This window comes from Rhizobium sp. YAF28 (assembly GCF_052113285.1).
Classification (GTDB): Bacteria; Pseudomonadota; Alphaproteobacteria; order Rhizobiales; family Rhizobiaceae; genus Rhizobium.
The window spans coordinates 276,843-390,262 of sequence record NZ_JBFRCX010000004.1 but is presented as its reverse complement, the minus strand read 5'-3'; the positions used below and the strand labels follow the sequence as shown (position 1 = coordinate 390,262).

The 113,420-nt window shown below is 60.5% G+C and carries 103 protein-coding genes, 2 tRNA genes and 1 riboswitch (2 of these 106 cut by a window edge); of the genes, 56 read left to right on the top strand and 49 right to left on the bottom strand.

The features are described from left to right. Positions 1-970: the 3' portion of an ATP-dependent helicase gene (locus AB4Z13_RS11945; RefSeq protein WP_439014062.1), read on the top strand. It extends 1,091 nt beyond the left edge of the window; the window shows 970 of its 2,061 coding nt (coding positions 1,092-2,061); the start codon falls outside the window, past its left edge; the stop codon is at positions 968-970. Between the two features lie 21 nt (positions 971-991). Here the strand turns inward: AB4Z13_RS11945 and AB4Z13_RS11940 are convergent, their stop codons facing one another. From AB4Z13_RS11940 to galE, 3 genes are all read right to left on the bottom strand, one after another. Beyond that, positions 992-2,053: an enoyl-CoA hydratase/isomerase family protein gene (locus AB4Z13_RS11940; protein ID WP_439014061.1), complete on the bottom strand. Its 1,062-nt coding sequence runs from the start codon at positions 2,051-2,053 to the stop codon at positions 992-994. Positions 2,054-2,120: 67 nt separating this feature from the next. Next, complete coding sequence (locus tag AB4Z13_RS11935; RefSeq protein WP_439014060.1) at positions 2,121-4,076, bottom strand: putative bifunctional diguanylate cyclase/phosphodiesterase; 1,956 nt, start codon at positions 4,074-4,076, stop codon at positions 2,121-2,123. Positions 4,077-4,185: 109 nt separating this feature from the next. Continuing rightward, positions 4,186-5,220 (bottom strand): UDP-glucose 4-epimerase GalE, encoded by a 1,035-nt coding sequence (gene galE / locus AB4Z13_RS11930; protein ID WP_439014059.1) that lies wholly within the window; start codon positions 5,218-5,220, stop codon positions 4,186-4,188. A gap of 472 nt (positions 5,221-5,692) precedes the next feature. On the opposite strand from galE, the gene AB4Z13_RS11925 reads away from it, so the two are divergent. Further along, positions 5,693-6,373: a Type 1 glutamine amidotransferase-like domain-containing protein gene (locus AB4Z13_RS11925; protein WP_439014058.1), complete on the top strand. Its 681-nt coding sequence runs from the start codon at positions 5,693-5,695 to the stop codon at positions 6,371-6,373. A gap of 99 nt (positions 6,374-6,472) precedes the next feature. Here AB4Z13_RS11925 and AB4Z13_RS11920 read toward each other — a convergent pair whose 3' ends face one another. Continuing rightward, positions 6,473-7,639, bottom strand: a complete 1,167-nt coding sequence (locus tag AB4Z13_RS11920; RefSeq protein ID WP_439014057.1) for a pyridoxal phosphate-dependent aminotransferase — start codon at positions 7,637-7,639, stop codon at positions 6,473-6,475. Positions 7,640-7,761: 122 nt separating this feature from the next. Next, positions 7,762-8,202, bottom strand: coding sequence for a large conductance mechanosensitive channel protein MscL (mscL, locus tag AB4Z13_RS11915; protein ID WP_192728207.1), 441 nt, complete (start codon positions 8,200-8,202; stop codon positions 7,762-7,764). A gap of 220 nt (positions 8,203-8,422) precedes the next feature. Between mscL and AB4Z13_RS11910 the strand changes: the two genes are divergently transcribed. After that, the gene (locus tag AB4Z13_RS11910) at positions 8,423-11,923 is read left to right on the top strand and encodes a hybrid sensor histidine kinase/response regulator (protein WP_439014056.1); all 3,501 of its coding nucleotides are present in this window, start codon (positions 8,423-8,425) and stop codon (positions 11,921-11,923) included. 3 nt (positions 11,924-11,926) lie between these two features. On the opposite strand, the gene AB4Z13_RS11905 is transcribed toward AB4Z13_RS11910, so the two are convergent. Further along, a complete protein-coding gene (locus AB4Z13_RS11905; protein ID WP_439014055.1) occupies positions 11,927-12,490 on the bottom strand; it encodes a TetR/AcrR family transcriptional regulator C-terminal ligand-binding domain-containing protein in 564 nt (187 codons plus the stop codon). Positions 12,491-12,696: 206 nt separating this feature from the next. Here AB4Z13_RS11905 and AB4Z13_RS11900 point away from each other — a divergent pair, with 206 nt between their 5' ends. Next, on the top strand, positions 12,697-13,884 hold the full coding sequence (locus AB4Z13_RS11900; protein WP_439014054.1) for an MFS transporter: 1,188 nt from the start codon (positions 12,697-12,699) through the stop codon (positions 13,882-13,884). Between the two features lie 114 nt (positions 13,885-13,998). Here AB4Z13_RS11900 and AB4Z13_RS11895 read toward each other — a convergent pair whose 3' ends face one another. After that, the gene (locus tag AB4Z13_RS11895; RefSeq protein ID WP_439014053.1) at positions 13,999-15,021 is read right to left on the bottom strand and encodes an LLM class flavin-dependent oxidoreductase; all 1,023 of its coding nucleotides are present in this window, start codon (positions 15,019-15,021) and stop codon (positions 13,999-14,001) included. 257 nt (positions 15,022-15,278) lie between these two features. Between AB4Z13_RS11895 and AB4Z13_RS11890 the strand changes: the two genes are divergently transcribed. Beyond that, positions 15,279-15,590 (top strand): ArsR/SmtB family transcription factor, encoded by a 312-nt coding sequence (locus tag AB4Z13_RS11890; RefSeq protein WP_113323635.1) that lies wholly within the window; start codon positions 15,279-15,281, stop codon positions 15,588-15,590. Positions 15,591-15,670: 80 nt separating this feature from the next. Here the strand turns inward: AB4Z13_RS11890 and AB4Z13_RS11885 are convergent, their stop codons facing one another. The 5 genes from AB4Z13_RS11885 to AB4Z13_RS11865 form a co-directional block, all read right to left on the bottom strand. Beyond that, positions 15,671-16,141 carry an SRPBCC family protein gene (locus tag AB4Z13_RS11885; protein WP_439014052.1) on the bottom strand — a complete coding sequence of 157 codons (471 nt, stop codon included), beginning with the start codon at positions 16,139-16,141 and terminating at the stop codon, positions 15,671-15,673. Beyond that, positions 16,138-16,485, bottom strand: a complete 348-nt coding sequence (locus AB4Z13_RS11880; RefSeq protein WP_439014051.1) for an ArsR/SmtB family transcription factor — start codon at positions 16,483-16,485, stop codon at positions 16,138-16,140. Before AB4Z13_RS11880 ends, AB4Z13_RS11885 begins: the two co-directional genes overlap by 4 nt. 159 nt (positions 16,486-16,644) lie before the next feature. After that, on the bottom strand, positions 16,645-18,858 hold the full coding sequence (locus tag AB4Z13_RS11875; protein ID WP_439014050.1) for a 3-hydroxyacyl-CoA dehydrogenase NAD-binding domain-containing protein: 2,214 nt from the start codon (positions 18,856-18,858) through the stop codon (positions 16,645-16,647). 12 nt (positions 18,859-18,870) lie between these two features. After that, positions 18,871-20,079 carry an acetyl-CoA C-acetyltransferase gene (locus AB4Z13_RS11870; RefSeq protein ID WP_439014049.1) on the bottom strand — a complete coding sequence of 403 codons (1,209 nt, stop codon included), beginning with the start codon at positions 20,077-20,079 and terminating at the stop codon, positions 18,871-18,873. Positions 20,080-20,179: 100 nt separating this feature from the next. After that, entirely contained in the window at positions 20,180-21,973 is a 1,794-nt protein-coding gene (locus AB4Z13_RS11865; RefSeq protein ID WP_439014048.1) for an acyl-CoA dehydrogenase C-terminal domain-containing protein, read from the bottom strand. Positions 21,974-22,207: 234 nt separating this feature from the next. Between AB4Z13_RS11865 and AB4Z13_RS11860 the strand changes: the two genes are divergently transcribed. From AB4Z13_RS11860 to AB4Z13_RS11825, 8 genes are all read left to right on the top strand, one after another. Further along, complete coding sequence (locus AB4Z13_RS11860) at positions 22,208-22,597, top strand: hypothetical protein (RefSeq protein ID WP_439014047.1); 390 nt, start codon at positions 22,208-22,210, stop codon at positions 22,595-22,597. Positions 22,598-22,693: 96 nt separating this feature from the next. Further along, the gene (locus tag AB4Z13_RS11855) at positions 22,694-23,377 is read left to right on the top strand and encodes a DNA-3-methyladenine glycosylase I (protein ID WP_439014046.1); all 684 of its coding nucleotides are present in this window, start codon (positions 22,694-22,696) and stop codon (positions 23,375-23,377) included. Between the two features lie 76 nt (positions 23,378-23,453). Continuing rightward, positions 23,454-24,155 (top strand): SDR family NAD(P)-dependent oxidoreductase, encoded by a 702-nt coding sequence (locus AB4Z13_RS11850; RefSeq protein WP_439014045.1) that lies wholly within the window; start codon positions 23,454-23,456, stop codon positions 24,153-24,155. 87 nt (positions 24,156-24,242) lie between these two features. Beyond that, positions 24,243-24,608, top strand: a complete 366-nt coding sequence (locus tag AB4Z13_RS11845; RefSeq protein ID WP_439014044.1) for a VOC family protein — start codon at positions 24,243-24,245, stop codon at positions 24,606-24,608. A gap of 286 nt (positions 24,609-24,894) precedes the next feature. Continuing rightward, positions 24,895-28,662: a peptidoglycan-binding protein gene (locus AB4Z13_RS11840; RefSeq protein ID WP_439014043.1), complete on the top strand. Its 3,768-nt coding sequence runs from the start codon at positions 24,895-24,897 to the stop codon at positions 28,660-28,662. A gap of 225 nt (positions 28,663-28,887) precedes the next feature. Beyond that, complete coding sequence (locus tag AB4Z13_RS11835) at positions 28,888-29,811, top strand: sulfite exporter TauE/SafE family protein (RefSeq protein ID WP_439014042.1); 924 nt, start codon at positions 28,888-28,890, stop codon at positions 29,809-29,811. Then, on the top strand, positions 29,811-30,611 hold the full coding sequence (locus tag AB4Z13_RS11830) for a TIGR02186 family protein (protein ID WP_439014041.1): 801 nt from the start codon (positions 29,811-29,813) through the stop codon (positions 30,609-30,611). The genes AB4Z13_RS11835 and AB4Z13_RS11830 overlap by 1 nt, the downstream gene beginning before the upstream one ends. A 227-nt stretch (positions 30,612-30,838) precedes the next feature. Further along, positions 30,839-31,399, top strand: a complete 561-nt coding sequence (locus AB4Z13_RS11825; RefSeq protein WP_439014040.1) for a dihydrofolate reductase family protein — start codon at positions 30,839-30,841, stop codon at positions 31,397-31,399. Here the strand turns inward: AB4Z13_RS11825 and AB4Z13_RS11820 are convergent, their stop codons facing one another. Further along, the gene (locus tag AB4Z13_RS11820) at positions 31,400-31,981 is read right to left on the bottom strand and encodes a TetR/AcrR family transcriptional regulator (RefSeq protein WP_037101196.1); all 582 of its coding nucleotides are present in this window, start codon (positions 31,979-31,981) and stop codon (positions 31,400-31,402) included. Between the two features lie 83 nt (positions 31,982-32,064). Here AB4Z13_RS11820 and AB4Z13_RS11815 point away from each other — a divergent pair, with 83 nt between their 5' ends. After that, positions 32,065-33,012 carry an alpha/beta hydrolase family protein gene (locus tag AB4Z13_RS11815; protein WP_439014039.1) on the top strand — a complete coding sequence of 316 codons (948 nt, stop codon included), beginning with the start codon at positions 32,065-32,067 and terminating at the stop codon, positions 33,010-33,012. 57 nt (positions 33,013-33,069) lie between these two features. Next, a complete protein-coding gene (locus tag AB4Z13_RS11810; RefSeq protein WP_310378984.1) occupies positions 33,070-33,651 on the top strand; it encodes a transglycosylase SLT domain-containing protein in 582 nt (193 codons plus the stop codon). A 36-nt stretch (positions 33,652-33,687) separates the two neighbouring features. Here the strand turns inward: AB4Z13_RS11810 and pdeM are convergent, their stop codons facing one another. Together pdeM and AB4Z13_RS11800 are read right to left on the bottom strand one after the other, a co-directional pair. Beyond that, positions 33,688-34,416: a ligase-associated DNA damage response endonuclease PdeM gene (gene pdeM, locus AB4Z13_RS11805; RefSeq protein WP_439014038.1), complete on the bottom strand. Its 729-nt coding sequence runs from the start codon at positions 34,414-34,416 to the stop codon at positions 33,688-33,690. Between the two features lie 29 nt (positions 34,417-34,445). After that, a complete protein-coding gene (locus AB4Z13_RS11800; protein WP_439014037.1) occupies positions 34,446-36,956 on the bottom strand; it encodes a ligase-associated DNA damage response DEXH box helicase in 2,511 nt (836 codons plus the stop codon). Positions 36,957-37,052: 96 nt separating this feature from the next. On the opposite strand from AB4Z13_RS11800, the gene AB4Z13_RS11795 reads away from it, so the two are divergent. Both AB4Z13_RS11795 and AB4Z13_RS11790 read left to right on the top strand, forming a co-directional pair. After that, positions 37,053-37,553, top strand: a complete 501-nt coding sequence (locus AB4Z13_RS11795) for an RrF2 family transcriptional regulator (protein ID WP_439014036.1) — start codon at positions 37,053-37,055, stop codon at positions 37,551-37,553. 36 nt (positions 37,554-37,589) lie between these two features. Next, positions 37,590-38,051, top strand: a complete 462-nt coding sequence (locus tag AB4Z13_RS11790) for a carboxymuconolactone decarboxylase family protein (RefSeq protein WP_439014035.1) — start codon at positions 37,590-37,592, stop codon at positions 38,049-38,051. 369 nt (positions 38,052-38,420) lie between these two features. Here the strand turns inward: AB4Z13_RS11790 and AB4Z13_RS11785 are convergent, their stop codons facing one another. Both AB4Z13_RS11785 and AB4Z13_RS11780 read right to left on the bottom strand, forming a co-directional pair. Beyond that, entirely contained in the window at positions 38,421-39,056 is a 636-nt protein-coding gene (locus tag AB4Z13_RS11785) for a YitT family protein (protein ID WP_439014034.1), read from the bottom strand. A gap of 193 nt (positions 39,057-39,249) precedes the next feature. Continuing rightward, positions 39,250-40,182 carry a methyltransferase gene (locus tag AB4Z13_RS11780; RefSeq protein ID WP_439014033.1) on the bottom strand — a complete coding sequence of 311 codons (933 nt, stop codon included), beginning with the start codon at positions 40,180-40,182 and terminating at the stop codon, positions 39,250-39,252. A gap of 140 nt (positions 40,183-40,322) precedes the next feature. Between AB4Z13_RS11780 and AB4Z13_RS11775 the strand changes: the two genes are divergently transcribed. Genes AB4Z13_RS11775 through AB4Z13_RS11765 form a run of 3 tightly spaced genes read left to right on the top strand, consistent with a single transcriptional unit; the run spans position 40,323 to position 42,465 of the window. Continuing rightward, positions 40,323-40,589 carry a DUF6460 domain-containing protein gene (locus AB4Z13_RS11775; RefSeq protein ID WP_442206011.1) on the top strand — a complete coding sequence of 89 codons (267 nt, stop codon included), beginning with the start codon at positions 40,323-40,325 and terminating at the stop codon, positions 40,587-40,589. A gap of 1 nt (position 40,590) precedes the next feature. Next, positions 40,591-41,088, top strand: coding sequence for a CAP domain-containing protein (locus AB4Z13_RS11770; RefSeq protein WP_113322940.1), 498 nt, complete (start codon positions 40,591-40,593; stop codon positions 41,086-41,088). A 30-nt stretch (positions 41,089-41,118) separates the two neighbouring features. Then, positions 41,119-42,465, top strand: coding sequence for an MATE family efflux transporter (locus tag AB4Z13_RS11765; RefSeq protein ID WP_439014031.1), 1,347 nt, complete (start codon positions 41,119-41,121; stop codon positions 42,463-42,465). On the opposite strand, the gene AB4Z13_RS11760 is transcribed toward AB4Z13_RS11765, so the two are convergent. Together AB4Z13_RS11760 and AB4Z13_RS11755 are read right to left on the bottom strand one after the other, a co-directional pair. Continuing rightward, entirely contained in the window at positions 42,441-43,529 is a 1,089-nt protein-coding gene (locus AB4Z13_RS11760) for a quinone-dependent dihydroorotate dehydrogenase (RefSeq protein ID WP_439014030.1), read from the bottom strand. The two genes, AB4Z13_RS11765 and AB4Z13_RS11760, sit on opposite strands and share 25 nt — an antisense overlap. Beyond that, on the bottom strand, positions 43,526-43,879 hold the full coding sequence (locus tag AB4Z13_RS11755) for a DUF952 domain-containing protein (protein WP_439014029.1): 354 nt from the start codon (positions 43,877-43,879) through the stop codon (positions 43,526-43,528). The genes AB4Z13_RS11760 and AB4Z13_RS11755 overlap by 4 nt, the downstream gene beginning before the upstream one ends. 133 nt (positions 43,880-44,012) lie before the next feature. Here AB4Z13_RS11755 and AB4Z13_RS11750 point away from each other — a divergent pair, with 133 nt between their 5' ends. The 5 genes from AB4Z13_RS11750 to AB4Z13_RS11730 all read left to right on the top strand — a co-directional run bounded on the left by AB4Z13_RS11750 (position 44,013) and on the right by AB4Z13_RS11730 (position 47,183). Then, positions 44,013-44,411 (top strand): hypothetical protein, encoded by a 399-nt coding sequence (locus AB4Z13_RS11750; protein ID WP_439014028.1) that lies wholly within the window; start codon positions 44,013-44,015, stop codon positions 44,409-44,411. 90 nt (positions 44,412-44,501) lie between these two features. Next, positions 44,502-45,149 (top strand): response regulator transcription factor, encoded by a 648-nt coding sequence (locus tag AB4Z13_RS11745; protein ID WP_113184061.1) that lies wholly within the window; start codon positions 44,502-44,504, stop codon positions 45,147-45,149. Between the two features lie 116 nt (positions 45,150-45,265). Beyond that, positions 45,266-45,934: a S24 family peptidase gene (locus AB4Z13_RS11740; RefSeq protein WP_037101171.1), complete on the top strand. Its 669-nt coding sequence runs from the start codon at positions 45,266-45,268 to the stop codon at positions 45,932-45,934. Between the two features lie 10 nt (positions 45,935-45,944). Next, the gene (locus AB4Z13_RS11735) at positions 45,945-46,721 is read left to right on the top strand and encodes a thermonuclease family protein (RefSeq protein ID WP_439014027.1); all 777 of its coding nucleotides are present in this window, start codon (positions 45,945-45,947) and stop codon (positions 46,719-46,721) included. 48 nt (positions 46,722-46,769) lie between these two features. Beyond that, positions 46,770-47,183: a tellurite resistance TerB family protein gene (locus tag AB4Z13_RS11730; RefSeq protein WP_007821246.1), complete on the top strand. Its 414-nt coding sequence runs from the start codon at positions 46,770-46,772 to the stop codon at positions 47,181-47,183. 114 nt (positions 47,184-47,297) lie between these two features. Here the strand turns inward: AB4Z13_RS11730 and AB4Z13_RS11725 are convergent, their stop codons facing one another. Beyond that, positions 47,298-48,173, bottom strand: coding sequence for a transporter substrate-binding domain-containing protein (locus AB4Z13_RS11725; RefSeq protein WP_439014026.1), 876 nt, complete (start codon positions 48,171-48,173; stop codon positions 47,298-47,300). A gap of 451 nt (positions 48,174-48,624) precedes the next feature. On the opposite strand from AB4Z13_RS11725, the gene AB4Z13_RS11720 reads away from it, so the two are divergent. Further along, positions 48,625-50,622, top strand: coding sequence for a methyl-accepting chemotaxis protein (locus AB4Z13_RS11720; protein ID WP_439014025.1), 1,998 nt, complete (start codon positions 48,625-48,627; stop codon positions 50,620-50,622). Between the two features lie 61 nt (positions 50,623-50,683). Here AB4Z13_RS11720 and AB4Z13_RS11715 read toward each other — a convergent pair whose 3' ends face one another. After that, positions 50,684-51,067, bottom strand: coding sequence for a VOC family protein (locus tag AB4Z13_RS11715; RefSeq protein WP_439014024.1), 384 nt, complete (start codon positions 51,065-51,067; stop codon positions 50,684-50,686). 359 nt (positions 51,068-51,426) lie between these two features. Between AB4Z13_RS11715 and AB4Z13_RS11710 the strand changes: the two genes are divergently transcribed. Continuing rightward, positions 51,427-51,708 carry a hypothetical protein gene (locus tag AB4Z13_RS11710; protein ID WP_113322929.1) on the top strand — a complete coding sequence of 94 codons (282 nt, stop codon included), beginning with the start codon at positions 51,427-51,429 and terminating at the stop codon, positions 51,706-51,708. Positions 51,709-51,718: 10 nt separating this feature from the next. On the opposite strand, the gene AB4Z13_RS11705 is transcribed toward AB4Z13_RS11710, so the two are convergent. Continuing rightward, positions 51,719-51,792: transfer RNA gene (locus AB4Z13_RS11705), tRNA-Gly, on the bottom strand. Positions 51,793-51,852: 60 nt separating this feature from the next. Next, positions 51,853-52,947: a 2'-deoxycytidine 5'-triphosphate deaminase gene (locus tag AB4Z13_RS11700; protein WP_439014023.1), complete on the bottom strand. Its 1,095-nt coding sequence runs from the start codon at positions 52,945-52,947 to the stop codon at positions 51,853-51,855. A gap of 73 nt (positions 52,948-53,020) precedes the next feature. Further along, positions 53,021-53,099: riboswitch (SAM riboswitch) on the top strand. 46 nt (positions 53,100-53,145) lie between these two features. On the opposite strand from AB4Z13_RS11700, the gene AB4Z13_RS11695 reads away from it, so the two are divergent. After that, positions 53,146-54,330, top strand: coding sequence for an O-succinylhomoserine sulfhydrylase (locus AB4Z13_RS11695; protein ID WP_113322927.1), 1,185 nt, complete (start codon positions 53,146-53,148; stop codon positions 54,328-54,330). A 188-nt stretch (positions 54,331-54,518) separates the two neighbouring features. Beyond that, the gene (gene apaG / locus AB4Z13_RS11690) at positions 54,519-54,911 is read left to right on the top strand and encodes a Co2+/Mg2+ efflux protein ApaG (protein WP_113322926.1); all 393 of its coding nucleotides are present in this window, start codon (positions 54,519-54,521) and stop codon (positions 54,909-54,911) included. Between the two features lie 23 nt (positions 54,912-54,934). On the opposite strand, the gene AB4Z13_RS11685 is transcribed toward apaG, so the two are convergent. The 3 genes from AB4Z13_RS11685 to AB4Z13_RS11675 all read right to left on the bottom strand — a co-directional run bounded on the left by AB4Z13_RS11685 (position 54,935) and on the right by AB4Z13_RS11675 (position 58,181). Further along, entirely contained in the window at positions 54,935-55,927 is a 993-nt protein-coding gene (locus AB4Z13_RS11685) for an Hsp33 family molecular chaperone (protein ID WP_113322925.1), read from the bottom strand. Positions 55,928-56,018: 91 nt separating this feature from the next. Next, on the bottom strand, positions 56,019-56,936 hold the full coding sequence (gene argF, locus AB4Z13_RS11680) for an ornithine carbamoyltransferase (protein WP_007821265.1): 918 nt from the start codon (positions 56,934-56,936) through the stop codon (positions 56,019-56,021). Between the two features lie 45 nt (positions 56,937-56,981). Further along, complete coding sequence (locus tag AB4Z13_RS11675; RefSeq protein ID WP_439014022.1) at positions 56,982-58,181, bottom strand: aspartate aminotransferase family protein; 1,200 nt, start codon at positions 58,179-58,181, stop codon at positions 56,982-56,984. A 424-nt stretch (positions 58,182-58,605) separates the two neighbouring features. On the opposite strand from AB4Z13_RS11675, the gene AB4Z13_RS11670 reads away from it, so the two are divergent. Both AB4Z13_RS11670 and AB4Z13_RS11665 read left to right on the top strand, forming a co-directional pair. Next, positions 58,606-59,136, top strand: coding sequence for a GcrA family cell cycle regulator (locus tag AB4Z13_RS11670; RefSeq protein ID WP_439014021.1), 531 nt, complete (start codon positions 58,606-58,608; stop codon positions 59,134-59,136). A 304-nt stretch (positions 59,137-59,440) separates the two neighbouring features. After that, on the top strand, positions 59,441-60,229 hold the full coding sequence (locus AB4Z13_RS11665; protein WP_439014020.1) for a pyrroline-5-carboxylate reductase: 789 nt from the start codon (positions 59,441-59,443) through the stop codon (positions 60,227-60,229). Between the two features lie 196 nt (positions 60,230-60,425). Here AB4Z13_RS11665 and phoB read toward each other — a convergent pair whose 3' ends face one another. From phoB to phoR, 7 genes are all read right to left on the bottom strand, one after another. Continuing rightward, positions 60,426-61,109, bottom strand: coding sequence for a phosphate regulon transcriptional regulator PhoB (gene phoB / locus AB4Z13_RS11660; RefSeq protein WP_003570612.1), 684 nt, complete (start codon positions 61,107-61,109; stop codon positions 60,426-60,428). A 131-nt stretch (positions 61,110-61,240) separates the two neighbouring features. Then, a complete protein-coding gene (gene phoU / locus AB4Z13_RS11655) occupies positions 61,241-61,954 on the bottom strand; it encodes a phosphate signaling complex protein PhoU (protein WP_007821274.1) in 714 nt (237 codons plus the stop codon). A 44-nt stretch (positions 61,955-61,998) separates the two neighbouring features. Beyond that, positions 61,999-62,814 (bottom strand): phosphate ABC transporter ATP-binding protein PstB, encoded by an 816-nt coding sequence (pstB, locus tag AB4Z13_RS11650; protein ID WP_037101137.1) that lies wholly within the window; start codon positions 62,812-62,814, stop codon positions 61,999-62,001. A gap of 14 nt (positions 62,815-62,828) precedes the next feature. After that, on the bottom strand, positions 62,829-64,151 hold the full coding sequence (gene pstA / locus AB4Z13_RS11645; RefSeq protein ID WP_113322920.1) for a phosphate ABC transporter permease PstA: 1,323 nt from the start codon (positions 64,149-64,151) through the stop codon (positions 62,829-62,831). Then, entirely contained in the window at positions 64,148-65,629 is a 1,482-nt protein-coding gene (gene pstC, locus AB4Z13_RS11640; protein ID WP_439014019.1) for a phosphate ABC transporter permease subunit PstC, read from the bottom strand. Before pstC ends, pstA begins: the two co-directional genes overlap by 4 nt. A 167-nt stretch (positions 65,630-65,796) precedes the next feature. Continuing rightward, positions 65,797-66,831, bottom strand: a complete 1,035-nt coding sequence (locus AB4Z13_RS11635; RefSeq protein WP_439014018.1) for a substrate-binding domain-containing protein — start codon at positions 66,829-66,831, stop codon at positions 65,797-65,799. Between the two features lie 198 nt (positions 66,832-67,029). Beyond that, a complete protein-coding gene (gene phoR / locus AB4Z13_RS11630; RefSeq protein ID WP_439017167.1) occupies positions 67,030-68,253 on the bottom strand; it encodes a phosphate regulon sensor histidine kinase PhoR in 1,224 nt (407 codons plus the stop codon). A 245-nt stretch (positions 68,254-68,498) separates the two neighbouring features. Here phoR and ppk2 point away from each other — a divergent pair, with 245 nt between their 5' ends. Continuing rightward, a complete protein-coding gene (ppk2, locus tag AB4Z13_RS11625) occupies positions 68,499-69,380 on the top strand; it encodes a polyphosphate kinase 2 (RefSeq protein WP_439014017.1) in 882 nt (293 codons plus the stop codon). Between the two features lie 23 nt (positions 69,381-69,403). Here ppk2 and AB4Z13_RS11620 read toward each other — a convergent pair whose 3' ends face one another. Continuing rightward, the gene (locus AB4Z13_RS11620) at positions 69,404-70,633 is read right to left on the bottom strand and encodes a hypothetical protein (protein ID WP_439014016.1); all 1,230 of its coding nucleotides are present in this window, start codon (positions 70,631-70,633) and stop codon (positions 69,404-69,406) included. A gap of 343 nt (positions 70,634-70,976) precedes the next feature. On the opposite strand from AB4Z13_RS11620, the gene AB4Z13_RS11615 reads away from it, so the two are divergent. Then, a complete protein-coding gene (locus AB4Z13_RS11615) occupies positions 70,977-71,936 on the top strand; it encodes an NAD(P)H-dependent flavin oxidoreductase (RefSeq protein ID WP_439014014.1) in 960 nt (319 codons plus the stop codon). A gap of 160 nt (positions 71,937-72,096) precedes the next feature. Then, positions 72,097-72,172 (top strand) — tRNA-Thr (locus tag AB4Z13_RS11610). A gap of 517 nt (positions 72,173-72,689) precedes the next feature. Here the strand turns inward: AB4Z13_RS11610 and AB4Z13_RS11605 are convergent. The 4 genes from AB4Z13_RS11605 to AB4Z13_RS11590 all read right to left on the bottom strand — a co-directional run bounded on the left by AB4Z13_RS11605 (position 72,690) and on the right by AB4Z13_RS11590 (position 78,392). After that, positions 72,690-74,252 carry a DHA2 family efflux MFS transporter permease subunit gene (locus tag AB4Z13_RS11605; RefSeq protein WP_442206010.1) on the bottom strand — a complete coding sequence of 521 codons (1,563 nt, stop codon included), beginning with the start codon at positions 74,250-74,252 and terminating at the stop codon, positions 72,690-72,692. 20 nt (positions 74,253-74,272) lie between these two features. After that, positions 74,273-75,439 carry an HlyD family secretion protein gene (locus AB4Z13_RS11600; RefSeq protein WP_439014012.1) on the bottom strand — a complete coding sequence of 389 codons (1,167 nt, stop codon included), beginning with the start codon at positions 75,437-75,439 and terminating at the stop codon, positions 74,273-74,275. Positions 75,440-75,965: 526 nt separating this feature from the next. Next, positions 75,966-76,193 carry a helix-turn-helix transcriptional regulator gene (locus AB4Z13_RS11595; protein ID WP_439014011.1) on the bottom strand — a complete coding sequence of 76 codons (228 nt, stop codon included), beginning with the start codon at positions 76,191-76,193 and terminating at the stop codon, positions 75,966-75,968. A 192-nt stretch (positions 76,194-76,385) separates the two neighbouring features. Continuing rightward, on the bottom strand, positions 76,386-78,392 hold the full coding sequence (locus AB4Z13_RS11590) for a putative bifunctional diguanylate cyclase/phosphodiesterase (RefSeq protein WP_439014010.1): 2,007 nt from the start codon (positions 78,390-78,392) through the stop codon (positions 76,386-76,388). A gap of 257 nt (positions 78,393-78,649) precedes the next feature. On the opposite strand from AB4Z13_RS11590, the gene AB4Z13_RS11585 reads away from it, so the two are divergent. Continuing rightward, positions 78,650-79,693, top strand: coding sequence for a class I SAM-dependent methyltransferase (locus AB4Z13_RS11585; protein ID WP_113322910.1), 1,044 nt, complete (start codon positions 78,650-78,652; stop codon positions 79,691-79,693). Between the two features lie 41 nt (positions 79,694-79,734). Here AB4Z13_RS11585 and AB4Z13_RS11580 read toward each other — a convergent pair whose 3' ends face one another. Together AB4Z13_RS11580 and AB4Z13_RS11575 are read right to left on the bottom strand one after the other, a co-directional pair. Further along, a complete protein-coding gene (locus tag AB4Z13_RS11580; RefSeq protein WP_113322909.1) occupies positions 79,735-80,238 on the bottom strand; it encodes a hypothetical protein in 504 nt (167 codons plus the stop codon). Between the two features lie 77 nt (positions 80,239-80,315). Further along, complete coding sequence (locus tag AB4Z13_RS11575) at positions 80,316-81,158, bottom strand: glycosyl transferase (RefSeq protein ID WP_113322908.1); 843 nt, start codon at positions 81,156-81,158, stop codon at positions 80,316-80,318. A gap of 370 nt (positions 81,159-81,528) precedes the next feature. On the opposite strand from AB4Z13_RS11575, the gene AB4Z13_RS11570 reads away from it, so the two are divergent. Beyond that, positions 81,529-83,022 carry an MDR family MFS transporter gene (locus AB4Z13_RS11570; RefSeq protein WP_113322907.1) on the top strand — a complete coding sequence of 498 codons (1,494 nt, stop codon included), beginning with the start codon at positions 81,529-81,531 and terminating at the stop codon, positions 83,020-83,022. A gap of 15 nt (positions 83,023-83,037) precedes the next feature. Here the strand turns inward: AB4Z13_RS11570 and AB4Z13_RS11565 are convergent, their stop codons facing one another. Then, positions 83,038-83,943, bottom strand: a complete 906-nt coding sequence (locus AB4Z13_RS11565; RefSeq protein WP_439014008.1) for a GntR family transcriptional regulator — start codon at positions 83,941-83,943, stop codon at positions 83,038-83,040. Between the two features lie 257 nt (positions 83,944-84,200). Here AB4Z13_RS11565 and AB4Z13_RS11560 point away from each other — a divergent pair, with 257 nt between their 5' ends. From AB4Z13_RS11560 to AB4Z13_RS11530, 7 genes are all read left to right on the top strand, one after another. Next, a complete protein-coding gene (locus tag AB4Z13_RS11560) occupies positions 84,201-85,703 on the top strand; it encodes a UxaA family hydrolase (protein WP_439014007.1) in 1,503 nt (500 codons plus the stop codon). Between the two features lie 40 nt (positions 85,704-85,743). Further along, a complete protein-coding gene (locus AB4Z13_RS11555) occupies positions 85,744-86,763 on the top strand; it encodes an aldo/keto reductase (RefSeq protein WP_439014006.1) in 1,020 nt (339 codons plus the stop codon). A gap of 9 nt (positions 86,764-86,772) precedes the next feature. Then, positions 86,773-87,219, top strand: a complete 447-nt coding sequence (locus tag AB4Z13_RS11550) for an RbsD/FucU family protein (protein ID WP_439014005.1) — start codon at positions 86,773-86,775, stop codon at positions 87,217-87,219. 210 nt (positions 87,220-87,429) lie between these two features. Next, on the top strand, positions 87,430-88,419 hold the full coding sequence (locus AB4Z13_RS11545) for an ABC transporter substrate-binding protein (protein WP_113322902.1): 990 nt from the start codon (positions 87,430-87,432) through the stop codon (positions 88,417-88,419). A 101-nt stretch (positions 88,420-88,520) separates the two neighbouring features. After that, entirely contained in the window at positions 88,521-90,074 is a 1,554-nt protein-coding gene (locus tag AB4Z13_RS11540) for a sugar ABC transporter ATP-binding protein (protein ID WP_310379066.1), read from the top strand. 27 nt (positions 90,075-90,101) lie between these two features. Beyond that, entirely contained in the window at positions 90,102-91,076 is a 975-nt protein-coding gene (locus AB4Z13_RS11535; RefSeq protein WP_113322900.1) for an ABC transporter permease, read from the top strand. A gap of 65 nt (positions 91,077-91,141) precedes the next feature. After that, a complete protein-coding gene (locus AB4Z13_RS11530) occupies positions 91,142-92,161 on the top strand; it encodes a zinc-binding alcohol dehydrogenase family protein (protein WP_439014004.1) in 1,020 nt (339 codons plus the stop codon). 97 nt (positions 92,162-92,258) lie between these two features. On the opposite strand, the gene AB4Z13_RS11525 is transcribed toward AB4Z13_RS11530, so the two are convergent. Continuing rightward, a complete protein-coding gene (locus tag AB4Z13_RS11525) occupies positions 92,259-92,981 on the bottom strand; it encodes a copper homeostasis protein CutC (RefSeq protein WP_439014003.1) in 723 nt (240 codons plus the stop codon). A 247-nt stretch (positions 92,982-93,228) separates the two neighbouring features. After that, a complete protein-coding gene (locus AB4Z13_RS11520) occupies positions 93,229-94,146 on the bottom strand; it encodes a LysR family transcriptional regulator (RefSeq protein WP_439014002.1) in 918 nt (305 codons plus the stop codon). Positions 94,147-94,556: 410 nt separating this feature from the next. Here AB4Z13_RS11520 and AB4Z13_RS11515 point away from each other — a divergent pair, with 410 nt between their 5' ends. From AB4Z13_RS11515 to AB4Z13_RS11505, 3 genes are read left to right on the top strand one after another with little or no spacing between them, the layout of a single operon-like run. Next, positions 94,557-95,105 (top strand): hypothetical protein, encoded by a 549-nt coding sequence (locus AB4Z13_RS11515; protein ID WP_439014001.1) that lies wholly within the window; start codon positions 94,557-94,559, stop codon positions 95,103-95,105. Beyond that, positions 95,102-96,088, top strand: a complete 987-nt coding sequence (locus tag AB4Z13_RS11510; protein WP_442206009.1) for an NAD(P)H-quinone oxidoreductase — start codon at positions 95,102-95,104, stop codon at positions 96,086-96,088. Before AB4Z13_RS11515 ends, AB4Z13_RS11510 begins: the two co-directional genes overlap by 4 nt. Positions 96,089-96,114: 26 nt before the next feature. Then, positions 96,115-96,309 carry a hypothetical protein gene (locus AB4Z13_RS11505; protein WP_439013999.1) on the top strand — a complete coding sequence of 65 codons (195 nt, stop codon included), beginning with the start codon at positions 96,115-96,117 and terminating at the stop codon, positions 96,307-96,309. Positions 96,310-96,539: 230 nt separating this feature from the next. Here the strand turns inward: AB4Z13_RS11505 and AB4Z13_RS11500 are convergent, their stop codons facing one another. Next, complete coding sequence (locus AB4Z13_RS11500; RefSeq protein WP_442206008.1) at positions 96,540-97,754, bottom strand: LysR family transcriptional regulator; 1,215 nt, start codon at positions 97,752-97,754, stop codon at positions 96,540-96,542. Positions 97,755-98,185: 431 nt separating this feature from the next. Here AB4Z13_RS11500 and osmF point away from each other — a divergent pair, with 431 nt between their 5' ends. The 6 genes from osmF (at position 98,186) to AB4Z13_RS11470 (ending at position 105,019) form a co-directional block, all read left to right on the top strand. Continuing rightward, positions 98,186-99,094 (top strand): glycine betaine ABC transporter substrate-binding protein OsmF, encoded by a 909-nt coding sequence (gene osmF / locus AB4Z13_RS11495; RefSeq protein WP_439013998.1) that lies wholly within the window; start codon positions 98,186-98,188, stop codon positions 99,092-99,094. Between the two features lie 160 nt (positions 99,095-99,254). Then, positions 99,255-100,421, top strand: coding sequence for an ABC transporter permease (locus AB4Z13_RS11490; RefSeq protein ID WP_439013997.1), 1,167 nt, complete (start codon positions 99,255-99,257; stop codon positions 100,419-100,421). Then, positions 100,418-101,362, top strand: coding sequence for an ABC transporter ATP-binding protein (locus tag AB4Z13_RS11485; protein ID WP_439013996.1), 945 nt, complete (start codon positions 100,418-100,420; stop codon positions 101,360-101,362). The genes AB4Z13_RS11490 and AB4Z13_RS11485 overlap by 4 nt, the downstream gene beginning before the upstream one ends. Next, the gene (locus AB4Z13_RS11480; protein WP_439013995.1) at positions 101,359-102,108 is read left to right on the top strand and encodes an ABC transporter permease; all 750 of its coding nucleotides are present in this window, start codon (positions 101,359-101,361) and stop codon (positions 102,106-102,108) included. The genes AB4Z13_RS11485 and AB4Z13_RS11480 overlap by 4 nt, the downstream gene beginning before the upstream one ends. A gap of 49 nt (positions 102,109-102,157) precedes the next feature. Further along, positions 102,158-102,553, top strand: a complete 396-nt coding sequence (locus tag AB4Z13_RS11475) for a VOC family protein (RefSeq protein ID WP_442206007.1) — start codon at positions 102,158-102,160, stop codon at positions 102,551-102,553. Positions 102,554-102,568: 15 nt separating this feature from the next. Continuing rightward, positions 102,569-105,019, top strand: a complete 2,451-nt coding sequence (locus tag AB4Z13_RS11470; RefSeq protein WP_439013993.1) for a glycoside hydrolase family 2 protein — start codon at positions 102,569-102,571, stop codon at positions 105,017-105,019. 49 nt (positions 105,020-105,068) lie between these two features. Here the strand turns inward: AB4Z13_RS11470 and AB4Z13_RS11465 are convergent, their stop codons facing one another. Then, positions 105,069-105,461, bottom strand: a complete 393-nt coding sequence (locus AB4Z13_RS11465) for a PRC-barrel domain-containing protein (RefSeq protein ID WP_007821379.1) — start codon at positions 105,459-105,461, stop codon at positions 105,069-105,071. Positions 105,462-105,708: 247 nt separating this feature from the next. Between AB4Z13_RS11465 and AB4Z13_RS11460 the strand changes: the two genes are divergently transcribed. Then, a complete protein-coding gene (locus tag AB4Z13_RS11460) occupies positions 105,709-107,409 on the top strand; it encodes a long-chain fatty acid--CoA ligase (RefSeq protein ID WP_439013992.1) in 1,701 nt (566 codons plus the stop codon). A gap of 140 nt (positions 107,410-107,549) precedes the next feature. Then, positions 107,550-109,175, top strand: a complete 1,626-nt coding sequence (pgi, locus tag AB4Z13_RS11455) for a glucose-6-phosphate isomerase (RefSeq protein WP_439013991.1) — start codon at positions 107,550-107,552, stop codon at positions 109,173-109,175. Positions 109,176-109,203: 28 nt separating this feature from the next. Here pgi and AB4Z13_RS11450 read toward each other — a convergent pair whose 3' ends face one another. Beyond that, positions 109,204-109,554, bottom strand: coding sequence for an immunity protein Imm33 domain-containing protein (locus AB4Z13_RS11450; RefSeq protein ID WP_439013990.1), 351 nt, complete (start codon positions 109,552-109,554; stop codon positions 109,204-109,206). 246 nt (positions 109,555-109,800) lie between these two features. On the opposite strand from AB4Z13_RS11450, the gene AB4Z13_RS11445 reads away from it, so the two are divergent. Then, on the top strand, positions 109,801-110,604 hold the full coding sequence (locus AB4Z13_RS11445; RefSeq protein ID WP_439013989.1) for an alpha/beta fold hydrolase: 804 nt from the start codon (positions 109,801-109,803) through the stop codon (positions 110,602-110,604). A gap of 3 nt (positions 110,605-110,607) precedes the next feature. Here the strand turns inward: AB4Z13_RS11445 and AB4Z13_RS11440 are convergent, their stop codons facing one another. The 3 genes from AB4Z13_RS11440 to AB4Z13_RS11430 form a co-directional block, all read right to left on the bottom strand. After that, positions 110,608-111,534 carry a carbohydrate kinase family protein gene (locus tag AB4Z13_RS11440; RefSeq protein WP_439013988.1) on the bottom strand — a complete coding sequence of 309 codons (927 nt, stop codon included), beginning with the start codon at positions 111,532-111,534 and terminating at the stop codon, positions 110,608-110,610. 62 nt (positions 111,535-111,596) lie between these two features. Continuing rightward, the gene (locus AB4Z13_RS11435) at positions 111,597-112,292 is read right to left on the bottom strand and encodes an orotate phosphoribosyltransferase (RefSeq protein WP_439013987.1); all 696 of its coding nucleotides are present in this window, start codon (positions 112,290-112,292) and stop codon (positions 111,597-111,599) included. Positions 112,293-112,368: 76 nt separating this feature from the next. After that, the gene (locus AB4Z13_RS11430) at positions 112,369-113,022 is read right to left on the bottom strand and encodes a TetR family transcriptional regulator (RefSeq protein WP_439013986.1); all 654 of its coding nucleotides are present in this window, start codon (positions 113,020-113,022) and stop codon (positions 112,369-112,371) included. A 100-nt stretch (positions 113,023-113,122) separates the two neighbouring features. Between AB4Z13_RS11430 and AB4Z13_RS11425 the strand changes: the two genes are divergently transcribed. Then, a protein-coding gene (locus AB4Z13_RS11425) for an SDR family oxidoreductase (RefSeq protein WP_439013985.1) crosses the window boundary here: on the top strand, positions 113,123-113,420 show its start. It continues 527 nt past the right edge of the window; only the first 298 of its 825 coding nucleotides appear in the window; it begins with the start codon at positions 113,123-113,125; its stop codon lies beyond the right edge, outside the window.

Here is a 113,420-nt window from a genome sequence, read left to right as displayed (position 1 = left end):
GAAGCTGAAAAGCCAGGCCGTGCTCTTCCGCGCCTCGCATCACAGCGGCCCACTTGAGGTGGAGCTAACCCGCCGCAACATTCCTTTCGTGAAGTTTGGCGGGCTGAAATTCCTCGACAGTGCGCATGTGAAGGACATGCTGGCGGCGCTGCGCTTTGCCCAGAACCCGCGCGACCGTGTGGCTGGCTTCCGGCTGATGCAGATCCTTCCGGGGGTCGGCCCGTCCACCGCGCAGAAGGTGCTGGACCAGATGGCTGACGATGCAAGCCCGATCGCAGCGCTTGCCGTCATGCCCGCACCGCCGCGCTCGGGCGAGGAGTGGACCTCCTTCGTTTCCACCATGCAGGAGCTGAAAACCGGCAAGGCTGGCTGGCCGGCCGAGATCGAGCTGGTACGGCGATGGTATGAGCCGCATCTGGAACGGCTGCATGAGGATGCGAGCGCGCGGCTTGCCGATCTGGTGCAACTCGAGCAGGTCGCCGGTGGTTATGCCTCGCGTGAGCGATTCCTGACGGAGCTCACACTCGATCCGCCCGATGCGACTTCGGATCAGGCAGGCGTGCCGCTGCTCGACGAGGACTATCTCATCCTCTCGACCATCCATTCGGCCAAGGGGCAGGAATGGACCAAGGTCTTCATGCTGAACGTCATCGACGGCTGCATCCCTTCAGATCTCGCAGTCGGCACGACGGCCGAAATCGAGGAGGAGCGGCGATTGCTCTATGTGGCGATGACCCGCGCCAAGGACAGTCTCGATCTCGTCGTGCCGCAGCGCTTCTTCACCTATGGTCAGAATTCGCAGGGCGACCGGCATGTCTATGCGTCGCGCAGCCGCTTCATTCCAGCCACGCTGCTGCAATTCTTCGAGGTCTGCGGCTGGCCACAGGTCAAGACCGATACGGCAGCCGCCCAGCAGGCGCGGCAAGTGCGTATTGATGTCGGCGCGCGTATGCGCGGCATGTGGCGTTGAAGCCTCTCCTGACCAGCGGGGTTAGAGCAAAAGCGGCGGCTTGGCCGGCTCGAAGAAGCGGCCGATCATTTCATCGTTGACCAGGGCGATCGTCGGCGGCGACCATTTCGGATTGCGGTCCTTGTCGATGACGGCTGCACGGACGCCCTCGTAGAAATCCGGACCGTGCAGGATGTGCATGCAGGCGCCGAGCTCGCGGGCAAGACATTCGCCGAGCGTGCGGCTCTGGCGGCCGGCCCTCAGCAGCCGCAAGGCAAGCTTGAGACTGGTCGGTGAACGTGTGAGCATCACGCGGCGGGTCTCGGCAGCGAACTCGCCTTCCGCCGCACCAAGTGCGGATGCGATGTCCTCGACGCGGTTGAAGTGAAAAGCACGATCGATCATCGCGGCATTGGCCTGCAATCTGCCCTCGCCCGGCTGTTCCGAGAGATCGCGTAGCGCTGAGTCCACATCGTCCGACGAACTTCCCGCAGGCATGTTCGTCAGACGCTGGACTGCCTCTTCGAGACGCGAGGCAGGCATATAGAAATCTGCGAGCCCGGTATGGATCGCATCGGCGGCATTGATATCGAGCCCCGTCAGGGCCATCCATGTGCCGCTTTCGCCCGGCGTGCGGGGCAGCAGCCACGTGGCCCCGATATCGGGAAAATAGCCGATGCCGGTTTCCGGCATGGCAAGGCGGGTACGCTCGGTGACGATGCGATGGCGGCCGTGGCTGGAAAGCCCGATGCCGCCGCCCATGGTGATGCCGTCCATCAGCGCCACATAGGGCTTCGGATAGGTGGCAATCCTGTGGTTGAGGCGGAATTCCTCGCGCCAGAAGGTTTCCGCGAGACCATCGCCGGCGCGGCCACTCAGGTGGATGGCGCGGATATCGCCTCCGGCGCAGAAGCCGCGCTCGCCTTCGCCCATTACGACAATACTCGCCACGGTTTGATCGACGGCGAACTCATCAAGCGCGGCGGTAATCGCACGCACCATGGGGATCGTCAGGCTGTTCAACGCCTTTGGGCGATTCAGCCGGACGAGGCCTGCCGTGCCCCGTCGCTCGACAATGACTTCGCTTTGATTGCTGTTGTCCATGGTCCACCTCACTCCTGACCTATGAATAAACCGGGTCGGGTCGGGGTTCCAGTGGCTGGCTGATCAATCAGGCCGAGAGGGACTGCGAAACGGCAACATCACGCCGCAACGCGTAATCGATCGCCAGTTCCAGCGGGAGCGACCTCGAGAAATAATAGCCCTGCGCCAATCTTACGCCGATGCCTTTCAGCGACTCGGCCACATCCTCGCTTTCCACACCCTCGGCCACGGAGGCGATGCCGAGGTTCTGGCAGAGGTTGGCGACGGAGCGGGTGATGTTCATGCAGCGCGCGTCGCGGTCGAAATTCATCACAAAGGCCTTGTCTATCTTCAGCTTGTCGAAGGCCAGGCGGTGGATGTGGCTCAAGCTCGAATAGCCCGTGCCGAAATCGTCAAGCGCGATCGAGATGCCGGCAGCACGCAGCATGCCGATCACCTGATCGGCAGTGTCGAAGTCGGACAGGAGTGCCGTCTCGGTGATCTCGAACTCGATGCGTTTCGGATCGACGCCGGCGCGGCTGATCATCGCGAGCAATGCCATCGATGTCTCATGATCGCAGATGTCGCGGGCCGACAGGTTGAAGGAGACGCGCAGATGCGCCGGCATGATCTTCAGTGCGTCGAGCGCCTGGCCGAAGAGAATGCGTGTCATGCGGCCGATCACCGCCGTGCGTTCGGCGGCCGGAATGAAGGCATCCGGACTGATGCGGCCGAAGCGGGCGCTATCCCAGCGCGCAAGGGCCTCAAAACCGACGACGCGGCCGCTGCGCAGCTCCACGATCGGTTGATATTCGAGCTTCAACTCCTTGGCGAAATTGTCAGCCTGCAGCTCCAGCTCGATCAGATAGCGTTGCGTCAGGATCTTTTCGTGTTCCGGCGAAAAGAATTCCACGCCGCCGATGCGCTTGCTCTTGACCTGGTAGAGAGCGAAGTCCGCTTTCTCGTAGAGATCTTCGGCGGTGTACTCGCCCGCCTCAGGATAGACGATGCCGCAGGAACCGGAAACGCGCACCGAACCATCCGGAATCTCGAAAGGTTCGCGTACGGCCGCACAGAGCGCCACGCCGAGGTCAGAGACGCCCCTGAGCGTCATGTCGGAGGGGAAGATGATGCCGAATTCATCGCCGCCAAGGCGTGAGACGATACCCTGATCGCCCAACAGCGAGACGAAGCGGCGTGCTGTCTCCTTCAGCACGAGATCACCAGCCGCATGGCCGAAGACGTCATTGACCGGCTTGAAGCCATCAAGATCGACGATGCCGATGACAGGCGGTGAAGACGGATCCTTCAGCAGCATCTTTTCGAGCGACAGGAAGAAGCTGCGGCGATTGGCAAGGCCGGTCAACTGGTCCTGGAGCGCGTTACGGCTGTTGACGAGGTTCAGTTCCTCGGCTTCGGCCTGTTTCTGCTTGAGCTCTTCGGCAAGCCGCACTAGGTGCGCGAAATTCTGGAAGTAGCTGTTGATGACACGCAGGAAGGGCAGCACCAGGAACAAGCCGCTGACTGCCGTGGCCACAAAGACCGGGTTGCCGGAAAAGAGGAAGGTCACGATCATGGCTGTGAAAGTGATGACCGTGGTGATTGCCGCGGCGAGCGGCAGATGCATCAGGCAAAAGACGCAGGAAATGCCGGTTACGACCAGGAAATAGGCGATCTGGCCCTGCTGCGAGGCATCGCCATATTGATAGAGCGCGATAGCCCAGCCGCCGAAGCCGATCGTGAGGATCACCGCGCCGACCAGCGTCACCTTCATCAGCCGCAGTGCACGTTCCGGCGTGACGTTTTCCTTGCCTGATATCTCCCACCAGCAGAGGCGGAAGACGCAGACGATGCTGAGACCGACGGGGATGTAGAGCGAAAGCCAAAGAGGCGCCGACTTGATGTGGGTGATGGCGACAGCCAGCGCATTGATGACGAGGAGAACGTACAGAATCGGAATCTGCGATGACAAAGCTTCGAACTGTGCCACCAGAAACTTCGGATTATCTTTTTGCAGCCGTAGTGACGCGATGAAGTTCTTCATGATCCCTTTTCCCTTGGCGGAAACGAGCCAGAGAAAGCTTGATTATTCCTTATTCACGTAACGTCAGGCCACCCGCACTGCGCCGGGATGGTAAATGTTCGGTTGCATTTCAGAAAGAAGCCGCAGCCAGTGCGCGATGAATGCTGTGCAGATCGTCGACGCTCCTGTTCATCAGGAAGAGTTCCCAATCGAGCGAGCTGCGGACGATGGTTTCCAGCGAGTCGTGTTTCGGTGTCCAGTCCAGCACGCGACGGGCAAGGGTCGCATCGGCGACGACGCTCGCTGCGTCGCCCGGCCGGCGTGGCGCCATGTTGATCTTGAACGAGTGACCGTTCAAGCGGGTGACCATGTTCAACACATCGAGCACGGAATAGCCGTTGCCATAGCCGCAGTTGGCGACAAGTGGCCCGCTGCCCTGGCGCAAATGCTGGAGCGCCTTCAAATGCGCTGCCGTCAAATCGCTCACATGGATGTAGTCGCGCACACCGGTGCCGTCATGGGTCGGGTAGTCGAAGCCGTAGACGGCGATGCTGTCGCGCTTTCCGAGTGCGGCCTCACAGGCGACCTTGATGAGGTGGGTCGCACCCGAGGTCGACTGGCCGGTGCGCAGCTGCGGATCGGCGCCTGCAACGTTGAAATAACGCAGCGCCACATAGCTGAAGTCATAAGCGGCAGAGGCGTCACGAAGCATCATTTCAGTCATCAGCTTCGACTGGCCGTATGGATTTTCCGGATTGAGCGGCGCCGTCTCCTTCACGGGTACGGAGCCCTTCTGCTGACCGTAGACAGCGGCTGTCGACGAGAAGACGAAGTTACGGATGCCCGCCTTGATCGCAGCACTCAGCAGGGCGCGTGTCTTGCCGGAGTTGTTATCGTAGTAAGAAAGCGGGTCAGAGACCGAGACCGGCACGACGGCAGAGCCGGCGAAATGGATGATCGCCTCGATATCGTTTTCGATGAAGATCTTCTTCAGCACATCCGGACCGGCGACATCGCCGAGATAGAAGCGCGCGGCCGGCGCCACGGCCCAGCGAAAGCCGGTGGAGAGGTTGTCGAGCACGACGACATCTTCACCGACATCCAACAGCGTCCAAACCATGTGGCTGCCGATATATCCAGCCCCACCTGTCACCAGAACCGCCATGTCTGCATTCCCTGTTTTATCTTTTTCGGGAGCATCAGAACGGCTTTTTCCTTTCCGATTTTGTTATCAAACGGCCTCGGAAAGGCTTTGCGGCCGGTATGTTTTGAGATGTGGTTAGAGGCGGATTTCAGGTATTTCTACAATTTTATCGAACAGCCGGTTTTGGGACAAAACCGCCTTTTGCCACCCTTTTCCGAGCGCGTTGACAAGGCGTTCACGGCAAGTCAAAGTAGGTGCATGAACAACTTCGCGTTTCAGGCTATGATGATGGGCATGACGACCACCCTTTGCGGTGGGGGCGTCGGCTTGTGACCTGAAACTGTTCACTATACCCGACCCAACCCCGCCGGACACGCGCGGGGTTTTCTGTTTCTGCCCCGATGTCCGCCCCATGCAAAGGACTTCTCGTGGCACAAGATCTTCTCTCAATGCCGGTTCGTAACCCGCTTCTCCAAAACAGGGAGCGGCAGCGATGAGACTCTATCTGTCATCCTACCGGCTCGGCGCCAGCGCCTTCCGGCTGAGGAAACTTCTGAATGGCGGACGGCGCGCCGCCGTCATCCAGAACGCGCTGGACTTCATTCCGGCCGAGCCCCGGCGTGCCTACGAGGCCAATATCTACGATCCCAAGGAAGAACTTGCCGATTGGGGGATCGAGGCGGACGAACTGGATTTGCGAGACTATTTTGGGCAACCGCACGCGCTGAAAGAGGCGCTCGCCGGCTTCGACCTCGTCTGGGGCGTCGGCGGCAATGCCTTTCTTCTGCGGCGGGCCATGCGGCAGAGCGGCTTCGATCGCATCATCGGGGAATTGCTGCGCCAGGATGCGCTCGTCTATGGCGGCTTCAGCGCCGGGGCGGTCGTTGCAACGCCCTCGCTAAAGGGCATCGACATCATGGACGATCCGCAGCAGCTTGCACCGGATTACGACGAAGCAATCCTGTGGGACGGTCTCGGGCTCGTCGATTTCTCCATCGTCCCGCATTACCACTCTGACCATGATGAGGCCGAAGCTTCCGAAAAGACCGTCCACTTCCTTGAAGAAGCCGGCACGCCCTTTCAACCGCTGAGAGACGGCGAAGTCATCATCGTCGAGGGCCGGAATGTGACGCTGCTGCCAGTGCTACCGGAAGCGATGCGTCGCTCCGCCTAAAGCGTGCCGCGATCTTTCAGATTCGCTTGTCATGCTTTAGGCCTCTGTTTTTCGCATGTCGTTATCGCAAAACCGCTGCACACTTTTGCGCGACATGCTTTAGAGCTTCAGGATATAGTCGCAAAGCCGCTCAGCCGCGACTGTCACCTGCGCCGGATCGCGCAGGAAACAGGCGCGCAGAAAAAGCTCGCCGCCGGGTCCGAAGGCCGTGCCGGGGGCAAGGCCGACGCCGGTCTTGTCGACGATGTCGATCGCAGCCTTACGGCTGTCGGTAACGCCGTCGATCTTGAGGAAGGCGTAAAGCGCGCCATCGGGTTTCAGTGTTTCGACCCGATTGGTGGCGATCAGTGCATCGCAGAGGATATCGCGGGAGCGGGTTGCCTTGTCGATATTCGACTGCACGAAGGCGTCACCCTCGTTGAGGGCAGCGACTGCGCCCTTCTGCATGAACTGTGCGACGCCCGAGGTCGAATACTGGATCAGGTTTTCGAGCACCTGCCCGGTTTCCGGCGGGGCAACGATCCAGCCGACGCGCCAGCCGGTCATAGACCAATTCTTGGAGAAGGAGTTGACGAAGATGATCTTGTCGCCGGGCTCCATGACGTCGAGGAAAGACGGCGCGCGGCCACCAGCATAGAAATAACGCGCATAGATCTCATCGGCCATGATCCAGAGATCATGCTTGCGGGCCAACTTCAGGATATCCGCCAGATCCCTCTTCGTCGCGGTCCAGCCGGTCGGGTTTGATGGGGTATTGATGAAGAGGCCGCGGGTCCTCGGCGTGATCGCCGCTTCGATGCGATTGAGGTCGACAGCCCAGGTGCCGCCTTCGAACTGCAGCTCGACGCCGACCGAACGGGCGCCGGCGATTTCCAGGGCGGCAGCGATATTTGGCCAGGCCGGCGTAAGATAGACAAGTTCGTCGTCGGGCGAGGTCAGTGCCTGAACGGCGATCTGGATTGCCTGCATGCCTGAACCGGTGACGTAGAAATGCTCGACCGGAAGGCGGATGCCGAAATGCCTGAAGTAATAATCCGACAGCGCCTGGCGCAGTTCGGGAATGCCGCGCTGCCAGGTATAGAAGGTCTCGCCGGCGGCGAGCGCCTGCATGGCCGCCTGATTGATGAAATCGGGGGTGGGAAGATCGCCCTCACCGACCCAGAGCGGCAAGAGGCCCTCACGGCCACGGGCATAATTGACGACTTCGACGATCCCGCTTTCTGGCGCTGCAATGGCGCGCGGGCTGAGGCTGCTTACAATCGACATGCATATCTCCAGTTCACGCCTTCATAGCGGATTTGCGGACGCAAATCCTATGACAATGCGTGATGGCATATCGATTTTCGTGATGGATGAGCCCGGCCGGAGCGAACGGGCTTAGGACCGGATCAGACGGCTGGGCGCTTGGCGAGAAGATCGCGGATTTCAGTCAGCAGCGCGACATCGGCCGGCGGCGGCGGAACCTCTGCCGGCGCTTCCTTTTCCTTGCGCTCGACCTGCTCGCGCAGGATGTTCACAGCCTTGATCATCAGGAAAATGATCACGGCGAGGATGAGGAAATTGATGAGGACCGTGATGAAATTGCCGTACGCGAAAACGGCCCCGCGGCTACGGGCAAGTGCAAGGGTTGGCTGCCCAAAGGCCTCCTTCGACAGCGGAATGTAGTAGTTGGAGAAGTCGAAACCGCCGAAGATCGCACCGACGATCGGCATGATCATGTCTTCGACCAGCGACTTGACGATGCCGCCGAAGGCGCCGCCTATGATAACACCGACTGCGAGATCCATGACATTGCCGCGGGCGATGAAAGCTTTGAACTCATTGAGCATCCGATCTGTCTCCCCTTGATGCATTTTCAAAGACATGCCGTTGTTTTCATTAGCTACACCTTCATCTCAATTAATCAATCGGCAATTGGAAATATTCGGACACTGCCCCCATCCGCGTAGAACTTAAGACCAAGGCCGCGGGAATTTTCAAACTTGCTGAATTGCCCTAATCTCGGAACTGTTCCGGGAGGACGGCGGATAGTCCGCCGGCGGAGGGTCGATGCTTCCAGGCTGGGTCATATTTGCGTTTGCCTTGGGTTATCTTCTGCTGCTTTTCGCAGTAGCAAGCTACGGCGACCGCCGGAGCCGGAAATTCGGTGTGCCGGAAGGCGGTCGGCCGGTGGTCTATGCGCTCAGCCTGGCGATCTACTGCACCTCCTGGACCTATTTCGGCGGCGTCGGCCTTGCGGCTCATCATGGGCTGGAATTTGCCGGCATCTATATCGGGCCGATCCTCGTCTTCACACTCGGCATGCCGTTGCTGAAGCGCATCATCGAACTCGCCAAGGCCGAGAAGCTTACATCCGTCGCCGATTTCATTGCCGCGCGCTACGGCAAGAATTCCACTGTCGCAACCATCGTGGCGCTGATCTGCCTCATCGGCACCATCCCCTATATCGCGCTGCAGCTGAAATCCATTTCAGCGACGGTCACGGCCATGGTCAATCCGTCCGACTATGGCATCGGCAGCGGCAACCTCTACTTCCTCGACCTTCCACTGATCGTCACGCTGGTGCTTGCCTGCTTCGCGATCATGTTCGGCACCCGCCACACCGATGCGACGGAACATCAGGACGGGCTCATCCTCGCAGTATCGATGGAATCGATGGTGAAGCTGGTTGCTTTCCTGACGGCAGGCATCTGCGTTATCTGGTTCCTGTTCGACGGGCCAAGCGACCTGTGGCAGAAAGGATCGGAGAACGCTCTGGTCACCGCCGCACTCGACTATCAGACACCGCTCAGCCGATGGATCACGCTGACGCTGCTTTCGGCCTTCGCCATTATCATGCTGCCGCGCCAGTTCCATGTCACAGTCGTCGAAAACCGCACGGCAAAGCAGCTCCGGCTCGCGGGCTTTCTCTTCCCGCTTTATCTGATCGCCATCAATCTCTTCGTGCTGCCGGTTGCGATCGGCGGGCTGCTGACCTTCGGCGGCAACGGCAACGCAGACCTTTACGTGCTCTCTCTGCCGCTTGTGGGGCAAATGCCTGTTGTCTCGCTGATCACCTTCATCGGCGGATTTTCGGCGGCGACCGCCATGGTGATCGTCGATTCCGTGGCGCTTTCCATCATGGTGTCGAACGACATCGTCATGCCGTTCTTCCTGCGCCGGAAGCTCGCGGGCCTTGCGAGCCAGCGCGACGACTTCGCAAAAAGCCTGCTCAATATCCGCCGCAGCGCCATCTTCGCCGTGCTGCTGCTTGGCTACGCCTATTACCGTTCGACCGACAGCACGGCAGGGCTCGCCTCGATCGGCCTGCTCTCCTTTGCCGCCATCGCGCAGATTGCGCCCGCCCTCTTCGGCGGCATGATCTGGCGGCGGGCGAATGCGCGCGGCGCCATCCTCGGCCTCTCGTCCGGCTTCATCATCTGGGTCTACCTGCTGTTCCTGCCCTCATTCGGAGGCCCGGATTATTCCTATGTAGCGAGCAGTTTCCTCGGCTTCATCTTTCCCGGTACAACGCTCTTCACCGGCCCGGATGCCGATCCGCTCGTCAATGCGACGGCAATGAGCCTGCTCGTCAATACCGCCACTTTCATCGTCGGCTCGTTGACGCGCAACGCCAAGCCGCTGGAACGCATCCAGGCCGGCATCTTCGTCAAGCGGCATTCGCGCTCGCAATTTGCCACGCGGGGCTGGAAGACCCGCATCAGCGTCGGAGATCTCAAGACGGCGATCGCCCGCTATCTCGGCGAGGAGCGCATGCAGCGCTCGCTTGCGACTTACGAGCAGACGTCAGGACGCAAGCTGGAGGACGACCAGCCGGCGGATATGGCGCTCATCCATTTCACCGAGCAGCTTCTCGGCAGCGCTATCGGCTCCTCCTCGGCTCGGCTCGTGCTGTCGTTGATCCTGCAAAAAATCGAGGATGCTTCCTCGGACACGGCCTGGCTGCTCGATCAGGCGAGCGAAGCACTTCAATATAATCAGGACATGCTGCAGACGGCGCTCTCGCAGATGGATCAGGGCATTGCCGTCTTCGACAGTTCCAATCGGCTGACGATCTGGAATCGCCGCTTCCGGCAATTGCTGGACTTGCCGGAAAATGCCGGCCAGGTGGGTTTTCCGCTATCGGAAATCGTCAGTATCCTCAGCCAGCGCGGCGATATCGCGCCGGGCGACCAGGGCCAAGCGGTGCGGCATTTCCTGACGCTCGACAAGCCCTTCCCGCTGGTGCTCGGCGGCGGCGAGCGCATCATCGAAGTGCGTTCCAACGCCATGCCGGACAAGGGCATCGTCGCGACCTTCACCGACATCACCCAGCGTGTGGCCGCCGACCGGGCGCTGAAACAGGCAAACGAGACGCTGGAGCAGCGTGTCGTCGAGCGCACCGCGGAACTGACCCGCGTCAACAAGGAGCTCGCGGAGGCGCGTGCAGCGGCCGAGGAGGCCAATATCGGTAAGACGCGCTTCTTTGCTGCCGCCGGCCACGATATTCTGCAGCCACTCAATGCGGCCCGGCTCTATTCTTCCGCGCTCGTCGAACGCATGGCGCAATCGGAAAACAGCCCGATCGTGCGCAATATCGATTCCGCGCTGGAATCGGTCGAATCCATTCTCGGCGCCGTGCTCGATATTTCCCGGCTGGATACCGGCGCCATGCGCCCGCGGCTGGCTTCCGTGCCGCTTTCAGATCTACTCGAGCGCATTGAGACCGATTTTGCACCGATCGCCCGCGAGAAGAAACTGAAGCTCAAGGTCATGCCGACCTCGCTGCGGGTGCGCTCCGATCCGAACCTGCTGCGCCGTCTCGTACAGAACCTCGTTTCCAATGCCATCAAATATACTGTCAGCGGCAAGGTGCTGGTCGGGGTAAGACGACGTGGCAATCAAGTGATGATCCAGGTGATGGATTCCGGCATCGGCATACCGCCTTCGAAATTCCGGACAGTGTTCAAGGAATTCGCGCGGCTGGATGAGGGTGCCAAGACCGCATCGGGCCTCGGGCTCGGCCTCTCCATCGTCGACCGCATCGCCCGCGTGCTCAATCACAAGGTCGAGCTTCATTCAACGCATGGCAAGGGCACGGAATTCCGCATTCTCATGCCGCTCGATATCTCGAAGAGCGCGGACGCAGCAACAGCCGTCGTTCCCGTCGACCGCACGGCCCAGCCGCTAAAAGGATTGCGCATCCTCTGCATCGACAACGAAACCAAGATCCTCGAAGGCATGCGGCTGCTGATCGACGGATGGGGCTGCGATACGCAGGCGGCGGATTCGCTTTCCGTTGTCCAGGCGCTCTCGATGCGTCAGCCGCCCGATCTTGTCATTGCCGACTATCATCTTGCCGACGGGACCGGGGTCGAAGCGATCCGGCATCTGCGGCAGCATTTCGGTGTCGATATTCCGGCCTTGCTCGTCACTGCCGACAGGACGCCGGAGGTGCGCGCCGAGGCGGAGAAGCATGGCATTGCCGTTCAGCACAAGCCGGTGCGGCCGGCGGCACTTCGCGCCTATATCACCCAGATTTCCGGCCTGAAGCGCACCGCCGCGGAGTGAAGATCAGGCTGCCTTGCGCCGGCCGAAGACGTGGCCGACAAGCTCCTGGACGGGGGCGGCGGTCGGGGCATCGCCGAACAGGATACGGTACATGATGGGGGCGACTACGCGATCCATCACTGCATCGACATCGGGGAACGCCTCGCCCCTCTCCTTCGCCCGACCGGCAATCGCCTCGATCTGCTGACGGGTGAAGTTGCAACATTTGTTGGCATTGTCGCCGGTCTGGGCGGAGAGCACATCGCGGATATATTCACGGCCAGGACCGGAAGACATTTCTTCGGCATATTGCTCGGCCCAGGCCTCCAGATCACCGGCGCCGGTACCGGTATCGGCCGGCTCCATATCGGGGCGCAGGCGCTCCACCGCAACGTCGGCCAGCAATTCCTGCAGGTCACCCCAGCGGCGATAGATGGTGGAAGGCGTCACGCCTGCACGCGCAGCGATCAGCGGCACGGTGATCTCTGCACGGCTCATCTCTACGAGGAGGTCACGCACCGCGGCATGCACGGAAGCCTGGACACGCGCGCTTCTGCCACCCGGACGGATATTCTCTTTCACTGCCATTTCGAACCAACCTTATCCGCCTGAAGTGTGCTGCGATCTTTCAGATTCGCCTAGCACGCTTCAGGCCCTTTTTACGCAATTCCGGGTGCAAAACCGCGGCCAACAGTTCAGAAACTTTCATGCACTCATAAACGCAAATTATTTGCTTTTAGGCCTTACATCTCCTAGATAGAGCTAACGCAATAACTTAGCCTTAAGGAGCTTATATGGTCGCCGCTTCCGAATCCATCAAGAATTCGTCGCCCATGGGCTTCCACGCTCTGACGCTTGCGATCTTCTTCGGCGCATCAGCAGCGCCGACGCCTCTCTATCGTATCTATCAGGAGAGCTTTGCCGTTTCTCCCATCCTGATCACCGTGATCTTCGCAGTCTACGCCTTCGCACTGCTCGCAGCCCTGCTGATTGCCGGCTCCATCTCCGATCATCTCGGACGGCGGCCCGTCATTTTCGGCGCACTGGTGCTCGAAATCATCGCCATGGCGCTGTTTTCCATTGCCAGCGGGCCGGAATGGCTGATCGCAGCTCGTATCGTACAGGGGCTTGCGACCGGCATCGCCGGCGCTTCGCTGGGTGCCGCCCTTGTCGATATCGACCGGGCAAAGGGGCAGATCGTCAACTCGCTCGCACCGCTTTCCGGCATGGCGATCGGCGCCATCGGCACCAGCGCGCTGATCCAGTATGGACCCGAGCCGCTGCATCTCGTCTATGCCCTGCTGCTTGCTGCCTTTGCCGTGCAGGCCGTTGCGCTGTGGCTGACGCGAGAGACAGGCGGCACGCGGCCCGGTGTCTTCAACTCGCTGAAGCCGACGATTTTCATTCCGCAGCAGGTGAAGAAGCCGCTGTCGCTGGTGACGCCGATCAATATCGCCAACTGGACGCTCGGCGGCTTCTACCTGTCGCTTGTGCCATCCCTGGTCGCTTCGACCACCGGCAGCCGCGCGCCGCTGACGGGTGGCGCGGTCGTGGCAGCGCTGATGCTGTCGGGCGCAATCGCCGTCTTCCTGCGCCGCAACCGCAGCCCGAAAGCCAATCTCATCTTCGGAGTCGCCTCCCAAACATTGGGCATCGCAACGGTCGTCGCAGGCGTGCATCTTGCCAATGTGCCGCTACTGCTCGTCGGCACGCTTTTGACGGGCGCCGGTTTCGGCACCAATTTCCTCGGCTCAATCGGCACGATCATGCCACTTGCCAAGCCGGAAGAACGGGCCGGCCTGCTTTCGGCCTTCTATATTCAGAGCTATCTCGCCTTCAGCCTGCCGGCAATCCTTGCCGGCTTCCTCGTCAAGTCAATCGGCTACGGCATGACCACAGACATCTACGCAACCGCCATCGTCCTCGTCAGCCTTGCCGGGCTGATGGTGATGCGCGCGACAAAGGAGGCGGCGACGGCTTAAGGCGTGTCGCGATCCTTCAGATCTGCCACGCTTTAAGCTCTTGTTTTCGCAAGTCGCTATCGCAAGATCGCGCACATTTTTGCGCGACATGCTATATGCCATCGCAGGATGCGATCAGCGCCAGCCGAGTGCCGGCGCGACGTATTTCAGGATCGATTCGATGACGTGGGCATTGTATTCCACGCCGAGCTGGTTGGGGACGGTAAGCAGGAGCGTATCGGCCTCGGCGATCGCCTCGTCCTTCTTAAGCTCCTCAATGAGAGCATCGGGCTCGGCGGCATAGGAACGGCCGAAGATTGCCCTCGTATTCTCGTCGATGAAACCGACCTTGTCCTGCCCTTCATTGCCATAGCCGAAATAGGAGCGGTCGCGATCGTTCACCAGCGCGAAGATGCTGCGGCTCACGGAAACGCGCGGCTCACGCTGATGGCCGGCTTCCTTCCAGGCCTCGCGATAAGCACGGATCTGCTTGGCCTGCTGGATATGGAAGGCTTCGCCCGTCTCGTCATCCTTCAGCGTCGAACTCTGCAGGTTCATGCCAAGCTTGGCGGCCCAGACTGCCGTAGCGTTCGAGCCTGCGCCCCACCAGATGCGCTCACGCAGACCAGCCGAATGCGGCTCGAGCCGCAGCAGGCCGGGGGGATTGGGGAACATCGGCCGCGGATTGGGCTCGGCGAAGCCTTCGCCCCGCAACACTTCCAGGAAGACCTCGGCATGGCGGCGGCCCATATCGGCATCGCTCTGGCCTTCCGGCGGGTTGTAGCCGAAATAGCGCCAGCCATCGATGACCTGCTCGGGCGAGCCGCGGCTGATGCCCAGCTGCAGGCGTCCGCGGGAAATCAGATCGGCCGCGCCGGCGTCTTCCGCCATGTAAAGCGGATTTTCGTAGCGCATGTCGATGACGGCCGTGCCGATCTCGATGCGGCTCGTCCGAGCGCCGACGGCCGCGAGCAGCGGGTATGGCGAAGCAAGCTGACGAGCAAAATGATGGACGCGGAAATAGGCGCCGTCAGCGCCAAGTTCTTCAGCGGCGACAGCGAGATCGATCGACTGCAGCAGCGTATCGCCTGCCGAGCGCGTCTGGGATTGCGGCGAGGGCGTCCAATGCCCGAACGAGAGAAAACCGATCTTCTTCATGATTCCATCGCTTAAACTGAAGTGTGCCCTGCACGCTTCTTGTCATGATTCCTGACAGGCATATAGGCGCTCGCAGGAGATTTCTGAACCGGATGACTGATCAAATGCGAATTCGGCGCCGCGCAGTTGCAGCACAGAACGCGGTCTATCGGGAAACCTCGCAAAAGCAGGGGAAAAATTTGTTCCCGGCCATACTCTTAAGACAATTCTTAATTAGTCATATAAATTGCCGTCCGCTAAATTGTGAAGGGAAAGCAATGAATACAGATAGTTTTGAAAAGAAAGCCGACCTGCTGCTGGTCATGGCGAACGCCCATCGACTGCGGATGCTGAAGACGCTTGCCGAGCGCGAGGTGGCGGTCAACAACCTCGCCGATATTATCGGAATCAGCCAATCGGCACTCTCCCAACACCTCGCCAAGCTCCGCAGCAGAGACCTCGTCAAGACGCGACGCGATGCGCAGACGATCTACTACTCGGTCAAATCCGAGAAGGTCCATGTGATCCTTGAGATGCTGAGCGAAATGTTCGACGAGGGCCAGACAACGGATCGCCGGCTGGCGGGTTAGGAGACTTCGTATCGCCTGGATTCCCCACCGTCACCGGTTAACTGCTCTAGCCTGGCTGCTACGCCGGGCATGAACATTCTTTATTTCTCCACGAGCTTCGCCAGTTGCTCGGCGACCGTGCCCCAGCCGTCGTAGAAGCCCAACTCCACATGCGTGTTGCGGGTGTCCTTGTCCTTATGCATGACGAGGGCGTTGTAATCGGTGCCTTCGGGATGGTCGGCGAAGGTGATGATGGCTGTCATGAAAGGGGTCGGCGCGGGGCGCCAGCCGCCGAGGAGCGCATTGGTGAAGACGATGCGACGGCCATCCTGAATATCCAGATAGCAGGCGCTGAGATGGTGTTGGAAGGGACCGCCATCCTCGCTCATCTCGGTCACGAGGGCGCCGCCGGGTTTGACTTCCATGGCGGCGACACGGCAGAGCGCCGGCGCTGGGATCCACCATTTTTCGAATCTTGCCGGTGAGGTCCAGGCGCTCCAGACGGCAGCCGGCGGGGCCTTGATGACGCGCGAAATGGTCAGATCGAGATCGGGATTCACATTGATACTCATTGGGATTTCTCCTCCTCGGATTGCGTGGCGGTGACGAAAGCTTCGAGCCTGTCCGTGCGGGCTTCCCAGATGGCGCGCTGAGCCGAAAGCCAGCCGTCGACCATCGCGAAACGCTTCTTTTCCAGCGTGCAGGTGCGCACGCGGCCCTGCTTTCTCGTTTCGATCAGGCCTGTCTCTTCCAGAAGGTGGATGTGTTTCATGAAGGACGGCAAGGCCATGTCGAAAGGCTTTGCAAGGTCGCTGATGCTGGCTGGGCCGGTGCCTAAACGACCGATGACGGCGCGGCGCGTGGGATCGGCCAATGCCAGGAAGATGCTGTCGAGTTGATGTGAATGGTAATCCATAAGGCTAAGTATCAGGATCTGATACTTAGCGCAAGGGCTAAGTGTTTTGAATTGGCTGTTCGCGCGCTTGCAGCAGGATTCTCCGCTCAAGCCCAGCCAGAGATGGAGGGAATGTCAGAGCGGCGCCCGCGGCCCTTACGAGCCGCGGCGCCTCACCAATTATGCAGCCTTATCAGTTGCCGGATAGGGATCGAAGCGGCTGTAGAAGGTTTCGCCCTTGGCAGCCATTTCCTTCAAGAGCGGCGTCGGCTTGAAGTGGTCGCCATAGGTGGAGGCCAGCTTTTCGGCGAGTTCCACGAAAGCCTTTACACCCATGCCGTCGATGTAGCTCAGCGCGCCGCCGGTATAGGGCGCAAAGCCGAAACCGAGGATGGAGCCGACGTCGGCTTCGCGGGGATCGGTGACAATTCCCTCTTCCATGGTGCGGGCGGCTTCGAGCGCGATCGTGACCAGGAAGCGCTGCTTCAGGGTATTGACGTCGATCTCATCCGCCGGCTTCTGCGGATAGAGGGTCTTCAGCTCCGGCCAGAGGAATTTCTTGGCGGGCTTGGTCGGATACTCATAGAAACCCTTGCCGTTCTTGCGGCCACGGCGGTCGAGCTCGTCCACCAGCTTATTGATGAGCGCAAGGTGACGTTCGTCGACGGCCGTGGGGCCGAGATCGGCGACCGTTGCCTTGAGGATCTTCTGCGAGAGATCGATCGCTACTTCATCATTCAGCGACAGCGGGCCGACCGGCATGCCGGCCATCTTGGCGGCATTCTCGATCATCGCCGCCGGTACGCCTTCGATCAGCATGTCATAGGCTTCGTGGATATAGCGGAAGACGCAGCGATTGACGAAGAAGCCCCTGACATCGTTGACGACGATGGGCGTCTTCTTGATGGCGGCAACATAGTCCAGGGCCACGGCGAGCGCCCGGTCACCGGTGCTCTTGCCGAGGATGACCTCTGTCAGCATCATCTTTTCGACCGGCGAGAAGAAATGCACGCCGATGAACTGGTCCGGGCGTTTCGAATTTTCGGCAAGGCCCGTGATCGGCAGAGTCGAGGTGTTGGAGGCAAAGATCGTCGCTTCCGGGATGACGGCTTCCACCTGTTCGATGACCGCCTTCTTGACGGCGCGGTCCTCGAAAACGGCTTCGATGACGAGATCGGCATCTTTCAAATCGGCGTAGTCGGCGGAGGGTGTGAGGCGGGCGAGAAGTGCTGCACCCTCTTCCTGCGTAAGACGGCCCTTACCGACGGAATCCTTGACGAGGCCTTCGCCAACGCCCCTGCCCTTTGTGGCAGCCTCGATATCGCGGTCGATCAGCACGACTTCGAAACCAGCGGCGGCCGTGACATAGGCGATGGAGGCGCCCATGAAGCCGGCGCCGACGACGCCGACCTTCTTGAGTTCTGTCTTCGGCACACCGGCCGGGCGGCGGGCGCCCTTGTTGAGCTCCTGCATGGAGATGAAGAGCGAACGGATCATAGAGAAGGCTTCGGTGGTCTGCAGCACCTGCGTGAAATAACGCTGCTCGATCTTCAGCGCCGTATCGAAGGGAACCTGCAGGCCTTCATAGACGCATTTCAGGATGGCGAGCGCGCCGGGATAATTGCCTGATGTTTCGCGGCGCAAGATCGCCGGCGCTGCCGGCCAGAGCTGGGCTGCGGCGGGCGTCCAGATGCCGCCGCCGGGCACCTTGAAGCCCTTTTCGTCCCAGGGGGCGACGGGCTTCAGGCCGTCCTTGATCATCTGCTTGGCGGCCGGAATGAGCTGATCCGGATCGACCACCTGATGGACGAGGTTCATGGCCTTGGCGCGCGAGGCGTTCAGCGACTGGCCCGTCGTCATCATCTGCAAGGCGGACTGGGCATCGGTCAGCCGCGAGATGCGCTGTGTGCCGCCGGCGCCTGGGAAAATGCCGACCTTGACTTCCGGCAGGGCGATCTTGACGCTCTTGGCATTGGAAGCGACGCGGCCGTGGCAGGCGAGCGACATTTCCAGCGCGCCGCCCATGCAAGTGCCGTTGATGGCGGAAACCCAGGGCTTGCCGCAGGTTTCGAGCTTGCGGAACAGGCCGGTCATGCGGCCGACCAGATCGAAGAGTTTCTGTGCCGCACCGTCAGGATTTGCGGCTTTCTCCTGCTGGTAGAGTGTGAACATGGACTTGATCATCGAGAGATCGGCACCGCCCGAGAAGGAGGACTTGCCCGAGGTGATGACCACGCCCTTGACGGCGCTGTCGGCGACCGTCGCATCGATGATGGCATCGAGCTCGTTCATCACCTCTTCGGTGAAGACGTTCATCGACTTGCCGGGCATGTCCCAGGTGACCAGGGCAATACCGTCCGCATCGGTCTCGACGGTGAAGTTGGTGTAGCTCATCGTCTCTCTCCCTTAAACGCGTTCGATGATGGTTGCCGTGCCCATGCCGGCGCCAATGCAGAGGGTCACCAGCGCGGTGTTGAGATCGCGGCGCTCCAGTTCGTCCAGCACGGTGCCGAGGATCATGGCGCCGGTCGCGCCGAGCGGATGGCCCATGGCGATCGCGCCGCCATTGACGTTGATCTGGTCGTGCGGGATGTCGAAGGCCTGCATGTAGCGCAGCACGACGGCGGCGAAGGCTTCGTTCAATTCGAAGAGGTCAATGTCGGCAAGCGTCATGCCCGTGCGCTTCAGGAGCTTTTCGGTGACATCAACCGGGCCGGTCAGCATCAGAGCCGGGTCGGAGCCGATATTGGCGAAGGCTTTGATGCGGGCGCGGGGCTTCAGGCCCATGCTCTCGCCACCGGCTTTAGAGCCGAGGAGGACGGCAGCGGCGCCATCGACGATGCCGGAGGAATTGCCGGCATGGTGGACATAGTTGACGCGCTCGACTTCCGGATGGGCCTGGATGGCGACAGCCTCGAAGCCGCCCATTTCGCCGGGCATCTGGAAGGAGGGATTGAGGGAGGCGAGCGCCTGCATGTCGGTGCCGGGGCGCATGTGCTCGTCATGAGCGAGGATGGTCAGGCCGTTCTGATCCTTTACCGGGATGACGGAATTCTTGAACCAGCCGTTGTTCCAGGCGTTTGCCGCGCGCTTCTGGCTTTCGACGGCATAGGCGTCGACGTCGTCACGGGAGAAGCCGTATTTGGTGGCAATGAGATCGGCCGAAACGCCCTGTGGCATGAAATAGGCCGGGAAATTGACGGAGGGATCCATGAACCAGGCACCACCGGACATGCCGAGGCCGACGCGGGACATGCTTTCGACGCCGCCGGCGATGACGATATCGTCAGCGCCCTGCGCGATCTTGCCGGCGCCGAAATTCACGGCATCGAGGCCGGAGGCGCAGAAGCGGGAGATCTGCATGCCGGGCGCCTTCGTCGAATAACCGGCCTCGAAGGCGGCAGCCTTTGGGATGACGGCGCCGGCATCCATGACCGGGTCGACACAGCCCATGATGATATCGTCGACCGTTTCCGTATTCAGGCCGTTGCGGTCGCGGATCGCCTCCAGCGTCTTTGCCGTGAGACGGACGGAGGGCACTTCGTGGAGTGAGCCATCCTTCTTGCCGCGACCGCGGGGCGTGCGGACGTGGTCGTAAATGAAAACCTCGGTCATTGTCTCATCTCCCTGGCGGCAATCTGTCTTGCCTCAAATCTTGGAAGGAGGAGAAAAGACCCCTCCCCAGCCCTCCCCACAACGGGGAGGGAGAAATGACTCAAAACGCTTCGGCGGCGAGTTCCATCATCGTGTCGGCGCCGGTTTCGATGCGGGCCTTGCGCAATGCGGTTTCCGGCATCACGCGCTCCATGAAGAATTTCGCCGTGATCAGCTTGTTCTTCAGATAGTCCTCCCTGGCATCGCCGGCGGCAAGACGCTCGTTGGCGGCTTTTGCCATGCGCGCCCACATATAACCGAGAACGACAAGGCCGAAGAGGTGCATGTAATCGGTGGAACCGGCACCGGCATTGTCGGGCTTGGCCATGGCGTTCTGCATGAACCACATGGTCGCGCCCTGCACGTCGTTCAAGCCCTTTTTCAGGTGCTTGGTGAAGAAGCCGAGTTGCTCGTCATTACGATTTTCTTCGCAGAAATCGCCGATCTCCTTGAAGAGCGCCATGGCCGCGCGGCCGCCGTTCAGCGCCAGCTTGCGACCGACGAGATCGAGTGCCTGGATACCGTTGGCGCCTTCATAGATCATGGCGATGCGGGCATCGCGCACATACTGGCTCATGCCGTGCTCTTCGATATAGCCGTGACCGCCGAAGACCTGCTGGGCCATGACGGCATGATCGAAGCCCTTGTCGGTCATCACGCCCTTCAGGATCGGGGTGACGAGGCCGAGAATATCGTCGGCCGTCTGGCGCTCCTTCTCGTCGGTGGCGCGATGGGCGATATCAGACTTGAGCGCGGTCCAGAGCAGGAAGGCGCGGCCGGCTTCATTGAAGGCGCGGATGGTCATCAGCGAGCGGCGGATATCGGGATGGACGATGATCGGATCGGCCTTCTTGTCCGGCGCCTTCACGCCTGACAGCGAGCGGCCCTGGATACGATCGCGGGCATAATTGGCGGCGTTCTGATAGGCGATCTCGGAAATGGCGATGCCCTGTAGGCCGACCATCAGGCGGGCCTCGTTCATCATCACGAACATGGCGTTGAGGCCGCGGTTTTCGGCGCCGATCAGGAAGCCGGTCGCCTCGTCGTAGTTCATGACGCAGGTGGCGTTGCCGTGGATGCCCATCTTGTGTTCGATGGCACCGCAGGAGACGGCGTTGCGGGCGCCCGGCGCGCCGTCCTTGCCGACGAGGAACTTCGGGACGATGAAAAGCGAGATGCCCTTGGTGCCCTCAGGCGCGCCTTCGATGCGGGCCAGCACCAGGTGGATGATGTTGTCGGCCAGGTCATGCTCGCCGGCGGAGATGAAGATCTTCTGGCCTGATATCCTGTAGCTGCCATCAGCCTGCGGCACTGCCTTGGTGCGCAGCATACCGAGATCGGTGCCACAATGCGGCTCGGTGAGGTTCATGGTGCCGGACCAGCTGCCGTCCACCATCTTCGGCAAGTAGGTGCTCTTCTGCTCGTCGGTGCCGTGGACGAGGATCGCAGCGATAGCGCCCTGCGTCAGACCCGGATACATCATCAGCGACATATTGGCGGCCGAGGTATATTCGCCGACGGCGGTATGCAGCGTATAGGGAAGCCCCTGCCCGCCGAATTCCTCCGGCACCGCAAGGCCGATCCAGCCCCCTTCGCGATAGGCTTTATAGGCCTCCTTGAAGCCCTTCGGCGTAGAGACGCTGGCATCGTCGTGGCGAGTGCAGCCTTCCTGATCGCCGGAATAATTCAGCGGAAAAAGAGCTTCCTCGGCAACCCTTCCGGCCTCGCCGAGGATCGCTTCGATCATATCGGGTGTCGCATCGGCAAAACCCGGCAGATTATTATAGCGCTCGAGACCCAGCACGTCGTTCAGCACGAAGAGCGTGTCGTTCACCGGGGCCTTGTAGACTGGCATCGTTCGAATTCCTCCAATTCGGCAACCGGATCGCTCCGGTCTCGAGACTCTCTTACAAAATATTGACGTTTGCGTAAACGTCAAATTCTTCATATGCGCGATTTTGTGAAGTGTGTGGAGAGGGGCAACCATGCAGCGCCATTACCGCTTCAGCGGGAATAGTCCGTTGCTTCTCCGGCTAAGCGCGCTACACTTAATCTTGTGACTTTGGAGAAGCCTGGGAGGAGCTGTTTCATGAAGAGAGCGTGGCCTGCGGAGTTCAATTCCATTTTCGATACGGCGGAGGAAGTGACCATCGAGCCCATAACAGTCGAGCCGGTCAACGGCGAACGGCTTGTTGCGCATGACGAGCCTCCGGTTCCGCGCAAGGCGCTGAGAGTGCGTATTCCCATGGAAACCTACGAACGCATCTGGCCGCTGGCAGAGATGCGGTTCCGGCCGGGCGAAGGTCCCTACGCCGGCAAGGCGGTGACACTGATCGCCACCAACCCCCACTATCATCCCTGGCACCCTGCCGATGGCGGCAGCGAGGAGAAAGTCAGCGATAGCGGACGGCATTACAAGATCGATTATCTGATCGTGCATTTCCTCTTAGATGAGGTGCGCGAAACCGTAGCAGCCTGAGCATGGATCTCACGGCTTGAAGGTCCAAACCGCTTGAAGGCAGGACAGCTCCCGGAATAGGCTTGCGCAAGCAAAGTCCATTCGGGGAGCCAAGCCTTGAGCGATTTCGATATCATCCGCCAGCGCGCCGAGCAAAGAAAAGGCGGAGCCGATGCGCTGAAAGCGATGCTGCCGGCCATGCCTGATCATGAGGCGCTGCGCGCGCTGCCCGATGACCGCATTCTTTCGCAGATGACCCGGCGCATCTTCTACAGCGGCTTCGTGCACAAGGTCATCGACAATAAATGGCAGGGCTTCGAAGAAGCTTTCGATGGCTTCGATCCTGCCGCCCTCAACATCGCTCCCGACGAATTTTGGCATGATCTGACTGGTGATGACCGCATCGTCAAGAACGGCGCGAAGATCATGTCGGTACGCGCCAATGCGGCCTTCGTGCGCGAGCTTGCGAACGAGGCCGGCAGCGCCGGCGCCTTCTTCGCCGATTGGCCGCGTGAGGATCATATCGGCCTGCTCGAATTGCTCACCAAGCGCGGCAGCCGGCTGGGTGGAGCCACGGGTCAATATTTCCTGCGCGGCATCGGCCGCGACAGCTTCATCATGACATCAGATGTGCTCGCCTGCCTGAGGGATGCGGGCGTGCCGCTTTCGCCATCCGGGACCGGCAAGAAGGATCAGCAGTTGATCCAGCAGACGTTCAACCGCTGGGCCAATGAAACGGGGCTGCCGCTCGCCTATCTCTCGCGCATCTGCGGGCTTTCGATCGACGCGCCGGAAGCGTGAAAATTTCCGCCCGACGGTTTTTTTAAAGGCCGGGGCTGCCTACCTCTCTCGAAAGGTTCATCCGAAGGAGAAGATCATGGCCGAGTTTCCCTATCGCAGCGCGCTGATTGTCGGCGCCGGTTCCGGCATCAGCGGCTCGCTCGCCCGCAAGCTTTCAGACCGCGGTGTGAAGGTTGGTCTTGCAGCACGCAATATCGGCAAGCTCGGGCCGCTGCTCGACGAAACCGGAGCCAAGGCCTTCGCCACCGATGCCGCACAACCGGCGGCGGTTTCGGCGCTGTTCGAGCGCGTGGATGCAGAGATCGGCGAGCCTGATATCGTGATCTATAATGCCAGCGGCCGGGTGCGCGGGCAGATCGCCGAGCTCGATCCTACCGATGTGGAACAGGCGATCGCGACCAGTGCCTTCGGCGGCTTCCTCGTAACCCAGCAGGCGGCAAAACGCATGATCCCGCGGGGACGTGGCGCGATCCTGCTGACGGGGGCGACGGCCAGCATCAAGGGCTATGCGCAATCGGCGCCCTTTGCCATGGGAAAATTCGCCCTGCGCGGCCTGGCGCAAAGTGCCGCCCGCGAGCTTGGGCCGCTGGGCATCCATGTGGCGCATTTCATTATCGACGGCGCTGTGCGATCGACCACCAGACCCGACCGCGAAGACAAGCCTGATGGCACGCTTTCGCCTGATGCGATCGCGCAATCCTACATCGATGTGCTGCTGCAACACCGCAGCGCCTGGTCGCAAGAAGTGGAACTGCGGCCCTGGACGGAGAGCTTCTGATCCGGCCGGTTACGAAGCGGTATATTTACTTCTCCGCAAGCATGGAAACCAGTAAGATCAGGCCGGCTTTGATAGCTGGAGGGAACGATGCCGCGCCTGGACCATGTCACGATCGATACCCGCAATGCGCCGGTCATGATCAGCTTTCTGGAGAGCATTCTCGGTGTGAAGGAAGGCTACCGACCACCCTTCCCTACATCCGGCCACTGGCTCTATCTGGATGACAAGCCAGTCATCCATCTGAGCCTTACTTCACGCACAGCTGACTTTCCGCCCGGCATCCTCAACCATGTGGCCTTCAGCCTCTTCGAATTCGAACCGGCGCTCGCTCGCATCAAGGCGAGCGGCTATCGCTATGAATATCTCGACATTCCGGATACCGAGCTCGGCCAAGTCTTCGTCTATGGGCCAGAGGGCGTGAAGATCGAGCTACAGTACAAGCGGCCGATCTGAAGATTCCCGCGCTCCAAACTGGCCCGAAAAGGGCAAAAGTTAAAAAATTCTCATCCGGGTTAACGAGTTCTTTACCACGTTTCGTAAAAGGTGCGCGGTGAGCATTGGCGATCTGCATTCCTTTTCTTTGTCTCGCGTTTCAGGAGTGCCGCCAAAAAGTCTATCCAGCTTGAGGAAAGTCTAATTGACTATTTCCTTATGGATGGCGCTCTCCGATGCGTACCCCGGTATGCTTCGGAAAAGGCAATGATCGGGCCCAGACCGGGTAATCGAAGCGAGCAAGAACATGAACGGATCGCGATCACATTCTTCCCGGCACTCCGACAGGACCTCGCTCGACGCGTTGAACCGCACCATCGAAGGGCTGGAAGCGCGGATAGAAGGCCTGATGGGCAGCGGGCGCGAACAGCGGCCTCGCAATCCGACGCCCGAACGTGATCGCTACGCCAGTTCCTATGCGCCGCGCGCAGCCGATCCGCTTGCGGAAATCCGCCAGCGCCAGCGCGCGCTTGACGCTACCAGAGAGAACCGCGAGCGCGCCTATACGCGCGAAGCGGCACCGGCCCTTCTGCGTGAACCGGCTCTCGCGCCTGCCCTGCAGCGCGCTCCGGCGCCGCAGCCGGCGACAGCCGCCTTCCGCGCCTCCGACGACACGATGACTGAAATCGCCCAGGCACTCGTCAACCTGCGGCAGGATCTGAAGCGCGACATTTCCGAAGGTGTCACGCGCGAGATGAATGCGTTGCGCACGGAACTGCGCGAGATCAAGACCAGCGCGCAGGACCGGCATTTCGCAGACGACATCCGCGCCGACATGGGTCGTCTGTCGCAGAGCATTGCGCAGCTCACCAACCGCTCGGCCGGACCGGAGGCTACCGGTCTGCGCAACGACTTCGAGGAGCTGCGTTCGCTGATGGACGGGCTGGCGCGCGAAGATTCGATGCGCCACATGGAACAGCGCTGGGAGAATGTGGAAAACCGGCTGGCAGAGCTCGACACGGCCGGACTGCAGGGAGAGCTCGTGTCGCTCGCCTACCGGCTTGACGACATCAAGCGGCATCTTGGCGGCATGGGCGAAAGCCCAGCCGTGCAGGCGCTGGAAGACAAGCTCATCACTATCGCCTCCGCTGTCGAGCAGTTCGGCAATCTGATCCAGCCGCACGACCGGATCATGTCCGAACAGTTCGCCGCGATGGATACGCGGCTCGACGAGATCAGCCGCGCGATCGCCGCCAGCGGACGCACTGCCACGGGTACCGACCCGGCGCTTATGCAGCGGCTGGAAAACCGCCTTTCCGCACTTGGCGACCAGATCGAGCTGATGGGTCGGGCCACCATGAGCCGGCCCGGTCCAGCCGACGACATGGCAGGCCGGCTGGAAGCGCTGACGGCGCGCGTTGAAGACCTCGCCAATACCGAAGCGACTTCACGTCTCGACGAGCGGCTGGAGCACCTTTCCTACCTGCTCGAACGCACACAGAAGGCCGCGCCGCAGCCGGACCTGACCGGCACGCTTTCCGATATCTCCCGCAAGATCGATGCACTGGAAAGCGGCTCGGTCAATGATGCGCTCGCCAAGCGGCTCGACTATCTCGCACGCCGCATCGACGAGATGGAAATCCGCCCCGCCCCGGCGCCTGTTATCGACGACAGTGCCTTTCAGCGTCTCGAAGGGCGGCTCAGCGACATCGCCGCGCGGCTCGAAGAAAGCACGGCAGCTGCGCCGACCGACACGCGCGCGCTGAAGAACCTCGAAGATCAGATCGCCAATCTCTCCGAACTCTTGAGCGCACCACGCGAAAATGCCGAAGTGTCGGCAAATCTCGACCGCCGCATGGGCGCGATCGAAGATTATATCGCGACGAACGACGAATATATCATCGAGGCCGCGCGGCAGGCGGCAGAAGCGGTGGTCGATGCCTATTCGCGCAATGGCGGAGCGCAGGGCGCTGCACCTGCAGCAGCCGACATGTCGGCTCTGGTCGCGCTTGCCGAAGATCTGCGGCATCTCGAAGATCTGAGCCGCGACGGCGAAGAACGCACCCACAAGACCTTCCAGGCTCTGCACGAGACTTTGGTGCATATTGCCGACCGGCTGGATACGATGGAAGAGCGGGTTCGCCCGGCCGCCCGGATACCGGCGACAGAAGTCGATTTCGACGTCGATCCCTACGCATTGGTCGACGCAGGCCGGGAGCCAGCTAAAGCTCCGGTGATGCAGGCGCCGAAGGCTTCGCCCGTGCTGCGCACGGCCGCAATCGCTGAAGAGGCGGCGCCGCGCATGCCGGAAGCGGCATTGGCCGACAGCACCAGCGCGATCGCCATCGAAGCCACCAGCCAGCAGGAAAAGTCAGTTGTTCCCGCCAAAGGCAGCCTGCTCGCAAGCCTTGGCCGCAAGCTGATGCCAGCGCGCAAGACGGAAGCAAAGGCGGTTGCCGAGCGCACGGTCATCGATCCCGCTCCGTCGATCGATCCCGTCGACGTGATGCCGACTGAGGCGGCAAACGAGCTGCTGGAACCGGGCTCCGGCGCACCTGACGTGAAGAAGATCCTGGAACGCGTGCGCGCCAGCCAGAACGCCCAGCGCGGCAAGCCGGCCACCGAAAACGATCGGGCGGACTACATCGCCGCTGCGCGCCGCGCCGCGCAGGCTGCCGCCATGGAGATCGACAGCAACGGAAAGCCTGCGACGCGCGCCGAGCGTCGTGCCGCCAAGCCTGAAAAAGCTGGCAAGGGTGGCGCCTTCTCGCGCTTCCGCCGGCCGATCCTGCTGGCAGTCGGCGCCGTACTGCTCGCCATTATGGCCTTCCCGCTTGCCCGCACGCTGACGACGGGCGAAAAGGCCCCGCCGCCGGCTGAAGTCTCGGCCCTGACCGGTGCGACCGAAATGCCGCAAGCCAACATGGCAGCCCCTGCACCGGTTGCGCCGGAAGCAATCGCACCGGAAATCGGTGCCCAGGCGCCGGCGATGACGCCGGAGACAACACCTCCCGAGGCGGCCGCTCCTGCAGAGCCGCAGGCGGCGACACCCGACCACCTGACCGATGCCGCGCCACCTGACGGCGAAGGCGCCGAATCCTTCGACCAGGCACCGGCACAGGAGACGTCCAGCTTCGTTCCGAACGCGCCCGCCGCACCGGTGGCAACGACGCTGGCAGCTCCTGCTGCTGCTTCCATCATCGTTCCCGACACGATCCAGCCACAGCCGCTCGCCGACGCAGCACGCAACGGCGATGCGCTAGCGCTTTTCGAGATCGGGGCGCGCTACACCGAAGGCCGCAACGGCCTTGCCGCCGACCAGAAGCAGGCCGCGAGCTGGTATCAGCTTTCCGCCGACAAGGGCTTTGCGCCGGCGCAGTACCGTCTCGGCAGCATGTATGAGAAGGGCAATGGCGTCGCTCGCGACGTGCAGAAGGCCAAGGCCCTCTACGAACAGGCCGCAGCCCAGGGCAATGCCAGCGCCATGCACAATCTCGCCGTGCTCTACGCCTCCGGCGCGCTCGGCCAGCAGGACTATGCTACGGCCGCCTCATGGTTCCAGAAAGCAGCCGACCTCGGCATCACCGACAGCCAGTTCAACCTCGCCATCCTCTGTGCCCGCGGCAATGGTGTGCCGGCAGATCTGGAAGAATCCTACAAGTGGTTCGCGATCGCCGCCAAAGCCGGTGACAAGGACGCCGCTCAAAAGCGCGACGAGGTGGCGAATGCCATGAAGCCGGACCAGCTCGAGCGCGCCCGCGCCAAGGCCGACCTCTGGAAGCCGCAGCCACTCGACAACAAGGCGAACGGCATCGAGATCCCGGACGCATGGGCAAGCGGCGCTGCGCCGAAGACGGCAACCGTCGACATGAAAAAGGCCATCCGCAACATCCAGGCGATCCTCAACAATAACGGCTTCGACGCCGGCCCGCCGGATGGAGAGATGGGCGCCAAGACGGTGACCGCCATCAAGAACTTCCAGAAGTCGATCGGCCAGGAACCGACCGGCAAGGTCAATGACGACACGGTGAAGGCGCTTCTGGAGCGGAACAAACCAGGCGCCAAGGCCATCTGAGACAACCCGGCGGCACCCTGCCGCAGGGCTTTGCGCACTTTCGCACTGACTGTCACAGAACCTGAAAAAAGCCGGATTATGCGGGACATATCGGGGCTCGCATCCAGCTGACCATGGCTTTTTTCCTTCGAAAGCCTCTGGCAACGATTTGACAGTAGGATGCGCCATTCGAATGGGGACGTGAGAGTGCCGCCCCGGTGGGAGCGGCAATAATCGGGGTCGGCTGTGACAATCTATCTGCCCATCGCAGAATTGTCGGTGAACATTTTCATCATTCTCGGCATGGGGGCTGCCGTCGGTTTCCTGTCCGGTATGTTCGGCGTTGGCGGTGGCTTCCTCATCACGCCTCTGCTGATCTTCTACAACATCCCCCCGGTCGTCGCCGTCGCGACTGGCGCCAACCAGGTGGTGGCTTCCTCGATATCGGGGGCGATCACACATTTCCGGCGCGGCACGCTGGATGTGAAGCTCGGCACGGTGCTGCTTGTCGGCGGTCTTTCGGGCGCGACGGTCGGCATCTGGATTTTCTCCCTGCTGCGCGCCATCGGTCAGCTCGACCTCTTCATCTCCCTGCTTTACGTCGTCTTCCTCGGTACGGTCGGCGGGCTGATGCTTTGGGAAAGCGTCAACGCCATGCGCCGTGCCGCCCGTAACGAAGCGCCTGCCCCACGGCGACCGGGCCATCAGCACTGGGTGCACAAGCTGCCGCTGAAGGTGCGATTCAAGAAATCGAAGATCTATCTCTCGGTGATCCCGATCGTGACACTCGGATTTTCGATCGGCATCCTCACCTCTGTGATGGGTGTCGGCGGCGGCTTCATCATGGTGCCTGCGATGATCTACCTGCTGCGCATCCCGACCAATGTGGTCGTCGGGACCTCGCTCTTCCAGATCATCTTCGTGACCGCCTATACGACGATCGTGCAGGCGGCGACCAACTATTCGGTCGATATCGTGCTCGCCTTCTTCCTGATGCTCGCCGGCGTCATCGGTGCGCAGTATGGCGTGCGCGTCGGCCAGCGGCTGCGTGGCGAACAGTTGCGCGCTCTGCTCGGCCTGCTGGTTCTTGCCGTCGGCCTGCGCCTTGCAGTCGCACTGGTCGTGACACCGGAAGACATCTATTCGGTGGTCATGGGAGTGGGGAACTGATGCTTCGGCTCCTCCTGCTCCTTGCCCTTCTCATGCCTGTCGCCGCCTCGGCACAGGTGCTGCTGCCCGGACAGGGAACGACGCGGACAGAGCGCGAGGGGCTGGAAATCGGCACTTCCACCAGCGAAATCGCCATTACCTCCGATTTCCGCGGCGCAGACCTGACGATTTTCGGCGCGGTGACGAATACTGACGACCTGCTGCTCGCCATCGGCCAGTATGATGTCATCGTAGTTCTGGAAGGCCCGCGCGAAGACGCCACGGTGCGCAAGAAGGAGCGGGTCTTCGGCATCTGGATCAATACCTCGTCAATGACCTTTGCCGACGTACCGCATTCCTATTCGATGTCGAGCTCGCGCTCTATCGACGACATCACGACACCGCTCGACCTGACCGGAGAGGGTATCGGCATCGACCATATTCCACTGCGGCCGATCGATTTTGCCGGCAACTTCAACAGTCTCAACGAATTCCGCACAGCCTTCCGGCGTCTGCAGCAATCGGGCGGGCTTTACGAGCGCGATCCGAGCGGTGTTCGTTTCGTCTCCTCCAACCTCTTCAAGGCAAGCCTGCGTCTGCCGGCCAATATTCCGAACGGCGTGCATACGGTGCGTGCCTATCTGTTCAAGAGCGGGAAATTCGTAACGCAGAAATCGCAGCCGCTGCGCGTCATCAAGACGGGCATCGAGCAGACGATTACCGATGCGGCGCATGAGCAACCGATTTTCTACGGCTGCTTTGCGGTGTTGCTGGCCGTGCTGACGGGATGGGGCGCCAGCCTGATTTTCCGCAAGGATTGATCGGGCGGAGGTCCGCCGTCGCGGCGATGACTTTCAAATGGGCTTTTATCAAACGTCCGGGGACGATGACGTACCCGGTGGGCGGACGCTTGTCCCGATGCCCGCCATAGCCACCATTCAAAGTCTTCTTGCTCATGACCGCTTGCATTTCACCATCAGTCAAGCTAATTTCAAAACCAGTTGCTTATGGCAACTGGTTTTGAAGAACATGGTCCAAGGAGGATGAGATGAGGAAGCTTGTTGTCTGGAACCTGATGACGCTGGACGGTTACTTCGAAGGGACGAAGCCGTGGGATATCGAGTTTCACAATCTGGCCTGGGGACCAGAGCTCGAGAAATATGCCGAGCAGTTCGGTGAGGAAGGCGACCTTTTGGTCTTCGGCCGCAAGACCTATGAGGGCATGGCCGCCTACTGGCCGAGCGCGGAGAGCGAAGACAAGATCAAGGCCTATATGAACGGCATCGCCAAGATCGCCGTCTCGCGAACCATGGAAAAGGCGGACTGGCACAATACGCGCGTCGTCAATGATCCGGTGTCCGAGCTGAAGCGGCTGAAGGAAGAAGATGGTAAGACGATCTTCGTCTTCGGCAGCGCCGAGCTTGCCGATACCCTGTTGAAGGCGGAGTTGGTGGATGAAATCCGCATCTGCCTCGTGCCCGTTATTCTCGGCCGCGGTAATCCGCATTTCAAGCCTGCGGATGCGCGGCAGACCCTGAAACTGCTCGACTCGTCTGTGACGAAGAGCGGCGCGGTGATCCTGCGCTATGAGCCCGTCAGGGCAGTCTGATCATTTGCCTTTACCGGCTGCAGCCACCAAGGCTGCGGCCGCTTCGCCTGCCGTTTCCATATAGGTGGGATCGCGATGCAGGAGCACGGCGGCAAAGGAGCCGTCGAGCAGCAGAACGACCTGGCGGGCGAGCTTTGGCGCCTCGACAAGATGCTGCTCCTCGAAGAGAGCAGCGAGCCATTGCTCGACATTCTTCTTATGCGCGGCACCAACCTTGATGGCGGGATGGCCGGGCATATTGGCAAGTTCAGCCGAGGTCCTGAGATAACCGCAGCCCTTCCATTTCGGATGCCGGGCGGAGCGAGCCAGATTGTCGAATATACCCTTCACCTTCGCCGCCAGATCCCCATCCGTTTCCGCAAACCAGCGCCGATAGACCGCGAGATTGGGCTGGTCTCGGGTTTCCAGATAGGCGGCGATCAGGTCGTCCTTGCTGTCGAAATGATAATAGAGGGTCCGCTTCGTGACATCAGCTTTCTCCGCCACGGCGTCGACGCTCACGGCCCGGATGCCTTCGCTGTAGAACAGTTTGGCCGCAGCGGCGACGATGCGTTCGCGTGTGTCGGAAGCGGATTTGACCATGTCGGCAATGTATACCGACTAGTGAGTATCCTCAATACCAGCTGTCGCCTACTGTCCCCCAAGTGCAGGCAAGGGAGAGATATATGCCGGCTGCAAGAAAACCAAGGAAGAGCGACCTTGCACGGGAGGCGGAAGCTGTCGCGATCGGCTGCCGTGACGGCGTGGAACTACGCGGCCATCTCTGGAGTGCAATCAGCGACCAAAGCATCGGCAGCGTCGTCATCAATCCGGCAACCGGCGTCGCGGCACGCTATTATCACTATTATGCGCGCTTTCTTGCCGAACACGGCTTTGACGTGCTGACCTATGATTATCGCGGCATCGGCCTGTCGCGCCCGGAACGGCTACGCGGCTGCGGCTATCGCTGGCGGGACTGGGGTGAACGGGATTTCGATGCGGCGCTGCTTTTCATGGATGGCCAGCGGCCCGGCCAGCCGCTTTTCGTCGTCGGACACAGTATCGGCGGCTTTCTGCCCGGCCTTTCGGCTCATGCCGACCGCATAACGCGCATGCTTGCAGTCGGCGCGCAATATGGGAACTGGCGAGACTATGCCCCCGCGCACCGCTGGTGGCTGCTCCTGAAATGGCATCTTTTCATGCCAGCGGCGACCTTGCTGTTCGGCTATTTTCCGGGGCGCCGTCTCGGCTCGCTCGAGGATCTTCCGAAGGGCGTTGCGCTCGACTGGGCGTTCCAGCGGGGGTGGATCGATCCTCATCCATCGGCTGCCGAAAGAGCCGGTGCGTCGAAGCCCTTTGAGAATTTTCACGCACCAATCCTGAGCCTCACCGTCACCGATGATGAGATTGCGACTGTCCACGCTATCAGGCGCGGTCTTTCCCATTATCGCAACGCAAAGGTGGAAGAAGTGCTGCTGACGCCGGAAGATCTTGGATTTCCGAAGATCGGACATTTCGATCTTTTCCACGCGCGCCACGCCGCCGGCTTCTGGCTCGACACTCTGCTCTGGCTGCGGGACGGCACCAATCCCTGGCCTAGTAAAAAGCCGTCGGTACATCTCGTATTCGCATAAAAACAGCTCTTTAACGTTTACGAGTTAGTAATCTCTCGGAAACGAGAGGTTTGTGTCATGCGTACTCGTATCGTGCTCGCGGTCATCGGGCTGGCCCTGCTTGCCGGCTGCGCGACGGCGCCCCGCCAGACGAGAAATATCTGCGCCGTCTTCGATCAGAAGGATGGTCTCTTCACAAGCTGGCAGGGTGCTGCGGAGCGTGCGGAGAAGAAATACGGCGTGCCGGTGCCGATCCTGATGGCGACCATGTATGTCGAATCCGGCTTCCAGCCTTATGCGCGGCCGCCGCGCACGAAGCTCTTCGGCTTCATTCCCTGGACGCGGCCTTCGACGGCCTATGGCTATTCGCAGGCGTTGAACGGAACCTGGGACCACTACCAATCCGAAACCGGCAACTGGGCCGCAACGCGTACCAACTTCGCCGACGCGATCGATTTCATCGGCTGGTACCACTACAGCAACAGTCAGGCGACGGGTATTCCGCTCAACGACGCCTATGGTCTCTACCTTGCCTATTATTCCGGTCCGACGGGATACAAGCGCGGCGACTGGCGCAACAATGGTCAGCTGCAGCAGACGGCGCAGAAGTTTGCGCGGATGGCCGGGACCTATCAGCAGCAATTGCAGGGATGCAATTGAGTTATTCCCTTCTCCCAGTGGGAAAGGGAGAAGGTGTCAGCCCCGCAAATTGTCGTACCGGACCGAATAGATCCTGTCACGCCCGAGCAGATGAGCAATCAGCGACGCCTTGTCGAAGAGGCCCTTCATGGCCTTGTGGCCGAGGTCGAGACCACCGCTCATGACGCCGAAAGCAGGCATCAGCAGGCGGGCGCCGTCCGTGGCGAAGCAGGGACGGCGAACGGATTTTTCGCGGCGGCGGACGGTGGCTGCGGGATGCAGATGGCCGGCGATTTCACCCTTCTGCAAGCCATCGCGCGGCTCATGACGGAAGGTCAGGCCGGCATAATATAGCTCGTCCGAACAGGTGCCCGGCAGGTCGACGGTGCCGTCAGGGTCGTGATTGCCATTGATCCAGATCCATTCGCGGCCGCGGGCCATCTCGACGATCAGCGTGCGGAAGGCATCCGGCAGATGCTCGGAGCCGACACGGTCGTGAAAATTGTCGCCGAGCGAAATGACGATTTTCGGGTCGTAGCGGGAGATGACCGCTGCGAGCACAGTGAGCGTCGCCAGCGTATCGTAAGGCGGCAACATCATGCCGCGGCGGGCAAAGGCCGCCCCTTTTTCCAGATGCAGGTCGGAGACGACGAGAATGCCGGCATCCGGCAGATAGAGCGCGCCAAGCGGATCGCAGACGGCCGCAACACCGTGAATGGCGGTTTCGACGCCCGGTATTGCGGCAAGGCCAGTCATGTCGCGCGCGAGCGCCAGGCGGTTCATCATTCAGTCATTCCAAGTTTCAGGCCAAGTTCTTATGCCATCGCCTCGGCGATCAGGTCGTCGGCGGCTTCGGCAAGCAGGGCGTCATGAGCCTGACCCGGTACCGATTCCCGGCCGATTTCCAGCATGACCGGCACGGCGAGCGGCGAAATATGATCCAGCGCCCGGTGGGTGATGTGGCCCTTGATTCGCCTCAGCATATCGCCAAGGCGGGAAATATCCAAAAGACCGGTCGAAGCATCTTGCCGTGTTGCCTGCAGCAGGATGTGATCGGGCTCGTGGGTGCGCAGCACATCATAGATCAGGTCGGCGGAGACGGTGATCTGCCGGCCGGTCTTTTCCTTTCCCGGATGGCGCCGCTCGATCAAACCTGCGATCACGGCACAATTGCGGAAGGTGCGCTTCAGAAGGAAGGATTCATTCAGCCAGGATTCCAGATCGTCGCCCAGCATGTCCTCATCGAAGAGATCGGAAAGACTGAGGCGACCGTTGGCGATCATCAGGCCGAGATCTTCAAGCCCCCAGATGGCAAGGGAATAATCCGTTGCGACGAAACCGAGGGGTTTAGCCCCTGTCCTGTCCAGACGGCGGGTAAGCAGCATGCCGAGCGTCTGGTGTGCGAGCCGACCTTCGAAGGGATAGATGACCATGTAACCGCGGCTGCCGCGCGGGAAGGTCTCGATCAACAGCTCGTCGCGTTTCGGCAGGAGAGATTTTTCCTTCTGCAGTGAGAGCCAGTCTCGCACCTGATCCGGCAGGCGGTGCCAGCGATCGGGATCGTCGAGCATCGAGCGGACTTGATCGGCTAGGTAGGTCGAGAGCGGGAACTTGCCGCCGGCATAGGAAGGGATTTTCGGATCGAAGGAATAGGCTTGGCTCACAAGCGCCTCGTTTTCCCGGATGCCTTCGAAGCGGAGCACCTTGCCGGAGAAGATGAACGTATCGCCCGGTGCGAGCTGTTCGAGGAAATATTCCTCGACCTTGCCGAGCACGGCACCCGGACGGCCAAGCCTGCCGCCCTCGCCGCGTTTGGCCATGCGAATGTTCAACATCGGATCCTCGACAATGGTGCCGAGGTTCAGGCGATATTGCTGGGCGACCTGCGGATTGGAGACGCGCCAGCGGCCCTCTTTTGTCTTGCGGATGCGGGCATAACGCTCATAGGTGCGCAGAGCATAGCCACCGGTCGCCACGAAGTCGACGACACGCTCGAATGTCTCCCATGGAAGATCGGCATAAGGCGAGGCGCTGGTGATCTCATCATAGAGTTCCAGCATGTCGAAGGGTTCGGCACAGGCCATGCCGAGCACGTGCTGGGCAAGCACATCGAGTCCACCGCGGCCGACGGGGGGCGTATCCTGCGCGCCGATGTAATTCGCATCGAGTGCTGCCTGGCACTCCATGACCTCGAAGCGGTTGGCGGGGACGAGGATCGCCTTCGACGGTTCGTCCATGCGGTGATTGGCGCGGCCGATGCGCTGAGCAAGGCGCGAGGCGCCCTTGGGCGCGCCGACATGAATGACCAGATCGACATCGCCCCAGTCTATGCCGAGGTCGAGGGTCGATGTGGCGACGACGGCCCGCAGCCGGTTGGCGGCCATCGCGGCTTCAACCTTGCGGCGCTGGGCAACATCGAGGGAACCATGATGGAGCGCGATCGGCAGATTTTCCTCGTTGACCGTCCAGAGCTCCTGAAAGAGCATTTCGGCCTGCGAGCGGGTATTGACGAAGAGCAGCGTCGTCTTGTGATCGATCAGCTGCCGATAGACATCCGGGATCGCATATTTGGCGGCATGGCCGGACCAGGGAATGTGCTCTTGCGTATCGAGAATGGAAATCTCGGGCTTTGCGCCGCCTTCGACGAGCACTAGGCCGGCATGGCTCTCCCTGCCCTCCTCCTGTGCCACCAACCATTTCTGCAAATCCAGGGGTTCGGCAACGGTGGCAGAGAGCCCGATGGTCCTCAAATCGGGTGCAAGCCTGCGCAGCCGAGCAAGGCCGAGCGAGAGCATGTGCCCACGCTTTGAGGTGACGAGCGAATGCAGCTCGTCGAAGATGACATATTTCAAATCCTTGAAGAAGCGTTCGGCCTCCCGGTTTGCCAATAACAGGGCGACTTGCTCCGGCGTCGTCAGCAGGATGTCCGGCGGGTTGAGCTTCTGGCGCTGGCGCTTGGCGTTCGGCGTATCACCGGTGCGGTTCTCGATCGATATCGGCAAGCCCATCTCGGTGACGGGCTTCATGAGATTGCGCTCGATATCAACGGCCAGCGCCTTCAGCGGCGAAACGTAGAGCGTGTGGATGCCCGTGAAGGCCGAGCCGGGCGGGATCTTGCCACGGCGTGTGAGGGCGGTCAGCGACGGCAGAAAGCCGGCGAGCGTCTTGCCGGCGCCGGTCGGCGCAATCAGCAGCGTGCTCTCGCCGGCTTCGGCACGGGCCAGCAATTCAAGCTGGTGGGCGCGCGGGCGCCAGCCCTTTTCCGCAAACCAGCGGAGAAAGGGTGTAGGCAAGGCAAGGCTGGTCTCGGCATCGATCTGATCCACGGGGCAAATGTAGTTCAAACGCGGACGAATAGAAGCGGTATTGACTCCCCAGCATAATCGTGGATAAATAATATCCATGATTAAGGGAGATCGGCTGTGAAGCTTGGTGACGGCGTCGAACAGAGCATTCATTGCACGGCGGTACTATCAGGGCTTTCGGCGGGCGGCGTGCTATCGGCCGCAGCCCTCGCCGAATATCACGGCGTATCGACGAGCTATCTGCTGAAGCACCTGCAGGCGCTTTCGGGAGCCGGAATTCTGGAGACAGTGCCGGGGCCGAAGGGCGGCTACCGGCTGGCGAAGAAGCCGGAAGACATTTCGCTGCTCGATATCGTGCTTGCGGTCGAAGGACCGGCGCCTGCCTTCCGCTGCGCCGAGATCCGCCAACGCGGCCCGAACCCGCTGCCGCAGCGCTATTTCACCAAGCCCTGCCAGGTCACGGCGGCAATGCTCAGAGCCGAGCGCGCCTATCGCGCCGAACTCGCGAACACCAGCATCGCCGACATTCTGTCCGAACTTTCCGCTGATGATGACGGCGGGATCGCAGCCAGAGGCTGCGCCTTCATGGAAATACATGAAAGAAAAGTGGCTCGCTGAGCCCCTAACACAAACCCCAACCCAAGGAGAAATACCATGCAAGCACGTTTCAACTTCGGCAAAGCCGCTCCGGATGCCTATAAGGCCGTCGTCGCTCTGGAGCAGTATGTGCAGGAATCCGGACTGGATAAGCGCTTCATTCACCTGATCAAGCTTCGTGCCTCGCAGATCAATGGCTGCGCCTATTGCGTCGACATGCATTCGAAGGAAGCGCGCCATCACGGGCTTTCCGAACAGTGGATCAACCTGATGTGCGTATGGCGGGAATCGCCGGTTTACGACGCCCGCGAACGCGCGCTGCTCGGCTGGGTCGATGCGGTGACGAAGATTGCAGAGACCGGTGCGCCGGATGCCGATTACGAAGCCCTGAAGGTGCATTTCTCGGAAGAAGAAATGACCAAGATCACGGTTGCGATCGGCACGATCAATATCTGGAACCGGCTTGCCGTCGGCTTCCGCAGCCAGCATCCGATCGATGCGCCGCAGAAGGCAGCCTGATACTTCGTTGCTGATAAGGGCTTTGTCCCGGTGACCGACCCGAGAGATCGGGTCGGTTGAATATTTCATCGTCTGTGGTGCGTATCGGACCTCACAGCAACGGCTTCAGGCAATTTGCCCGAGAGGTCCATGCTGTTGAATATGTCGCGAACGACCTTGGCGATTTCCTTTGCGGAAGAGCCTTTGGCGTATTCTTCCTGCATGCGGCGTCTGACAAGCTTTTCCAAATCTGACATAGCTCACCTCATCATATCCGGCGCGAAGAGAAGTGTCGCGCCAGGACCGATCACGGGCAAGTTACGTTTTGTTTATAATGGCTTACCGATTTGTAATGTTGAGTCTTTCCTAGTCAGATTGACCCGGAAAACTCTAGAGAGCGATGTAGCGGTCGGCCCTGTGATTGATCGCGACGAACAGATTGAGCACGACGGCGCCGAGCACGGAATAGAAAACGACCGGCGGCGTGGTGACGAAGAAGGCGGCGGTCAGGACACACATGTCGATGGCAAGCTGCACGAGGCCGGCGCGGATACCGAAACGCTCCTGCATATAGATGCCGAGGATGCCGACGCCACCGAGGCTGGCGCGATGGCGATAGAGCGCGAGAAGGCCGTAACCCAGCAGCAGGCCGCCAAGGAGAGCCGCCCAGGCCGGATGAATGGCAGCGATTTCCATTACCTTCGGCTGCAGGCTGATGAGCAGCGAGGTCAGGCCGATGGCGATGAAGGTCTTGATCGTAAAGGCGATGCCGAGCTGTTTCCACGACAGGTAGAAGAAGGGCAGGTTGAGCATGAAGAAGGCGGTGCCGAAATTTACGCCAAAGGCATAATGCAGCAGGAAGGCAATGCCGGCGGTGCTGCCGGTCAGCAGGCCGGCGCTCGCGAGCACATAGAGGCCAAGCGCAGACACGAGGCTGCCGGAGAATACGCCCTGCACATCCTCGACCGGCGTGTGACGCGTCGCGGTGGTATTCCAGAACCCAAGGGCATTGATGAGCTGGCTCATGGCGCGATCTCCGATAGCGGCTCCGGACCGGCCGGAGGAAGAGGGAATGTAAGGGTGGATACGGCGCGTGCTACGCTCCGGGGAGCGCGTCGCTTTCTTGCGGAATGGCCGGATTATCAGGCCTTACAAGGTTGCACGCAAGCGAAATATGTAAGCAATGCTGACCTATTTTAAAATCGCAAGAAATATGCGTTCAGACGGTCTTGCGCGTAAGGAACAGAATGCCGGAAACCGGTTTACCGCCATCTTTGCGAATGATGGTTTTGACGATGTCGAGGATTTGGAGACCGTGGGCTGCCGCGAGCCCTTCGACATAGGATTGGGAGTGGGCATAACGCAGTGACGGGGCCAGGCTGAAGCCATCGCGTTCGCCGCCATCCTCGACCGAAAAGACAAAATCGGCGCCCGCTATGGAGAGGTCGTCGAGGATCGCAAAGACGCTTTCCAGATTGCCGAGATACATAAGCACGTCGGCGGCGGTGACGAGATCGGCGCGGTGCCGCCCGCCATCGGAAATGAGACCGGAGGCTTCGGGCGCCAGCGACAGGTCTGCCTGGGCGAGATGGTCGTAGATATGCTTTTCGGCAGCCTTCGCCAGCATGTTCTGCGACAGGTCGAAGCCTTCGAGCTCCGTGACATGGGCGCGGATTTCAGGGCCGAGCAGGCCCGTACCGCAGCCGAGATCGACGGCACGCCGATAGTGCCTTCCGGTCGATGCGACGAGCGCCGCAAGTTTCTGCGGAACGGAATAGTCCAGCTTCTCGACGAGCGAGGTCTCGAAACGATCGGCATAATCGTCGAAGAGGCGTTCAACATAGCGGCTTGGCGGCTGGGCCGGCGTCTCAGTGTCGCCGAGCAGAGCAAGCTTGAGGCTCGAGCCGAAAACATCCTCGGGATCGAGTTCCAGCGTACGGCGATAGGCTTCGACGGCGGCATCCGTTTTGCCCACCTTTTCCTGGTAGGTGGCGAGGCGGTACCAACCTGCAGCCCATGCCGGTACCAGTTCCAGCGCCTGTTCCATCAGCTCGGCCGCAGCATCCGGCTCGCCGCCCTCATCCAGCATCCTGGCGTAATCGGCACGGCGGTCGGCGATGACATCGCCGGAGGAGAGCTGGCTTGGCTGCATGATTGGACCCTTTGGCTGGCGGCATTTGGCTTCGGCCACAAAAAAACTCAAGTCCTATTTCAGAGGCGGTGCTGTCTTGGTGGAAAAGGCTTGCGGGCGAATCGCCGCGACCGTATCTCAAGACAAACAGGAGATGGCGCATGTCCGATCAGGTGAACAGGTTCCTCGGCGATTCCATTGGCCGCACGATCATCAAACTTTTGGTGGTGTCGCTGGTCGTCGGCTTCGTCATGGCCATCTTCGGGCTGACCCCCTGGGAACTTATCTACAACTTCCGTGATTTCGTGATCCATCTATGGCGGCAGGGCTTCTCTGCGCTTGGCCGCGTCGGCGACTATCTGATCCTGGGTGCGACCATCGTCATTCCGATCTTCATCATCATCCGTCTTTTCAGCTATCGCAAATAACATGAGCTCAACCATCCTTTCTCGCCGCGGCCTGCTGCAGCTTTCAGGTCTTGCACTGGTGGCCGGCATTGCCGGCTGCACCACGACCCCGAAACTTGCGACCACGCCTTCCAATGCCGCAGACGAGACGGCTTCTGCATTGCCGCTCGTCAACCAGCTTCGCGCCAAGAACGGCCTGCCGCCGCTCAGCGTCGATCCGCATGCAAGTGCAGCCGCGATCTTCCAGGCCAAGCGCATGGCAAGTGCGGGCAGGATGAAGCATCTGATGGGCATGACAGACAGTTTCGGCGCCCGCGTGAAGGCGAGCGGTGTTGCCCTGCCGGCTGCCGAAAACATTGCTTCGGGCCAGCAGAGCGTCGATGCGGTCGTCACCGCCTGGATCAATTCCCCCCACCATCTGGAAAATATGCTCGGACGCTATAGCGGTATCGGCGTTGCCGTTGCACATAATACGTCTTCCAAGAACCTGCCCTATTGGGCCATGGTACTTTCCAGCTGAGGCGATTCCGCCTCTCCCCAAGAGGCGGATATGGATACCGGCAGCAGCAGAAATACATTGGCATTCGACGTGACGCACCGCCTGGTGCTGTCGATCGCCATTCCGATGACGCTCGGCTTCATGACCACGCCGCTGCTCGGTATTACCAATACCGCCGTCGTCGGCCATATGGGCGATCCTGAAGCGCTGGCGGGGCTGGCGATCGGCGCCATGCTGTTCGACCTCATCATGGGCAGCTTCAATTTCCTGCGGGCGTCCACGACCGGGCTGACCGCTCAGGCGCTCGGGCGGCGTGACGCGCATGAGCAGCAGGCCGTCTTCTGGCGGGCGATCGTCTCGGCGCTCGGCTCCGGCCTGGCACTTCTCGTGCTATCACCGCTGTTGATCCTGATCGGGCTGAAGCTAATGGGGGCGGAGGGTCGGATTGCCGAGGCGACCAGCAGCTATTTCTCGATCCGCATTCTCGCCGCACCGGCAGCGCTTGCCAATTACGCCCTTCTCGGCTTCGTCCTCGGCCGCGGTCAGGGTCGGACAGGGCTGCTGCTGCAGGCGCTGATCAACGGCATCAATATCCTGCTTTCCATCTATCTCGGGCTTTCGCTCGACTGGGGCGTTTCAGGCGTCGCCTGGGGCACGATGGCGGGCGAAACGGCGGGCGCGCTTGCCGGTCTTTTCATCGTGCTGCGCAGTTTCGACAAAGCGTATCGGCCAAGTCGGATGGAGGTCTTTTCGCGGAGCAAGCTCGCCGAACTCTTCGCGCTGAACCGCGACATCCTGATCCGCACCTTCGTGCTGATCGGCTCATTCGCGATCATGACCCGCATCGGCACCAGCTTCGGCGCCATAACACTGGCGGCCAATGCCGTGCTGATGAACTTCTTCCTGCTGTCGGGCTATTATCTCGACGGCCTTGCCAATGCCGCCGAGCAGATCACCGGCCGGGCGATCGGCGCGCAATACCGGCCCGCCTTCGACCGCGGTTTGAGACTCACGATCCTCTGGTCCTTCGGGCTGGCGGCGATCATTTCCGGCTTCTTCTATTTTGCCGGCCCCACTCTGATTTCAGTGTTGACCAATTCGCCCGAGGTGCAGGCGGCGGCCGAGACCTACCTGCCTTGGGCAGCGGTCACGGGGCTGACGGGTGCGCTCGCCTTCCTGATGGACGGGGTCTTCATCGGCGCGACCTGGTCCGTCGACATGCGCAACCGGATGCTGATGTCCTTTGCAGGATATCTCGCCATGCTCGCCGTCTTCGTGCCGCTCTTCGGCAATCATGGCCTATGGCTGGCGATGAATGCCTTCCTGCTGTTTCGCGGTTTCTTCTTGGCAGTGCTGGTGAAGCCACGCGCGGCTCAGACGTTCCGAGCCGCCCAGTAATTGACGCGGCTGTCCCTGAGATCGCGGATCGAGGCAACCTTTTCACGGTCGAGCAGCTTCGACAGGCCGCGAACAATCGTGCCGGGAAGGCCCGGGCCTTCATAGACCATGCAGGAATAGAGCTGCACGAGATCGGCCCCGGCTCTGACCTTTTCCAGCGCCGTTTCGGCCGAGGAGACGCCGCCGACACCGATGATCGGCAGGGCCGGACCGGCGCGCTTGCGCATCTTGGCGAGCACAGCGGTGGATTTCTCGAAGAGCGGTGCGCCGGAGAGGCCGCCGGTCTCCTTCGCCTGGAGCTGATCCTTCAAGCCATCGCGGGAGAGCGTCGTGTTCGAGACGATGAGACCATCCAGCGCATGCGACAGCGCCTCCGCGGCAATGTCATCCATGCCCTCTTCGGTAAGATCAGGGGCGATCTTCAGGAAGACCGGGATTTTTCGGCCGGCCTTTTCAGCTTCCTCGTCGCGTGCCGTCAGCACGGCCGACAAAAGTGCGGCGAGGCTTTCGCGCGCCTGCAGATCACGCAGGCCCGGCGTATTGGGCGAGGAAATATTGGCGGTGAAATAGCGGGCGACCGAATAGAAGCGGCGGATGCCGGCGACATAGTCGGCGATCCGGTCCTCGCTGTCCTTGTTGGCACCTATATTGACGCCAATAATGCCGGCGCGGCCGATCTGCGACAGACGGCGGAAGGCCGCTTCATGGCCTTCATTGTTGAAGCCAAGGCGGTTGATGACGCCTTCATCCTCCACCAGGCGGAAGATGCGCGGGCGCGGATTGCCCGATTGCGGCTTCGGTGTAACGGTGCCGATCTCAGTAAAGCCGAAACCGAGCTTCAGCAGTGCCTCCGGCACTTCCGCGTTCTTGTCATAGCCTGCCGCCATACCGAGCGGATTGGCAAAGTCGAGACCAGCAACGGTCTGGCGCAGACGCGGATCCGGCGCGATGCGGCACGCGGGCACGACGCCCGATTTCAGCGCCGCAATCGACATCCCATGCGCGGTTTCCGGATCGAAGAGGAAGAGGCCCCGGCGGGCGATGCGCTTGAAAGGATCGATCACGGTGCAAGCTCCGGAAAGATATGGGTGCCGGTATCGTCGACCAACAAAGGCGCTTCCCAGAGTACGGCCGAAAGCGGCAGATCGGCATAAAGATGCGGGAAGAGCGCGCCGCCCCGCGAGGGTTCAAAGACCAGCTTGTCGCCGAAATTGCGGCCATCGATGGCGACGAGGACAAGGCCGGTCTGGCCGGCAAAATGCAGGGCTGCGGTCTGCTTGACCTGATCTGCCGTCGAGAAATGGATGAAGCCATCCTTCTGATCGATGCCGGCGCCATGAAAAACGCCGGTTTGTCTGGCTTCCTGCCAGAGCGCCTCCGGCACGATCTTGTAAAGGGTCGGTGTCGTGGTCATGATGATCCCGTTGGCTGGCCTTGTTAAGAGGGGGCTGGCCTTCCTGATGAGGGCTTTGCCCCAAAGAGACGGCGATGTCCACGCCCGCGGGCGCAAAAACGGACAGGCACCAGGCTTTGCGGAGGATGAGACGATGAAGGCATTTGCAATCATGCTTGCCGCCGGTCTTCTGCCGCTTGCGGCATTGGCGGCGGAGCCAGACGCAGCCCGCTTCCAGCTCGAGCGCAGCGGCGACCATTTCGTGCGCCTCGACCGGCAGACGGGGGCAATGTCGCTCTGCACCGAAAAAGACGGGGCGCTGGTCTGCCGCATGGCGGCCGATGAACGCGCGGCCTATGAGGACGAACTCGACCGGCTTGCCGATCGGGTGAGCGCGCTGGAGAAGAATACAGCCGCCCGGCCCGCCTTGCCGACGGATGCGGAAGTCGACCGCTCGATCGGCATCATGGAGCGGATGATGCGCAGTTTCATGGGTATAGTTCGGGAATTCCAGGCGGAAGACAAGGCCAATCCCCTTCCGCAGCGGAGTTGATCTGGTTATATTCATATAAGTGGAGAGTCATGTTCGTGCGGGGGAGCCGGACAGGACTGACGGGATCGAGCTCTTGGGAGGGAGTTTTCGATGCAGGAACAGACCATCATCATCGCTGACGACCACCCGCTTTTCCGCGACGCGCTGCGGCAGGCGGTGACCGGTATGGAAGGACGGCAGGCGATCGTCGAAGCCGGAGATTTCTCCGCGGCGAGAACGGCTGCGGGCGAGCACCCGGATGCGGACCTGATGCTGCTCGATCTTGCCATGCCTGGAGTCAGCGGCTTTTCCGGCCTGATGGCGCTGCGCTCCGAATTCGTCAGCCTGCCGATCGTCATCATCTCGGCAACCGATGACACCACGACGATCCGCCGGGCGCTGGAGCTCGGCGCTTCCGGTTTCATTTCGAAATCCTCAGGCATCGAGGATATCCGCCGCGGCATCCTGACAGTGCTCGCGGGCGACATTGCCACACCGGAGAGCTATCGCGATGGACAGGAACAGGACCCCGATGTCGCCGACCTCATCCATCGCCTGCACACGCTGACACCGCAGCAGAGCCGAGTGCTGACCATGCTCGGCGAAGGACTCCTAAACAAGCAGATCGCCTACGAGCTCGGCGTTTCCGAAGCGACGATCAAGGCGCATGTCTCGGCAATCCTCTTGAAGCTCAACGTCGACAGCCGCACGCAGGCAGTCATCCAGCTCGGCAAGATCAATATGGCCATGGTCGCCTGAGCTTGCGTATCCGCGAGACAGGATTTTATTCCTCATTTTCACTTTACTCGGGGAAGTGCCTCGGTTAATCTGCCGGCGATAGAAAGCGGCCGGATGGACCGCGGAACCGGACGCATATGCTGTCACATGACCAGATCTGGGGAGCGATCGACAGGCTTGCCGAAGGGCATGACCTGACGCCGTCCGGTCTTGCGCGGCGGGCGGGGCTCGATCCGACCTCCTTCAACAAATCCAAGCGGCTCTCGGCAGACGGGCGCCTGCGCTGGCCTTCGACGGAATCCATCGCCAAGGTGCTGGAGGCGACGGGAGCGAGCATGGAGCAGTTCCTTGGCTTCATGCGGCCGGCGGGTGCCGCCGCCGCCAGCCTGCCGGACAGTATTTTTGCCTCACAGGGAAGCTCCATTCCCCTGCTCGGCTTTGCACAGGCGGGCGCTGGCGGCTTTTTCGACGATGGCGGTTTTCCTGCGGGCCAAGGCTGGGATGTGGTGGAATTTCCGGCTGGCCCCTCGCAGAAGGCTGGCGTCTATGCGCTCGAGGTACAGGGCGAAAGCATGATGCCGCTCTATCGCGACGGCGATGTGCTGATCGTGGAGCCCGGTGCGCAGGTGCGCCGCAACGACCGTGTCGTCGTCAAGACACGCGAGGGCGAGGTCATGGCCAAGGTGCTTCTACGCCAGAGCCCGCGCTCCATCGAACTTTTGTCGCTTAATCCCGAACATCCTAACCGGACGATCGAGCTTTCCGACGTCGAATGGATTGCCCGCATCATCTGGGCCAGCCAATAGGAAAATAATCATGCGCCCTGCCGCCTTCATCACAGGTATCGCGGGGATAGCGACTGTGGTTGGCCTGCTCTTGGCCGGGCAAGCGCGGCTCAATGGCGGCGAGGGCCTGTCATCCAACGCCGAAGCCGGAAGCGTAGCCGCGGCGCTGCCTGATGCGACCGCCGATGCGGCAAAACCGCTTGTATCTATCACAGACGAAGATGCTGAATTGATCGCTCGGGCAACGGAGCCTGCGCCAACCGAGCCGGCGGCGGCTCCATCCGGAAACACAGCAGAGGCCTCTTCCGAAAATGCGCCAGCGGATGCAACGGCGCAAAGCGCTCTTGCGCCGACTGAGACGCTATCAACTGCGCCTGCTGGAAAGGACAGCGTGGAACTGCTGCGGCCGACGGTGGAGAGCGCCGGCATTCTCTCCTTCGGCAAACGCAGGCTGCAGATTGCCAATATCATCGAGACGCCCGCCGACAAGAGCTGCGGCTCGGATGGCAAGCAGTGGCCGTGCGGCATGATGGCGAAGACGGCTCTGCGGCTTTACCTGCGCAACCGCACGATCGATTGCGACCTGCCTTCCGATGCGTGGGAGGACATGGCGAGTGCGGCCTGCCGGCTGGGGCAGCAGGATATCGGCACATGGCTGGTTGAAAACGGCTGGACGGAGGCGCAGCCGGGCTCACCGCTTGCCGCTGCCGGCGAAAAAGCAAAGCAGGCAAAGCAAGGCATTCATGGTGAGGATCCGCGCCGCAGGCCGGCGGCTACGCCCCGGCCCGAAACGGCCGCTCCCTTGTAATAAAGACCGCCAATTCCTAATCTCCGCTCATCGAAGAGGGAATCAGACATGAACAAGCCGCTTTCCGCCCATGACGCGCTGATCTATGTGATGGTGATGGCATCCGCCGTCGACAGCACCATGAACGACCGGGAAATGGAGAGGATCGGTCAGCTCATCGGCTTCCTACCGGTTTTCCGCGATTTCGACGACGACAATCTGATTTCCATCGCCCGCGACTGCGCCTCGCTGCTGGCAGGGCCCGAAGGGCTTGACGTCGTGCTGGAGACCGTTCGCGATACGCTGCCTGCCCGTCTCTATGACACGGCCTATGCACTGGCGGTCGAAGTCGCCTCGGCCGACCTTTCCGTCAAGGCCGAAGAACTGCGGCTGCTCAGCCTGCTGCGCGACCGTCTCGGCCTCGACAAGCTGACCTGCGCCGCCATCGAGCGCAGCGCGATCGCCCGCTTCCGCAAGGGCTGATTTCTGCTTTTCTTCACGCAATTCCGGACGCAAACCACTGCACACTTTTGCGGGATTGCTTCTCTTCACGCAATTCCGGACGCAAGACCGCTGCACACTTTTGCTGGAATTGCTCTAGTACAGCCCGTAAGGGAAATAACGCAGATAGATTTCCTGCAGGCGGCCATTGCGCGAGAGCGTTGCCAGCGCATGGTCGATTGCTGCCGTCAGCACGCTGTCATTCTGGCGCAGCATGATCGTCATTCCCTCGCCCAGGAAATGCTCGGACATATAGGGACCGTCGAACAGGGCGCAGCATTTGTCTGAAGCTGACGAAGCGACCCAGAAGGAAAGTTGCAGCGCATCGGCAAAGGCAGCATCGATCTTGCGTTCCTTCAAGGCCGTCAGCAGCGCTTCCTTATTGTCGAAGGGCTGAGCCTTGATGGTAGGGAAGAAGGCAGCAAGCATCGCCTCATGCACGGTGCCCTTGACGACGCCGACGGAATGGCCAGCGAGGCCGGCAGCCGTCGTTCCGGTCACGGAGGCGCCCATGTTGCGGACGAAGCGGGCCGGCAGCATCAGATAAGGGCGGGAGAAGAGGAACTCGCGGCGCAGCTCGGGCGTGACGGCAAGGCCGGCAATGACGGCGTCACCCTGTAAGCCGGCAAGCGCCTTCTGCAGGTCGGCAAAGGGCAGCGCCTGGATCTGGCACTTATCAGCGATCTCGAGCTCGGTGCAGATCTCGCGAGCCAGATCGACGTTGAAGCCGGAGAGCTTGCCGTTCTGGTCGGTGAAATTGAAGGGCGGGAAGTCCACCGAGGTCAGGAAACGCAGGCGCACGAGCGAGGACAGATCCGGCTTCGCCAGACGCTCGCGGGAATCGAAAAGCAGCGGCACGGACAGGCCCGATTGCTGCGCAAAAGCGGAAAAAGCCGAAAACAGTGCAACCGAAAATAGGCAAAGGACGAAAATCCCTCTGAGGGCCAGAAACGCCGGTCTAGATTGCACCATGATAACCTGCCTCGGGAGTAAGAGCGGCGCTTGCCACAGGCCGAGATGTAACAGAATCACGCCCAACGGGGAATATAGCCTGGCGGGCGACAGACTGCGATCGGACAGAATTGCGATACGCGCAGGCCTTCAAAGCAAGCCTTTCGGAAGACTCGGCCCCGCGCCAGTCGCAAAAAAATTCCGCATAAATTGCATTTTTCGAACACCCAAGCACAAATGACAACTATGCCCCAAAAATTTACGGGCAATCCTGCGAGCCCGTTAGCGCGGAATTAAGCAATATCCGATCTTATTTGTTGCGACGACACCGACCTCACCGGCCGACCGCATGATGCGCATGTCGAACCTCCCAAGGTATCTCCCACACCGCAATACCGAAGAATTGTTCTGCAACAAATGATTTCAAAAGCACCGGGTCCGCAACACACCCGGCCAATCGGGTGACATTTCCATGCTGAAACATCTGAAAATCCGCACAAAAGTCATATCGGTCGTGGCGCTCCTGGGGCTGATCACCATGGCCGGATTGGTCTATGTCATGTCCGAGTTCCGCCAAGCGGACGCGACTTACAGCGCCTTCATCGATCATGAGGCGCTGGCCTCCATGCAGAGTGCGCGCGCCAGCGCATCGATCGTCGCCTCGGTGCTGCAAGTGAGTCTGCTTGCCGATATGAAGCCCGATACGCCGGCATTCCAAACAGCGCTCGCCACACCGAGCAAGCTGCCGCAGGCACGCGACCGCATGAAGCAGGCGCTGACACTTGTGCCCAGCCGCAAGGCGGCGATCGATGAAATCCAGGCCGGTATCGATGAAATCGAAACGCTGGCGAACAAGATCATCGAGCAGAGCAAGGCCAAGGACAGCGCCGGCGCCCTGGCGAATGTCGCCCTGATCAATGCCAAGCTCAACGCACTGACGCCGAAGATGATCGCCAACAATGATGCGATGATGGCGATGCTCAACGACGGCGGCGACGCTCTTTCGGCTGCCGTTAACCAGCGGATCGTCTTCTGTTTCATCCTGATCGGCATTGCGGTTCTCGCCGCTGTCGGCATCAGCGTGGCCGTGGCGCAGATCGGCATCGCCGGCCCCATGATGCAGCTGCGCCTGCGCATGACGCGGCTTGCCGAAGGCGATACCGCGAGCGAGATCAGCGGTCTCGACCGCGGCGACGAGGTCGGCCAGATGGCAAAGGCCGTCTCGATCTTCCGCGACAACGCGATCGAGCGTGCCCAGATCGAGGCGCGCGCGGAAGCCGACCGCAGCCTCAGCGACAACGAGCGCCGTGAACGCGAAGCGCAGAAGGCCGCGGAAGCCGCCGATCTCGAGCGTGCGGTCAATGCGCTCGGAGACGGCCTGCGCCGGCTCTCGGCGGGCGACCTCCTCTCACATATCGAAACGCCTTTCGTCGCGCATCTCGACGCGCTGCGCCAGGATTTCAACAATTCGGTCGAGAAGCTCAACGAGACCCTGCACGCAGTCGGCTCCAACGCCCGTGCCATCAGCGCCGGCGCCAACGAGATCCGGTCGTCTGCCGACGAGCTTTCGAAGCGCACCGAACAGCAGGCCGCTTCCGTCGAAGAAACGGCAGCAGCCCTCGAAGAGATCACCATAACGGTGAAGGACGCGGCAAAGCGTGCCGAAGAGGCAAGCCAACTCGTCGCCCGCACCCGCCTTGGCGCCGAGAAATCCGGCGACGTCGTCCGCAAGGCGGTCGCTGCCATGCATCAGATCGAGCAGTCCTCCGTCGAGATCGGCAATATCATCGGCGTCATCGACGATATCGCCTTCCAGACGAACCTGCTGGCGCTGAACGCCGGTGTCGAGGCAGCGCGTGCCGGCGAAGCCGGCAAGGGTTTTGCGGTCGTCGCACAGGAAGTGCGTGAACTCGCCCAGCGCTCTGCAAACGCCGCCAAGGAAATCAAGGCGCTGATCAACACATCCGGCACGCATGTGCAGACCGGCGTCTCGCTGGTCGGCGAAACCGGCAAGGCGCTCGATGCGATCGTCCACGAGGTGCAGGAGATCAACCAGCACGTCCATGCGATCGCCGAAGCCGCCCGCGAGCAGTCGACCGGCCTGCAGGAGATCAATACAGCCGTCAACACCATGGATCAGGGCACCCAACAGAATGCCGCCATGGTCGAGGAATCCACCGCGGCAAGCCATAGCCTTGCCACGGAAGCGACGGCGCTCAACAACCTGCTCGGCCAGTTCCGCCTGACAGGCACCGGCGGCTTCGTTGCAAGCGCGCCGATCTCGACCGCACCGGCCGCGCCGCGCGCTGGCGCACGGCCGGCTGCCAGAGCTCCGGTCCGCGTTGCCGAAAGCACCGCACGCCCGAAGGCTTCGCCCGCCCGCGCCCTCGGCCAGAAGATAGCCAGCGCTTTCGGCGTGAACAACGCTGCCCCCGCCAGCAGCCAGGAAGCTGACTGGACGGAGTTCTGAGCTGATGACATGATTGAATGAAAATGGGCGGCTTCGGCCGCCCATTTTCGTTTCAGGTCCTTCAGGCTGGTGGACGCCAGCCGACTTCGACAAGAAGGTTGCCGGGCGCGGTGCAATAGAAGAGCCAGCCGCCGCGAATGGCGGCCGGTGGTCCTGAGACAGCGGCATCATCTGTCACCAGACGGCCATGAAGCCGATCGACATCCAATCTTTCGGTGAGGATGAAGCCGATATGATAGGTCTGCCGCTGCAGCTCCACCTGATCGGCACCGCCGAATTTCGGCAGCGGGCGGCTCAAGACGATCTCCGTTCCCTGGTCGTCATGAAGGATCGCCCGGCCGATCCGTTCGTTCATCTCCCGCAATTCCAGACTGAAATAACGCAGGAAGAAATCCGCCGTAGCGGCAATATCGGGCACGTAGAAATCAAGATGGTTCAAACGCATGAATGTCTCCTTTGAGAATAAAATCCCGGAGGAGTGCGTCTTTTAACGCTCCGCATGCCGCCGGGAACCCGCATTCGCATGCGGGCCACGTCGCGGGTTCTCGTGTGAAACACGGAGCAGAGCTTCCGATGATGGAAGGGACCGGGCTTACCTCATCCGATCCTGCCTTTTTCGACAGCATCGCTCTACCAGATAGCGCCACGAGCGGCAATCAGATCAATCGGACGGTTGGCGCGAACGATCACAACCTTTACCCGGGCACTTCTCGAAGGGTTGAAGACGCGCGCACCGTTTGTATCGTGAGCTTTCGGCGATTTGCGGTACAATAGCACCGTGCTGCGGAAAGAAAGGCTTCCAATATGAAACTGATCGCACTTGGCCTGATCGGCGCGCTGGCGCTCGCTGGCTGCACGACTGTCGAATATACCGGTCCCGGCATCGAGCCTATTCCCGGCAGCATCACCTACAACGGCCAGCCGCGCACCAAACTGACAAAGTCGCCGATCGGCTCGACCTTCCCGCACAATTTCATCGACCAGTACGGCCGGCAGGTCGAGGAGACCTATATCATCCGCCCAGACCGCACGTTGGCGATCGCTCACCGCCAGTACCGGCCGATCAACATTTTCGGAAGAGATTGAGAGGAATAGCTGGAGCGGGTGAAGGGAATCGAACCCTCGTATTCAGCTTGGGAAGCTGCTGCTCTACCATTGAGCTACACCCGCCTGATGGCTTGAGACTTCCAACAGATAGCCGCCGCTGTCAAGTGACGGCGCCATCGGGCATCAAATCCGAAAATGCTTAGACAGTTTGAGGCCCTGGGCCTGATAGTTGGAGCCGAGGCCTGAACCGTAGAGGCTCAACGGCTGTTCCTGCATGTGCTCGTAGATCAGGCGGCCGACGATCTGGCCGTCTTCCAGGATGAAGGGCACTTCGTGGCTGCGCACTTCCAGCACCGCGCGGCTGCCGCGCCCGCCGGCCGGCGCATGGCCGAAGCCTGGATCGAAGAAGCCAGCATAGTGGACGCGGAACTCACCGACGAGCGGATCGAAGGGGGTCATTTCCGCCGCATAATGCGGCGGAACGTGCACGGCCTCACGCGAGACGAGGATGTAGAACTCATCCGGATCGAGGATCAGCTCGGTGCGGTCGCGGCTGTAGAGTGGTTCCCAGAAATCGTAGATATCGTGCTGAGCCTTCTTGTCGACGTCGACGACGGCCGTGTGGTGTTTGCCGCGATAGCCGATCAAGCCTTCCTCGTCGCCCGTCAGATCGATCGACAGCGCAATGCCGCCGCCGGATACGTTCGGCTGCTTGGCGGCGACGAGCGTTTCCGTTGCGTGCAACTTCAAAAGCTCCGGCTCGCCCAGAACCGAGTGGCCGACGCGGAAGCGGATCTGTGACAGGCGCGAGCCGCGGCGCACGACGATGGGGAACGTGCGCGGGCTGATTTCGAGATAGAGCGGGCCGGAATAGCCGGCCGGGATCTTGTCGAATTCCTGCGCGTAATCGGTGATGACGCGAGTGAAGATATCGAGGCGGCCGGTCGAGCTCTTCGGATTGGCCGAGGCCGACATGTCGGCCGGCAGATCGAGGCGCTCCATCAGCGGTACGATGTAGACGCAGCCGGTTTCCAGCACCGCGCCTTCGCTGAGGTCAATGACATGCAGGCTCAGCCGGTCGAGCTTGTCTGAGACGAGATGCGATGGGCCGGGCATGAAGCTGGCGCGCACCCGAAAAGCCTTGGCGCCCAGCCGCAGATCCAGGCTGGCAGGCTGGATCTGGTCGCGGTCCAGCTCGCGCTCGCTTTGAAGACGCCCCGTCTCAAACAGCGCGGCAATTGCGCGGTCGGCCAAAATTCCAGTTTCGCGAGCCATCATGCTCCATCCATAATTTGCAGCCGACAAAACCAAAGTCGGGGAATTGACGCAAGCTTAGAACGGCAGTATTGCAAATTTATCCCGTGGTGATTTGGCCGGTCGGCTTGCAGCCACGTTAAATAAGTGGCTAAAAAGACCGGGTTGAAAACCGGTCTGCATTTGCGGCCGGTTTTTTTGTTGTTTGAAAGTGGTGATGGCATGAGCAAGACCTGGCGCCCGGCAACCCAACTCGTCCACGGCGGAACGCTCCGCTCGCAATATGGCGAGACATCCGAGGCAATCTATCTCACGCAGGGTTTCGTCTACGATACGTCGGAAGCGGCGGAAGCGCGCTTCAAGGGCGAGACCGAAGGTTTCATCTATGCGCGCTACGGCAGCCCCACCAATGACATGTTCGAAAAGCGCATGTGCATGCTGGAAGGCGCCGAAGACGCCCGCGCCACCGCTTCCGGCATGGCTGCAGTCACCGCCGCCATTCTCTGCCAGCTGAAGGCCGGCGATCATATCGTTGCCGCCCGTGCCCTCTTCGGCTCCTGCCGCTGGGTCGTCGAGACGCTGGCGCCGAAATACGGCATCGACTGCACGCTGATCGACGGTCGCGACCTCGGAAACTGGGAAAAGGCTGTTACCCCGAAGACCAAGGTATTCTTCCTGGAAAGCCCGACCAACCCGACGCTGGAAGTGATTGACATCGCCGGTGTCGCCAAGCTCGCCAACCAGATCGGCGCAAAGGTCGTCGTCGACAACGTCTTTGCGACGCCCCTCTTCCAGAAGCCGCTGGAGCTTGGCGCTCATATCGTTGTTTATTCCGCGACCAAGCACATCGACGGCCAGGGCCGCTGCCTCGGCGGTGTGGTTCTCTCCGACAAGGAATGGATCGATGAGAACCTGCACGACTACTTCCGCCATACGGGCCCGGCCATGTCACCCTTCAATGCCTGGACGCTTCTGAAGGGCATCGAGACGCTGCCGCTGCGCGTCAAGCAGCAGACCCAGAATGCGGCGAAGATCGCCGATTTCCTGGCCGATCAGGGCAAGGTCGCCAAGGTCATCTATCCCGGCCGCAAAGACCATCCGCAGGCCGATATCATCGCCAAGCAGATGTCCGGTGGGTCGACGCTCGTCTGCTTCGAGCTCAAAGGTGGCAAGGAAGCTGCCTTCGCGCTGCAGAACGCGCTTGAGATCGTCAAGATTTCCAACAATCTCGGCGACTCCAAGAGCCTGATCACGCATCCGGCCACGACCACGCACAAGAACCTGACGGACGAAGCTCGCGCCGAACTCGGCATCTCGCCGGGCACGGTGCGCCTGTCGGCCGGCATCGAGGATACGGACGATCTGATAGAAGATTTCGCCCGCGCTCTGGCGAAGGTTTCGGCCTGACCATCAAGGCACGGCCGTCGGCAGACGCTGCGGCCGTCGCATTGCCTTGAAATTAACACTGAGAGTTAGGCTTAATGAACGAAAGGCGGTCCAACCGGGGGTGGTGAGGCCGCGATCACTGTACCGTTTCTTGACGGCAGAGGCCTCTTATAAGATACGGGTAACATATCCTGACTAAGGTGTAAGGCATGTATCGCGCCCTCACACGAGATATCGAAGTCGTTGTCGAGCCGTTTTATCTGGAGGAGCAATCCGATCCGGATGACGATCGCTATGTCTGGGGTTACCGTGTGGTCATCAGCAACAATTCCGGCATCGCCGTACGTCTCGTCAACCGCTACTGGAACATTACCGACCAGAACGGGCAGATCGACGAGGTCAGCGGCCCCGGCGTCGTCGGCGAGCAGCCGCGGCTGCAGCCAGGTGACACCTATGAATATTCGTCGGGCTGCCCGCTGGATACGCCGTCCGGCCTGATGTTCGGCCACTACCAGATGGAGACGGACGAAGGCGAGACGTTCGATGTCGACATCCCCGCCTTCTCTTTGGATTCACCCGGCCTGCTCAGGGTATTGAACTAGAGCCTGCCCCATTCTCCGCGCACTCACTCCGCCGCCGCAACTTCCTGCACCGGGAAGCGGTAGGTCGTGGAGCAGAATTCGCAGGTGACCGAGATCTCGCCATTTTCCTGGCTCGCCTCGATTTCCTCGGCGCTGAAGCCCTTCAGCACGCCGCCGATCTTTTCCCGTGAACAGCTGCAACGATCGAAGACGGCGCGCGGATCGTAGACGCGCACGCCGCGTTCGTGAAAGAGGCGAAAGAGCAGGCGTTCGGTGCCAACAAGCGGATCGGTCAGTTCATCGGCATCCACGGTTTCAACGAGCGAGCGGGCTTCCGTCCAGGCATCATCCTCAACATGGGCGCGCGCAGCCGTGTCGCCATCACCGCCGTGAAGATCGGGCCGGCGCATACGCTCCGGCGCTTCCGGCAGGAATTGGGCGACGAGGCCCCCTGCCCGCCAGCGGTGACGCGGCTTACCGTTCTCGTCGCGGTCGAAGAGCTCGGCTGCGGCAAGGCGCACGCGCGTCGGGATCTGCTCCGACTGGCGGAAATAGACACCTGCAATGTCTTCCAGCGAGGTACCGTCAAGTGCCACGATGCCCTGATAGGGCTGGCTGAACTTGCCCTGATCAATGGTGAAGGCGAGCACGCCCTTGCCGAGAAGCTGTTCCGGCTCCGTCTCGCCTGCAGCGATCGCCTTATCGAGCAAGGCCTGATCGAAGCGGGCGTAGGCCCGGACATTTTCCGGCGTGGAGAAATCGGCAACCAAGAGATCGACGGGACCGTCGCTCTTGGTCTGGACAGTGAATTTGCCCTCGAACTTCAGCGAGGTGCCGAGCAGCACCGTGAGCACCACCACCTCCGCCAGAAGGCGGGCGACGGGCGTGGGATAATGATGGCGTTCGAGGATTGAATCCAGCATTGGGCCGAGCTGGACGGCGCGACCGCGCACATCCAGCCCTTCCACCTGGAAGGGGACGACATGATCATCGCCGGCGAAATCGAACTCGCCGAGGGCGGCGGCAGCTTCTGCCATGGCTTTCACTCCTGTTTTGTCAGAGCAGCCGGCCAGCGCACCGGCTGCTTGCGCAGCCGCGAGTTTGGAACTCGCGACATCCGATTATGGTTCAGATCGCGCCCAGGCACCAAGCAAGAATCGACTTCTGCGCATGAAGACGGTTTTCCGCTTCATCGAAGACCACGGATTGCGGGCCATCGATCACTTCGTCCGTCACCTCCTCACCGCGGTGAGCGGGGAGGCAGTGCATGAACAATGCGTCTTTGCCGGCCTGCGCCATCAAATGCGCGTTGACCTGATAAGGCTGGAAGACATTGTGACCGCGAGCCCGATGTTCCTGATTCATGGAGACCCAGGTATCGGTCACCACGCAATCGACGCCGGCGACCGCACGGTCAGCATCATGGTAAAGCATGATTTCGGCGCCCTCATTGCGGGCCCAGTTCAGATAGTGATCCTTCGGCTCGGAACCAAGGGGTACTGCCATGTTCATGCGGTAGCCGAAACGGGCAGCTCCTTCCACCAGCGAATGCAGCACGTTGTTGCCGTCACCCGTCCAGGCGATCGTCTTGCCCTTGATCGGGCCGCGATGCTCTTCGAAGGTCATGATATCAGCCATGATCTGGCAGGGATGGGTATCATCCGTCAGCGCATTGATGACCGGCACGGTCGCATGCTCAGCGAGCTCCAGCATACGGTTGTGGTCGGTCGTGCGGATCATGATCGCGTCGACATAGCGCGACAGAACCTTGGCGGTGTCGCCGATCGTTTCGGCGCGGCCGAGCTGCATTTCAGTGCCCGACAAGAACAAGGTCTCGCCGCCGAGCTGGCGCATGCCGACATCGAAGGAGACGCGGGTTCGCGTGGACGGCTTCTCGAAGATCATGGCGAGCATCTTGCCGGCGAGCGGCTTGTCGGCCGTGCCGGCCTTAAAAGCCTGCTTTCGCAGCTTGGCATCGTCCATGATGGTTCTGAGGTCGGATCCGGTGACGGCGGAAAGATCGAGGAAGTGTTTGGGGGAAGCCATTGTTCGTTACCTGCTACGCCCGCCAGCGGGCGGGGCATTGTCCTATCAAGCGGTCTTCTTGACCTTGGCGGCACGGATGTTTTCGGCAGCGCGTTCGAGACGGGAAAGACCCTCGCGCGCCTCCTCGGCGGTTACGACCAGCGGCGGCAGCAGGCGGATGACATTATCGCCTGCCGGGATCGCCAGAAGATGGGCTGCGCGGATTTCCTTCAGCAGCTCTGCCGAGGGAATGGCAGCCTTGACGCCGAGCAACAGCCCTTCGCCCCTGATATCTTCGATCACGTCGGGATAGCGATCCTTGAGCGATGCAAGGCCCTGGCGGAAGACGAGAGTGACATCACGCACATGCTGCAGGAAGCCCTCGGCCAGGATGACATCGAGCACCGCGTTACCGACAGCCATGGCCAGCGGGTTGCCGCCATAGGTGGAACCATGCGTGCCCGCCTTCATGCCGGAAGCGGCCTCTGCCGTCGCAAGGCAGGCGCCGAGCGGAAAGCCGCCGCCGATGCCCTTGGCAACCGCCATGATGTCGGGCGTTATACCCGACCATTCATGAGCGAAGAGCTTGCCGGTACGGCCGACGCCGGTCTGCACCTCGTCGAGGATCAGCAGCAGGCCATGCTCATCGCAGAGCTGGCGGAGCGCTTTCATGAATTCGGACGTTGCTGGGCGGACACCGCCCTCGCCCTGCACCGGCTCGATGAGGATGCCGGCGGTCTTGTCGGTAATAGCGGCACGGACAGCCTCGACATCGCCAAAGGGCACCTGATCGAAACCAGGGGTCTTCGGGCCGAAACCTTCGAGATATTTCTCCTGGCCGCCGGCGGCGATGGTCGCCAGCGTACGGCCGTGGAAGGCGCCATCGAAGGTGATGATGTGGAAGCGCTCCGGATGCCCCTTGGAGAACTGATAGCGGCGCGCAGTCTTGATGGCGCATTCGAGAGCCTCGGCGCCTGAATTGGTGAAGAACACCTTGTCGGCGAAAGTGGCATCCGTCAGACGCTTGGCGAGCTTCTCCTGCCCCGGCACTTCATAAATATTGGAGAGATGCCAGACCTTGTCGGCCTGATCCTTGAGAGCGGCCACAACGTGCGGATTGCCATGCCCCACGGAGGTAACGGCAACGCCCGCGCCGAAATCCAGATATCGCTCGCCCGTTTCGGTGATCAGCCACACGCCCTCGCCTCGCTCGAACCGCAGCGGGGCACGAGAATAGGTATCATAAAGCGGCGAGGCTTCAGCCATGGCGCAATCTCCTGGTCAGGCTCTAAGGCAACGGACTCCGGCTAAGAAAACCAGGCCCGAAAAATCAAAAATGCCGCCTTGCGGCGGCAGGAAGCACTATTTACTTTTCGCACTGCAATGTCAACAAAACTGAGGATTTAGCACATGCGTCAAGCCTCAAATCAGACTTGCAGGTCTATCAACAGCTAATGTTGCAGAAATGACTCTCCGGGGAAGCAAGTTGGGGAAAACCCCGAATTCGGATTCATCGGATTCACGCGACTCTTGTCACAGAGTCAGGCTCACACTAGGTTAAAGTTCAATTACTAGACTGCATGCGGCGGAACTAGTCACCAAAATTGATCAGGCGTTTCTTGCTTCGGAGACTTCCGAGGCAACGGTGAGGGATTCTGCCATCACCAACGCGAAAGGTGGAGACAGGGCAATGAACTGGACAGACGAGCGTGTCGAGAAGCTCAAGAAGCTTTGGTCAGAGGGGCTGAGCGCCAGCCAGATCGCTGCGCAGCTTGGCGGAGTGAGTAGAAACGCTGTTATCGGCAAGGTTCACCGGCTCAGTCTTCCCGGCCGCGCCAAGGCCGGCGGCACGGCAACCGCTGCGCGCGCAACGAAGCGCAATACGTCGGCTCCGCGCGCCCCGAACTATGCGTCTCGCATCACCACCCGCACCGTTACCCGCCAGCAGGGCGCAACGATGCTGAAGGAAGAGATCGAGATCGAAACGGTCGAGGAAATGGAATACGTGCCGGCCAAGAATGTGGTCGTGCCGATTTCACGCCGCCTTGGCCTGACGGAACTGACGGAGCGCACCTGCAAGTGGCCGGTCGGCGATCCGCTGAAGGACGACTTCTACTTCTGCGGCTGCGACTCCCCGGATTCCTCGCCCTATTGCAACTATCACCAGCGCCTCGCCTACCAGCCGGTCAGCGAACGCCGCAAGGCTGTCCGGGTCGCCTGACCCGCGATCTTCCAACAGACGCAACGTACCATCACCCCTCCTCGCCTATGCGCGGAGGGGTGATTTTTTTAGCCGGCACAGGAGGACTGGAAAACCGCTCCTGACCACGACTATCTGCCGGAGGCCGATCTCTGCCGGTCGTTCACCATGCCTGACAATGCGAAGTTACGTGGCCAACACCACCGATGTGTTTCAGCCCCAGGCTGGCATGGAACGGTGGTCATGGCGCTGTAACGCGATTTTCTGATGCAGATGCGGTATTCTCGTGGAGTAGCACGGCGCAAACAGTCGGTCAGGGGTGCCAATGGAGATCGATCCAAAGCGGATGACAATGGGGTTCGTCGGGACGGGCACGATTACCGAGGCCGTCGTCACCGGATTGGGCAAGACAGCGTTTCGCGACACACCGATCGTGCTGTCACCGCGCAGCGCAAGCGTCGCCGCCCGCCTTGCGGCGGCAAACCGGAATGTGTCGATCGCTTTGGGGAACCAGGATGTTCTCGACCGATCCGATCTCGTATTTGTGGCGGTGAGGCCGCAAATTGCCGAGGAGGTCATCCGCTCGCTCCGATTTCGGCCGGGCCACCATGTCATCAGCTTCGTCGCGGCCACGCCAATGGATCAACTGCTGGCGTGGATCGATCAGCCAGTTCGCCTGAGCCTGGCAATTCCACTTCCGTTCATCGCAGATCTTCAGGGCGCGACTGCGATCTACCCGCCCGACGAGGTTTCCCACGCCCTCTTTTCGGCGCTCGGAACGGCGATCCAGGTTGAAAACAGACCTGAGTTCGAACTTCTCGCGGTGGCGAGCTGCCTGATGGCCACCTATTTCGGCATCCTGGACGCGACGTCGACCTGGCTGCAGAGCCAAGGGCTTTCGAGAACGGCTGGCGACGCCTACCTCCGTCAATTGTTTTCCGGCCTCGCCCATGCTGCCCGTTCGAAACCTGTCGCGAGTTTTGATGAACTCATCGGCGAGCATTCGACCAAGGGCGGATTGAATGAACAGGTGCTCGAAGACTTTCGCGATTTCGGTGGCGCTGTGGCTCTGCAAAAGGCTCTTGATCGAGTTCTTGCACGCATTCGTCTGTAGAAAGCAAACCCTCTTGAAGTTCGCTTTCGGCGCCTAGTGTCGGCTTCCAGAAGAAGCTGTGCTTCGCCGAGACAGGTCGCTTCAAGCTCGACGGACAGGGCGGGCCTACCCATCGCTGTTTCTTCAGAAGGACACCAGATAAGCAAACGGGCCGCCCGGCAAGCGAGCGACCCGTCTGGACCTCCGATCACTCGGATCAGGCTTCCATGGAATATCCCGCGCCGCGGACGGTGCGGATGACATCCTGCATGTTGGAGAAGTTCAGCGCCTTACGCAGGCGCCCGACATGGACGTCGACGGTACGTTCGTCCACGTAGATATCGTGGCCCCAGACGCCATCCAGAAGCTGCGAGCGGGAGAAGACCCTGCCCGGCGACGACATCAGGAATTCGAGCAGGCGGAATTCGGTCGGGCCGAGGCGCACTTCGCGGCTCTTGCGATGAACGCGATGGGTTTCGCGATCGAGCTCGATATCACCACACTTCAGAACGGTGGAGAGAACCTCCGGACGGGCGCGTCGCAGCATCGCCTTGACGCGGGCAACGAGTTCCGGCGTGGAGAAGGGCTTGACGACATAGTCGTCCGCGCCGGTCGAGAGACCGCGAACGCGTTCGCTCTCTTCGCCGCGTGCCGTCAGCATGATGATCGGCAGGCGCTCGGTCTCCGGCCGCATGCGCAGCCGGCGGCAGAGTTCGATGCCGGAAACGCCCGGCAGCATCCAGTCAAGGATGAGCAGGTCCGGCGTGCGCTCCTGAAGCCGGATTTCGGCCTCGTCGCCACGGAGGATCGTATCCACCTCGAAACCTTCAGCCTCGAGGTTGTAGCGGAGAAGCACACTCAGCGCCTCTTCATCTTCAACAACTGCAACTCTTGGGATCATGCGTGTCAGTCTCCTAATGCATGATCCTTAAACCGGGGGTGATTTAAGCAACGGACCATGCAGAAACTTGGAATTGGCTGCGACCTTTGCGCGCCCCAGCGCAGGGCGCGCACGCAATTGGCAGGTCCGGATTACTCCGTCACCGCACCGACGGTATTGGAGCTGTCGTCCTTCGGACGCTCACCCTCCGGCTGGGCGCCGGTTGCCATGTAATAGATCGTCTCAGCGATGTTGGTCGCATGGTCGCCGATGCGCTCGATGTTCTTGGCGCAGAAGAGAAGATGCGTGCAGCTCGTGATGTTGCGCGGATCTTCCATCATGTAGGTGAGGAGTTCGCGGAACAGCGAGGTGTACATCGCGTCGATCTCGTCGTCGCGCTCGCGGATGGACTTGGCCTTGTCCGCAGAACGCGTCGTATAGACGTCGAGCACTTCCTTGAGCTGGACGAGCGCCAGTTCGGAGAGATGCTCGAGACCGCGGGCGAGCTTGCGCGGAACGCCGGTGCTCTGGACGGCGATGACGCGCTTTGCGGTGTTCTTGCCGAGGTCGCCGACACGCTCGAGGTCGGCGGCGATGCGGATCGAACCCATGATCTCGCGAAGGTCGGAGGCCATCGGCTGGCGACGGGCGATCGTGACGATCGCCTTGTCGTTGATTTCGCGTTCCGCGTGATCAAGGATCACGTCGTCGGAAATGACCTTCTGGGCGAGCGCAGTGTCGCCGTTGACCAGCGCACGGACGGCCTCGCCGACCATCTGTTCGGCAAGACCACCCATCTCGGAAATGCGCCGGGACAGGAATTTCAGATCGTCATCGTAAGCGGAAAAAATATGTGTCGATGCCATGGGGCTTTGTCCTCGAAAATCGGGAAGGCTTCACATCGCCAAAATCAGCCGAACCGGCCCATGATATAGTCCTGGGTGCGCGGATCGTCGGGATTGGTGAACATCTTGTCGGTGTCGTTTTCCTCGACCAGGTTGCCGAGGTGGAACATGGCCGTACGCTGTGATACGCGCGCGGCCTGCTGCATGGAATGCGTCACGATGACGATGGTGTAGTTTTCACGCAGCTCATGGATCAGCTCTTCGACCTTGGCAGTCGCGATCGGGTCGAGCGCCGAGCAGGGCTCGTCCATCAGGATGACTTCCGGGCTGACGGCAACGGCGCGTGCGATGCACAGACGCTGCTGCTGACCGCCGGAAAGGCCGGTGCCGGATTCATGCACGCGATCCTTGACCTCATTCCAGAGGCCGGCGCGCTGCAGGCTCGTCTCGACGATCTGGTCCAGGTCGGCCTTGGATTTGGCGAGGCCGTGGATGCGCGGTCCGTAGGAGACGTTTTCATAGATTGTTTTCGGGAACGGATTCGGCTTCTGGAACACCATGCCGACACGGGCGCGGAGTTCGACGACGTCGATGTCAGGATCGTAGATATCGTCGCTGTCGAGCGTGATCTTGCCGGTGACGCGGCAGCCATCGATCGTGTCGTTCATGCGGTTCAGCGACCGCAGGAAGGTGGACTTGCCGCAGCCCGACGGGCCGATCAGGGCGGTCACGGTGTTTTCGCGGACGTTCAGATTGACATCGAAAAGCGCGCGCTTCTCGCCGTAATAAACGGAGACATCCTGTCCGATCATCTTATACGGGACGTTGCTCATTTTCTGGTCCAGCGCCTTCTCAACTGCAGCTTCCGTCAACATGTTCATGATCTCTACTCCGTTTACCAGCGGCGCTCAAAGCGACGACGCAAGAGGATAGCTCCCATGTTCATGACGATCAGGAACAGGAGCAGGACGATAATGGCACCCGAGGTTCTTTCCACGAATGCGCGCTCGGCTTCGTTGGCCCACATGTAGACCTGAACCGGAAGCGCCGTGGAGGGATCGAGTGGACTGCTCGGCGCCTGGGCGACGAAGGCGACCATGCCGATCAGCAGCAGCGGCGCAGTTTCGCCGAGTGCGTGGGCAAGGCCGATGATCGTGCCGGTCAGGATGCCGGGCATTGCAAGCGGCAGCACGTGGTGAAACACCATCTGCATCTTCGAGGCGCCGAGGCCGAGGGCAGCCGCGCGGATCGACGGCGGCACGGCACGGAGCGCTGCACGCGTGGCGATGATGATCGTCGGCAGCGTCATCAGCGTCAGCACCAGGCCGCCGACCAGCGGTGCCGAACGCGGCAGGCCGGCGAAGTTGATGAAGACCGACAGGCCGAGCAGACCGTAGACGATCGACGGGACGGCGGCGAGGTTGTTGATATTGACCTCGATCAGGTCCGTCAGCTTGTTCTTCGGCGCGAATTCCTCAAGGTAAATCGAGGCAGCGACGCCGATCGGCAGCGAAAGCACGAGAACGATCAGCATCAGGTAGAGCGAGCCGATGAGGGCGACGCCGAGACCTGCGGCTTCCGGACGGCTGGAATTGCCGTTGACGAAGAGGCCGGTGTTGAACGTCTTGTGGAGAGCACCGCTCGCCTTCAGCTCATTCATCCAGGCAACCTGCTTGTCGTTGACCTTACGGTTCTTCTCATCGACCGAAAGATTGATCTGGCCCTTGTTGGCGCTGTCGATATTGGCATCTGCAAGCACTGTAATATTGACGGTCTTGCCAATGATCGACGGGTCGGCAACGACCATGTCGCGCAGCTGAATGGGCGCCCCCTTGGACAGCATGGCGGATGCATCGCGCACGTCAGGACGGCTTGCGGCATTGATGCCGAGCTGCTTGACGATCGCGTCGCGTAGCAGAACCGGATAGTTGGCAGCGACCAGCACCGAAGGGTCGGTTGCACGCTTGTTGTCCGGGTCGATCGTCTTCTCGGAGAATTCGATCGGCAGGGTGATCGACGTCTGTAGGAAGGCCGTATAGCCGTTGCTGATGACCGTCCAAAGCAGAATGAAGAGGAAGACGAGGCCGAATGCTATGGCTGCGATGCCATAGGCCTGGAACCGGCGCTCGGCAGCGTAGCGACGCTTGATGCCGATATCGCGACGCGCGGGCGCCTTAGAAACGGTAACGCCGGCGACGGGGGAAACAATATTCGTCATTCGTACTGCTCCCGATATTTGCGCACGATATAGAGCGCGTAGATGTTGAGGCAAAGCGTGATGCAGAACAGCGTGATGCCAAGTGCGAAGGCAACCAGCGTCTGCGGCGAGGTGAACTCAAGGTCGCCGGTCAGCTGGTTGACGATCTTGACGGTCACTGTCGTCATCGGCTCGAAGGGATTGATCTGGATACGGGCGGCGACACCGGCGGCCAGAACCACGATCATGGTTTCACCGATGGCACGCGAAGCGGTCATCAGCAGCGCGCCGACGATACCGGGAAGGGCTGCGGGCAAGACCACCTTTTTGATGGTTTCGGAGCGTGTGGCGCCGAGACCGAGCGAGCCGTCACGCAGTGCCCGCGGAACTGCGGTGATGATATCGTCCGACAGCGAGGAAACGTAAGGGATCAGCATGATGCCCATGACGATGCCTGCGGTGATGACGCTCTGTGCCTGGATGAAGTTCGTATAGCTGCCGCTCAAAAGACCGCTGATCTGCGCCGAGAAATCACGCAGGAACGGCCCGACGGTGACGAGTGCAAAGAAGCCATAGACGATCGTCGGAATGCCGGCGAGCACTTCGAGAAGCGGCTTGGCGATCGAGCGCACTCTCGAAGAAGCATACTCGGCCATGTAGATGGCGGCAAAGAGGCCGACCGGCACGGCGACCAGCATGGCGACCAGGCCGATATAGAGCGTGCCGAGCAGGAGTGGGATGAGCCCGAACTGGCCGAAGGAGGAGCTGCCCGCACCGGCAAAACGCGGATCCCAGACCGTTCCGAAGAAGAAGTCGACGAAGGGAACGACGGCGAAGAAGCGGCTCGCTTCTGTCAGCATCGAGAGCACGATGCCGATCGTCGTCAGAATGGCGATGGAGGATGCAACGAGCAGCGCCCAGAGCATAACGCGCTCGACACGGTTGCGGGCACGGAAGCGCGGAGCAACGGAGCGCAGCGCATAGAAAGCACCTGCGACAGATATGAGCAGCACGATCGCCGTCATGATGACGCGGCTCGTCATGCTCTCCGAGTTCAGGGTCTTTGCGGCAGCGATCATGTAGGGCTGCGGCTCGCCGGCGAGCGGTACGCCCTTCTCGCTGAGCTTTGCCTGCAGACCCGCAGGATTGCTCGACAAGGAGGAAACCTCATCCGAGGTCAGCAGGTTCATGCCGCGGGCAACCGTGGCGACCATGCTGTAGGCGAGGTCCTGCTGGACGACCGGTTGCGCCTTCACGTCGTCAGGAAAGGCGCCGCGAACGGAGGAAGAGATGATGCCCGGGCTGATAGCCAGCCAGGCAAACAGAACGATCAGGGAAGGCAGAACAGCCCAGATCGCGGCATAGGAGCCATAATAGGCCGGCCGCGAATGCAGGGCAGAAGACCTGCCTCCGGAAAGCGCCATCGCGCGGCTGCGCGCAGCCACATAGGCAACGGCGCCGATCACTACCAGGCACAAGAGTATGATGGATGTGCTCATTCGTTACGTCCCCAGGCCCACAGCCCCCAAAGAGCCAGGCAGCTCCAGGAGCGTGCCATCGGCTTCAATATCATGGAGAAGAAGTTCATCCGCCCGGCACCCCAATGGAGCCGGGCGGATAAGGTGATGCCGGCGCGACGCCCCCGAGCGTCGCGCCGGCAAAGTCATTACATGGTCTTGCCGGCCTCTACGGCCTTACGGATCGCTTCGCGCTCTGCATCCGGAGCAGCAACGAGACCGTATTCGACGAGCGGGCTGTCAGGGCCGATCATCTGGTCGGATACGAAGAAGTTGACATATTCCTTCAGGCCCGGAACGGCGCCCAGATGTGCCTTCTTGACATAGAAGAACAGCGGACGGGAAACCGGGTAGGTGCCGTTGGAAATCGTTTCCGTCGACGGAACGATGCCGCTCATGGTCGCAACCTTGAGCTTGTCAGCGTTGTTTTCGTAGAAGGAGAGACCGAATACGCCAACGCCGGTCTTGTTGGCAGCGATGCGTGCCAGCGTTTCCGGATAGTCGCCGTCGATGTCGACAGCAGCACCGTCCTTGCGAACTGCGACGCAAGCCTTGCCCTGGGCAGCCTTGTCGGCGATTTCCTTGGCGATGACTTCCTGAGCGCCGGAAGCCTTGCAGCCGGCGGCGAGAACGTTCTGTTCGAAGACTTCGCGCGTGCCGTGCTTTTCGCCCGGGATATAGGCAGCGATATCAACAGCCGGAAGCTTCGGGTTGACTTCAGACCACTTCTTGTAGGGGTTGGCGACGAGCTTGCCGTCAACGACAACCTGGGCAGCGAGGGCCTTGTAGATGTCGGCCGGAACGTAGGCAACGTCCGGGTTGGAAGAGTCGGTTGCGAAGACGATGCCGTCATAACCGATCTTGACTTCCTGGATGTCCGTTACGCCGGCAGCCTTGCAGGCTTCCGCTTCATTCTTGTTGATCGGACGCGAGGCGTTGGCAACGTCGATCGTGTCTTCACCGACGCCCTTGCAGAATTCCTTCAGACCAGCGCCCGTGCCGCCGGATTCGACGACCGGCGTCTTGAAGTTGGTGAAGGTTTCGCCGAAGGACTCGGCGACGATCTTTGCGTAAGGCAGGACGGTGGACGAACCAGCAACCTGAATCTGGTCGCGAGCAACTGCAACGCCAGCGAAAGCGGCGGTTGCAGCAAGCGCGGCAACAGTAAGTTTAAAGGTGTTCATTTGAATCTCCCGGCATTTGGGCTTGTGTGAGTGCGGCCTCAAAGAGGCCCTCGCATTGCCTTTTTTCATCGGCAGGACTCTCTTAGCGCCTTAAGCACCGTCCTTTTATGTCAAATCGATGAAACATTTATGACAAGATAAATTCTTGATTTTAAATGTAAAAATATTGCGTTGAAAAATTGCATGCGACATATTGCGTCAGAAGCGCACGGTAAACTCCGTTCCCTTGCCCACCTCTGATTTAACGATCAGCCGTGCACGATGGCGCGTCAGAATATGCTTGACGATGGCAAGCCCGAGCCCCGTGCCCTTCTTGGAACGGCTGTCTTCGATGCTGACGCGATAGAAGCGCTCCGTCAAGCGCGGCACATGTTCGGCCGGAATGCCTGGCCCCCTGTCGACGACGCTGACCTCCACCGGCTGGCCCGATCCATTCTTCAGCCAGACATCGACGACTTCACCTTCCTGGCCATATTTGCAGGCATTTTCCATCAGGTTCTCGAAGACCTGAACGAGCTCGTCACGGTCTCCCAGCACTTCGACCTTGCCGTCGGGCAGGTGCAGGTTGATCGAGACGCCGACATCCTTCGCAAGCGGCACGAGCGAATCCCTGACGTGGCCGAGAAGCGGCACGAGATCCACTTTCTCATCGGGGGCGATATGCGACTTGAGCTCAAGCCTCGACAGAGACAGAAGATCGTCGACGAGCCTGCTCATACGCGTCGTCTGGTCGAACATGATGCCGAGGAAACGTGCCTGCGCCTTCGGATCGTTCTTAGCCGGACCCTGGATCGTCTCGATGAAGCCGCGCAGCGAGGCAAGCGGCGTGCGCAGCTCATGGCTGGCATTGGCGACAAAATCCGAGCGCATGCGATCGATGCGGCGTATTTCGGAAATATCCCGGAAGGAGAGGATGTAATAGCGCTCGTTGCGGCCATCATCATCCTTGAATTCGACAGGAGCGCTGCGAACGATATAGACGCGCTCTGAAGGCAGCCGCTCGGAATGTTCGATCTGGTTCGGGGCGTTGGTGGCGATGGTTTCGCGCACCATGTCCAAGACGCCGGGAGAACGCAGCCTTGCCGATATATGGGAGCCGAGCGTCACCTCGCCGAAAGCCTTTTCGGCCGCGCGGTTCTGAAACAGCACCGAGGCATCTTCCGAGAGCACCATGACCGGGATATCGAGGCCGGCCAGCGTGGCGGAGACTTCCGGCAGGCGGCTCGGAGGCACTTCAGGCTCGGGTTCGACCGGCTCGTCTACATCGTGTCTGATGACCGGCGCCTCGTTGAAGAGCGAGGTGAAGATCATCACAAGCAGCAGGGCGAGCACGATCCATTTGTTCATGCCAGCGGCAAGCGCGACAAGCGCGCTCAGCAGCGTCGCCAGCAGAACCGGGCGCTCGCGCCGGATGCGCGCCAACAGGCTTTTTGTCCACGGCGTTTCGTCTTCCAAGCTGCCCCTCGCGGCGTCGATTCGTTTTTCTTTATATTCAAACTCTGCCTGATAGCCGCGTTTCATGACAGAAGTTTTCCATTTGAGAAACTTGCGCGAAAAGCCGCAGCGCGCGTCACCGAATTGCGCTTTGCTTACGCAGAGGATTTGATTTTCAATGATAAATATGTTCGCCTGCTGAAAAATGAAATCATCAAGCGCAGGAGGAGACGATGGCCGAAGACGTCGAAAGCAGGGTTGTGGAGCTGGAGATCCGGGGCAAGAGACGCGTCTTCGATATCGATGATCCCGTGCTGCCCGACTGGGCAGATGAGCATGCGCTGGAATCCGGCGACTACCCATACAAGAAGAAGCTGAAGGACGACGAATATCTCGACGAGCTCAGGAAGCTGCAGGCCGAGCTCGTGAAGGTGCAGTTCTGGCTGCAGGCGACGGGCAAGCGGGTGATGGCGCTCTTCGAAGGACGCGACGCGGCCGGCAAGGGCGGCGCGATCCAGGCATCCTCGGCTCACATGAACCCGCGCCTTGCCCGCGTGGTGGCGCTCGCCAAGCCTACGGAGCGGGAACAAGGTCAATGGTATTTCCAGCGCTATATCGCACAGTTTCCGACATCGGGCGAATTCGTGCTCTTCGACCGTTCCTGGTACAATCGCGCCGGCGTGGAGCCGGTCATGGGCTTCTGCACGCCGAAACAATACGAGGACTTTCTCAATCAGGCGCCGCAGGTGGAAAAGGTCATCGCCCACGAAGGCATATTCTTCTTCAAGTTCTATCTGGATATCGGCCGGGAAATGCAGATCAAGCGGTTCCATGACCGGCGGCACGATCCGCTCGCTGTCTGGAAGCTCTCCTCGATGGATATAGCCGCATTGACCAAATGGGACGACTACAGCGAGAAGCGCGACCGCATGCTGAAGGAAACCCACACGGAGTTTGCGCCCTGGACCGTGATCCACGCCAATGACAAACACCGGACGAGGCTCAACCTCATTCGCCACATGCTGAAAACCATCGACTATGACGGCAAGGACAAGGACGCGATCGGTGCGCTTGATGATAAGATCATCGGCGCGGGTCCCGGCTTCCTGAAATAAACCTCCCAAGCAAACCGGGCCACTTACTGGCCCGGCAGGATCCGCACGGCAAAGAGATTGATGCCACGGGCCTTGCCGTCGACATCGCTGTTGATCATCAGCCGGCCCGGGGAATTCGGCGCCAGGGAGCGGTCGAAGCGCACCTGCAGCAGCGCGTCCGACTTTTCGCGCGTGACGTTGAAACGATGGCGGGCGCAATTGCCGAGCGACTGGAAATCGCACTCGACGGTGATCTGTGTAGGCTCGTCCGTGGTGGACTGCAGGGTCAGCGCGATGGTCGAGGACTTGCCGGCAAGCTGCTGCAGGACATCGGCCGGAATGGTGATGGAAACATTGCCATCCGTATTGCCGCTCTGGGAGGTCAGGCGGACGGCCGGGCCTTCGGTTTCAGTGACACTTTCCTTACGGGCACGCGGGCCGCTCTCGATCTTGTCGGCATCCGAGGGCTTGAAGACCTCGATCCAGTCTGCCGAGAAGCTGTTTTGCGGGTCGATCGCCGCAGGTTGGTCGCCATCCGAGGGGGCGCTGTTGCCGGCACTCTCCTCGCCATCGAAATCTTCCGGCTGCGTGCTGGCGGGCGGATTGGCGACGCTTGTGTCACGCTCAGCCGCCGTCTTCAGCAGGCCAGAACTATAAGCCCACCAGGCACCCGTCCCGATGAAGGCGAGCAGCACGCACCAGACAAGCAGGCGCGAGAAGAACTTGCGCGGCCTGCGGCGAACAGCGGCCCGTTCGGGGCGGAAATCCATGCCGCCACGCCTGTCCGGCGTCGCGCGCGTCTCTCCACGCATCTCTCCATCTGACGCGGCCCCCAGCTGATCGGCGCTGCTGGCGTGGACATCATCCAGGCTTGCATCGTCCGCGCGCCGGGAAGTGGCGTTGTAGCCGCGCGTTTCACCTGTAACGGCCAGGCTGTCGTCCTCGCCCTCGCGATAGGCGGGCTCTTCCGCACGATAGGCGGGCTCTTCCACGTGATGGGCGGGCTCAGGGATCTCCACAACAGGCGGAACCGGAACTTCCGGAGGCCCCTGCCGCGGGTGAAGGCGCGCGCGCTCTTCACTCTCGATGGTGTGGATCGTGGTTTCGAGGCGGTGGCGGTGATGGGCCACCACTTCGGCATCGGTGATATCCTGCTTGCGCAGGCCGGCTTCCAGCGCCTGACGCGCGGACTGATAGATGCGTGCACGAACTTCCGCACTGTCGCGGTCGGAATTATCCAGCGCAGTTCTGATAGCCGTTTCTAGTCCGCTCACATCGGGCCCTTCACGTTTCGTGCCGGCATCAACCCCAAAAGATTGAATGCCTGTCAAAATTCGGTAGCGGCAAGTGCGGCAAACCGCAAGCCTTGCAGCCCTTCCGGAGCGCATCGGCGGGGGATAAGCAGCGCCGGACGTTCCGAATTCTCCATTAGATATAGTGAAAATGGACAGGATTACGGAAAAGGCAGCAAGAAGAAGACCACACTCTTTTCCTTGGTCGCTCTTTTCCTTGGTCGCTCTTTTCCTCGGGCACTCTTTTCCTCAGGCGCTCTTTTCCTCAGGCGATGGCTCTGCTAATCAATTGACGTTTTCGTAAACGTCAAAAAGCGGTGAAAGCATGGCCCTGCCCCCGATACTTAGGGATAATCTGAGACTGCCGGTCATCGGCTCGCCGCTTTTCATCGTCTCCCATCCGGCGCTGACACTGGCGCAATGCAAGGCCGGCGTGATCGGCGCGTTTCCGGCCTTGAACGCGCGCCCGGAAAGCCAGCTCGACGAGTGGCTGGCAATGATCACCGAAGATCTTGCCCATTATAATGCCGGGCATCCGGAACGACCGGCCGCACCCTTTGCGGTCAACCAGATCGTCCATATGTCGAACAAGCGGCTGGAGCACGATCTGATGCTCTGCGTGAAATACAAGGTGCCCGTCGTCATTTCCTCGCTTGGCGCCGTGCCGGAAGTGAATGCAGCTGTTCATTCCTACGGCGGTATCGTGCTGCACGACGTCATCAACAACCGCCATGCCAATTCGGCAATCCGCAAGGGTGCCGATGGACTGATCGCGGTTGCAGCGGGTGCTGGCGGACATGCGGGCACGCTTTCTCCCTTCGCACTGGTGCAGGAGATCCGCGAATGGTTCGACGGCCCGCTGCTGCTTGCCGGCTCGATTGCGACCGGCGGCGCCATTCTCGCAGCACAAGCAATGGGCGCCGACATGGCCTATATCGGCACCCCCTTCATCGCGACCGAGGAGGCACGCGCCTCCGATGCCTACAAGCAGGCGATCGTCGAGGGTGCCGCCGCCGATATCGTCTACTCGAACTATTTCACCGGCGTGCACGGCAACTACCTGAAGCCCTCCATTCGCGCGGCAGGCCTCGACCCTGACGATCTGCCTGAAGCCGATCCCTCGAAGATGGATTTCGAACAGGCGACGGGCGGCGCAAAGGCCTGGAAGGACATCTGGGGCAGCGGCCAGGGCATCGGTGCGATCAAGACGGTGGAACCGGTGGCAAAGCTGGTCGACCGGCTGGAAGCGGAATACCGGGCCGCCCGCACCCGGCTGGCGCTCTGAAGCACAGGCCTTTCCACTAAGGGGGGCCCTTCCACTGAAGGGAGCCTTTCCACAGGCTCAGCTTTTTTGCCCGGGGGCATAAGAGGGTGCTTGAAATCTTCAGACAATGCCTGTATCAGCCCCATGCAAATCGCGGGCCGCATGCTTCGCCCGCCGGATTGCCGCTTTAGCTCAGTCGGTAGAGCACATCATTCGTAATGATGGGGTCACGTGTTCGAGTCACGTAAGCGGCACCATTAGCCTCTTGATTGTAAGTATAAATTCTCGACGTCTTCAGATATTACCTGCCGACGACGCGCTCAAGTCGCCACGCATGCAGCGCAATTGCCTGCCAGAACGTCGTAACCACTCGAGTCTGTCAATACGAACTCGGCGGGTAAAATGTCAGCGTTCGATTGTCATTGACTCTACGAAATCGCGTTAGCTGTATTGGAATCGTGATTCTAGGAATGTTTCAGGGAAAATTATGAGCGCAAGGAAAGTCGGTTCGGCTCCACCTTGTGGAGGGGCCCCCAGGGCATCCTGACCGCTGAGATCATAAACTGGACACGTCACGTCCTAAGTGTACCGCGCTCTAAGCTCGCAGGTCTTCTATCATGGCCCGAAGTCAAAAAGGCGGGAGTGTACTTTCTTGTTGGCCCCAATCCGGACGACGATGGTCAAACGTTCGTTTACATTGGCCAAAGGTGTTCTAACGCCGCGTTGTACAACGAGTTCAGGCCATATAGCGCCTGGGCACCCCGCCGAACCAGCCTAAGTCGGCGAAGGCCCTCGTGTCAAAAGGACCACGACGACTGCGAGCGACAGGAGCACTCCGAGTATATAGAATGTGTCGGAAAACGCCATGACGAAGGATTGTTGCTGGACGAGCGTGCCGAGCAAGATCTCGGCCTCATGATGTGCATGACCGATATCACCGGCGCCATGCGCCATAAAATACTGCTGCATGTCCGTCAGAAACTGCCCGACGTTGTTTCCATAGGGCGTGACCGACTGGCCGATGATGTTGGAATGGAATTGTTCACGTTTGGTGATGATCGTTGCCAATGTGGCCGTTCCCACTGCGCCACCGAGGCTTCGCATCATGTTGAACAGCCCGGATGCCGCTCCTGATTGCTCTCTGGGGATTCCAATAGTTGCGATACCGATCAACGGTGCGATCACCACGGCCTGACCAATTGCACGCACAATGTTGGTAATCATGAACTGGGGACCACCGTCGTCGAAGCTCAGATGCGTGTTCAGAAAGCAGCTTGCTGCGAAGATAGCCAGACCGACGGAGACGATGGCACGCCGATCGAAGTGCTTTTGCAGCAAAGGCACGAAGGGAATGATCAGAAGCTGCGGCAGGCCGGCCCAGGCCAGCACCAAGCCCGTTTGCTCGGCATTGTAGCCTTGAACTCCGTTCAGGTACGCAGGCAGCACGTACACCGAGCCATAGAGGGCGAAGCCAACAATGATATTGGCGAGGGTACCCAATCCAAAATTTCGGCGGGCGAGCAGACGTAGTTGGACAGCGGGTTTCTCGACGACCAACTCGATGATGATGAAAATCGTCAGTGCAATGGCTGCCAGGATGGCCAAGTGCACTATGTAGGGTGACCCGAACCAGTCGTCCTTGTTGCCTTCATCGAGCACTGTTTGCAGCGATGCCAAGCCAACCGCCATGAATGCGATGCCGAGCCAGTCGCCGTCGCGCAGCAATGCGAGGTTCATCTTGGATCGTTCCAGCGTCGGATAGAGCAAGCCAAACATCAACGCCCCGGGGACAAGGTTGATGAAGAAGATATACTGCCATCCGTAGTTTTCGGTCAGGTAGCCGCCGATGGTCGGCCCGATTGCTGGTCCGAAGGTCGCAGTCAGCGCGAAAGCCGCTAACCCCGTCGGCTGCTGGCGCAGCGGGATCGTCGTCAACACGCGAGTGAAGGCCATCGGAATCATCACCCCGCCCGTGAGGCCCTGCAATCCACGGAACATGATCATTTCCGATAGGTTCGTGGCAAAGGCGCAGCAGACGGAAAACAACAGAAACAGGCCGAGATTGCCGAGCAATGCGCGGCGGAAGGTGAAGACGCGGCTGAGATAGTCCGTCAGCGGGATCATGATGATTTCGCCGATCAGATAGGCGGTCGAGATCCAGGTGCCGTTGTCGGAACCGGTACCGATTCCGCCTTCGATCTGTGGAAGCGAGGAGTTGGTGATCTGAATGTCGAGGACGGCAATCAGCGCCCCTACCATACAGCCGCCAACCGCGATCCAAGTGCGCATGCTGGCGGCCGCCTCGCGCTCAACTCCAGATGTCTCCATGCCCGCCATCGCCGTAGACCTCCCAAGAATTACTTGCTTGCGTTCCCAGGAGGGTTGCCATCAACGGCCGGTCCAACCTTGATTGTGGTCGTTACCGACATCCCCGGAAGCAGGCGACCGGCAAGTGGATCCGACTTGTCGATGGTGATCTTGACGGGAACACGCTGGACGATCTTGGTAAAGTTGCCGGTCGCGTTGTCGGGCGGCAGCAAGGCGAACTCCTGACCGCTTGCCGGCGCTAGGCTGTTTACGATGCCGCGCACGGTGATACCTGAAAATGTATCCACGTCGATCCTGACCGGTTGGCCTGGCTTGACGTTGGCGAGCTGGGTCTCCTTGTAATTGGCGACGACATAGGCCGCCTGGAGCGGCACCACAGCCAGCAACAGTTGACCAGGCTGGGCGTAGAGGCCAACCCGGACTGCCCGCGCGCCGACAACTCCGTCGACGGGTGCTCGTAGCACCGTGTATCCGAGGTTGAGTTCGGCCTGAGCCAGCGCGGCACGATTGTGATCAAGAGTTGCTTCTGCTTCGGACTGTTGAGCGTCCAGCGTAGCGATCTGCTTCTGCGCGGCGACCAGTGCAGCCTTGTCCTTGACTACGACGGCCTTCGCCGATTCGGCCTGCGACGCTGCCTGTTGGGCCTCTTCCACTGTTGCCGAACCCGTTTTTGACAGGGTCATGAAGCGCTGGTTGTTCTGTTCAGCGAACACCTCCGATGCCTGGTCGGTATTGATCGTCGCTTGCGCTTCGTCGATCAGGGCCTTCTGTTCGCTGAGTTGGGCGGCAATACTGACGATGGCCGCTTCGGCCTCGGCGACATCCGCCTTGGCCTGATCGACCGCCGCCTGAAAGTCGCGCGGATCAATCGTAGCGAGAATGTCACCGGCTTTGACCGGCTGATTGTCATTGACAAGAAGCGTCTGGATATAGCCCGCCACCTGTGGCGCTATCGCGACCACGTCGGCCTGCACATATGCATCGTCCGTCGATTGTTCGAATTGCCACACCGTCCAGTATTCCCAGCCGCCATAGGCCGCTGCACCAAGCGCCACCATCCCTATCGTACCCAGCACCAGCATTCGCCATTTCGGCTTTCGCGTCGGCGGAGCAGGTGTCCCTGCCTCCGCTTGATCGCTCTCATCTGAAGTTTTTAGGTTTGTGTTCGCAGGATGATTGGTGACATTCATGTTCATGGGGGCTCCTGCCCCTGAATAGCCAACTGGCGGTTTGGGATGCACCGGGATTTAGCGATTCCAGCAAGTTGGGTTCAGCCAGCCGGCCGACCCGACTGGGAAGGCAGTGATGCGATGGGTAAAAATTATCGCGTTAGTGTGTGTTCCATAACCATACGTTGGTGTAGGATATGCCGTGCTTTCTGGTCACGGCTTTGAGTTCGGGCTTGCGACGTAGACCCACTGCAGCAGGTCGTTGATCTGGCTGTTTGGATGCCCGTTGACGGTAAGCGGTGGGCCGACCCCACCTTGACCGAGATCATCGGTAGACTTGGATCATCGGTAGACTTGCTATTCGCCGCATGAGTTGCGCTCTGGTATCGCGGCACACGCTGACATTGCAAGTTTCGCGAAAACCCCTGACGGCCATAATCTTACCGGCGCGGCGCGGCCGTTCGAGGCGCTGAGACGCGCCCGTCCCCGACGACGGCGCGTATTGCGATAGTCTATCCATTTGATGATCCGCGCGAAATATGAAGGCCGACTGCTATCTGCGTTCCTGCGCAGAGGCTTTCGGATTTGGCGCAGTGCGTCTCAGGGACATTTCATCCATCCAGGCGCCGACTTCGTCCGACCGCCAGAGATTGTTTTTTGCGACCTGTATCGGACCGGGAAACTTGCCGTCCCTGACCCAGAGCGTCCCGCTCGAAACGGGCGCGATCTTCTGGACGTCGCTCGTGCTCAACAGTGTGCAGGTGATTGCGCTGCCAGTCATGCTCGTTCCGCTGAGACCGATCAGAGGCAGAATGCGCGACGACGGCTGTTCATAACAAATGCGATGTAGTTCAACGCGATACAGCCGACGCAGGGCGACGTTCACTGTATCGGCGGCTCACCGCACGGAAGGCAATGCGGTCGGGCCCGACACGGCAGCCCTTGTCCATCAAGGTCCTGAAGCAGGCTGAACCTATAACCCATTCCGGAACAGGCGTTTTGAATCAAGGTTCCTGACCATGCTGAACGGCAGCACGTTATCAGTTTCAAACTGGGCTGCCGGCGCGGGCCTTCCAATGAAATATCCCTGGAGCTGGTTGATTCCGTACTGCTGCATCAGCCGCTGATGTTCGATGGTCTCGACGCCTTCAATGAGTATCCTCACGCCGCGATTGCGCAGCAGGCTGATGATGTCGAGCAACATCCTCTTGCCTCTCTCCGTGTTGCTGTCATGGAGGAAGGATCGATCGATCTTGACGGTGTCGAACTCTATGAGGCGGAGCCACGAGAGCCCTGCGAAGCCTGTGCCAAAGTCGTCGAGCCAGACTTGAGCGCCGAGCTTTCTCAGGTCGCTAATGCAACGAACCACATCCTGGTCGATTTCCAGCTCCACGCCTTCGGTGATCTCGAAAGCAAGTCGGGCACCCGTCACGCCGAATTCTGCCAGTGTTGCCGCCACATAGGTGGCGAAACCCGGCATCTTGAGTTCAATCGGGGAAACGTTGACGCTGGCAACCTGCACGAGGTCGGTCGCCAACAAGTCTCGGCAAACAGTGCGGATTGCCCACCGGCCGAGTTCGACGATCGAGCCCGTCCTTTCCGCAACCGGGATGAATTTACCAGGCGATACAGGCGTTCCATCCAACATGCTCAAACGCATCAAAGCTTCGACAGCGTCCATCTTGCCCGTCTGGACGTTGCGGATCGGTTGATAGACGAGGGAGACAAGGCCGTGCTCGAGCGCGATCTTCAGGGTCGCAGCTATATCCTCGCTGTCATCGCTGCTCTCAGGATCTTCGGGATCGAAGACCACGAGGGTGTTGCGGCCCGCCGCCTTGGCGGCGTAAAGCGCGCGATCAGCTTCGTGAATGACCTTCTCTACCTGCTTGCTCTCGTCCCGCGTATAGGACACGCCGACACTCACGGTGATGACAGTGGTCCCGTCTCGCCTGTGTTCGTGTGGCCAGGCCAAGGCCCTGATTGCAGCACACATTGCTTCTGCGAGCTCGACCGCTCGTTGCGAATTCGGCATCGATGTGATGACGATGAATTCCTCACCGCCGTATCGCCCGATGATCGAACCCCAGGACTCGGCCACGCTTTGAAGAAGCTGGGAGACAGCTATAAGACAGCGGTCACCTTCTTGATGGCCGTAGCAGTCGTTATAGCGTTTGAAATAATCCACATCGATAAGCAGGACGGCAAAGGGCACACTGTCGTCCTGCCAGCGTTGCCAATGATCACGCAGACGCTGATCGACTGCCCGGCGATTTTCGAGGCCGGTCAACGAGTCCGTGTTCGAGAGGTGCAAAAGAGCCTTGCCTCTTTCGTCGGCGGCAGCTTGCTGCAAACTCGCTTCAAATGCATTGAGGAAGACTTTGTAGCGCTCCCTATTGAGCTGAAGGTTCACGTAAGACGTGAAAACAAAGCAAGAAATACAGAACGCACCGAGGATGAGCTTGTGGAGAAGCAACATGGGCGCGAACAGATATAGGGCGCCAGTGAAGATGAGCACGTTCGTTGCGGAGGCCGCAAGAGCAACCGGAAACCGGAAACTGAAGAACAAGTTGACGCTCATCATGAAGATCGCGCCAAACACCATATAATATGAGAACGCATCCCCGGCCGCGGTCATCCGGGCGGTGAGAAGCCAGACAAGATAGGCTACGAGCACCGACATCGCCGCGGCCATGTCGACCGTATCGGCTTTTGCCTCGCGGTAGAGCAGGAATTCCAGCACGCATAACGCACTGACGCCAACCGCCAGCCGGCCGGCGACCGTGTACTGGACGACATCACCGATAAAAAGATAGTCCGTGAAGGAATATGCAAGGTAAGCAGCGACCGCTGTCCAGAGGCCTTTGCGCGTCGCGCTCTTTCGGCCGCTCTCGCTCTTCTGCTCATAAAGGCAACGCAACTGTTCTGGCGACAGCGTCGGCAGCACGGTAGCAGCTGCGGTTTCGGCTAACACGTGCATCATGCCCCTGCCACCCAACATCTTGCAGCAGTTGCCCTTCGCAGACTGCCAACTGACGCTGGATAGCCGTACGCAGAGTCCACATCAACCGATAACGCTCAAACGGTCCCCAAGCGGGCGGGCTATCTCTCGGGTTCACTAATATTTTCTAAAGCTAAGACGTGCACTGGCGCCGCAGCCCAACCTTAACGCTTGACTCGCGTGAAAATGGTAAGGATTTTACGCAATGTTTTAAGTTCTTATTCACCAGTGAGGTTTCAGTGGCTCAGCCGCTCTTTTCTCTTGATGGCCAAAGCCTGATCACGCCGCAGTCCTTCAGCAATAAGCTTCCCTCACCGAACCGAGATGACGAAACAGACCGCCTGCGAACCGCAGAGGCTGAGTTTGCGATCGTCATCAACATTGCAATACAACGGTTCTCCGCGGGTAAGAACCTGCCTGATGCAGTCAGGTGGCTAATTGGCCAGCTCCATGACGTCCGTCATAAATTCGGCGCTGCCGTGTGGCAGAAGCTCATCCCGATCATTCAAGCCCATCCCTCGGCAAAGATCCTCCAGCAGTGCCCGTTCACCCGTTGGTCCTTTGACAAACCTCGCGGCTATTCCGGTGATGCCAGTCTTATCGACTTCATTTATGGGCATCCGGCGGTGGCCGAAGAAGTGGCCAGATCCACCCGTCTCGGACTGGATATCTTCGACTACACGATAAACGCCCCCGGCCCGGTCGCCGTAAGGGAACGTCGCGACATCCTGACCCGCTACGTCGACGAGACCGCTGCGCGAACGGGTTCGGATACCGAAGTCCTGGCCATCGCTGCCGGTCACCTGCGCGAAGCGGAGGCATCGAAGGCACTTGCGGAAGGCCGCCTTAAACGCTGGGTTGCTCTTGATCAGGATCCGGAAAGTATCGGCTCGATCTCGAGCCAATTCCATGGAACTTCCGTCGAGCCTATCAATGGATCCGTGCGCGGCTTGCTCGCACGAAAGCATCGGATCGGCACTTTCGATCTGATCTATGCAGCAGGATTGTACGATTATCTCACCGATAAAGTGGCAATCCGGCTCACGCAGATTTGCATGGAAATGCTGAAGCCAGGCGGCGTCTTTCTATTTGCCAACTTTTCCGACGAGATGGCCGATGACGGGTACATGGAATCCTACATGAACTGGGAGCTTCTCCAGCGTTCCGAAGCCGACATGTGGCGCATTTCCCATCGTAGTGCGACGGAAGACACTGATGATAAGACGGTCTGGTTCGGTGCCAACCGCAATATCATTTACGCCACCATCAGGAAGCGGTCGTAAGCCCCGACGGGCCGGGCGCATCACAAAATCCGAGACTCGGGTCACTGCCGCTGCAGATCAATGCGGCTCGTCACCACGGATCGGCCGGAGGCGAGGTCGCGATCAACAGTCTGCAGGCGAAGCCCGTTTTGCCCCAGCTTTTCGATCATCAATTGTGCGCTTCGGTCGCCATTGGTGACGCGAGCCCAGGTGACATTGAAGTTGAGAGCATCGCCTTTCCTGCTGCCGACGAGCATGGAAGGCTGGCCCGACGGTCCCGTGTAGTTGCCGGTGTAACGTTGACCGGCCGCCTTTACACTTGCCGAGAAGCTTCTTGTGATGACGGCGAGCGCGCGACAACTGCCATTCATGGACACTGCGGAAGCACTCGCGCTGGATTTCAGATTGCACGATACATTGACCTTCTTGCCGCCGATCTTGGTCAGGACCATTCCGCCTCCATCCCAGTCGCCTGCCAATGAATTCAGAAAGTCCGCGTCCGCCGCATTCGCGTTGGCAGACAGACATGAAAGCGAGAGCAATGTTGCGATCAGATGAGGACGCATGAGAGCACCCAACGTTTCCCTGAGCTGACAACATTCAAAGCGAGAAATTGTTCCGCTGCGATCCGGAACTTGCGTTCCTACTCATGCCAGTGATCCGCCACCCAGGGTGTCGGGAGGATATAGTGGCGCAGGTAGCGGAAGGGTTGCTTGCCGCCGCGTTTGCTGACATCGAACACGCCCTTGATATGATCGAGCCTTGTTTCGGCCCGGCCCTTCGGGCCGAATTTCCCATCAATGGCGTTCTGCGGGTGGAAGCCGCGCGGGAAGAGGACAACGCGGGCACTGGATGGCAGGCGCGGTGCGAGGAAGTAGTTCAGCGGAAAGGCCCAGTGGCAGTCCTGCCGGAAATGCAGAACCCAGCTCCGCGGGAAGAATTTCACGCCTCCGGGCGCATTGCGGGTGACGAAGCGCTGTTCATACTGATACTCATCGGCCACTTTCTGCGGGTTGGCCCTGAACTTTTCCTGCAGCGGCAGGAGCTTGCCGACCGGAAAGCGAAAGAGCGAGCTCTGGCCGAGCCTTTCGAAAGGCGTTGTCTGGTTGCGGGCCATGACGACATCATCAGGCCCTCCAACTTTGAAAAAGTCATCCAGAGAGGCGACGATGACCAGGTCGAGGTCCAGATAGAGGACCGGCCCGCTCAGGCTTCCGAGCTTCGGTCCCCAGAGCCTCGCCTTCGGCCAGATGCCCCTCGTATTGACGGGCATTTCGACATCCAGAGGCGGCAGGTCCTCGCACAGGATACCGGGATGGAGATCATCCCGGCAGTCGGTGAAACATGTGAAGGTAAACGGCGGCGTGATGTTGCGCGCCACCATCGCATAGAGCCGGTTGATGAAAGTCGGCCCGTATCTTGTACCCCAGTTGATGCAAATTACCTGTTTAACGCCGCCGCTCGCAGCCAAAACATGCGTCATCATAGCCCGCCATTTCCGTGCCCGGATCCGAAACCCTTCGCAGCCGCGATGGCGCGGTTCACAGGCCTGCATCAGGTTTTCAGGTGGGAATAACCTGGCGGAAATGCAATCCTGAGATCCGAGAGGCCTGGCCTGCCAGATCTCTTTATTTCCGGCGGATACCCACCGAAACTTTCCTTCGCAAAATGCCTTGTATTTTAAATTTGTCAGGGCCGGAAGCGGTTTAAAGCGTCGACACAAAAGAAAGCATATCACTTGCGCTTTACCTGCTACCAGCAGGAGCATAAAAGACTGCCGACATCACGCGTTGCACCTGCCCCACCAGCCGACAGCGGTTTTCCCGTTTCACGGAGAAAGCTTCGAGAGGTTCATCATGTCCGCTACATCGAAGCAATCCAACCGCACGCTCGTCGTTGCCACGATCATGCTCGCGACCTTCATGGTGGCGATCGAAGCCACGATCGTGGCGACCGCCATGCCGCGGATCGTCGGCCAGCTCGGCGGCTTCACCTATTATAGCTGGGTCTTTTCCGCCTTCCTGCTGGCGCAGTCCACGACCACGGTCATCTATGGCAAGCTTTCCGACATTTTTGGACGCAAGCCGGTGCTGATCGGCGGCATCCTCGTTTTCCTCGTCGGTTCGCTCTTCTGCGGGCTTGCCTGGTCGATGGCCTCGCTCATCGTGTTCCGCCTGGTGCAGGGCCTTGGTGCCGGCGCGATCCAGCCGGTGACGATGACAATCATCGGTGACCTGTTCAAGCTGGAGGAACGCGGCAAGGTGCAGGGCGTGATGGCGACAGTTTGGGCGACTTCGGCGGTCGTCGGGCCGCTCGCCGGCGGCATCATCGTCGATACGATCTCCTGGGCCTGGATCTTCTGGATCAACCTGCCGATCGGCATCTTCTCGATCATTGCCTTCATGATGTTCCTGAAGGAGGATGTGGCGCATAAGGATGCCAAGATCGACTATCTCGGTGCCATCCTGTTTTCGATTTCCATCATCGCGCTACTGACGATCCTGACGGAAACGGATGCGCCGGCCTGGGTGCTTCTCTCGCTTGCCGCCCTCTTCGTCGTGACCGGCATTCTCTTTGTATTGCAGGAAAAGCGCACGCCGGAGCCCATCATTTCCATCGCGCTCTGGAGTCGCCGGCTCGTTGCGACCAGCAATGCCTGTATGCTGCTTGCCGGCATGGCGCTGATCGGTCTTTCGACGATCCTGCCGATGTATGTACAGGGCGTGCTCGGCCGCTCGCCTGTTGTCGCCGGTTTCACGCTGACCATGCTGGTCGTCGGCTGGCCGCTGTCGGTGATGCTTTCCGGCCGTTTCTTCAAGGCATTCGGCATCCGCAATACGCTGCGGGTCGGCAGCTTCATGTTTCCCTTCGGGGCCTTCTTCCTGCTGTTCCTGACGCCGGAAAGCCATCCGGCCGTTGCGGGCGCAGGCTCCTTCTTCATGGGCTTCGGCATGGGGCTCATCAACCTGACCAGCATTGCGCTGGTGCAGGACAGCGTGGAATGGTCGATGCGCGGCAGTGCCACAGCCTCGATCATCTTTGCCCGCAGCCTCGGCAATACGCTGGGTGCCACCGTGCTCGGCGCGATCTTGAATGCCGGCATCAATCACTATGCGACGGGGGATGCGGCAAACCGCCTGCACAATGTCCTGAACGAGCCGACCGGCCTCTCGGCGCTTGCAAACGATCCGGCGGTGCGCGGTGTCTTCGATGCGGCGCTGCACTGGAGCTTCTGGGGTGTCGTAGTCGTGGCGGTGCTGACCTTTGCGACCACCTGGCTCATTCCGATCAGCCGCGGCGTGAAGAGCGGGGGCGCGAGCAGCGCGGCAAGCGAGGCCGCGTCGCACTGATCAGGTGCCAACCTTTCAGCCCGGAGCGCCTTCCGTGGAGCTCTGCGGGATGGATTGCAGCAGGGTCTGGCGAGCGGAGCGAAGGTGTATGCGACAGGCGGCCTCAATCTTCGCCTGATCGTTGGCTTCGAGCGCCGCTATATAATCGAGATGTTCGTGGATCGCGCGTTCGTTGCGTTCGCGGGCGGCCGCCTTGTTCCACTGATAATGATAGTGGAAGATGATGGCGATCGCGTCATAGAAGTCGGCAATGAAACGGTTCTTCGAGGCGCGATGGATCAGCAAGTGAAAACGCTCGTCGAGTGCCGAGAATTCCTTGAAACGGTTATTGATGTCAGAGAGCACAGAGAGGTGCTCCTCCTTGATCGCCGCCAAATCCGACCAGGCGTGATGGTCGGCAGGTAGCCTGCCGAACTCGGCGGCCGAATGCAGCTCGAACATTTCGCGCACATCGGCAAGCTCCAGCGCAAATTCGCGGGTGAAGCCCTTCAGCGTCCAGTGGCTGTTCGGCCGTTTTTCGATGAGCCCGAAGCGCGAGAAGCGGATGAGGAATTCACGCACGCTGGTGGTACCTGTGCCGATCTCGCGGGCAAGCTCCAGCTCGTTGATCTGCATGCCGGGCGCTGCTTCATCCGAAAGAATGCGCTGCATGAAGCTGCGCTCGATGATGTCATGCAGCGAATCCGTTTCTTCGGAGGGGAAGAAGTCGCGGTCGATCGGCTGGCGCAGGACGATCTTCTGGCGCTTGTTCCAGCGGATGATGCCCTCGTCGCTGAGACGGGTCAGGATGGCGCGCGCCGTGCTGCGGCTGACGCCGAGCTGGGCTGCGATTTCCGGCTCCGAAGGCAGCGCCGTATCCGTGCGCAATGCTGCCGCATATCGGTTATAGGCTTCCTTGAAGACCGTATTCTGCCTTGCCATCAGACCTTGCTTTCTGCCCAAGCGATACGGGCTTTCCGCCCGAGCGACACGGCGATGATACCCGCCCCAAGAACGGGCACAGCCGGACCAGGAGCCTCTTTAGGCGACCTCTATCTTATTTTCAGTCGCCTGCGGCCGTTTGCCTCCCTCGTCCACAGGATCAATATTCCCGTTGACTTGAAAATGTTTATTGTAGATAAAAAACAAAATCAATGCGCATTCGTCTATGTAGCGGGCGTTTCGTTAGGGAGAAGAAATTGGACAGACAGCCTTGGATCATCCTGTCGACCGGAGACAATGTCGCGGTCGCAACGGCACAGATCGCCGAGGGATCGACGGTTGCGGGCGTCTCGACGCGCCAGAAGATCGACCCCGGCCACAAGGTCGCCATAGCAGACATTCCGCTCGGCACGCCGGTCGTGAAATACGGCCAGGCGATCGGCCGCACGACTGATGATGTGAAGGCCGGCGACCACGTTCACAGCCACAATCTGCATTTCGAAAACGACCGCCTTGCTGCGACGGCCAATTCCGCTCCGGAAGAAGCAAGTGCCGAGGACAGGGCGCGCACCTTCATGGGTTACCGCCGCGCCGACGGACGGGCGGCGACGCGCAATTATATCGGCATCATCGCCAGCGTGAACTGTTCCACCACGGTCTGTCGGGCGATTGCCGACGAGGCCAACCGGACGATCCTGCCGCATTATGACGGCATCGACGGCTTCGTGCCGATCGTTCACGACCAGGGCTGCGGTATGAGCTCGACCGGCGACGGCATGAACGTGCTGCACCGCACCCTTGCCGGTTACACCCGCCATGTGAATTTCGGCGGTGTGCTGATGATCGGCCTCGGCTGCGAGGTCAACCAGTTGACGCTTTACGGCCAGAGCGGTGCCGGCGCTTCCAAGCGGCATTTCAACATTCAGGACGCCGGCGGCTCCCGCCGCGCGGTCGAGCGCGCCATGGGCATGCTGCGCGAAATCGCCGCTGATGTCGGCCGCGAAAAGCGTGTTCCGATGTCGATCGGTGAGATCATCATCGGTCTGCAATGCGGTGGTTCCGACGGTTTTTCGGGCATCACCGCCAATCCGGCGCTCGGTGTTGCCGCCGATCTGCTGGCGGCAGCCGGTGGCACGGCCATCCTTTCGGAAACCTCCGAGATCTATGGCGCGGAGCATTTGCTGCGCAGCCGCGCCGTCAGCGACGATGTCGCCAAAAAGCTCGATGAGAAAATCGCCTGGTGGGAAGACTATGTCGCCCTGCACGGCGCCTCGCTCGACAACAACCCGTCTCCGGGCAACAAGCGCGGCGGGTTGACGACCATTCTCGAAAAGTCGCTCGGCGCCGTTGCCAAGGGCGGCCGCTCGCCGCTGACCGCTGTCTATGGCTATGCCGAGCGCGTCACCGCACCTGGTCTCGTCTTCATGGATACGCCCGGCTATGACCCGGTTTCAGCCACCGGCCAGGTTGCCGGCGGCGCGAACATGATCGCCTTTACGACCGGCCGCGGCAGCTGCTTCGGCTGTCGCCCCGCCCCCTCCCTGAAGCTCGCCAGCAATTCGGCGCTCTATACCTCGATGGAAGAGGATATGGACATCGATTGCGGCACTATCGTCACCGGCGATGCGACCATCAGCGGCAAGGGCCGCGAGATCTTCGAGCTGATCGTCGATACGGCCTCCGGCAAGAAGACGAAAAGTGAAATCTTCGGTTACGGCGATAATGAATTCGTGCCGTGGCATCTCGGAGCCACGCTCTAAATAATACTTATTGATATCAGGGTCTTCACAAGGAGGAATGATGAAGACGAGGAAGATTGGCAAGACGGCGCTCGAGGTGACTGAAATCAGCTTCGGCGCCGCTGCACTCGGCGGTCTTTATCGCGCCTGCCCGCGCGAGCAGGCGATGGAGACGCTGGAATCCGCATGGAACCACGGTATCCGCTATTTCGACGTAGCGCCGTGGTATGGCCTTGGGCTTGGCGAACGACGCGTCGGCGATTTCCTGCGCGACAAGCCGGAAAACAGTTATGTGCTGTCCACCAAGGTCGGTCGTCTGATGCGCCCGGTACCGACGGGCACCGTTCCTGATTATGGCTATGTCGAGCCGCTCTCCTTCGATGCCGATTACGACTATTCTTATGACGGCATCATGCGATCGGTCGAATTCAGCTATGCGCGCCTCGGCCTCAACCGCATCGATATTCTGTTCGTCCATGACATTGGTGCCTATACGCATGGCGCCGCCAAGAATGCCGTGCATCTGAAGAACTTCCTCGATAGCGGCATCAAGGCGCTGGAACAGCTGAAATCGTCAGGCGCGATCAAGGCTTTCGGCCTCGGCGTCAACGAAGTGCCCGTCTGCCTCGACGTGATGCGCAATGGCGATATCGACGTCATCCTGCTTGCCGGACGCTACACGCTGCTCGACCGCTCGGCGGTTGCCGAGCTCATTCCGCTCTGCCGGCAGAAGGGTACCTCACTCGTCGTCGGCGGTGTGTTCAATTCCGGTATTCTTGCAACTGGCCCGGTGCCGGGGTCGCATTTCGACTATATGCCGGCAAATGACGAGGTGCTCGGCAAGGTGGGCGCGATGGAAGAGGTGGCCAAGCGCCACGGCCTGCCGCTTGCCGCCCCCGCCCTGCAGTTTCCGCTGCGCGACCCGGTCGTCTCCTCGGTGCTGATCGGCACGGCAAGGCCCTCGAGCCTCGTGCGCAACATGGAAAATTTCGAGCCGCAGCTTCCTGCCGATATCTATCCCGAATTCGAACCCTATACGCTTGTCGCCGCACCGCTCGGCGAAGAGGCCGTGCGGGTCTAAGGAGACACTATGCTTAGAGGTATTCATCCGCTTCTCGGCCCCGATCTGCTCTATGCGCTGAAGAGCATGGGGCATGGCGACGATATCGTCATTGCCGATGCCAATTTCCCGGCAAGCAGCATGGGACCTGATGTCATCCGTGCCGATGGCGTCAGTGCCACGGCCATGGCCGAGGCGATCCTCACCCACATGCCACTCGATACGTTCGTGCCGCAAACGGCATGGCGGATGGAGGTGGTTGGCGACCCCAAGGCGGTGCCGGAGGTTTGCGCCGAATTCCAGGAGATCGTCACCCGGCGCGCCGGCGATTTTTCCATCGCATCCGTCGAACGCTTCGCCTTCTATGAGATGGCGCGGAAGGCCGCCTATATCGTCGCGACCACCGAGTTCCGGCTCTACGGCAACCTGATCTTGAAGAAGGGCGTCGTCCATCCGCACGAGGTGCAATTCGACTGAGACCGTATTTTAGGTCATTATGTATTTGAAATGAAAACAATTGCTTGAGAGAGAATTTAGCGGGTAAAAAAGCGAATTGGGCATACTTGCAATTTGCCTGCGCCTCAGCTAGCTTCTGATCGTAAATGTTTTTTATCGATAAAAATCGTCCGCCTGCGTTCAGCGGTCCGGTTTCATTGGAGGAGAACGCACCCTGAGAGGAGAACCCTTATGAGCATCGTGAAATCCATTCTGTCTCGCCGTGCCTTTACGGCACTTGCAGGCGCCGCTGTCATTGCGACGGCGATGCCGGCCACGTCTTTTGCGGCCGAGGTGACGATCCCGATCATCGTGAAGGACACGACGTCCTTCTACTGGCAGATCGTTCTGGCCGGCGCGCGCAAGGCTGGCAAGGATCTCGGCGTCAACGTGCCGGAGCTCGGCGCTCAGGCCGAATCCGATATCAACGGCCAGATCAGCATTCTTGAGAACGCCGTTGCCGGCAAGCCGGCAGCCGTCGTCATCTCCCCGACCGAGTTCAAGGCGCTCGGCAAGCCGATCGATGAAGCCGCCAAGTCGGTTCCGATCATCGGCATCGACTCTGGCGCCGACTCCAAGGCATTCAAGTCGTTCCTGACGACCGACAACGTCCAGGGCGGCCGTATCGCTGCTGACGGTCTTGCCGCCGCCATCAAGGGCGCCACCGGCAAGGAAGAGGGCGAAGTCGTCATCCTGACCAACCTTCCCGGCGTCGGCTCGCTGGAACAGCGCCGCGAAGGCTTCCTGGATCAGGTGAAGACCAAGCATCCCGGCCTTAAGGTGATTGCCGATAAGTACGGCGACGGCCAGGCAACGACCGGCCTTAACATGATGACCGACCTGATCACGGCAAACCCGAAGCTCGTCGGCGTCTTCGCCTCGAACCTCATCATGGCGCAGGGCGTTGGCCAGGCGATCGCCGAAAACAAGCTCGGCGACAAGATCAAGGTCATCGGCTTCGACAGCGACGACAAGACGGTCGGCTTCCTCAAGGATGGTGCGATCGCCGGCCTCGTCGTTCAGGACCCCTATCGCATGGGTTATGACGGCGTGAAGACCGCTCTTGCCGTCTCCAAGGGCGAAAAGGTCGAGAAGAACGTCGACACCGGCGCAAACCTCGTCACCAAGGCGAATATGGCTGAGCCGAAGATCGACGCGCTCTTGAACCCGAAGATCAAGTAAAACAACAGGCGGCCGCGCCGGCTTCAAAAACCGGCGCGGCCTTTCTCATCCATGGTATGTTTCACCAGGGAGAGCAGACGTGACAAGAGGAGGAGAGGTCCATGGTCGGACTGGAAGAGGTCAGTCATCGCCACGATGACAGCGCGACGCTGAAAGAAGCCAATCGAATTCCCGCCGGATCGCCCATCCTCGAATTGAAAGGCCTGCAGAAGAATTACGGTCACGTGCAGGCGTTGAAGCCTGCGACGCTGACCTTCCTTGCCGGTGAAATCCACGCCATCGTCGGCGAAAACGGCGCCGGTAAATCCACTCTTATCAAATTGCTCACCGGCGTCATCACACGCACGGCCGGCGAGGTGCTGTGGTGCGGCCATCCGGTGGGGCTGTCGACGCCGAACGAGGCAATCGCCCGCGGCATCAACGCCGTCCACCAGGAAGTCGTGCTCTGCCGGCACCTGACGGTGGCCGCCAATCTCTTCCTCGGCGACGAGGTCAATCGCTTCGGCATCATGCGCAAGAAGCAGATGGAGAAGATGGCGCAGGCCGTTCTCGACGATCTCGGCTTCGGCCTGCCGGCCGGTGCGCTTCTGAGTTCGCTGACGATCGGTCAGCAGCAGCTCGTTGCCACCGCGCGTGCGGCCATGCGCGGCACGCAGTTCCTGATCTTCGACGAGCCGACCGCCTATCTCACCCGCCAGGAATCCGCACAGCTCTTCAAGCTGATCCGCCGCCTGCAGGGCGAAGGCGTCACCATCGTCTATATCAGCCACCGCATGGAGGAAGTCTTCGAGCTTGCCGACCGTGTCTCGGTGCTGCGCGACGGCACGCATGTCGGCACGCGCCTCATCGGCGAAACCAATGACGCCGAACTGATCGCGCTGATGATCAATCGCTCGATCGAGCAGATCTACCATAAGGAAGAGATTCCGATCGGCGAGACGATCCTCGACGTCAGGGGTCTTACCGGCCCGGGCTTCGAAGACGTGTCGCTGAGCGTCAAGGCAGGACAGATCGTCGGGCTCTATGGCCTGATCGGCGCCGGGCGCAGTGAATTTGCTCTCGGGCTCTACGGGCGCCAGCCGACAAGTGCGGGCGAAATCCACTGGATGGGCAAGCGCGTCGATATCAAGAACGAACGCACTGCGATGGAGCTCGGCATTGCGCTCGCGCCCGAAAGCCGGCGCGACCAGGGGCTCTGCCTCAACCTGCCGATCGGCCTCAACATCAACCTGCCGGTGTTCGGACGCCTCAGCCACGGCCCGGTCATCAATCACGCGCGCGAATCGACGAATGCCGACAAGCAGATCCGCGATCTCAGCATCAAGACGCCGAGCCGGCGCGTTCCGGCCTCCAGCATGTCGGGCGGCAACCAGCAGAAGATCGTCATCGGCAAGTGGCTGAGCCACGGCGCCCGGCTTTTCATTTTCGACGAGCCGACCGTCGGCGTCGACGTCGGCACCAAGGCGGAAATCTACCGGCTCTTCGCCAAGCTTCTGAAGGACGGGGCGGGCATTATCCTGATCTCCTCCTATCTGCCTGAGGTCTACGAACTGGCCGACCGGCTGCACGTCTTCCGCAGCGGCAAGCTTGTCGCGAGCCATGATTTCCACGCGGCGACGCATGAAGAAGTGCTCAGCGAAGCGATCGGCGTCTGAGCCAGAAGAATAAGAGGGAGAAAATTCATGACTGTCACCCCCACCGAAATCGTCGCGCCGCCGCCGCGCCGGAAGATGAACATCCTGTTCGGCCTGACGCTGATCGGGTTGCTGATCTTCCTCTGGGTCGTGCTCGGCTTCTCGACAGCCAGCTTCTGGACGCCGCTCAACATCTCTAACCTGCTGCGCCAAGGCGCGATGACGGCGATCCTGGCGCTCGGCCAGACCTTCGTCATCATCACCGCCGGCATCGACCTTTCGGTCGGTGCAATCGTCGGCTTCTGCACGGTCATCATCGCCTGGCTGCTGCAGGCGGGCGTACCGCTCTGGGCGGCAATCTTGCTGACGCTGGCAATCGGTGTCGCGATCGGCTCCTTCCATGGCTTCGGCATCGTGCATATGGGCCTGCCGCCGTTTATCATCACGCTGGCGACGCTGACATCGCTGCGTGGCATTGGCCTGCTGATCACCAACGGCTCTACGATCAGCATCACCGACGAGGGCTTCAGCAACTTCGCCCGCGCCGATTTCCTTGGCGTCCCAAGCCTGTTCTGGATGGTCATCCTGGTTGCGATCCCCTCCTTCGTCTTCCTGCATCTGAGCCGCTGGGGCCGCTATCTCTTCGCCGTCGGTTCGAATGCCGAGGCGGCGCGCCTTTCCGGCGTCAACGTCAAGGGGATGATCTACCTCGCCTATATCCTTTCGGCTTCGTTTGCGGCTTTCGTCGGCGTGCTGCTTGCCTCACGTATCGCAATCGGTAACGCGACACAGGCCGACGGTTGGGAACTGCAGGCGATCGCCTCCTCGGTCATCGGCGGCACGTCGCTCTTCGGAGCCGTCGGCTCCGTGCATGGTCCGCTGATCGGTGCGTTCATTCTGGCGACGATCAACAACGGCGCAAATCTCCTGAACGTCAACTCGTTCTGGCAGCGCATCATCACCGGCCTGCTGATCATCGTCATCGTCTACTTCGACCAGCTTCGCCGGCGCCGGACGGGCTGAGCGAGACGCAAAACGAAGCCGGCCCAAAGGCCGGCTTTCTTCTTTTCAGCAATGCGAGAACTATCATGAAAGCTGTCCTTTGCCGCGAACCCGGTGTCCTCGATCTCGTCGAGCGCCCCTCCCCTGATAAACCTAATACCGGCTGGGTACGGCTTGCCGTCAGCCATGTCGGCATCTGCGGCACGGACTATCATATCTTCGAAGGCAAGCACCCCTTTCTCGAATATCCGCGCGTCATGGGACATGAGATCTCAGCGACGGTGCTGGAGACCGGCGACGGGGTGGCGATGGCCGTCGGTACGCCCGTCATCGTCAATCCCTATCTCTCCTGCGGAAGCTGTGTCGCCTGCCGGCAGGGCAAGCCCAATTGCTGCACCAATATCAAGGTTCTCGGCGTCCATACGGATGGTGCTTTCTGCGAGGAAATCGTAGTGCCCGCGGGCAATCTCTATGCCGCCAAGGGCCTCAGCCTTGAGGCCGCGGCGACCGTCGAATTCCTGGCTATCGGGGCGCATGCGGTACGCCGATCCATGGTCCCTGCGGGTTCCCGCTCGCTTGTCATCGGCGCAGGTCCGATTGGCCTTGGCGCGGCGATCTTCTCGCGTATCGCCGGTCACGATGTGACGCTGCTGGATACGAGTGCGGAACGGCTGCAGATGGCGTCGGAACGCTTCGGCCTTACGTCAGGGATCGTCGCCAATGATGGGACAGCCGATGCCGTGAAGGCCAGGACGGACGGCGATGGTTTTGATGTCGTCTTTGACGCGACAGGCTTTGGACCTTCGATAGAGAAGGCCTTCAGCTTTGTCGCCCATGGCGGCGCCCTGGTGCTGGTCAGCGTCGTGAAAGACGATATCCGCTTCTCCGATCCGGAATTCCATAAGCGGGAAATGATGGTCATCGGCAGCCGCAATGCGACGCGCGTCGACTTCGAACATGTCGCGGATTCGATCGCCAAGGGTCTCGTTCCGGTCGACAAGCTGATCACCCATCGCACGACGCTTGCCGATGTGCCGCGTGATCTCGCCCGCTGGGCACATGAGAAGAGCGGCCTCATCAAGGCGGTGATCAAGATTGCTGGTTAAAGCGTGTCGCGATCTTTCGGATTTGCTTGCCACGCTTTAAGCTTTTGTTTTTGCATGTCGTTATCACAAAACCGCTGCACACTTTTGCGCAACATGCTTAGGCCGCGTCGATTGCCGCGCGCATCTGCCTGACGACCGCGGCATCGGTGCGGTTCGAGGTCGGCACATCGAAGCCGAAAGAGACGGCGCGCGGATCGGCGCTGGCAACGGCAGAGCTGCAGGAGCCGTGAACTTCGCGCGCGCCTGTTGCCCGCAGGATCTCGAGGACATTGGCCGGTCGCACGCCACTGCCCGGCATGATGGAGATGCGGCCGGCAGCCTTGACGGAGATGCGCTTCAGCGTTTCGAGCCCGTCCATCGCCTTCGGTACGCAGCCCGAGGTGAGGATGCGCTCGCAGCCCAGTTCGATCGCCTGCTCCAGTGCCACATCCGGATCCGGCACGAGATCGAAAGCGCGATGCAGCGTCGAGCCGAGGCCGGACGCATGGGCCTTCAGGCGATGAATGAGCGGCATGTCGAGCGTGCCGTCCAGTCGGTTGGCGCCGATGACGACGCCGGCAAGGCCAGCGGCCCTGACAGCATCGATATCGGCAAGCATCGCCTTTTCGTCCGTCGCATCGAAGATGAAGGGGCCGGCATGCGGGCGGATCATTGCATAGACGGGGATCGGCGCTTCGGCGGCAATTCGCATCAGGCTCGGCAATGGCGTCAGCCCACCAAGCTCCAGCGCCGAGCAGAGCTCGATGCGGCCAGCACCGCCCTCGATTGCAGCCGCAAGGCCCTGAGCGCTATCGACGCATACTTCCAGCAAAACCGTCATATCCCGAATCCTTCTCGTTCCGCCATTTCGGCCAAAGTAGCCCATGCAGCCCATTTCACGAACGGCTTACCGCCGAAAGCCGCCTTTCCCCCTCTGACGCTCCCCATCGTAACGTCAGGCGCGGCGGCGTAGGGCTATGGTGCCACCAAGTCAGCAACACATTGATTGTCGAATATCGTAAACAACCCTCAAACCCCGATTGGGTCCGCGCATGCCGACGATTGCTGTTCCACAAAGACGCGCCAAATCATGGTTCCCAGATTGGTGGACTTCCGATTGACGTCCGCAGCGCCTCGGTGAAGGCTCGCACCTTGGCACTCGCCTGCGGCAGGGCGCGCAGGAGGTAGATCCCGGCCGGCGCAGCGTTCCAGGGTTCATCGCCCGGCCGCAACCGGACCAGTCTCCCTGCCTTGACGTCCGGTCCGACGACCCAGCTCGACAGGAATGCGAGCCCCAGCCCCTCCTGGGCCGCCGCGCGCAGGGCTTCGAAATCGTCTGAACGGAACGTCACCATACCGTTCCCCGCATGGCCCGCCGGGCCGTCGAGCAGGTCCCCCCAACCCAGAAGATCAGCGCCATGCAGCTTGTCGATCAAACGGTGCGATGAGAGATCGGCGACGCTATCGGGCACACCCGCCCGTGCCAGATAGGCCGGGCTTGCGACCAACAGTCGGGTCAGAGGCGCAAGCCTCGTGGCGATCAGCGTGCTATCGGCCAGCGCCCCCATGCGGATGACCACGTCGAGACGCTCGAGAACCGGATCGGCCAGCCGCTCCGTCAGGTCGAGCTCGACCTTGAGCGCGGGGTGCTCAGTTTGCAGCGCTGCGACGACCGGCAAGACATAGCGCTTGCCAAAGGTCGGGAAGCAGGCGATCCGGAGTGTGCCGGAGACGGAACCGTCGAAGGCGGCGATCTCTGCGTGGGTGTCGGCCAGTTCGTCAAGAAGCAGCAGGGCCCGTTCGTGCAGCCGCCGGCCGGCATCCGTGAGCGTGAGGGCGCGGGTCGAGCGGACCAGCAGGGCAACGCCCAGATCCTCCTCCAGCGTGTCGATCTGGCGCACGATCGCTGAAGGCGTCACCGCGCGCCGACGGGCGGCGCCGGAAAAGCTCCCCGCCCTAACGACATCGACGAAGGTTGACAGGAACACGGCGAAATGGGGTCTCATCTTTGCGATCCAGGCAAAGCCGTTTGCAGCAGGCTACGGCTTATCGCTGTCTTTCAATAGACGCACAATCCCCATCGTGAGGTCGGCGAGTTCAACAGCATTCGACGTTACCAAAACAAGGTAAATCTCGTCGAAGGCCCCGCGCGTCTCATGAAGGCGTGGGACTGCAAATATATACATAGGTATGTTCGATTTGACTCTGAATTACTGACCTAACACGAACGTATAATTTTCACGCAACGGTCCGGATAGCAGATTGTACCGGCAAAAACGGATGCTTCGCAGATCAAAAGTTCGAGACTGTCGCTGGATACGGGCCGCAAGGGTGGCGCGCACCGGAGGTGTGGCTGGCTCGTCGTCCGTGGAAAGCAACGTCGTCATCTAATCCGTGACACTCGAAAGGAAAAACCATGAAGATACTGACCGACAAGATCCTCTCCCTGTCCGCCTATTCCGCCGAGATCGACGTCCCGCTGGACAAGGTCGATATTGCCGACTGGCTCTTCACCCTGCCGGAAGCCGAATATCTACGCTGCTGCCCGCCCGACCACATCGGTGCCGGCACCACGACCACGGATGACGGCCGACCCATGTCGATTAACGTCGAGATGATCGGCACCGCGTTGGTCGTGCAGCATTACGTCGCCGAGGAAGCAACGCCGAGTTACTGCCGGATGAACTCGATCTCGGACGTGTTCACCCCGGTCGGGCGCACACAGGTCAACGTGATCTGGGAGCTGATCGCCGAGGGGATAGAGGGCGGACGCACCCGCTACACCAATCGCGTCACCTCGCACCCCACCGACGTTTTCATGGACTTCATTGCCGCGCACGGCCAGACCTTGGAACAGGCGGCGGCCGCCCGACAGGAAGCGGGCGGTGACCACAACCGCAGGGAGACGCCGCTCTTCGCCGCCAGCATCGCCCGCCGGGCGCTCGGCAAGGTCGCTGCGAAATGAAGGCGATCGCGTTCGATGATTTCGGCAAGGCGGAGGTTCTCCGTCTTGCTGAGGCGCCGATGCCGCAACCTCGCCCCGGTGATCTTCTGGTCAAGGTGAAGGCAGCCGGTGTCAATCGCGCCGACCTTCTTCAACGCCAGGGCTATTACGGCAGGCAGAGTTATGGCGAGAGCGATCTGCTCGGGCTGGAAGTGGCCGGCGAGGTGGTCGCTGTCGGCAGCGATGTCGCCGATATCCTACCCGGCGAGCGCGTGATGGCCATCGTCGGAGCGGGTGCCTATGCCGAATATGCCCGCGTCGACCGCGGCATGGCGGTACGTGTTCCCGATGGCCTTGACCTTATCGGCGCGGCGGCGGTGATGGAATCGTTCGTCACCGCGTGGGAGGCCGTCGTGCATCTTGGTGGTGCCGCCAAGGGCTTGGCCGTGCTCGTCCACGCCGCAGCGGGCGGCATCGGTTCCGCCGGCGTGGAGATTGCGCACGCCCTCAGTGCCAGGGTCTTCGCGACGGCCAATGCCGAGCGCCGGATTGATGTTTTGGGCTTGGGCGCAGAGGCCGTGTTTGATTACCGGTTGGAGGACTTCGAGCAGGGCGTTCGCGATGCCACCGGCGGAAGCGGGGTCGATGTAATCGTCGACTTCGTCGGTGGCGACTATCCCGCCCGCAACCTGCGCAGCCTCGCGCCGGGCGGGCGTCTCGTGCAGGTCGGCCTGCTGGGCGGGCAGGACGATACCGTCATCCCTCTCGCTCTCCTGCTCCACAATCACCTGCGCCTTATCGGCACCGTGATGAAGTCGCGCAGCGCGGTGGAGAAGCGCGCCATGGTTCAGCGCTTCGCCCAAGGAGCTCTGCCAATGTTCGCCGATGGCCGGCTAAAGCCGTTGGTCGGCAAAGTGTTCCCACTGTCCGAGGCAGCCGATGCGCATCGCTATATGGAAGCGGGTGGCGGATTCGGGAAGATCGTGTTGGATGTAGCTGCGTGAGGATGAGCTTTGAGAGTACGTCGCTGATGCTTGAACGCAGTGAGCGACCCCTCGCCAACAGTCAGGAGTTCTGTCATGGCGGACATCTCTACGCCGGCTACCGAACCGATGACCTCACGCTCAAACAGGCGGCTCTCGCCTCGGGCAAGGTGGACGAAGCACTGTTCGACAAGGTCGTCCAGCCGATCGAGATGGTCGGCGTCGGCCTCGGGGGCGCCTGATGGATGCCCAGCTCCGCGATCGACTACCAGCACTTCATCTGCGTCCTGATCTCCATCAAGCTGGTTCGTGTTGTTGCCATTTTTGCCCTTCTGCGTAAACGGCAGGTAAGGGCTGAGCAATCAACGTGCCGAGCACTTTCCTGTCCTGAAGTCACACAATCGGCGGCGTTAGAGGGCTATAGCGTAGACGTAGTGCTCATCTTCATCGGGCGTGGCCCGCCGCAGCCTGTTTAAGCGAAGGCTTTGTTTTGCGCGACAGGCGCCGGGACAATTTTTGCCGCCGTCGTGATCAACATGTCGCAAGCGTCGGCCGCGGCTTTCCGATGATTGAAGGCCACGTGATAGGACATGGGCATCGGCTCGGCGAGCTCGACGATGCGCACCCGGTCGGCAATCGGCATGGCGCTGACACGGCCGAGGAAGGAGACATAGCCGTGATTGGCGACGAGATCGACGATGACGGGCAGCGAATCTGCCGCAGTGATGTCTCGATCGCGGAGGCGGCGATGCAGGGTGCGGTCATAGCCGAAGGTCATGGCGGCATGGCCGATGCCAGTGCGCGGACTCGGCGTGCAGATCGGATGGCTGGCCACAAGTTCCGTGGCGGTTGCTTCCACGCTGTCGAGTGGGGCGATCGCCACCATATCGGTGCGCAGCAATTCGCGATGACGGAAGCTTTCCAGGCCGAAGACGGAATCGAGGATCGCAACATCGATTCGCCCGGATTTCAGCGCCTCGCGCAGATCGTCGGCAGTCATCGAGACCAGCGATAAAGCATTCTTGTTGCGGCCGGCATTCCACTCGGCAACGAGGCTACCCAGGCAGCGCGCAACCCAGCTTTCCGAACCAGTGGGGATAATGGCACCGATGCGCAGTGAGCGAGCGGTGCGCTGATAGCGTTCGTCCGCAGCGGATTTCAGTTCGTTCCAAGCGAGGCTGATGGTCGAAAAGACGGTATAGGCGAAGCGGCCCTCCTCCGTCAGCGCCGAGCCCTGGGCCTGACGCTCGAAGAGTCTGCCTCCAAAGAATTTCTCAAGATTGGCAATCTGCAATGAAAGCTGCGGCTGACCAAGGCGCAGACGACGGGCGGCTCTGTTGATGCTGCCCTGATCGGCAACCTCCAGGTAACGCTCCATGGTGACGAGCTTGACGGGGATGCGGGCGGCCCATTGTCCGTAAGCTTCCGGTTCACGATGACCAAGCTTGTCGCCGAGCTGCCCTGTTGCGGCAAGGATCGGCGCCAATCCCTCCAGAACTCTGCCTCCGGCAAGCAGAATGACCAGTTCGCCCGAGGAACGTTCGGCGAGCTTCAGGGCGAGCTCCGTCTCCAGGTTATCGATCGCTGCCGACGCGGTCGAGGCGGAGATGTTGAAGCGACGCGCAGTTTCGCGCATGGAGCCGGAAGACAGGACATGGCTTGCGATGAAGAGGGCGCCGAGATGCAAGGCTTTCTCCGGAAACTACTGAAAAGGCGGAGGATATGACGTGTTCGTGAAAAAAGATATCCCTGCCCATAGAGGTGCAGGCTATCGTTCACTTAATAAGAAATCCGGGCGGCGAAAGAACCGACTGAAAGCACCGGAACATCGTGGAAACACGCAAGGGGACAAAAACAAATCGCGCCGGCCTTGGAAAAGGGAATGCAATTCCGCGCACGGACCTGCATTCGCCGCCATAATCGCGTCGCGAGAGCGAATACTGGAGGGGGCTGCTTCGATTTTCGGGCATCGATTTTTCGGGCATGCACACTATTTCCATGACGCACGTATTTCCGGCATGATGGCCTGATGGCTGACCATGCCGGCTGGTTTTATGCGCGCAGGCTTCGCGTCCGGGGCTTTCGCGACGTTAACGGTGTTCAACCAAGGGGATAATCATGCTGAAGAAATTCGCACTTGCCGTTTCGCTTGCCGCCTTTGCGGCCGGCGCGGCCCACGCCGCAGACGTCGTCGTTTCATCGAAGATCGACACGGAAGGCACGCTGCTCGGCAACGTCATCGCACTCGCGCTGGAAGCCAACGGCATCAAGACGCAGGACCGCATCGCACTTGGCGCAACCCCGGTCGTGCGCAAGGCGATCACCGCGGGTGAAATCGACATCTATCCGGAATATACCGGCAATGCCGGTTTCTTCTTCAACAAGGCCGATGATGCCGCCTGGAAAAACCTCGACCAGGGTTACCAGCTGGCGAAGAAGCTGGACTATGACGCCAACAAGATCGTCTGGCTGACGCCCTCGCCCGCCAACAATACCTGGGCGCTTGCCGTCCGCAGTGACGTTGCCGGCCCGAATAACCTCAAGACCTTGTCCGACTTCGGCAAGTGGGTCTCCGGTGGCGGTGCTGCCAAGCTTGCGGCTTCTGCCGAATTCGTGAACTCCGCCGGCGCCCTGCCTGCCTTCCAGACCACCTATGGCTTCACACTGAAGCCGGATCAGGAAGTCGTGCTTTCGGGCGGTGACACGGCTGCAACGATCAAGGCTGCGGCCGACCAGACCAACGGCGTCAATACCGCCATGGTCTATGGTACTGACGGTGCAATTCAGGCTGCCGAACTCGTCGTTCTCGAAGACGACAAGAGCGTGCAGCAGGTCTATGCACCGACCCCGATCATCCGCGAGGCCGTGCTGCAGGCAAACCCGAAGATCCAGGAAATCCTTACTCCGATCTTCCAGAGCCTGACGGCAGACGAACTGCGCAAGCTCAACGCCAAGATCCAGGTCGATGGCGAGCCGGCGAAGTCCGTTGCCGAAGCCTATCTGAAGGAAAAAGGTTTCCTGAAGTAATCGCCTGCTGCCCAATTCCTTAAATCGGAGCCGATTTAAGGATAAAAATAGGCAGCAGTTTAAAGTGCTACAGCGTCCTTTGCGCGTCTGAAAAGACGCGCGGCGCTGTAGTGCCCCGTCCGGTATCCGGGCGGGGCACTTTCCGGACAGGGTAGGATCGATGGAAGAAACCTTAGCGGTCCGCAAGCTGGACCGGCTCGGCGTGGTACTCGTGGCAGGCGGCATTGCAGCAACGGCCCTTCTGCCTTTCATCTATGTGAAGGCGAACCGTATCGCCGCCGGCAAGCCGATGCTGCTGACGCAGCTTCTTCCCCAGCCTTCCGTCGTCATCCTGATGGTCCTCCTTGTTGCCACTGCCTTGGCGACGCTTTTCCTGCGCAACGCTTTCATTCGCCTGGCGCTTGGCACGCTCTGCCTTGCCGCACTGATTGTTGCAATCGGCCTTGTGGCGACGGCTGCAACGCCACAAGGCAGCACCGTGGCGCGCATGACGCCCGGCGGCAGCTTCTGGGTGCTCCTCGGCGTCATCGGCCTCATCATCTCCGACGCGCTGGTGAAGATAAAGCTGACACCGTGGATGCGTGTTGCAGCACTGGCCGCTTACACAGCCTTGCTCGCGATATTTCTCTCGTCCGGCCTGCTCGACAGCCTTTCGATCCTGAGGGAGTTTTCGACCCGGGCAAACCAGTTCTGGAGCGAGGCGGTCTCCCACCTGATGCTGGCATTCGGCTCGCTCGCCATTGCCATCGTTCTCGGGCTGCCGCTCGGCATCCTCTGCTTCTGGGTGCCGAAGCTGCGCGCCATCGTGCTGCGGACACTGAGCCTCATCCAGACCATTCCGAGCCTGGCACTCTTCGGCCTCCTGATGCTGCCGCTCGGCTATCTCGCTGCAAACGTGCCACTTGCGGCCGATATCGGCATTCGCGGCATCGGCACCGCGCCGGCGCTGATTGCGCTCGTGCTCTATTCGCTGCTGCCGATCGTTGCCAACACGGTCGTCGGCCTCGAAGGTGTCGATCCGTCGGTGCGTGATGCTGCCGCCGGCATGGGACTGACACGCCGGCAGATTCTCACCGGCATAGACCTGCCGCTCGCCTTTCCCGTCATCCTCACCGGCATCCGCATCGTGCTGGTGCAGGCGATCGGCATGGTAACGATCGCCGCGCTGATCGGCGGCGGCGGCTTCGGCATCTTCATCTTCCAGGGGCTTGGCCAGACGGCCATGGACCTCGTCCTGCTCGGCGCCGTGCCGACCGTTTTCTTCGCCTTCTCCTCGGCCGTCATCCTCGATGCGGTCATCGAAAGCATTCAGGGGCCAGCCGCATGAGCAAGATCGAGATCAGGAACGTCACCAAGCGCTACGGCTCGGCAACGGTCGTCGACAATGTCTCCATGAGTGTCGAGAAGGGCTCGATCACCGTGATCGTCGGCACGTCGGGCTCCGGCAAGTCGACGCTGATGCGAATGATCAACCGGCTGGTGCCGATCACCGAGGGTCAGATCTTCGTCGGCGACCATGATATCATGGACGTGCCGGCGACCGAGCTTCGCCGCAAGATCGGCTATGCCATCCAGGGACACGGCCTGTTTCCGCACCGGACGGTGGCGCAGAACATTGCAACCGTGCCGGAGCTTCTCGGCTGGGATACGGCCCGCATCGGCAGCCGTGTGGCGGAACTGCTCGGCCTCTTCAATCTCGACCCGGCGATCTTTGCCGAGAAATATCCGCACCAGCTATCCGGTGGCCAGCAGCAGCGCGTCGGCGTCGCCCGGGCGCTGGCAGCCGAGCCTGAACTGCTATTGATGGACGAGCCCTTCGGCGCGCTCGACCCCGTTATCCGCGGCAAGGCGCAGGACGATCTGCTGGCGATCCAGAAACAGTTCGGCACGACGGTCGTCCTCGTCACGCATGACATGGACGAAGCCTTCCATCTCGGCAACCAGATCGCCGTCATGAGCGGCGGCAGGCTCCTGCAATGCTCGACGCCAGAGAAGATCCTGACGGAACCGGCCGATCCCTTCGTGCAGCAATTGACCGGCACCTCCGACCGGGCGCTGAAGCTGATGTCGCTCTCGCCACTGAAGGACAGTATGGAGCCCGCCAAGCCGGGTCTGCCCTATTCGCTGGCGCAATCTCTGAGCCTTCGCGATGCTCTCGCCGAAATGATCTGGCAGGGTGTCGACGAGGCCGCCGTGCAGGATGCGAACAAGGCGCCCGTCGGTTCGATCTCGATGGGTCGGCTGCTCGAACTGGGCCGCAAGGTATGAAGTTTCTCGTCGCCAACCTTTTTCGCGCGCTGGCGCTGGTGATGCTGCTGATCCTGATCTTCAGGACAGAGTGGCTCTCCTTCATGCTGGTGCCGCTGACCAACAACAATGCACCGCCGGTCTACATGCAGAACAGCCTCGCTTCGCTGGCACTCGGGCACCTGGAACTGGTCTTCATCTCGATTGTCGGCAGCGCGGTGCTTGCCGTGCTTGGGGGCATTTTCGTCACCCGCCCGAGCGGAGCAGATTTCCTGCCACTGTCGCGCGCCATTGCCAACGCCGGCCAGACCTTTCCGCCCGTGGCGGTGCTGGCGCTTGCCGTTCCCGCCACCGGCTTCGGCGCTGCGCCGACGCTGATTGCGCTCTTTCTCTACGGACTGCTGCCGATCTTCGAAAATACGGTCGCCGGTCTCAAGCAGGTGTCGCCGCAGGTACTGGATGCCGCCGACGGCATGGGCATGAACGGGACGCAGCGTCTCTTCAAGGTTGAGCTGCCGCTGGCATTGCCGCTGATCCTCGAAGGGCTGAAGGTCGCAACCGTCATCAATATCGGCACGGCGACGATCGGCTCGACGGTTGCGGCAAAGGGTCTCGGCGAGGTCATCATTGCCGGCCTGATCTCCGACAATACCGCCTTCATCCTGCAGGGCGGCCTGATCGTCGGCCTGATGGCGGTTCTGATCTATGATGTCGTTGGCATGCTCGAAGACGTCATCACGCGCAGAATGGGCTTGCGTCCGGCTTGAGAGGACGGCTACCAAGGCTGCCGGAGATATCAGCGATTGGGAGACCGCCTTGGCCAAGATGATCCATTCCATGATCCGCGTTCTGGACGAGGCGCGTTCGGTCGATTTCTACAGCAAGGTCTTCGGGCTCGCGGTTGTCGACCGTGTCGATTTCGAGACCTTCACGCTGATCTACATGAGCAATGAAGAGACCGGTTTCGAGCTGGAGCTGACGGTCAACAAGGGCCGTATCGAGCCCTATAATCTCGGCGATGCCTATGGGCATCTGGCTGTTTCCGTTCAGGAAGTGCAGATCGAACACAAGCGGCTGACGGATCTCGGCCTCAACCCCGGCAAGCTCGTGGAACTCAACCGCGACGGCAAGCTGTTCGGTCTGTTCTTCTCCATCACCGATCCTGACGGCTACAAGATCGAAGTGCTGCAGCGCTACGGCCGTTTTCAATAAACATAAGAGGCTGAAATGATTGGGAGGAGAGACCTTCATAACGGCTGGACGCTTTTCTGTAACGATACAGGAAGAACCAGTCTGCCCGCTTCGGTTCCAGCAACGGTTCCCGGATGCGTGCATCTCGACCTGCTCGCAAACCGGCTGATCCCCGATCCCTATCTCGACATCAACGAGATCACCAATGACTGGATCGGCAAGACGGAATGGATCTACCGGCTGGACTTCGAAGCCGAGCCTGATGCGGGCCAAGTGCAGGAACTCGTCTTCGACGGCGTCGATACGATTGCGACGATCCGCCTGAACGGCGAGGAGATCGGCCGCACCTTCAACATGCACCGCACCTATCGCTTCGACGTTTCGTCGCTGCTGCGGGAAGATACAAACGAGCTCAGCATCACCTTCCATTCCGCCTATGCCTATGGCGCGGAGATGGAGAAGCATTACGGCTATCGCCCGAACAACTATCCGGGACCGGGCAACCTGATGCGCAAGATGGCCTGCAATTTCGGCTGGGACTGGGGGCCGACGCTTGTGACAGCCGGACTCTGGAAGCCGGTGCGGCTGGAGAGCTGGGATCGGGCGCGGCTTGCCGATATCAGGGTTTCCGCCGCCCTTGCCGGTGGCGATGGGCTCGTCAAGGTGCATGCGCGGCTGGCAAGGCAAGGCGAGGCAGTGCCGACGACGCTTGTTGCAGAAATCGGTGGCGTCACGCAGACCGTTGCGATCGACGCCGATACGGACGAAGTGTCCTTCGAGGTTTGCGTGCCCTCACCGCAGCTCTGGTGGCCACATCATCTCGGCGCGCAGCCACTCTACCCGCTGGAAATCCGGCTGGAGGATGCCAGCGGCAACTTACTCGACCTTTATTCGAAGCGGATCGGCTTCCGTTCGCTGCGGCTCGACACCGCGCCGGACGCACATGGCTCCGCCTTTACCTTCGTCATCAACGACGTGCCGATCTTTGCCTGCGGCGCCAACTGGATACCGGACGATTGTTTCCCTTCGCGCGTGACGGCGGAACGCTATGCGGCGCGGATCGATGAGGCGAAGGCTGCTAATATCAATCTGCTGCGTGTGTGGGGCGGCGGCGTCTTCGAGCGGGACGAATTCTACGAGGCCTGCGACCGGGCCGGCATGCTTGTGTGGCAGGATTTCCTTTTTGCCTGCGCCTCCTATCCGGAGGAAGAGCCGCTGCGGAGCGAAATCATCGCCGAGGTGCGGGACAATGTGGTGCGGCTGATGCCGCATGCCTCCCTCATTATCTGGAACGGCAATAACGAGAATATCTGGGGTTTTGACGAGTGGGGCTGGCGGCCGATCATCAAGGACGGTGTCAGCTGGGGGCTCGGCTACTATCTCGATGTCCTGCCAAAGCTCTGTGCCGAACTCGATCCCGACCGGCCCTATTATCCCGGCAGTCCCTATTCGGGCTCCACGGAGATCGAGCCGAATGACGACCGGCACGGCTGCAAGCATATATGGGACGTGTGGAACGACGTCGGTTACGAAGTCTATCGTAACTACATTCCGCGCTTCTGCTCCGAATTCGGCTGGCAGGCGCCGCCGGCATGGGCGACGCTGCAGGAGAGCGTGCATGACGAACCGCTGACGCCGGAATCGCGTGGCGTCTTCCATCATCAGAAGGCGACGCAGGGCAATGACAAGCTCATCAAGGGCCTTGCCGGACACCTGCCCGTGCCGCAGACGATGGATGACTGGCATTTTGCGACCCAACTCAATCAGGCACGCGCCATCCGCTTCGCAGTCGAGCACATGCGCTCGCATCGCGACATCTGCAAGGGCGCGGTCGTCTGGCAGTTCAATGATTGCTGGCCGGTCACCTCCTGGGCAGCGCTCGATTCTGCCGGCCGGCGCAAGCCGCTCTGGTATGCGATGCAACAGGCGTTCCATCCCCGCCTGCTGACGATCCAGCCGCGTGGCGAGGGCCTTTCCGCGGTCGCGGTTAATGAGCAGACACTGTTCTGGCGCTCGAAGATCAGCGGCAAACGCATGCGGCTTGATGGTACGGTGCTGGCGGAATTTGAATTCTGGCGGCTGCTCTGCGACCGGTTCGAAGCGAAGGAATTTCCGTTGCCGCAGGATATCGCGACTTCACGCGCGGCGGATGAAGAAGTCATCGTCGTGCAGATGCTGGACAAGCGCGCCTTCCACTATTTCGTCGAGGATATCGAGCTGAAGCTTCCGGTGCCAGACGTCAACATATCGCTGGCAAGATCGGACGATGGCTGGGATGTCACGGTGAGTGCAAAGAGCTTCCTGAAGGATCTTTGCCTGATGGCGGATCGGCTCGATCCTGCGGCGGTCGTGGATTCCATGCTGGTGACGTTGCTGCCGGGTGAAAGCCATGTCTTCCGTGTGACGACCGACAAGTCCCTGTCGGCCGAAGATATCGTGGTTGGCACAGTGCTTCGCACTGCCAATGATCTCGTCAATAAAAACTGAAAGGCCCCGCTCTCGCGGGGCCTCTACCGGCTCGTCCTCGCGGACGACGTTACATCCAGTAGGGCGGCACGCCATAATAATCATACACGCGGCGGCCATTATCGTTGTACCAGGTGTCATCGTCATCCGCGTAGCTCGGCGCGCCTTCGATCTGCTCCTTGGTGAGATCGATGCGGTAACCGTCCAGCTGGGTATCGTAGGTCAGCTTTTCCCACGGCAGCGGATAGTGATCACTGCCGATGCCGAGGAAGCCGCCGAAACTCAGAACAGCGTAAGCAACGCGGCCGTCCTGCTTCCCGAGGATGAGGCGTTCGATGGAACCGATGTGTTTGCCATCGGCGCCATAGACGCGGGTGCCTTCAACGCGGTCGCTAGCGATCAGCGTCGGCGTATCCTTCACATTCGGGTCGCGTCGGGTGGCGTCAGTATCCTGATTCAGCATTGTGCACCTCCTTTGTCGTTCCTCGTGGTTCATCCACATCGAGAAAACGTGCCCTATGCTTCAAAGTTCCCCTTCACATGCTGTTCATATGCGACCACCGCGATATTGACGTTTACGTCAAGGTTATTGTAGCCTCAATCCGCTTGAACCGCTCAAGCAATGGCATAAGCTGCCTTGACGGAAGACGGAGGATCTTCCGATCGACCGGTGTCATCCGGTTTCGGCGGCCGAATGGGAGAGAGACACAATGAGCAGTATTTCCGTCCACCCTGGTGGTGCGAAACCGGAAAAACCATGGCTTGCCACCTATCCTGATATCGTTCCGGCTGAGATTCCCCCGTTGGAATTCGCCTCGCTTCCCGACCTCCTGGAAAAGAGCTGTGCCCGCTTTGCCGATCGCAGGGCCTTTTCGAGCATGGGCAGAACGATGACCTATCGCACGCTCGAGGCACAGACCCGCAAAGTGGCCGCCTGGCTGCAGAGCGTCGGCCTGCAGAAGGGCGACCGCGTGGCCGTGATGATGCCGAACGTTCTGCAAAACCCCGTCGCGGTCTACGGCATCCTGCGCGCCGGACTTGTCGTCGTAAACGTCAACCCGCTCTATACGCCGCGCGAGCTTGAGCACCAGCTTAACGATTCCGGCGCCAAGGCGATCTTCGTTCTGGAAAACTTCGCGCGCACTGTCGAACAGGTCATCAACAAGACGGACCTGCGCCATGTCGTCGTCAGCTCTCTCGGCGAAATGCTCGGCCCAAAGGGGCATATCGTCAATTTCGTCGTCCGCCGGGTGAAGAAGCTCGTTCCGTCCTGGTCCATTCCGCAACACAAAAGTTTCAGGCAGGTGCTATCGGCGGGAGCGAACAGGACGCTTGCGCCCATCGCGCTCACCGGCAGCGACATTGCCTTCCTGCAATATACGGGTGGGACGACAGGTATTGCCAAGGGTGCGATGCTGACGCATCAGAACCTGCTTGCCAACAAGATGCAGCTGCAGCTCTGGCTGAAATCCGCCTTCGACAAAAAGAAGCAGCCTGAGGTCCTGAACTTCCTCTGTGCGCTGCCGCTCTATCACATCTTCGCACTGACGGTGAATTCGCTGATGGGCATGTCGCTCGGCGCCCACAATGTGCTGATTGCCAATCCTCGCGACATTCCAGGGCTTGTTAAGGAATTCCAGAAGTCTGATATCCATATCTTCCCCGGCCTCAATACGCTCTTCAACGCGCTGCTCAACAACGCCGACTTCGCCAAGCTCGATTTCTCCTCTCTCGTCATGTCGCTCGGCGGCGGCATGGCCGTGCAGCGGCCGGTGGCCGAACGCTGGCTGAAGGTGACGGGCTCGCACGTGACCGAGGGTTACGGCCTCTCCGAGACCTCGCCTGTTGCGACCGCCAATCGCTTCGATTCACCCGAATTCACCGGCTCGATCGGCCTTCCCATCCCCTCGACGGAACTCGATATCCGCGACGAGGAAGGCAATTCGCTGCCGCTTGGCGAGATCGGCGAGATCTGCATTCGCGGCCCGCAGGTCATGGCCGGATATTGGAACAAGCCGGAGGAGACGGCGCGGGTGATGACGCCGGATGGTTATTTCCGGACCGGCGACATGGGCTTCATGGACGAGCGCGGCTATACCAAGATCGTCGACCGCAAGAAGGACATGATCCTCGTCTCCGGCTTCAACGTCTATCCGAACGAGATCGAGGAAGTGGCCGCCATGCATGCCGGCATTCTGGAGGCGGCTGCGATCGGCGTGCCGGACGGGCATTCCGGCGAGGCCGTCAAGCTCTTCATCGTGCGCAAGGATCCTGCTCTCACCGAAGCCGATGTGAAGGCCCATTGCGCGGCCAATCTCACCAACTACAAGCGGCCGCGCTTCATCGAATTCCGCATCGAGCTGCCGAAGAGCCCCGTCGGCAAGATCCTGCGCAAGGACCTGCGCGGCTGAATTTGACGGTCTCATGAAATTGAGGGCCATCCGCTTGTCGCGGGTGGCTTTTTTCATATTTCGTCAGATGGCTGAACTTGATTTGACTGCGGGAAAGAGAATAGTTTCCGCAACCCTCTCCGCCTCCAAAGGAGTCTCCCATGAATGCCATCGTCGAACAACTGAAGAGCACCTCGGCTGCCACCAAGGCCACTGATCTGCGCGCCGCATTCGCTAATGATCCGAAGCGCTTCTCGCGCTTTTCCGTATCGCTTGACGACCTGCTGATGGATTTTTCCAAGACGGCCGTGAATGACGAGATCCTGAAGCTTCTGGTGAAGCTCGCCGAAGAAGGCGGCGTCGAGAAGAAGCGTGAGGAGATGTTCTCCGGCAAGGCGATCAACTTCACCGAAAACCGCGCCGTGCTGCATACCGCGCTCCGCAACCGCTCCAACACCCCTGTCCTGGTCGATGGCAAGGATGTCATGCCTGACGTCAACGCCGTGCTGACAGCCATGGGCAAGTTTGCCGATGGTGTCCGCTCGGGCGCGCTGAAGGGCGCGACCGGCAAGAAGATCACCGATGTCATCAATATCGGCATCGGCGGCTCGGATCTCGGCCCGGTCATGGCGACGTTGGCGCTCGCCCCCTTCCATGACGGCCCGCGCGCGCATTTCGTCTCCAATATCGACGGCGCCCATATCGCCGACATCCTGAAACTTGTGGAGCCGGAAACGACGCTGTTCATCGTCGCTTCCAAGACCTTCACAACGGTCGAGACGATGACCAATGCGCAGACGGCGCGCAAGTTCATCGCCAGCGCGCTTGGCGAAGCGGCCGTTCAGCACCATTTCGCCGCCGTCTCCACCGCCCTCGACAAGGTCTCCGCATTCGGTATCGAGAGCGAGCGTGTCTTCGGCTTCTGGGATTGGGTCGGCGGTCGTTACTCGATCTGGTCGGCGATCGGCTTGCCGCTGATGATCGCGATCGGTCCGGAGAATTTCGGCAAGTTCCTCGATGGCGCGCATGCCGTCGACAACCACTTCCGTAAGGCACCGATTACCGAGAACCTGCCTGTCCTGCTCGGCCTCATCGGCTTCTACCATCGCAATGTACTGGGTTACCCGACACGCGCCGTGCTCCCTTATGACCAGCGCCTGTCTCGCTTCCCGGCCTATCTGCAGCAGCTCGACATGGAATCGAACGGCAAGGGTGTGACCATCGACGGCACGCCTGTCGAAGGCAATTCCGGCCCGGTTGTCTGGGGCGAGCCTGGCACCAACGGCCAGCACGCCTTCTACCAGCTCATCCATCAGGGCACGAGCATCATCCCGGCCGAATTCATGATCGCCGCCAACGGCTTCGAGCCGGAGCTGCGCCATCAGCATCAGCTCCTGATGTCGAACGTTCTCGCCCAGTCGGAAGCGCTGATGAAGGGCCGCACCTTCGCGGAAGCCAAGAAGCAGCTGACCGACAAGGGCATGGAAGACAAGCAGGCCGATTTCATCGCCCCGCACCGCGTCTTTAACGGCAATCGCCCGTCGATCACCTTCGTCTACGACAAGCTGACGCCCTATGCACTCGGCCGCCTGATCGCACTCTATGAGCATCGCGTCTTCGTCGAAGGCGTGCTCTTCCGCATCAACTCCTTCGACCAGTGGGGTGTGGAGCTCGGCAAGGAGCTAGCGACCGGCCTGCTGCCCGTCGTCGAAGGCAAGGAAAGCGCTGCAGGTCACGACTCCTCGACGCAGGGTCTCGTTGCCGCGCTGGCAAAGCTCGCCAAGTAATTCGGCGATCCGCAAACGGTCGCCGGGTTCAGTTCTCGACAAGCAGATTTTTATCGAACCAAACATCCTGATAATCATCTGCAATCAAGAATCGCCAACCCGGCGCCAAAGCAAGATACGGTTCAACGGCGGGCAACCAACCGCTCAGATGATTGGCATGCAGGGGTTTGAAAAAGTCATCCGCCGCGCTGTATTCACCAGCCCAAATATACCAACCCGATGTTCCTCCAACCGGATGATGCCGAAGGCCATTCAGCGGCATAATTCCGGACTTTACATTTAGCGATATCCCTACAGTTTCGCTGGCAGAAGGAACAAACATAGGGGATCCAAAGCGGTCGCAAATGTCCTTTTGTTTTAGCGAGAGGCTACTCCTCAAATCCGTTACCCTTCTTCAATCGACGGAAAAGTGCTGAGGTAACGACCTTTCTCAGCGGAACACTTGGAGCACTGTGGCTGGACAGCATTTACATCACGCGTGCGAGATTTGTCGATTGATCCGTTTTCATTGAACCCGCGCAGGTGGGGACAAAGCCCATTGGCGACACAGGTGGGTTTTTTGTTTGACCCTGTCGAATTGTAGGGCATCTCGTCGTCTATAGAGAAATTGACGGAGGAGGAGCTGATGACCGCGACTGATGACGAGCTGGTGAAATTCGAGGCAGAGGGCGCACCGCCACTGCCGCCCTCGCATGAGCAAGGCCTCGTCGACCACGAAGGCGCGCGCATCTGGTACGCGAGCTACGGCGCAGGCCCCGCTGTCATCCTGCTGCATGGCGGCCTCGGCAATAGCGGCAATTGGGGTTATCAGGTTCCTGCATTCATCGAAGCCGGCCATCGGGTCGTGGTGATCGACAGTCGTGGGCATGGCCGCAGCACGCGTGACGATCGGCCCTATACCTATCATCTGATGGCTTCGGACGTGCTAGCCGTCATGGATCACATCGGACTTCAGGAAGCAGCCCTCGTCGGCTGGAGCGACGGCGCCTGCACGGCGCTGATCCTCGCTGATCAGCAGCCGGACCGCGTCTGCGGCGTATTCTTCTTCGCCTGCAACATGGACCCCAGCGGTACCAAGGAATTCAAGGCAACGCCCGTCATCGAGCGCTGCTTCAGCCGCCACAGGAAGGACTATCAGGCGCTGTCGGAAACGCCGGACCAGTTCGAGGCCTTTGTCGCCGACGTGTCGAAGATGATGTCGACGGAGCCGAATTATACCGCCGAACAACTGGCAGGCATCAAGGTTCCGGTTTCCATCGTGCTCGGCGAACACGACGAATTCATCAAGCCTGACCATGCCGATTATCTGGCAAGGACGATCCCGGATGCGGAATTCGTGCTGCTGCCCGGCGTCAGCCATTTTGCGCCGCTGCAGCAGCCGGACCTCTTCAATCGGGAGGTCCGTGCCTTTCTCGATCGGATCGCCTAAGCTTCAGAGGCCGATCTCTTTCGCCCAGGGCGGATTAGCACCTGCGCGGGAGACGGTGACCGCGGCAGCCTTGGCGCCAAGCGCCAGGGCGTTTCGCAGGGCCTGCTCATCAAGATTGGCGACCTGCGCCTTGGTCAGCAGGTTATCCATCTTCAACGAGGCGAGAACGCCGGCATCGAACGTGTCACCTGCGCCGACCGTGTCGACGACCTTGACGCGTTCGCTCGGGACCGTGACCTTGCGCGCGCTGGTGTATCCGGTAGCGCCTTCCGCACCCTTGGTGATGACGACGAGCTTGGCGCCATGGTTCAGCCAATGGGCGGCGAGCGCATCGTGGTCACCTTCCAGGCCGAACCATTCGAGATCCTCATCGGAGAATTTCACGATATCGGACTTGGCGGCCATGCGCTTGATGCGGGCCATGTGCGCGGCCTTGTCCTTGATGAAGCCGGGGCGGATGTTCGGGTCGAGCGAGATGACGCGCGTGGCGGCCTCGCGGTCGAGCAGGGCCTCGTAGGTTTCGCCGCAGGGGCTCGGGATCAGGCTGATCGCACCGAAATGCAGGGCTTCGCAATCATCGCCAAGGGTCGGCAGATCATCCGTGGTGATCATCCGGCCGGCCGTGCCTTCATCGTAGAAGGCATAGGTCGCCTGACCATTGACCAGCTTGACGAAGGCGATCGTCGAGGGGCGCGGCGTGATGGCGCAAGGGCTGTAATCGACATTGCTCGCCTTCAGCGTATCAAGCAGGATTTCGCCCATCATGTCATCGGCAATGCCGGTGAAGAAGGCCGTGGGGATACCCAGGCGACCAAGCGCAATCGCCGTATTGAAGATTGCGCCGCCGGCATAGGGCGCAAAGCCCTTTTCGCCGAGAGTCGTATCCCTCGGCAGCATGTCGATCAGGGCTTCGCCGCAGCACAAAATCATCGAATTCCTCCCAACAGGACTTGCGCGTTTCTCAATCGATTAAGCGAGCTTTTGTCAAAAGGCTAGAGCGAAAGCTCACTTACGCCGCCATTCCTTGCCGACCAGGCGAGCGGCGCATCGAGGAAGGCCTCGACTTCGTGCAGCGTCATATCGTCGAAGAGCTTCTGCTGCCTGGCGATCGCGAGAACCTCGCGCCAGGTGGCGATATAATGGAGCTGGACCTTGCCATTGGCAAAGCGCTGCTGTGCCTCGGGAAAGATGCCGTAGAAGAAGAGCGCGATGCCGTGATCGACGATGCCGCCGGCGGCACGGATGGCATCGATGAAGGTGAACATGCTGCCGCCGGCCGTCGTCAGATCCTCGATGACGAGAACGCGGGCGCCGTCCTTCATCTCGCCTTCGATCTGCGCATTGCGGCCATGGCCCTTCGGCTTTTTGCGGACATAGATCATCGGCAGGCCGAGACGATCGGCAAGCAGTGCGGCAAAGGGAATGCCCGCGGTCTCACCGCCGGCGATGCAATCGAACTGCTCGAAACCGGCATCGCGCAGCAGGCTGCTGGCGGCAAAATCCATCACCGTCGAGCGGATGCGCGGGAAGGACAGGAGCTTGCGGCAATCGATATAGACGGGGCTCATGATGCCCGAGGCATACTTATAGGGCGTCTCGGCGTTGAAATGAACCGCCTTGATCTCCCAGAGCATCTTGGCCAGCAGCTCTGCCATAACGGCGCGATCAGGGAATGTGGTCTGGATCATGCGGCTTACTCCTTCGGCTGACGTTCCAGCGGCAATAGCAGCAAGAGCGGCCGGTTTCCAGATGGAAGGCAGCCCGTCAGCCGAGCAGACGGTCGATATCCGCAATCTGCATCTTCTTGAAGAGCGCGATCGCCTGCACGCCCTCTTCCTCATCCAGTGAAACAGCATAGCGGACGGCAGCCGCGAGAAGTTGCATCGTCAGCCGGGCGATGGCCAGAAGCTCCGTCTCGGTCCGCTCCGGCCATAGCTGTTTTAGCACTGAAAGCAGGGCCTGCGCGTGAAATTCCATGTCTTCGGCATCGACTTCCTGAAGCAGCTTGTCCGTGTGGGTCGCGTGCCAGATATCGTGCATGACAGGCTCGCGGCGAAAGAAGGCATAATATTCATCGGCGATGACGCAGAGAGCCGTTCGCAGATTGTCGGCATCCGTCACGTTGGCCAGTTCGTCGGCTACACATTGCCGGCCCTGCTCGTTGAAGCGCTCAGCGAGCGTGCGGATGATCGAGGTTTTGTCCGGGAAATACTGATAGAGGGCGCCGAAGGAAAGCTCAGCCTTTTCAACAATCTCGCTCATCTTCAGGGCATCACTGCCATTCTTTTCGATGAGGTCGGAGGCAACGGTCAGGATTTTTTCGAAGCGCTCGCGGCCGCGCTGCTGGCTCGGGATGCGGCGTGGCTGACCGGTCGACTCCTGCTGGCGCCTACGCCGTGCGATCACTTCTTCTACCATCTTCCGCTTCCTTCAACTGTTGACAAAGAAAATAAGAGAGTTTATCTCATTTTGCAAATGAGAGAGTTTCTCTTATTTTAAACCGCGGAGGAGTTTCGATATGCAGAATTCCGAAATCGTTCTGATCGGCGGATCGGGAAAAACCGGTGGCCGCATTGCCGACAGGCTGGAAGAACTGGGACTTAACGTGCGCAAGGCGTCCCGCTCCACGATACCGGCCTTCGACTGGGAGGATCACGCGACCTGGCGCGGTGCGCTCACGGGTGCGACGAGCGCCTATGTCGCCTTCCAGCCGGACCTTTCCATCTCCTGGGCGGCAGAGGCCATCGAAGCGCTTTCAAAGCTCGCAAGGGAGTGTGGGTTGCAGCATGTCGTGCTGCTTTCCGGCCGCGGCGAAG

What these genes read in the sequence shown, in the direction of transcription:
- AB4Z13_RS11580 (WP_113322909.1), bottom strand. Translation starts at nt 80,238, where the DNA reads ATGCGTCCTCATCTGATCGCAACATTGCTCTCGCTTTCATGTCTGTCT.
- AB4Z13_RS11935 (WP_439014060.1), bottom strand. Translation starts at nt 4,076, where the DNA reads ATGAAGAACTTCATCGCGTCACTACGGCTGCAAAAAGATAATCCGAAG.
- AB4Z13_RS11750 (WP_439014028.1), top strand. Translation starts at nt 44,013, where the DNA reads ATGAAGGCATTTGCAATCATGCTTGCCGCCGGTCTTCTGCCGCTTGCG.
- AB4Z13_RS11840 (WP_439014043.1), top strand. Translation starts at nt 24,895, where the DNA reads ATGAACGGATCGCGATCACATTCTTCCCGGCACTCCGACAGGACCTCG.
- AB4Z13_RS11605 (WP_442206010.1), bottom strand. Translation starts at nt 74,252, where the DNA reads ATGGCGGGCATGGAGACATCTGGAGTTGAGCGCGAGGCGGCCGCCAGC.
- ppk2 (WP_439014017.1), top strand. Translation starts at nt 68,499, where the DNA reads ATGGCCGAAGACGTCGAAAGCAGGGTTGTGGAGCTGGAGATCCGGGGC.
- pstC (WP_439014019.1), bottom strand. Translation starts at nt 65,629, where the DNA reads ATGAGCACATCCATCATACTCTTGTGCCTGGTAGTGATCGGCGCCGTT.
- AB4Z13_RS11780 (WP_439014033.1), bottom strand. Translation starts at nt 40,182, where the DNA reads ATGCAGCCAAGCCAGCTCTCCTCCGGCGATGTCATCGCCGACCGCCGT.
- AB4Z13_RS11810 (WP_310378984.1), top strand. Translation starts at nt 33,070, where the DNA reads ATGCGTACTCGTATCGTGCTCGCGGTCATCGGGCTGGCCCTGCTTGCC.
- AB4Z13_RS11900 (WP_439014054.1), top strand. Translation starts at nt 12,697, where the DNA reads ATGGTCGCCGCTTCCGAATCCATCAAGAATTCGTCGCCCATGGGCTTC.
- AB4Z13_RS11905 (WP_439014055.1), bottom strand. Translation starts at nt 12,490, where the DNA reads ATGGCAGTGAAAGAGAATATCCGTCCGGGTGGCAGAAGCGCGCGTGTC.
- AB4Z13_RS11770 (WP_113322940.1), top strand. Translation starts at nt 40,591, where the DNA reads ATGAGCTCAACCATCCTTTCTCGCCGCGGCCTGCTGCAGCTTTCAGGT.
- AB4Z13_RS11755 (WP_439014029.1), bottom strand. Translation starts at nt 43,879, where the DNA reads ATGACCACGACACCGACCCTTTACAAGATCGTGCCGGAGGCGCTCTGG.
- AB4Z13_RS11470 (WP_439013993.1), top strand. Translation starts at nt 102,569, where the DNA reads ATGATTGGGAGGAGAGACCTTCATAACGGCTGGACGCTTTTCTGTAAC.
- AB4Z13_RS11530 (WP_439014004.1), top strand. Translation starts at nt 91,142, where the DNA reads ATGAAAGCTGTCCTTTGCCGCGAACCCGGTGTCCTCGATCTCGTCGAG.
- AB4Z13_RS11820 (WP_037101196.1), bottom strand. Translation starts at nt 31,981, where the DNA reads ATGGTCAAATCCGCTTCCGACACACGCGAACGCATCGTCGCCGCTGCG.
- AB4Z13_RS11700 (WP_439014023.1), bottom strand. Translation starts at nt 52,947, where the DNA reads ATGATGGCTCGCGAAACTGGAATTTTGGCCGACCGCGCAATTGCCGCG.
- AB4Z13_RS11830 (WP_439014041.1), top strand. Translation starts at nt 29,811, where the DNA reads ATGCTTCGGCTCCTCCTGCTCCTTGCCCTTCTCATGCCTGTCGCCGCC.
- AB4Z13_RS11890 (WP_113323635.1), top strand. Translation starts at nt 15,279, where the DNA reads ATGAATACAGATAGTTTTGAAAAGAAAGCCGACCTGCTGCTGGTCATG.
- AB4Z13_RS11665 (WP_439014020.1), top strand. Translation starts at nt 59,441, where the DNA reads ATGGAGATCGATCCAAAGCGGATGACAATGGGGTTCGTCGGGACGGGC.
- AB4Z13_RS11465 (WP_007821379.1), bottom strand. Translation starts at nt 105,461, where the DNA reads ATGCTGAATCAGGATACTGACGCCACCCGACGCGACCCGAATGTGAAG.
- AB4Z13_RS11740 (WP_037101171.1), top strand. Translation starts at nt 45,266, where the DNA reads ATGCTGTCACATGACCAGATCTGGGGAGCGATCGACAGGCTTGCCGAA.
- AB4Z13_RS11575 (WP_113322908.1), bottom strand. Translation starts at nt 81,158, where the DNA reads ATGATGACGCATGTTTTGGCTGCGAGCGGCGGCGTTAAACAGGTAATT.
- AB4Z13_RS11815 (WP_439014039.1), top strand. Translation starts at nt 32,065, where the DNA reads ATGCCGGCTGCAAGAAAACCAAGGAAGAGCGACCTTGCACGGGAGGCG.
- AB4Z13_RS11485 (WP_439013996.1), top strand. Translation starts at nt 100,418, where the DNA reads ATGAGCAAGATCGAGATCAGGAACGTCACCAAGCGCTACGGCTCGGCA.
- phoU (WP_007821274.1), bottom strand. Translation starts at nt 61,954, where the DNA reads ATGGCATCGACACATATTTTTTCCGCTTACGATGACGATCTGAAATTC.
- AB4Z13_RS11825 (WP_439014040.1), top strand. Translation starts at nt 30,839, where the DNA reads ATGAGGAAGCTTGTTGTCTGGAACCTGATGACGCTGGACGGTTACTTC.
- AB4Z13_RS11615 (WP_439014014.1), top strand. Translation starts at nt 70,977, where the DNA reads ATGGCCCTGCCCCCGATACTTAGGGATAATCTGAGACTGCCGGTCATC.
- AB4Z13_RS11785 (WP_439014034.1), bottom strand. Translation starts at nt 39,056, where the DNA reads ATGAGCCAGCTCATCAATGCCCTTGGGTTCTGGAATACCACCGCGACG.
- AB4Z13_RS11710 (WP_113322929.1), top strand. Translation starts at nt 51,427, where the DNA reads ATGAAACTGATCGCACTTGGCCTGATCGGCGCGCTGGCGCTCGCTGGC.
- AB4Z13_RS11725 (WP_439014026.1), bottom strand. Translation starts at nt 48,173, where the DNA reads ATGGTGCAATCTAGACCGGCGTTTCTGGCCCTCAGAGGGATTTTCGTC.
- AB4Z13_RS11870 (WP_439014049.1), bottom strand. Translation starts at nt 20,079, where the DNA reads ATGACCGAGGTTTTCATTTACGACCACGTCCGCACGCCCCGCGGTCGC.
- AB4Z13_RS11675 (WP_439014022.1), bottom strand. Translation starts at nt 58,181, where the DNA reads ATGGCTGAAGCCTCGCCGCTTTATGATACCTATTCTCGTGCCCCGCTG.
- AB4Z13_RS11480 (WP_439013995.1), top strand. Translation starts at nt 101,359, where the DNA reads ATGAAGTTTCTCGTCGCCAACCTTTTTCGCGCGCTGGCGCTGGTGATG.
- osmF (WP_439013998.1), top strand. Translation starts at nt 98,186, where the DNA reads ATGCTGAAGAAATTCGCACTTGCCGTTTCGCTTGCCGCCTTTGCGGCC.
- AB4Z13_RS11730 (WP_007821246.1), top strand. Translation starts at nt 46,770, where the DNA reads ATGAACAAGCCGCTTTCCGCCCATGACGCGCTGATCTATGTGATGGTG.
- AB4Z13_RS11635 (WP_439014018.1), bottom strand. Translation starts at nt 66,831, where the DNA reads ATGAACACCTTTAAACTTACTGTTGCCGCGCTTGCTGCAACCGCCGCT.
- apaG (WP_113322926.1), top strand. Translation starts at nt 54,519, where the DNA reads ATGTATCGCGCCCTCACACGAGATATCGAAGTCGTTGTCGAGCCGTTT.
- AB4Z13_RS11745 (WP_113184061.1), top strand. Translation starts at nt 44,502, where the DNA reads ATGCAGGAACAGACCATCATCATCGCTGACGACCACCCGCTTTTCCGC.
- AB4Z13_RS11445 (WP_439013989.1), top strand. Translation starts at nt 109,801, where the DNA reads ATGACCGCGACTGATGACGAGCTGGTGAAATTCGAGGCAGAGGGCGCA.
- AB4Z13_RS11555 (WP_439014006.1), top strand. Translation starts at nt 85,744, where the DNA reads ATGAAGACGAGGAAGATTGGCAAGACGGCGCTCGAGGTGACTGAAATC.
- AB4Z13_RS11875 (WP_439014050.1), bottom strand. Translation starts at nt 18,858, where the DNA reads ATGAGCTACACCAACTTCACCGTCGAGACCGATGCGGACGGTATTGCC.
- AB4Z13_RS11505 (WP_439013999.1), top strand. Translation starts at nt 96,115, where the DNA reads ATGCTTGAACGCAGTGAGCGACCCCTCGCCAACAGTCAGGAGTTCTGT.
- AB4Z13_RS11570 (WP_113322907.1), top strand. Translation starts at nt 81,529, where the DNA reads ATGTCCGCTACATCGAAGCAATCCAACCGCACGCTCGTCGTTGCCACG.
- AB4Z13_RS11515 (WP_439014001.1), top strand. Translation starts at nt 94,557, where the DNA reads ATGAAGATACTGACCGACAAGATCCTCTCCCTGTCCGCCTATTCCGCC.
- AB4Z13_RS11595 (WP_439014011.1), bottom strand. Translation starts at nt 76,193, where the DNA reads ATGACTGGCAGCGCAATCACCTGCACACTGTTGAGCACGAGCGACGTC.
- AB4Z13_RS11920 (WP_439014057.1), bottom strand. Translation starts at nt 7,639, where the DNA reads ATGTCGATTGTAAGCAGCCTCAGCCCGCGCGCCATTGCAGCGCCAGAA.
- AB4Z13_RS11910 (WP_439014056.1), top strand. Translation starts at nt 8,423, where the DNA reads ATGCTTCCAGGCTGGGTCATATTTGCGTTTGCCTTGGGTTATCTTCTG.
- phoB (WP_003570612.1), bottom strand. Translation starts at nt 61,109, where the DNA reads ATGATCCCAAGAGTTGCAGTTGTTGAAGATGAAGAGGCGCTGAGTGTG.
- galE (WP_439014059.1), bottom strand. Translation starts at nt 5,220, where the DNA reads ATGGCGGTTCTGGTGACAGGTGGGGCTGGATATATCGGCAGCCACATG.
- AB4Z13_RS11765 (WP_439014031.1), top strand. Translation starts at nt 41,119, where the DNA reads ATGGATACCGGCAGCAGCAGAAATACATTGGCATTCGACGTGACGCAC.
- AB4Z13_RS11895 (WP_439014053.1), bottom strand. Translation starts at nt 15,021, where the DNA reads ATGAAGAAGATCGGTTTTCTCTCGTTCGGGCATTGGACGCCCTCGCCG.
- pgi (WP_439013991.1), top strand. Translation starts at nt 107,550, where the DNA reads ATGAATGCCATCGTCGAACAACTGAAGAGCACCTCGGCTGCCACCAAG.
- AB4Z13_RS11590 (WP_439014010.1), bottom strand. Translation starts at nt 78,392, where the DNA reads ATGATGCACGTGTTAGCCGAAACCGCAGCTGCTACCGTGCTGCCGACG.
- AB4Z13_RS11695 (WP_113322927.1), top strand. Translation starts at nt 53,146, where the DNA reads ATGAGCAAGACCTGGCGCCCGGCAACCCAACTCGTCCACGGCGGAACG.
- AB4Z13_RS11735 (WP_439014027.1), top strand. Translation starts at nt 45,945, where the DNA reads ATGCGCCCTGCCGCCTTCATCACAGGTATCGCGGGGATAGCGACTGTG.
- AB4Z13_RS11885 (WP_439014052.1), bottom strand. Translation starts at nt 16,141, where the DNA reads ATGAGTATCAATGTGAATCCCGATCTCGATCTGACCATTTCGCGCGTC.
- AB4Z13_RS11865 (WP_439014048.1), bottom strand. Translation starts at nt 21,973, where the DNA reads ATGCCAGTCTACAAGGCCCCGGTGAACGACACGCTCTTCGTGCTGAAC.
- AB4Z13_RS11940 (WP_439014061.1), bottom strand. Translation starts at nt 2,053, where the DNA reads ATGGACAACAGCAATCAAAGCGAAGTCATTGTCGAGCGACGGGGCACG.
- pdeM (WP_439014038.1), bottom strand. Translation starts at nt 34,416, where the DNA reads ATGATGAACCGCCTGGCGCTCGCGCGCGACATGACTGGCCTTGCCGCA.
- AB4Z13_RS11850 (WP_439014045.1), top strand. Translation starts at nt 23,454, where the DNA reads ATGGCCGAGTTTCCCTATCGCAGCGCGCTGATTGTCGGCGCCGGTTCC.
- AB4Z13_RS11715 (WP_439014024.1), bottom strand. Translation starts at nt 51,067, where the DNA reads ATGCGTTTGAACCATCTTGATTTCTACGTGCCCGATATTGCCGCTACG.
- AB4Z13_RS11520 (WP_439014002.1), bottom strand. Translation starts at nt 94,146, where the DNA reads ATGAGACCCCATTTCGCCGTGTTCCTGTCAACCTTCGTCGATGTCGTT.
- pstA (WP_113322920.1), bottom strand. Translation starts at nt 64,151, where the DNA reads ATGACGAATATTGTTTCCCCCGTCGCCGGCGTTACCGTTTCTAAGGCG.
- AB4Z13_RS11535 (WP_113322900.1), top strand. Translation starts at nt 90,102, where the DNA reads ATGACTGTCACCCCCACCGAAATCGTCGCGCCGCCGCCGCGCCGGAAG.
- AB4Z13_RS11440 (WP_439013988.1), bottom strand. Translation starts at nt 111,534, where the DNA reads ATGATTTTGTGCTGCGGCGAAGCCCTGATCGACATGCTGCCGAGGGAT.
- AB4Z13_RS11525 (WP_439014003.1), bottom strand. Translation starts at nt 92,981, where the DNA reads ATGACGGTTTTGCTGGAAGTATGCGTCGATAGCGCTCAGGGCCTTGCG.
- mscL (WP_192728207.1), bottom strand. Translation starts at nt 8,202, where the DNA reads ATGCTCAATGAGTTCAAAGCTTTCATCGCCCGCGGCAATGTCATGGAT.
- AB4Z13_RS11775 (WP_442206011.1), top strand. Translation starts at nt 40,323, where the DNA reads ATGTCCGATCAGGTGAACAGGTTCCTCGGCGATTCCATTGGCCGCACG.
- argF (WP_007821265.1), bottom strand. Translation starts at nt 56,936, where the DNA reads ATGGCTTCCCCCAAACACTTCCTCGATCTTTCCGCCGTCACCGGATCC.
- AB4Z13_RS11685 (WP_113322925.1), bottom strand. Translation starts at nt 55,927, where the DNA reads ATGGCAGAAGCTGCCGCCGCCCTCGGCGAGTTCGATTTCGCCGGCGAT.
- AB4Z13_RS11790 (WP_439014035.1), top strand. Translation starts at nt 37,590, where the DNA reads ATGCAAGCACGTTTCAACTTCGGCAAAGCCGCTCCGGATGCCTATAAG.
- AB4Z13_RS11880 (WP_439014051.1), bottom strand. Translation starts at nt 16,485, where the DNA reads ATGGATTACCATTCACATCAACTCGACAGCATCTTCCTGGCATTGGCC.
- AB4Z13_RS11490 (WP_439013997.1), top strand. Translation starts at nt 99,255, where the DNA reads ATGGAAGAAACCTTAGCGGTCCGCAAGCTGGACCGGCTCGGCGTGGTA.
- AB4Z13_RS11510 (WP_442206009.1), top strand. Translation starts at nt 95,102, where the DNA reads ATGAAGGCGATCGCGTTCGATGATTTCGGCAAGGCGGAGGTTCTCCGT.
- AB4Z13_RS11435 (WP_439013987.1), bottom strand. Translation starts at nt 112,292, where the DNA reads ATGATCCAGACCACATTCCCTGATCGCGCCGTTATGGCAGAGCTGCTG.
- AB4Z13_RS11565 (WP_439014008.1), bottom strand. Translation starts at nt 83,943, where the DNA reads ATGGCAAGGCAGAATACGGTCTTCAAGGAAGCCTATAACCGATATGCG.
- AB4Z13_RS11720 (WP_439014025.1), top strand. Translation starts at nt 48,625, where the DNA reads ATGCTGAAACATCTGAAAATCCGCACAAAAGTCATATCGGTCGTGGCG.
- AB4Z13_RS11860 (WP_439014047.1), top strand. Translation starts at nt 22,208, where the DNA reads ATGAAGAGAGCGTGGCCTGCGGAGTTCAATTCCATTTTCGATACGGCG.
- AB4Z13_RS11925 (WP_439014058.1), top strand. Translation starts at nt 5,693, where the DNA reads ATGAGACTCTATCTGTCATCCTACCGGCTCGGCGCCAGCGCCTTCCGG.
- pstB (WP_037101137.1), bottom strand. Translation starts at nt 62,814, where the DNA reads ATGAACATGTTGACGGAAGCTGCAGTTGAGAAGGCGCTGGACCAGAAA.
- AB4Z13_RS11430 (WP_439013986.1), bottom strand. Translation starts at nt 113,022, where the DNA reads ATGGTAGAAGAAGTGATCGCACGGCGTAGGCGCCAGCAGGAGTCGACC.
- AB4Z13_RS11540 (WP_310379066.1), top strand. Translation starts at nt 88,521, where the DNA reads ATGGTCGGACTGGAAGAGGTCAGTCATCGCCACGATGACAGCGCGACG.
- AB4Z13_RS11845 (WP_439014044.1), top strand. Translation starts at nt 24,243, where the DNA reads ATGCCGCGCCTGGACCATGTCACGATCGATACCCGCAATGCGCCGGTC.
- AB4Z13_RS11550 (WP_439014005.1), top strand. Translation starts at nt 86,773, where the DNA reads ATGCTTAGAGGTATTCATCCGCTTCTCGGCCCCGATCTGCTCTATGCG.
- AB4Z13_RS11545 (WP_113322902.1), top strand. Translation starts at nt 87,430, where the DNA reads ATGAGCATCGTGAAATCCATTCTGTCTCGCCGTGCCTTTACGGCACTT.
- AB4Z13_RS11670 (WP_439014021.1), top strand. Translation starts at nt 58,606, where the DNA reads ATGAACTGGACAGACGAGCGTGTCGAGAAGCTCAAGAAGCTTTGGTCA.
- AB4Z13_RS11600 (WP_439014012.1), bottom strand. Translation starts at nt 75,439, where the DNA reads ATGAACATGAATGTCACCAATCATCCTGCGAACACAAACCTAAAAACT.
- AB4Z13_RS11460 (WP_439013992.1), top strand. Translation starts at nt 105,709, where the DNA reads ATGAGCAGTATTTCCGTCCACCCTGGTGGTGCGAAACCGGAAAAACCA.